Source organism: Dokdonella sp., from assembly GCF_035511235.1.
GTDB lineage: Bacteria > Pseudomonadota > Gammaproteobacteria > Xanthomonadales > Rhodanobacteraceae > Dokdonella.
Genome location: NZ_DATKFQ010000033.1, coordinates 1 through 113,640, shown reverse-complemented (window position 1 = coordinate 113,640; position 113,640 = coordinate 1). Strand labels below are relative to the sequence as shown.

General features: G+C 71.0%; 99 protein-coding genes and 1 tRNA gene (1 of these 100 only partly in view). 49 read left to right on the top strand and 51 right to left on the bottom strand.

Annotation, left to right across the window (positions count from 1 at the left end):
• Positions 1-1,112, top strand: the 3' portion of a protein-coding gene (locus tag VMR06_RS13580; RefSeq protein ID WP_325377153.1) for an ExeM/NucH family extracellular endonuclease. 4,186 nt of this gene lie to the left of the window's left edge; the window shows 1,112 of its 5,298 coding nt (coding positions 4,187-5,298); its start codon lies beyond the left edge, outside the window; the stop codon is at positions 1,110-1,112.
• A 242-nt stretch (positions 1,113-1,354) separates the two neighbouring features.
• On the opposite strand, the gene VMR06_RS13575 is transcribed toward VMR06_RS13580, so the two are convergent.
• The gene (locus VMR06_RS13575) at positions 1,355-1,744 is read right to left on the bottom strand and encodes a hypothetical protein (protein ID WP_325377151.1); all 390 of its coding nucleotides are present in this window, start codon (positions 1,742-1,744) and stop codon (positions 1,355-1,357) included.
• Positions 1,745-1,969: 225 nt separating this feature from the next.
• Between VMR06_RS13575 and VMR06_RS13570 the strand changes: the two genes are divergently transcribed.
• The 5 genes from VMR06_RS13570 (at position 1,970) to VMR06_RS13550 (ending at position 7,163) form a co-directional block, all read left to right on the top strand.
• Positions 1,970-3,604, top strand: a complete 1,635-nt coding sequence (locus VMR06_RS13570) for a serine hydrolase (RefSeq protein ID WP_325377149.1) — start codon at positions 1,970-1,972, stop codon at positions 3,602-3,604.
• Between the two features lie 10 nt (positions 3,605-3,614).
• Positions 3,615-4,826, top strand: a complete 1,212-nt coding sequence (locus tag VMR06_RS13565) for a sensor histidine kinase (protein ID WP_325377147.1) — start codon at positions 3,615-3,617, stop codon at positions 4,824-4,826.
• A complete protein-coding gene (locus VMR06_RS13560) occupies positions 4,823-5,584 on the top strand; it encodes a LytTR family DNA-binding domain-containing protein (protein WP_325377145.1) in 762 nt (253 codons plus the stop codon). The genes VMR06_RS13565 and VMR06_RS13560 overlap by 4 nt, the downstream gene beginning before the upstream one ends.
• Positions 5,585-5,647: 63 nt before the next feature.
• Positions 5,648-6,538, top strand: a complete 891-nt coding sequence (locus VMR06_RS13555) for a CHAD domain-containing protein (RefSeq protein ID WP_325377143.1) — start codon at positions 5,648-5,650, stop codon at positions 6,536-6,538.
• Between the two features lie 244 nt (positions 6,539-6,782).
• Positions 6,783-7,163: an HU family DNA-binding protein gene (locus VMR06_RS13550; RefSeq protein WP_325377226.1), complete on the top strand. Its 381-nt coding sequence runs from the start codon at positions 6,783-6,785 to the stop codon at positions 7,161-7,163.
• Positions 7,164-7,723: 560 nt separating this feature from the next.
• Here the strand turns inward: VMR06_RS13550 and VMR06_RS13545 are convergent.
• The 4 genes from VMR06_RS13545 to purE all read right to left on the bottom strand — a co-directional run bounded on the left by VMR06_RS13545 (position 7,724) and on the right by purE (position 12,293).
• Positions 7,724-8,824 carry a hypothetical protein gene (locus tag VMR06_RS13545; protein ID WP_325377141.1) on the bottom strand — a complete coding sequence of 367 codons (1,101 nt, stop codon included), beginning with the start codon at positions 8,822-8,824 and terminating at the stop codon, positions 7,724-7,726.
• 118 nt (positions 8,825-8,942) lie between these two features.
• The gene (locus VMR06_RS13540; RefSeq protein WP_325377139.1) at positions 8,943-10,535 is read right to left on the bottom strand and encodes an NAD(P)/FAD-dependent oxidoreductase; all 1,593 of its coding nucleotides are present in this window, start codon (positions 10,533-10,535) and stop codon (positions 8,943-8,945) included.
• Positions 10,536-10,641: 106 nt separating this feature from the next.
• The gene (locus VMR06_RS13535) at positions 10,642-11,781 is read right to left on the bottom strand and encodes a 5-(carboxyamino)imidazole ribonucleotide synthase (protein WP_325377137.1); all 1,140 of its coding nucleotides are present in this window, start codon (positions 11,779-11,781) and stop codon (positions 10,642-10,644) included.
• Positions 11,782-11,783: 2 nt separating this feature from the next.
• Complete coding sequence (gene purE, locus VMR06_RS13530; RefSeq protein ID WP_325377135.1) at positions 11,784-12,293, bottom strand: 5-(carboxyamino)imidazole ribonucleotide mutase; 510 nt, start codon at positions 12,291-12,293, stop codon at positions 11,784-11,786.
• A gap of 88 nt (positions 12,294-12,381) precedes the next feature.
• Here purE and VMR06_RS13525 point away from each other — a divergent pair, with 88 nt between their 5' ends.
• Together VMR06_RS13525 and VMR06_RS13520 are read left to right on the top strand one after the other, a co-directional pair.
• On the top strand, positions 12,382-12,651 hold the full coding sequence (locus VMR06_RS13525; protein WP_325377134.1) for a Trm112 family protein: 270 nt from the start codon (positions 12,382-12,384) through the stop codon (positions 12,649-12,651).
• Between the two features lie 175 nt (positions 12,652-12,826).
• Positions 12,827-15,187 carry a DUF1631 domain-containing protein gene (locus VMR06_RS13520; protein WP_325377132.1) on the top strand — a complete coding sequence of 787 codons (2,361 nt, stop codon included), beginning with the start codon at positions 12,827-12,829 and terminating at the stop codon, positions 15,185-15,187.
• A gap of 73 nt (positions 15,188-15,260) precedes the next feature.
• Here VMR06_RS13520 and VMR06_RS13515 read toward each other — a convergent pair whose 3' ends face one another.
• The 5 genes from VMR06_RS13515 to VMR06_RS13495 all read right to left on the bottom strand — a co-directional run bounded on the left by VMR06_RS13515 (position 15,261) and on the right by VMR06_RS13495 (position 22,344).
• Complete coding sequence (locus VMR06_RS13515) at positions 15,261-17,717, bottom strand: S9 family peptidase (RefSeq protein WP_325377130.1); 2,457 nt, start codon at positions 17,715-17,717, stop codon at positions 15,261-15,263.
• Positions 17,718-17,805: 88 nt separating this feature from the next.
• Positions 17,806-18,222 (bottom strand): SRPBCC family protein, encoded by a 417-nt coding sequence (locus VMR06_RS13510; protein ID WP_325377128.1) that lies wholly within the window; start codon positions 18,220-18,222, stop codon positions 17,806-17,808.
• A gap of 199 nt (positions 18,223-18,421) precedes the next feature.
• On the bottom strand, positions 18,422-19,888 hold the full coding sequence (locus VMR06_RS13505) for an OprO/OprP family phosphate-selective porin (RefSeq protein WP_325377126.1): 1,467 nt from the start codon (positions 19,886-19,888) through the stop codon (positions 18,422-18,424).
• Positions 19,889-19,916: 28 nt separating this feature from the next.
• On the bottom strand, positions 19,917-20,951 hold the full coding sequence (locus VMR06_RS13500; RefSeq protein ID WP_325377124.1) for an alpha/beta hydrolase: 1,035 nt from the start codon (positions 20,949-20,951) through the stop codon (positions 19,917-19,919).
• A gap of 67 nt (positions 20,952-21,018) precedes the next feature.
• Entirely contained in the window at positions 21,019-22,344 is a 1,326-nt protein-coding gene (locus VMR06_RS13495) for a dicarboxylate/amino acid:cation symporter (protein ID WP_325377122.1), read from the bottom strand.
• 265 nt (positions 22,345-22,609) lie between these two features.
• Here VMR06_RS13495 and VMR06_RS13490 point away from each other — a divergent pair, with 265 nt between their 5' ends.
• Positions 22,610-25,252, top strand: a complete 2,643-nt coding sequence (locus VMR06_RS13490; protein WP_414648139.1) for a hybrid sensor histidine kinase/response regulator — start codon at positions 22,610-22,612, stop codon at positions 25,250-25,252.
• Positions 25,253-25,267: 15 nt separating this feature from the next.
• Here VMR06_RS13490 and VMR06_RS13485 read toward each other — a convergent pair whose 3' ends face one another.
• The 11 genes from VMR06_RS13485 to VMR06_RS13435 all read right to left on the bottom strand — a co-directional run bounded on the left by VMR06_RS13485 (position 25,268) and on the right by VMR06_RS13435 (position 37,920).
• A complete protein-coding gene (locus tag VMR06_RS13485) occupies positions 25,268-25,906 on the bottom strand; it encodes a response regulator transcription factor (protein ID WP_325377119.1) in 639 nt (212 codons plus the stop codon).
• Positions 25,907-25,967: 61 nt separating this feature from the next.
• The gene (locus VMR06_RS13480) at positions 25,968-26,471 is read right to left on the bottom strand and encodes a GNAT family N-acetyltransferase (RefSeq protein WP_325377117.1); all 504 of its coding nucleotides are present in this window, start codon (positions 26,469-26,471) and stop codon (positions 25,968-25,970) included.
• 167 nt (positions 26,472-26,638) lie between these two features.
• Entirely contained in the window at positions 26,639-26,908 is a 270-nt protein-coding gene (locus tag VMR06_RS13475) for a YbdD/YjiX family protein (RefSeq protein ID WP_414648135.1), read from the bottom strand.
• A complete protein-coding gene (locus tag VMR06_RS13470; RefSeq protein WP_325377115.1) occupies positions 26,905-28,968 on the bottom strand; it encodes a carbon starvation CstA family protein in 2,064 nt (687 codons plus the stop codon). Before VMR06_RS13470 ends, VMR06_RS13475 begins: the two co-directional genes overlap by 4 nt.
• A gap of 231 nt (positions 28,969-29,199) precedes the next feature.
• Positions 29,200-30,219, bottom strand: a complete 1,020-nt coding sequence (locus VMR06_RS13465) for a magnesium and cobalt transport protein CorA (RefSeq protein WP_325377113.1) — start codon at positions 30,217-30,219, stop codon at positions 29,200-29,202.
• A 52-nt stretch (positions 30,220-30,271) separates the two neighbouring features.
• Positions 30,272-31,543 carry a DUF4105 domain-containing protein gene (locus VMR06_RS13460; protein ID WP_325377111.1) on the bottom strand — a complete coding sequence of 424 codons (1,272 nt, stop codon included), beginning with the start codon at positions 31,541-31,543 and terminating at the stop codon, positions 30,272-30,274.
• Complete coding sequence (locus VMR06_RS13455; RefSeq protein ID WP_325377108.1) at positions 31,540-32,385, bottom strand: HlyC/CorC family transporter; 846 nt, start codon at positions 32,383-32,385, stop codon at positions 31,540-31,542. Before VMR06_RS13455 ends, VMR06_RS13460 begins: the two co-directional genes overlap by 4 nt.
• Positions 32,386-32,520: 135 nt before the next feature.
• The gene (locus VMR06_RS13450) at positions 32,521-34,236 is read right to left on the bottom strand and encodes a M28 family metallopeptidase (RefSeq protein WP_325377106.1); all 1,716 of its coding nucleotides are present in this window, start codon (positions 34,234-34,236) and stop codon (positions 32,521-32,523) included.
• Between the two features lie 87 nt (positions 34,237-34,323).
• Positions 34,324-35,619, bottom strand: coding sequence for a TCR/Tet family MFS transporter (locus VMR06_RS13445; RefSeq protein ID WP_325377104.1), 1,296 nt, complete (start codon positions 35,617-35,619; stop codon positions 34,324-34,326).
• Between the two features lie 71 nt (positions 35,620-35,690).
• On the bottom strand, positions 35,691-36,281 hold the full coding sequence (gene folE / locus VMR06_RS13440) for a GTP cyclohydrolase I FolE (RefSeq protein WP_325377102.1): 591 nt from the start codon (positions 36,279-36,281) through the stop codon (positions 35,691-35,693).
• A 10-nt stretch (positions 36,282-36,291) separates the two neighbouring features.
• Complete coding sequence (locus VMR06_RS13435; RefSeq protein WP_325377100.1) at positions 36,292-37,920, bottom strand: tetratricopeptide repeat protein; 1,629 nt, start codon at positions 37,918-37,920, stop codon at positions 36,292-36,294.
• Between the two features lie 173 nt (positions 37,921-38,093).
• Here VMR06_RS13435 and VMR06_RS13430 point away from each other — a divergent pair, with 173 nt between their 5' ends.
• A complete protein-coding gene (locus VMR06_RS13430; protein WP_325377098.1) occupies positions 38,094-39,983 on the top strand; it encodes an MFS transporter in 1,890 nt (629 codons plus the stop codon).
• An 85-nt stretch (positions 39,984-40,068) separates the two neighbouring features.
• Positions 40,069-40,578: a hypothetical protein gene (locus VMR06_RS13425; RefSeq protein WP_325377095.1), complete on the top strand. Its 510-nt coding sequence runs from the start codon at positions 40,069-40,071 to the stop codon at positions 40,576-40,578.
• Positions 40,579-40,596: 18 nt separating this feature from the next.
• Here the strand turns inward: VMR06_RS13425 and VMR06_RS13420 are convergent, their stop codons facing one another.
• A complete protein-coding gene (locus tag VMR06_RS13420; protein ID WP_325377092.1) occupies positions 40,597-41,430 on the bottom strand; it encodes a polysaccharide deacetylase family protein in 834 nt (277 codons plus the stop codon).
• Between the two features lie 120 nt (positions 41,431-41,550).
• Between VMR06_RS13420 and VMR06_RS13415 the strand changes: the two genes are divergently transcribed.
• Genes VMR06_RS13415 through VMR06_RS13400 form a run of 4 tightly spaced genes read left to right on the top strand, consistent with a single transcriptional unit; the run spans position 41,551 to position 44,492 of the window.
• Positions 41,551-42,723, top strand: a complete 1,173-nt coding sequence (locus VMR06_RS13415; RefSeq protein WP_325377088.1) for an acyl-CoA dehydrogenase family protein — start codon at positions 41,551-41,553, stop codon at positions 42,721-42,723.
• Positions 42,724-42,782: 59 nt separating this feature from the next.
• On the top strand, positions 42,783-43,331 hold the full coding sequence (locus VMR06_RS13410; protein WP_325377085.1) for a pilin: 549 nt from the start codon (positions 42,783-42,785) through the stop codon (positions 43,329-43,331).
• A gap of 10 nt (positions 43,332-43,341) precedes the next feature.
• Positions 43,342-43,893: a GNAT family N-acetyltransferase gene (locus VMR06_RS13405; protein WP_325377081.1), complete on the top strand. Its 552-nt coding sequence runs from the start codon at positions 43,342-43,344 to the stop codon at positions 43,891-43,893.
• Positions 43,890-44,492, top strand: coding sequence for a glutathione S-transferase family protein (locus VMR06_RS13400; RefSeq protein ID WP_325377079.1), 603 nt, complete (start codon positions 43,890-43,892; stop codon positions 44,490-44,492). Before VMR06_RS13405 ends, VMR06_RS13400 begins: the two co-directional genes overlap by 4 nt.
• Before the next feature lie 34 nt (positions 44,493-44,526).
• Here the strand turns inward: VMR06_RS13400 and VMR06_RS13395 are convergent, their stop codons facing one another.
• Entirely contained in the window at positions 44,527-46,866 is a 2,340-nt protein-coding gene (locus VMR06_RS13395) for a serine/threonine-protein kinase (protein ID WP_325377076.1), read from the bottom strand.
• A 91-nt stretch (positions 46,867-46,957) separates the two neighbouring features.
• Here VMR06_RS13395 and VMR06_RS13390 point away from each other — a divergent pair, with 91 nt between their 5' ends.
• Both VMR06_RS13390 and VMR06_RS13385 read left to right on the top strand, forming a co-directional pair.
• Positions 46,958-49,237 (top strand): thiamine pyrophosphate-dependent enzyme, encoded by a 2,280-nt coding sequence (locus tag VMR06_RS13390; protein WP_325377072.1) that lies wholly within the window; start codon positions 46,958-46,960, stop codon positions 49,235-49,237.
• A gap of 89 nt (positions 49,238-49,326) precedes the next feature.
• On the top strand, positions 49,327-49,875 hold the full coding sequence (locus VMR06_RS13385) for an NADPH-dependent FMN reductase (protein ID WP_325377070.1): 549 nt from the start codon (positions 49,327-49,329) through the stop codon (positions 49,873-49,875).
• A 65-nt stretch (positions 49,876-49,940) separates the two neighbouring features.
• Here the strand turns inward: VMR06_RS13385 and VMR06_RS13380 are convergent, their stop codons facing one another.
• From VMR06_RS13380 to VMR06_RS13280, 21 genes are all read right to left on the bottom strand, one after another.
• Positions 49,941-50,777 carry a hypothetical protein gene (locus tag VMR06_RS13380; RefSeq protein ID WP_325377067.1) on the bottom strand — a complete coding sequence of 279 codons (837 nt, stop codon included), beginning with the start codon at positions 50,775-50,777 and terminating at the stop codon, positions 49,941-49,943.
• A 380-nt stretch (positions 50,778-51,157) separates the two neighbouring features.
• Positions 51,158-52,321 carry an MraY family glycosyltransferase gene (locus tag VMR06_RS13375; protein ID WP_325377065.1) on the bottom strand — a complete coding sequence of 388 codons (1,164 nt, stop codon included), beginning with the start codon at positions 52,319-52,321 and terminating at the stop codon, positions 51,158-51,160.
• 105 nt (positions 52,322-52,426) lie between these two features.
• Entirely contained in the window at positions 52,427-53,593 is a 1,167-nt protein-coding gene (locus VMR06_RS13370; RefSeq protein ID WP_325377063.1) for a glycosyltransferase family 4 protein, read from the bottom strand.
• Positions 53,590-54,627 (bottom strand): EpsG family protein, encoded by a 1,038-nt coding sequence (locus tag VMR06_RS13365; protein ID WP_325377061.1) that lies wholly within the window; start codon positions 54,625-54,627, stop codon positions 53,590-53,592. The genes VMR06_RS13370 and VMR06_RS13365 overlap by 4 nt, the downstream gene beginning before the upstream one ends.
• Positions 54,627-54,908: a hypothetical protein gene (locus VMR06_RS13360; RefSeq protein ID WP_325377059.1), complete on the bottom strand. Its 282-nt coding sequence runs from the start codon at positions 54,906-54,908 to the stop codon at positions 54,627-54,629. The genes VMR06_RS13365 and VMR06_RS13360 overlap by 1 nt, the downstream gene beginning before the upstream one ends.
• On the bottom strand, positions 54,905-55,984 hold the full coding sequence (locus tag VMR06_RS13355; RefSeq protein ID WP_325377057.1) for a glycosyltransferase family 4 protein: 1,080 nt from the start codon (positions 55,982-55,984) through the stop codon (positions 54,905-54,907). Before VMR06_RS13355 ends, VMR06_RS13360 begins: the two co-directional genes overlap by 4 nt.
• Positions 55,972-57,177: a glycosyltransferase family 4 protein gene (locus VMR06_RS13350; protein WP_325377055.1), complete on the bottom strand. Its 1,206-nt coding sequence runs from the start codon at positions 57,175-57,177 to the stop codon at positions 55,972-55,974. Before VMR06_RS13350 ends, VMR06_RS13355 begins: the two co-directional genes overlap by 13 nt.
• Positions 57,174-58,304 (bottom strand): glycosyltransferase, encoded by a 1,131-nt coding sequence (locus tag VMR06_RS13345; RefSeq protein ID WP_325377053.1) that lies wholly within the window; start codon positions 58,302-58,304, stop codon positions 57,174-57,176. The genes VMR06_RS13350 and VMR06_RS13345 overlap by 4 nt, the downstream gene beginning before the upstream one ends.
• Positions 58,301-59,206 carry an FkbM family methyltransferase gene (locus VMR06_RS13340; protein ID WP_325377051.1) on the bottom strand — a complete coding sequence of 302 codons (906 nt, stop codon included), beginning with the start codon at positions 59,204-59,206 and terminating at the stop codon, positions 58,301-58,303. Before VMR06_RS13340 ends, VMR06_RS13345 begins: the two co-directional genes overlap by 4 nt.
• Positions 59,196-60,548 (bottom strand): oligosaccharide flippase family protein, encoded by a 1,353-nt coding sequence (locus tag VMR06_RS13335; protein ID WP_325377049.1) that lies wholly within the window; start codon positions 60,546-60,548, stop codon positions 59,196-59,198. Before VMR06_RS13335 ends, VMR06_RS13340 begins: the two co-directional genes overlap by 11 nt.
• Positions 60,545-61,909: an O-antigen ligase family protein gene (locus tag VMR06_RS13330; RefSeq protein ID WP_325377047.1), complete on the bottom strand. Its 1,365-nt coding sequence runs from the start codon at positions 61,907-61,909 to the stop codon at positions 60,545-60,547. The genes VMR06_RS13335 and VMR06_RS13330 overlap by 4 nt, the downstream gene beginning before the upstream one ends.
• A gap of 87 nt (positions 61,910-61,996) precedes the next feature.
• On the bottom strand, positions 61,997-62,404 hold the full coding sequence (locus tag VMR06_RS13325; protein WP_325377045.1) for a hypothetical protein: 408 nt from the start codon (positions 62,402-62,404) through the stop codon (positions 61,997-61,999).
• A 158-nt stretch (positions 62,405-62,562) separates the two neighbouring features.
• Positions 62,563-63,771: a hypothetical protein gene (locus VMR06_RS13320; RefSeq protein WP_325377043.1), complete on the bottom strand. Its 1,209-nt coding sequence runs from the start codon at positions 63,769-63,771 to the stop codon at positions 62,563-62,565.
• On the bottom strand, positions 63,768-65,198 hold the full coding sequence (locus VMR06_RS13315) for a J domain-containing protein (RefSeq protein WP_325377041.1): 1,431 nt from the start codon (positions 65,196-65,198) through the stop codon (positions 63,768-63,770). Before VMR06_RS13315 ends, VMR06_RS13320 begins: the two co-directional genes overlap by 4 nt.
• Positions 65,195-67,462, bottom strand: coding sequence for a GumC family protein (locus VMR06_RS13310; protein ID WP_325377039.1), 2,268 nt, complete (start codon positions 67,460-67,462; stop codon positions 65,195-65,197). Before VMR06_RS13310 ends, VMR06_RS13315 begins: the two co-directional genes overlap by 4 nt.
• 164 nt (positions 67,463-67,626) lie before the next feature.
• A complete protein-coding gene (locus VMR06_RS13305; RefSeq protein ID WP_325377037.1) occupies positions 67,627-68,340 on the bottom strand; it encodes a polysaccharide biosynthesis/export family protein in 714 nt (237 codons plus the stop codon).
• Complete coding sequence (locus VMR06_RS13300; protein ID WP_325377035.1) at positions 68,337-69,149, bottom strand: tyrosine-protein phosphatase; 813 nt, start codon at positions 69,147-69,149, stop codon at positions 68,337-68,339. Before VMR06_RS13300 ends, VMR06_RS13305 begins: the two co-directional genes overlap by 4 nt.
• Before the next feature lie 267 nt (positions 69,150-69,416).
• On the bottom strand, positions 69,417-72,257 hold the full coding sequence (locus tag VMR06_RS13295; protein ID WP_325377033.1) for a valine--tRNA ligase: 2,841 nt from the start codon (positions 72,255-72,257) through the stop codon (positions 69,417-69,419).
• A gap of 5 nt (positions 72,258-72,262) precedes the next feature.
• Positions 72,263-72,685, bottom strand: a complete 423-nt coding sequence (locus tag VMR06_RS13290; RefSeq protein WP_325377031.1) for a DNA polymerase III subunit chi — start codon at positions 72,683-72,685, stop codon at positions 72,263-72,265.
• Positions 72,686-72,695: 10 nt separating this feature from the next.
• A complete protein-coding gene (locus VMR06_RS13285; RefSeq protein WP_325377029.1) occupies positions 72,696-73,157 on the bottom strand; it encodes a hypothetical protein in 462 nt (153 codons plus the stop codon).
• Entirely contained in the window at positions 73,154-74,647 is a 1,494-nt protein-coding gene (locus VMR06_RS13280; protein WP_325377027.1) for a leucyl aminopeptidase, read from the bottom strand. Before VMR06_RS13280 ends, VMR06_RS13285 begins: the two co-directional genes overlap by 4 nt.
• Positions 74,648-74,795: 148 nt before the next feature.
• Between VMR06_RS13280 and lptF the strand changes: the two genes are divergently transcribed.
• Both lptF and lptG read left to right on the top strand, forming a co-directional pair.
• Complete coding sequence (gene lptF, locus VMR06_RS13275; protein ID WP_325377025.1) at positions 74,796-75,914, top strand: LPS export ABC transporter permease LptF; 1,119 nt, start codon at positions 74,796-74,798, stop codon at positions 75,912-75,914.
• Positions 75,911-77,014 carry an LPS export ABC transporter permease LptG gene (gene lptG / locus VMR06_RS13270; protein ID WP_325377023.1) on the top strand — a complete coding sequence of 368 codons (1,104 nt, stop codon included), beginning with the start codon at positions 75,911-75,913 and terminating at the stop codon, positions 77,012-77,014. The genes lptF and lptG overlap by 4 nt, the downstream gene beginning before the upstream one ends.
• A 23-nt stretch (positions 77,015-77,037) precedes the next feature.
• Here the strand turns inward: lptG and VMR06_RS13265 are convergent, their stop codons facing one another.
• The 5 genes from VMR06_RS13265 to VMR06_RS13245 all read right to left on the bottom strand — a co-directional run bounded on the left by VMR06_RS13265 (position 77,038) and on the right by VMR06_RS13245 (position 80,190).
• Positions 77,038-77,496, bottom strand: a complete 459-nt coding sequence (locus VMR06_RS13265) for an RDD family protein (protein WP_325377021.1) — start codon at positions 77,494-77,496, stop codon at positions 77,038-77,040.
• 49 nt (positions 77,497-77,545) lie between these two features.
• Positions 77,546-77,797, bottom strand: coding sequence for an RNA-binding protein (locus VMR06_RS13260; protein WP_325377019.1), 252 nt, complete (start codon positions 77,795-77,797; stop codon positions 77,546-77,548).
• Between the two features lie 72 nt (positions 77,798-77,869).
• The gene (locus VMR06_RS13255; protein WP_325377017.1) at positions 77,870-78,079 is read right to left on the bottom strand and encodes a cold-shock protein; all 210 of its coding nucleotides are present in this window, start codon (positions 78,077-78,079) and stop codon (positions 77,870-77,872) included.
• Positions 78,080-78,347: 268 nt separating this feature from the next.
• The gene (locus tag VMR06_RS13250) at positions 78,348-79,163 is read right to left on the bottom strand and encodes a hypothetical protein (RefSeq protein ID WP_325377015.1); all 816 of its coding nucleotides are present in this window, start codon (positions 79,161-79,163) and stop codon (positions 78,348-78,350) included.
• 124 nt (positions 79,164-79,287) lie between these two features.
• On the bottom strand, positions 79,288-80,190 hold the full coding sequence (locus VMR06_RS13245; protein ID WP_325377013.1) for a pseudouridine synthase: 903 nt from the start codon (positions 80,188-80,190) through the stop codon (positions 79,288-79,290).
• Between the two features lie 120 nt (positions 80,191-80,310).
• On the opposite strand from VMR06_RS13245, the gene VMR06_RS13240 reads away from it, so the two are divergent.
• Together VMR06_RS13240 and VMR06_RS13235 are read left to right on the top strand one after the other, a co-directional pair.
• Complete coding sequence (locus VMR06_RS13240) at positions 80,311-80,793, top strand: MgtC/SapB family protein (RefSeq protein ID WP_325377011.1); 483 nt, start codon at positions 80,311-80,313, stop codon at positions 80,791-80,793.
• Positions 80,794-80,795: 2 nt separating this feature from the next.
• Complete coding sequence (locus tag VMR06_RS13235) at positions 80,796-81,161, top strand: DUF6164 family protein (RefSeq protein WP_325377009.1); 366 nt, start codon at positions 80,796-80,798, stop codon at positions 81,159-81,161.
• Between the two features lie 6 nt (positions 81,162-81,167).
• Here VMR06_RS13235 and VMR06_RS13230 read toward each other — a convergent pair whose 3' ends face one another.
• Positions 81,168-81,761: an HNH endonuclease gene (locus VMR06_RS13230; protein ID WP_325377007.1), complete on the bottom strand. Its 594-nt coding sequence runs from the start codon at positions 81,759-81,761 to the stop codon at positions 81,168-81,170.
• A gap of 546 nt (positions 81,762-82,307) precedes the next feature.
• Between VMR06_RS13230 and thrS the strand changes: the two genes are divergently transcribed.
• From thrS to pip, 10 genes are all read left to right on the top strand, one after another.
• Positions 82,308-84,212, top strand: a complete 1,905-nt coding sequence (gene thrS / locus VMR06_RS13225) for a threonine--tRNA ligase (RefSeq protein ID WP_325377005.1) — start codon at positions 82,308-82,310, stop codon at positions 84,210-84,212.
• A 44-nt stretch (positions 84,213-84,256) separates the two neighbouring features.
• A complete protein-coding gene (infC, locus tag VMR06_RS13220; RefSeq protein WP_325377222.1) occupies positions 84,257-84,787 on the top strand; it encodes a translation initiation factor IF-3 in 531 nt (176 codons plus the stop codon).
• 113 nt (positions 84,788-84,900) lie between these two features.
• On the top strand, positions 84,901-85,098 hold the full coding sequence (gene rpmI / locus VMR06_RS13215) for a 50S ribosomal protein L35 (RefSeq protein ID WP_067649716.1): 198 nt from the start codon (positions 84,901-84,903) through the stop codon (positions 85,096-85,098).
• Between the two features lie 13 nt (positions 85,099-85,111).
• Positions 85,112-85,471 carry a 50S ribosomal protein L20 gene (gene rplT / locus VMR06_RS13210; protein WP_325377003.1) on the top strand — a complete coding sequence of 120 codons (360 nt, stop codon included), beginning with the start codon at positions 85,112-85,114 and terminating at the stop codon, positions 85,469-85,471.
• A gap of 273 nt (positions 85,472-85,744) precedes the next feature.
• On the top strand, positions 85,745-86,740 hold the full coding sequence (gene pheS / locus VMR06_RS13205; protein WP_325377001.1) for a phenylalanine--tRNA ligase subunit alpha: 996 nt from the start codon (positions 85,745-85,747) through the stop codon (positions 86,738-86,740).
• A gap of 144 nt (positions 86,741-86,884) precedes the next feature.
• Complete coding sequence (gene pheT, locus VMR06_RS13200) at positions 86,885-89,260, top strand: phenylalanine--tRNA ligase subunit beta (protein WP_325376999.1); 2,376 nt, start codon at positions 86,885-86,887, stop codon at positions 89,258-89,260.
• Between the two features lies 1 nt (position 89,261).
• Positions 89,262-89,564: an integration host factor subunit alpha gene (ihfA, locus tag VMR06_RS13195; protein ID WP_067649703.1), complete on the top strand. Its 303-nt coding sequence runs from the start codon at positions 89,262-89,264 to the stop codon at positions 89,562-89,564.
• Positions 89,542-89,898, top strand: coding sequence for a MerR family transcriptional regulator (locus tag VMR06_RS13190; protein ID WP_325376996.1), 357 nt, complete (start codon positions 89,542-89,544; stop codon positions 89,896-89,898). The genes ihfA and VMR06_RS13190 overlap by 23 nt, the downstream gene beginning before the upstream one ends.
• 36 nt (positions 89,899-89,934) lie before the next feature.
• Positions 89,935-90,011: transfer RNA gene (locus VMR06_RS13185), tRNA-Pro, on the top strand.
• Between the two features lie 61 nt (positions 90,012-90,072).
• Positions 90,073-91,032, top strand: coding sequence for a prolyl aminopeptidase (gene pip / locus VMR06_RS13180; RefSeq protein WP_325376994.1), 960 nt, complete (start codon positions 90,073-90,075; stop codon positions 91,030-91,032).
• Between the two features lie 51 nt (positions 91,033-91,083).
• Here pip and VMR06_RS13175 read toward each other — a convergent pair whose 3' ends face one another.
• Positions 91,084-92,589, bottom strand: coding sequence for an aminotransferase class III-fold pyridoxal phosphate-dependent enzyme (locus tag VMR06_RS13175; protein WP_325376992.1), 1,506 nt, complete (start codon positions 92,587-92,589; stop codon positions 91,084-91,086).
• Between the two features lie 230 nt (positions 92,590-92,819).
• Here VMR06_RS13175 and VMR06_RS13170 point away from each other — a divergent pair, with 230 nt between their 5' ends.
• From VMR06_RS13170 to VMR06_RS13085, 18 genes are all read left to right on the top strand, one after another.
• Positions 92,820-93,716, top strand: coding sequence for an ABC transporter ATP-binding protein (locus VMR06_RS13170; RefSeq protein WP_325376990.1), 897 nt, complete (start codon positions 92,820-92,822; stop codon positions 93,714-93,716).
• Complete coding sequence (locus VMR06_RS13165; protein WP_325376988.1) at positions 93,716-94,477, top strand: ABC transporter permease; 762 nt, start codon at positions 93,716-93,718, stop codon at positions 94,475-94,477. The genes VMR06_RS13170 and VMR06_RS13165 overlap by 1 nt, the downstream gene beginning before the upstream one ends.
• A 22-nt stretch (positions 94,478-94,499) precedes the next feature.
• Complete coding sequence (locus VMR06_RS13160) at positions 94,500-96,359, top strand: CIA30 family protein (RefSeq protein ID WP_325376986.1); 1,860 nt, start codon at positions 94,500-94,502, stop codon at positions 96,357-96,359.
• Between the two features lie 23 nt (positions 96,360-96,382).
• A complete protein-coding gene (locus VMR06_RS13155; RefSeq protein ID WP_325376984.1) occupies positions 96,383-97,576 on the top strand; it encodes a sensor histidine kinase in 1,194 nt (397 codons plus the stop codon).
• Between the two features lie 75 nt (positions 97,577-97,651).
• Positions 97,652-98,254, top strand: coding sequence for a response regulator transcription factor (locus VMR06_RS13150; RefSeq protein WP_325376982.1), 603 nt, complete (start codon positions 97,652-97,654; stop codon positions 98,252-98,254).
• Positions 98,255-98,369: 115 nt separating this feature from the next.
• A complete protein-coding gene (gene queA, locus VMR06_RS13145; RefSeq protein WP_325376980.1) occupies positions 98,370-99,407 on the top strand; it encodes a tRNA preQ1(34) S-adenosylmethionine ribosyltransferase-isomerase QueA in 1,038 nt (345 codons plus the stop codon).
• Positions 99,404-100,537, top strand: coding sequence for a tRNA guanosine(34) transglycosylase Tgt (tgt, locus tag VMR06_RS13140; protein ID WP_325376978.1), 1,134 nt, complete (start codon positions 99,404-99,406; stop codon positions 100,535-100,537). The genes queA and tgt overlap by 4 nt, the downstream gene beginning before the upstream one ends.
• A complete protein-coding gene (gene folC, locus VMR06_RS13135) occupies positions 100,534-101,826 on the top strand; it encodes a bifunctional tetrahydrofolate synthase/dihydrofolate synthase (RefSeq protein WP_325376976.1) in 1,293 nt (430 codons plus the stop codon). Before tgt ends, folC begins: the two co-directional genes overlap by 4 nt.
• A gap of 64 nt (positions 101,827-101,890) precedes the next feature.
• Positions 101,891-102,823: an SPOR domain-containing protein gene (locus VMR06_RS13130; protein WP_325376974.1), complete on the top strand. Its 933-nt coding sequence runs from the start codon at positions 101,891-101,893 to the stop codon at positions 102,821-102,823.
• Positions 102,824-102,920: 97 nt separating this feature from the next.
• The gene (locus VMR06_RS13125; RefSeq protein ID WP_325376972.1) at positions 102,921-103,493 is read left to right on the top strand and encodes a CvpA family protein; all 573 of its coding nucleotides are present in this window, start codon (positions 102,921-102,923) and stop codon (positions 103,491-103,493) included.
• Positions 103,494-103,564: 71 nt separating this feature from the next.
• A complete protein-coding gene (gene purF, locus VMR06_RS13120; protein ID WP_325376970.1) occupies positions 103,565-105,043 on the top strand; it encodes an amidophosphoribosyltransferase in 1,479 nt (492 codons plus the stop codon).
• 202 nt (positions 105,044-105,245) lie between these two features.
• Positions 105,246-106,505: a hypothetical protein gene (locus tag VMR06_RS13115; RefSeq protein WP_325376968.1), complete on the top strand. Its 1,260-nt coding sequence runs from the start codon at positions 105,246-105,248 to the stop codon at positions 106,503-106,505.
• Complete coding sequence (locus VMR06_RS13110) at positions 106,502-107,950, top strand: hypothetical protein (protein WP_325376966.1); 1,449 nt, start codon at positions 106,502-106,504, stop codon at positions 107,948-107,950. Before VMR06_RS13115 ends, VMR06_RS13110 begins: the two co-directional genes overlap by 4 nt.
• A 55-nt stretch (positions 107,951-108,005) precedes the next feature.
• The gene (locus VMR06_RS13105) at positions 108,006-108,806 is read left to right on the top strand and encodes a ferritin-like domain-containing protein (RefSeq protein WP_325376964.1); all 801 of its coding nucleotides are present in this window, start codon (positions 108,006-108,008) and stop codon (positions 108,804-108,806) included.
• Entirely contained in the window at positions 108,803-110,002 is a 1,200-nt protein-coding gene (locus VMR06_RS13100; protein WP_325376962.1) for a hypothetical protein, read from the top strand. Before VMR06_RS13105 ends, VMR06_RS13100 begins: the two co-directional genes overlap by 4 nt.
• Entirely contained in the window at positions 109,999-111,411 is a 1,413-nt protein-coding gene (locus VMR06_RS13095; RefSeq protein ID WP_325376960.1) for a hypothetical protein, read from the top strand. Before VMR06_RS13100 ends, VMR06_RS13095 begins: the two co-directional genes overlap by 4 nt.
• Before the next feature lie 34 nt (positions 111,412-111,445).
• Entirely contained in the window at positions 111,446-112,573 is a 1,128-nt protein-coding gene (locus tag VMR06_RS13090) for a PilT/PilU family type 4a pilus ATPase (RefSeq protein WP_325376958.1), read from the top strand.
• A gap of 5 nt (positions 112,574-112,578) precedes the next feature.
• Positions 112,579-113,358, top strand: a complete 780-nt coding sequence (locus VMR06_RS13085; protein WP_325376956.1) for a class I SAM-dependent methyltransferase — start codon at positions 112,579-112,581, stop codon at positions 113,356-113,358.
• Positions 113,359-113,640 lie beyond the last annotated feature (282 nt).

Below are 113,640 nucleotides of genomic sequence, written 5' to 3'. Positions count from 1 at the left end.
TGGGCGACACGCTGCCGGCCGCGACGCGCTTCGTCTCGCTGAGTGCGCCGAGCGGCTGGGCCTGCACGACGCCGGCAATCGGCCAGGGCGGCAGCGTCGGCTGCCAGGCTGCGACGTTCGCGGTCGGCACGGCGGTCTTCACGCTGGTCGTCGAGGTGGCATCCGATGCCGGCGGCACGACGCTGTCCAATACCGCGACCGTCGCCTCGGCGACCGCCGATCCGGCCGGCGGCAACGACAGCGCGACCACGACCACCGTCGTCAGCGTACCGGCGCAGGCCGATCTGTCGGTGACGATCACCGATGATCGCGACTTCGTGCAGGCCGGCGATACGCTCGACTACCGCATCACGGTCCGCAACGCAGGCCCCGCCGCCGCGACCGCGACGGTGACCGACGTGCTGCCGGCGGTGCTGACCGACGGCGTCTGGATCTGCAGCGCGAGCAACGGCGCGAGCTGCGCCGACGGCAGCGGCGAGGTGCTGAGCGACGTGGTGACGCTGCCGGCCGGCGGCGAGATCCACTACGTCTATTCGGCGACCGTGCAGGCCGGCGGCGACGACGAGCCGATCGTCAACGGCGTCGGCGTGGCCGTCTCCGGCGGCGTGACCGATCCGAACCTGGCCAATGACAGCGCCAGCGACAGCGCGACGCTGATCGTGCTGTTCCGCGACGACTTCGAGCAGACCGAGGTGATCGAGGCCTTCGCTGCGCCGGATGCGTCCGGCTACGTCGGCGCGGCCTGGCGGATCGATGCCGGCGCGCTCGCGCGACTCGGCGCGCAGCCGGTGCGCATCGCGACCGCCGAGACGGCTGCCGGCGACGCGCTGTTCGCGCTCGACCTGCTGCGTCTGGATGCGCGGATGCTGTTGCGCGTCGTCGTCCGCGACGCGCAGGGTCGAACCTCGCGCGGCGCCTGGCAGGTGATCACCGATCCGTCGGCGGCGATCGTGACCGGCTGGCAGGCCGCGACCGGTATCGAGCGCGGCTACGTCGGCGTGGCCCCGCTCGAAGCCGCGGTGGTGCCGGTGTTCCACGGCCGCGACGAAGCGCCGGCCCGGTTGCGCATCGTCGACGGCGGCGCGCCCTGGCTGGCACCGCTGGCGCGCTGATGCGATGGCGTCTGCCGATCGGGCACCGCCTGATCGGCAGGCGAGGAGCGGTTCCCCGTCGAGGCCCGCAGCGGTATGCCGCTGCGGGCCTCGGCTTTTTCGAGGGCGGCCGACCCGCCGGCGCTGCCGATCGCGGATGCGGAACGGCGCGACCGCCGTTCGTGCGGTGCCCGTGAGCGAAAGCCCGGCCGCACGACCGTGTGCGGCGAACGGGCACGCCAGCCGTTGGCTCGGCCGAGCCCTCAGGGCTTCTGCTTGGGACGTCCCGGCTTGAGCGGAATCAGCCGCTCCAGCCTTGCGTTCAGCGCGGCGTCGTCGAGCGCCGCCAGCGCCTGCAGGCCGGCACGCAGCAGCTCGCTCTTCTTGGTCGGTCGCTTGAACCCGAGCGCGCGCTCCTTGAGCGTCTGGATCAGCTCGAAATCCGCGCGCGGCATCGTGAAGCTGTCGCGCACCAGCTTGTGCTTCTTGGCCTCCTTGCCGGCCCTGGTCTCGCCTTCGCTGGCTGCGGACGGCGCGGGCGCGGCCGGCCGTGACGCGCGTGCCGCCGGCGCCGCGCGCGCCGTCCGTTCCGCCGCCGGCTTGCGCGCCGCCGGTTTCCTGCCGCTGCCCGCGGCGGTCTTTCGCTGTGCCATGCCGCTGTCTCCGTTATCGGTATAAATGGTTTATACCGATGCGCAGCCTAGCCGGTTCCGCGCTGCGCCGCCACTGGCTCCGGGCGGGCCGTCCGCGCCCGGTGCGAGGACGTTCGCTCCACATCCGGCGGCGTTCGTCGCCGCATCCGGCCGCTCCGTCGCAACGCGCTGCCGCTTGCCTGCGGCTGCGCGAGCATCCACGCTCCCTCTCCCATGGAGTCGATCATGAACCTGGCAATCCTCGGCATCGCCGCCGCCGTCGCGTTCGGCGCGGGACCGGCGCAGTCCGGCGACGATGCGAAGCTGCGCGCGCTGGTCGACCAGCGCCTGGCCGGCGACCGCACCGGCGCCTGCATGGCGGTGGCGGTGATCGAGCGCGATCGCGTCGCGCGCAGCTTCGCCTGCGCCGATCCCGCGCAGGCCGCGCGCATCGACGCCAGGACCGCGTTCGAGATCGGCTCGGTCAGCAAGACGATGACCGCGGCCCTGCTGGCCGACCTGATCGCGCAGGGCAAGGCCGCGCTCGACGATCCGCTGGCCGACTACCTGCCCGAAGGAACGAAGGTGCCCGCGTTCCAGGGCCAGCCGATCCGGCTGCGCCACGTCGTCACGCATACCTCGGGCCTGCCGGCACTGCCGTCGCGCATGAAGATGGCCGATCCGGCCGATCCCTACGCGAAGCTGAGCGAGCGCGACCTGCTCGACTCGCTCGGCGACGTCACGCTGGGCGTGGCGCCGGGCACGCGCTTCGAGTACTCCAACTTCGCCTCGATGCTGCTGTCGCTGGCGGTCGCGCGGCGCGCCGGCAGCGACTACGAGACACTGCTGACGACGCGTCTGCTGCGGCCGCTCGGCATGGACGGCGCCTATGTCGCACGCGCGCCCGACGGCATCCGTGCGGCCGCCGGCCATACGCCGAACGGCCGCACGACGCCGGCCTGGACGTTTCCGGTCGATCTCGCCGGTGTCGGCGGCGTGCGCGCGACGCTGGAAGACATGGTGCGCTACGTAGAAGCCGGACTCGGCCGTGCCGATGCGCCGATCGTCGCCGCGCTGGCCGCGACCCAGCAGCCGCTGTCGCAGACGCCGCCGATGGGCATGAACTGGATGCTGATGCCGGTCGGCGAGCGCCGCGTGCTGGTCCACGAGGGCGGCACCGGCGGCTTCTCCTCGTTCGTCGCGATCGACCGCAGCCGCGAGCGCGGCGTGGTGATCCTGTCCGATACCGCCTGGCATTCGCTCGGCGGGCTCGGCAGCCTCGGCCTGCATCTGGTCGACGCCAGCCTTCCGCTCGGCAAGCCGCGCAAGGCGGTCGCACCGGATCAGGCGCTGCTCGACGGCCTGGTCGGCCGCTACCGGGTCGGCGAGGCGCTGACGATGCGGCTCAGCCAGCGCGACGGCGCGCTGGTGATCGAGCCGGACGGCCAGGGCGCCCACACGATGGGCCACGACGACGCCGGCGATTTCTATCCGCTGGATTTCGACGCGGTGCTGCGGCCGCAGCGCACGGCGCAGGGCTACGGCTTCACCTGGATGCAGATGGGCGCCGAACGGGCCGCGGTGCGCCTGGACGCGGCGCCGGCGCGGACCGTCGCGCGGCCGAGTGCCGAGGCGCTGCGCGCCTACGCCGGCGAGTATCCGCTGATGCAGGGGTTCTCGCTGACCGTCAGCGAGAAGGCGGGCCGGCTCTACGTGCAGGGCACCGGACAGTCGCCGATCGAGGTCGAGGCGGTCGACCGCGACGTATTCACCGCCGCCGCGGTCGCCGCGGAGATCCGTTTCGAGCGCGACGAGGCCGGCGCGGTCCATGCGCTGACGCTGCTGCAGGGCGGCCAGCAGCTGCGCGGCGAGCGGCGCTGAGCGAGGCCGCGTGAGCGCCGACTATCCGCTCGATCGCCCGCTGCCGCCCGACGTCCTGGTCGGCGGCGGCGCGAGGTGGAGCCGCTACCGCCAGTATCCGGTGTTCAGCCTGCCGTGGCTGCGCGGCCGCAGCGCGCTGTTCGCATCGATCATCGGCACGATCGCGCTGCTGATCGGCGGCGCGATCGGCCTGGCCGCGCGCGACTACGGCCTGGTGCTGCCGATGGCGTTCTACCAGTTCGCCGGCTTCGGCCTGATGGCGACGACCGGCCCGGCGCTGGCGACCTGGGTCCGCCATCGCGGCTGGTCGGCCGTGGCCGAACGGCGCGGCATCGTCGTGGCGATGCTGCTCGGCATGGTCGCCAGTTATGCCGCCGACGCCGTGACCTCGGCGCGCGTCAACGCGATGATCGCCTCGGCCATCGGCCCGGCGGCCCATCCGCCGATCCCGGATCTGGGTGCGGTCGAGCGTGCGGTGTCGATCGCGCTCAACCTGCTGGTGCTGATCATCGTCTACGGCCTGTTCGGCGGCGGTCTCGCGCTGCGCGCGTACTTCGGCGAACGGCAGCGCTGGCACGACCACCGCAACGACCGCGCGCTGGCCGATGCGCGCGTGCAGGCGCAGCGCGCCGATCTGCGTCTGGGCCTGCTGCAGGCGCAGGTGGAGCCGCACTTCCTGTTCAACACGCTGGCCTCGGTGCGCGCGCTGATCCGCCGCGATCCGGCACGCGCCGAGGCGACCCTGGACGCCCTGGTCGATCATCTGCGCGCGACGATTCCGCGTCTGCGCGACGAGGATGCGCTGCTGCATTCGACGCTGGGCCAGCAGCTCGACATCTGCGCCAGCTACCTGGAGCTGATGCGCCTGCGCACCGGCGACCGGCTGAGCTACGCGGTCGAGGCCGACGCGGTGCTGCGCGGCTGTGCCTATCCGCCGCTGCTGCTGCTGACCCTGGTCGAGAATGCGGTCAAGCACGGCGTCGAACCCAGGCCCGGTCCCGGACGGGTGGTGCTGGCGGCGCGGCGCGAAGGTGCGGATCTGGTCGTGACCGTCAGCGACGACGGCGCCGGTCTGCAGCCGGGCTTCGGCGGCGGCATGGGCCTGGCCAACGTGCGCGAGCAGCTGGCGATGCGCTACGGCGAGCGGGCGCGCCTGCAGCTGCACGGCCGCGGCGGCGCCGGCACGCAGGCCGAGATCCGCCTGCCGGCGGGGGCGCCGTGAGCGCGCCGGTCACCGCGCTGATCGCCGAGGACGAGGCGCCGCAGCGTGCGGCGCTGCTCGATCTGCTCGCCGAGGAATGGCCCGAGCTGGAGATCGTCGGTGCCTGCGAGGACGGGCCGTCGGCGCTGCTGATCGCCGCGGAGCGGCGGCCGCAGATCGCGTTCCTCGACATCCGCATGCCCGGCATCGGCGGGCTCGACGTCGCGCGCGCGGTCGTCGCCGGCGGCGGCCTGGTCGTGTTCACGACGGCCTACGACGAGTACGCGGTGCGCGCCTTCGAGGCCGGCGCCGCCGACTATCTGCTCAAGCCGATCCAGCCCTTGCGCCTGCGCCGCACCGTCGAGCGGCTGCGCGCGCGGCTGGCGCGGCCGGATGCGATCGCGGCCGCTCCGCTCGGCGCGCTGGAGGCGCGGCTGCGGCCGCAGGGCGAGCGCCTGATCCGCTGGATCAGCGCCAGCGCCGGCGACAGCGTACGCATGATCGGTATCGACGAAGTGGTCTATTTCCAGGCGCAGGACAAGTACGTGCGCGTCGTCACCGGCAGCGACGAGGCGATCATCCGCACACCGCTCAAGGATCTGCTGGCCGGGCTCGACCCGGACCTGTTCTGGCAGGTGCATCGCGGCGTCGTCGTGCGCGTCGCGGCGATCGAGCGGCTGCGCAAGGACGAGCTCGGCCGCGCCGTGCTGCGGCTCAAGGGACGCGCCGAGAAACTGCCGGTCAGTGCCGCCTTCGTGCACCGTTTTCGCGGCATGTAGGACGTAACGGTTTTCTCACGCTGCTCGGTTAGCCTGTCGGCGATCGAGGCCGCGATACCGCCGATGCCCGCCGTTTCCGTTCCGTCCGTGCCGAGTGCCACGCCGCAGCCGGACGTGGCCGCCGCGAAAGCCGTGCGCGACGAAGCGGCGGCCGGGCTCGGCGTGGGGCTGTATGCGCTCGCCGCAGCTGACCTCGCGGTACTCGCCGAGGCACTGGCCGACGGCACCGCGCCGCATCGCGGCGTCCACGAGGCGCGCAAGGCGATCCGTCGTCTGCGCGCGATCCTGCGGCTCGGGCACCGGCGCCTGGGGCCACGTGCCGCGACCGCCGATGCCGCGCTCGCGCATCTGGCCGATGGTCTTTCCGATCTGCGCGATGCGCAGGTTCTGGTCGATCTGGCCGGACGCCATCTGCGCGAGGCCCGCGACGAGGACGAGCGCCGGTGCCGCGCGGCGCTGCGGCGGCAGCTGCTGGCCGAGCGCCGGGCGGTACTGGCGCGGGTCCGCGCTCGCGATCCGGGTTTCGCCGCGCGCCGCGCCGAAGTCGCGCGGATCGGCCGGATCGTCGAACGCCTGCCGTGGGCGCGGCTCGACGCCGATGACCTCGAACGCGCGCTCGCGCGCAGCCAGCGCCGCGCCGAGCGCGCCGGCGAACGTGCGCGGCGCGCCGGCGCAGACGCCGAGCGGCGCCACCGCTGGCGCCGGCGTCTGCGTCGGCTGCGCATGCAGTGGAGCGCGCTCAAGACGCTGCGCAAGCGCGAACGCGACGACGCCGGCCGACGCGCGCTCGCGGCGCTGCTCGCCGGCCTGCGCCGCCGCAGCGGTGCGTTTCGCGCGCTGGCTGCGACCGTCGACGTGCTCGGCGCCGAGCAGGATCGGCGGCTGCTGGAGGCGGTGCTGGCGCGTCCGCAGCCGGCCGGTGCGGCGGCTGTTCCGGCCGGCGTGGCGCGCTGAGCGCAGGCGCCCGGATCCGCTCGCGCCGGCTTGCATGGCGCGAGCGGCGGCTGCCGCTGCCGGGGCGCGATGGCGCGGCGGCCCGGCGCGGGCGCCGTGCAACGGCGATACGGGCCGCCTTTCACGGGGAATGGCGCATCGCAGCGTGGTGCAATCCGCTTGGCGGCGCCTTTGGCTTGTCCTACAGTGCGCACTCCGAAGCCGTGACCCGCAACCAAACCCCGATACTGGAGCGACATCGATGATCAAGAAGTCCGCGAAGAAGACCGTCCCGCAGAAGTCGGCCGCCGCCAAGGCCCCCGCCGCTGCCAAGCCGATCAAGGAAGCCCTCGGCAAGTCGGGCCTGGTGGCTCACCTGGCCGAGTCGACCGGCGTGGCCCCGAAGGACGTCCGCGCCGTGCTCGCCAGTCTCGAATCGGCGGTCGCCGGTTCGGTCAGCAAGAAGGGCGTCGGTTCGTTCACGCTGCCGGGTCTGCTCAAGATCACGGCCGTGAAGGTGGCGGCCAAGCCCAAGCGCAAGGGCATCAATCCGTTCACCAAGGAAGAGCAGTGGTTCGCGGCCAAGCCGGCCAGCGTCAAGATCAAGGTGCGTCCGCTCAAGAAGCTCAAGGACGCCGCGGCCTGAAGCCGTTTTCCGGGATGCGGCGGCCACGGTCGCCGCATCCGCTTGACGCGATGCCAGTCATCGCGATGCGCCCTTCGAGGCGCGTTTCGTTTCTCTCCTCCGCTCCTGCGCGTTCGCGCCGTCGGCGCATGCAGGACGCCGTCCTCGCCGCTCCTTCCCAAGCCCCTGTCCGACCGCGCTGACCCGGCGGCGTGATCGATCGGACCGCAGGCATCGCGGATGTTTCGAGCGCTTGCATGTGCGTTGCGCAGCGGCTGGTCCAGCCGGTTCCGGTGGCAGGCGTGAACGCGTCCGCGTGCGGTGCGGCTGCTCGCCTATCGCGATGCGCGATCGCTCACATGCCGTCGATGCGATCGCGACATGTCCTGGCTTCGATTCGGCCCAACGCGGCGATGTGCGATTCGCAGCAGGCGCGGGTCCTTCGGCCATGCGCTCCCGGTGTGCGTGGGTCCGTGTCGCACCGGGCAGGGCTCGATCCGCCGGCGCTACGCAGCGTTGCCGAACGGGCGCGCGCGCTCCGATGCGCGACGGTGGTCCCAGGGGATGCAAGTCCGATCGCTTCAGTGCAGCGCGACCGCATCGGCGGCGGCCGCGGCCGCCGCCGTGACGGCACGCGCCGGCGCGCGGCTCGTCACGAGGTGCCGATCGAGCACGTAGCGCTCGAGCAGCGGACGATGCGCCTGCGCCCATTCGTCGAGCGCTTCGTTGCGCCCGCTGCGGATCCGGTCGACGAACGCGGTCGACAGCGTCTGTGTCGCTTCCTTGACTGGATCGGCGATCTGGGCCGTATCGAAGTAGCGCCGATCGGTGAAGACGTTGTGGCTGCCGTGCGCATACACCGCCAGCGCCTTGAACGTGCCGCCGGTCGCGTCGAACACCTTGAGCCGATCGTCCGGACCCGACACGAAGCCTGGAATCCGGATGACGTCCTCGCGCGTCGTGATGTGCAGGGTCGGGATCGAGATGCCGGCGAGGATCGGCGCGAAATCCTTCGCGCCGTAGAACGGCGGTGCCGAGATCAGGATCGCCGCGCCGATACGCCGATCTTTCAGCGATACGGCGCCTTCCACGCCCGGGACGGCTGCGCCGATCGCCAGCAGGGTCGTGTTCGCGCCGTAGGAGTGGCCGGCCGCGACGATCGCGTCGCGCGCGATGCGCGGGCCGTATCGGCTCGCCAGCAGGCGGTCGAGCGCGTAGCGCAGATCGCCGGCGCGTGCGACCGCCTCGTCCGGTCCGGCCGCGGCGCGCAGCCGTGCGAGCAGGCCGAGCGGGTCGCCTTGCCACAGCGAGCGGTCGCTGCCGACGTGCTGCAGGTGCAGACTGGCGATGCCGTGACGCGCCCAGTAGCGGCCCAGATGCGTATAGCCGTCGCGCGAGCTGCCGATGCCGGGCGAGAACACGATCAGCGCGACCGGCACACTCCGATCCGCCGAAGCGGGCCGGAACAGCCGCGCCGGTATCCGCCGGTCGCGCGCCGCGTCGATCCATTCGAGATCGGTCGCGGTGTAGCCGGCGTCGTCGGCCTCGACCGCCGCGCCGGCTGCCGGCGTCAGCATGCGCGCGCCGAGCAGTGCCGGCATCGTCAGCAGCGCGATCGCGACGGCCACGGCGGCGGCGAGGCTCGCACGCAGCGAGGCGTGGCGGCGGCGGGGCAGGTTCATCGGCTCGGACAGATCGGCTGCGCGGTGCGCGGCCGATCAGTATAAATGGTTTATACGATTGTCGAACCGCGTCCCGGTCGATGCCGCGCACCACGTTCAGCGTGCGTGCGGGCGGCGCTCAGCGCAGGTCCGCCGCGATCACGCGCGCCGCGTTGTGGCCGGGCGCGCCGGTGACGCCGCCGCCCGGATGCGTGCCGGCGCCGCACAGGTACAGGCCCAGCAGCGCGCCGCGGTAGCCGGCCTGGCCGAGCATCGGCCGCGCGCTGAACAGCTGATTGAGCGACAGCGCGCCATGGAAGATGTCGCCGCCGATCAGGCCGAAATCGCGTTCGAGGTCGAGCGGACTCTTGATCTGGCGGCCGAGCACGGAGTCGGCGAAGCCCGGCGCATAGCGGTCGACCGTCGCGATCATCCGGTCGGCCACGGCCTCGCGATGATCGTCCCAGGAGCGTCCGTCCGGCAGCACCGGCGCGACGTGCTGGCAGAACAGGCTGGCGACGTGGCGGCCCGGCGGCGCCAGGCTGTCGTCGAGCGTGGACGGAATCAGCATCTCGACGATCGGCTCGCGCGACCAGCCGTAGTCGAGCGCGTCGCGATACGCGCGGTCCATGTAGGCCAGGCTCGGCGCCAGGATGATGCCGGCGGTCAGATGGTCGCCGGGGCCCGGCAGGGCCGTGAAGTCGGGCAGCCGCTCGAGCGCCACGTTGATGCGGAACGTACCCGATCCGCAGCGCCAGTGCGCCATGCGCTCGCGCGTCGGCGCCGGCACCCGGTCCGGCGCGATCAGCCGTTCGTAGAGCAGTTTCGGATTGACGTTGGCGACCACCGCGCGTGCGCGCAGCACGTCGCTGCGCGTCGTGACCACGCCGACCGCGCGGCCGTCCTCGACGATCACCTCGCGCACGCCGCAGCCGGTGCGGATCTCGGCGCCGGCGGCGGTCGCCGCCTTCGCCATCGCCTGGGTGATCGCGCCCATACCGCCGATCGCATGACCCCAGGCGCCCTTGACGCCGTCGGCCTCGCCGAAAACGTGGTGCAGCAGCACGTAGGCGCTGCCGGGCGTGTACGGACTGGCGTAATTGCCGACGACGCCGTCGAAGCCGAACACGGCCTTGATCGGCTCGCTCTCGAACCAGCGGTCCAGATACTCGGCCGCCGAGATCGTGAACAGATCGAGCAGCTCCTGGCGCAGCGTCTCGTCGAGCGTGTGCAGGCGCCGGCCGAGCCGGCCGGCACGCAGCAGCTCCGGCAGGGCCTTCCACCAGCCGCCGTCGGTGACGTTCGGCGGCGGCTCCAGCGCCAGGGCGCGCAGCACGTCGGCCATCGCATCGAGACGGCGCTCGTATTCGGGCAGGCGCTCGGCATCTCGGCGCGAGAACTTCGCCACTTCCTCGCGCGTGACGCCGGCGCCGACCTTCAGATGGCGGCCGTCCGGCAGCGGCAGGAAATTGCCGAGCCGGCGCCGCACGACGCGCAGGCCGTGCGCGGCGAGATCCAGATCGGCGATGACCTTGGGCTGCAGCAGCGAGACCGTGTAGGCAGCGACCGAATTACGGAAGCCCGGATGGAATTCCTCGGTGACCGCCGCGCCGCCGACGACGTCGCGGTTCTCGAGCACCAGCACCTCGAGCCCGGCCTTGGCGAGATACGCCGCGCAGACCAGGCCGTTGTGGCCGGCACCGATCAGGATGACGTCGGGCGCTTCACGCATGGGCAGGTCCGGGCTGGGGCGATCACGGGCCGCCATTCGGCGGCGGCAGCGTCGATGATGAAACGGTTCGCGTCGCGCGGCCAGCGCCGGGAGACGCCGCCCGACGTCAGGCAGGGTACGTCCGCAGCGCCGCGACAGCCGGCGCGACCTGGTCGGCGCGATCGAGCGCCGCGCCGATCCGCTCGAGGCGGTCGGCCAGCTCGTGCGGATCGTCGCCGCCGATCGTCGCGTGGCCGACCTTGCGGCCGGCGCGCGGACTCTTGCCGTAGTCGTGCCAGTGCGCGCGCGGCTCGCGCAGGACCGGATCGGCGTCGGGCAGGGTGCCGATCCAGTTCAGCATCACGCTGTGGCCGAGCGCGCGCGTGTCGCCGAGCGGCAGGCCGAGGATCGCGCGGACGTGATTCTCGAACTGGCTGCAGGCGGTGCCCTCGATCGTCCAGTGACCGGAGTTGTGCACGCGCGGCGCCATCTCGTTGCCGAGCAGACGCTCGCCGTGCACGAACAGCTCCAGCGCGAACACGCCGACGTAGTCGAGGTGCTCGGCCAGTCGGCGCGCATGCGCGACCGCGCGCGCTTCGAGCGCTTCGTCGCCGCACAGCGGCGCGAGGCTGGCCGAGAGGATGCCCGAGGCGTGCCAGTTGCGCGTCAGCGGATAGTGGCGGAACTCGCCGTTGCGCGATCGCACCGCGACCACCGAGACCTCGCGCTCGAACGGCACGAACGCCTCGAGGATCAGCGGTACGCCGCCGAGCGCCCGCCAGGCCGCGTCGAGATCGCCGTGCGCGCGCAGCACGAACTGGCCCTTGCCGTCGTAGCCGAGCCGGCGCGTCTTGAGCACTGCCGGCAGTCCGGTCGCGGCGGCCGCGCGCTCCAGGTCCTCGCGGCTGTCGACCGCGGCGAACGTCGGCGTGTCCAGACCGATGCGGCCGAACAGCGTCTTCTCGGCGAGGCGGTCCTGGGCGGTCGACAGCGCCGCGGGGTTCGGGAAAACGCGCGTGCGCGCGGCCATCCATTCGGCGGTCGCGGCCGGCACGTTCTCGAAATCGAAGGTGACGACGTCGCTCTCGGCGGCGAAGGACTGCAGCGCCGCGAAGTCGTTCCAGTCGGCCTGCAGCAGCGGCGCGATCTGTGCGGCGCAGGCGTCGGCGGCGCTGTCGACGACGCGGAAGCGCGCACCGAGCGGTGAGCCGGCCAGGACGAGCATGCGCGCGAGCTGACCGCCGCCGAGGATGCCGATCGTCGCCATGTTCAGTCTTCGCGCGGGTCCGGCTTGGCGAGCACGGCGTCGGTCTGTTCGCGCCGAAACGCATCGAGGCGTCCGGCCAGTGCGGCGTCGTCGAGCGCCAGGATCGAAGCGGCGAGCAGCGCCGCGTTGACCGCGCCGGCGCGGCCGATCGCCAGCGTGCCGACCGGTACGCCGGCCGGCATCTGCACGATCGACAGCAGCGAATCCATGCCGTTGAGCGCATGCGACTGGACCGGCACGCCGAGCACCGGCAGGCGCGTCTTGGCCGCGAGCATGCCGGGCAGATGGGCGGCGCCGCCGGCGCCGGCGATCACGACCTTGAGGCCGCGGCCGGCCGCCTGTTCGGCGTAGGCGAACAGCAGGTCCGGCGTGCGATGCGCCGAGACGACGCGGACCTCGTGCGCGATCTCGAGCCGCTCGAGCGTTTCGACGGCATGGCGCAGGGTGTCCCAGTCCGAACGGGATCCCATCACGACGCCGATCAGTGCCGGCCCGGCCTTGTTCTTGGTCATTGCGCTGTCCTCGCGCACGATGCGCGCGAAACGGCTATTGTAAGCACAACCGGGCGCCGCAAGCGCCCGTTTTCGGCATCGGGAATCCATGGATCAACGCTTACTGAGCCTGCTGCGCTGCCCGGCCAGCCAGGCCGCGCTGCGAGCGCTGCGGCGCGACGAACTCGACGCGCTCAACCGGGCGATCGCCGCCGGCAGCGCCACGCTCGCCGACGGCCAGCCGTGGCGCACGCCGCTGCAGGCCGCCCTGATCACCGAGGACCGGGCCCGCGTGTACCGGATCGAGGACGGCATCCCGGTGATGCTGGCCGATCAGGCGATTCCCGCGGCCGGCATCGACGGTCTCGGCGTTGCCTGAGCGCCGCCGCCGGTCGGCGGGCCCGGATGGCCGAAGCTGACGCAGAGCGTCGAGTGTCGACACCGGCTGCCGGGCTTGTGCGGTGGTTCACACAACAATAACCGCGCGCGAATAAGCTTGTCGGAACCGCGGAAAGGGGACCGTTCCGACTGGTTCCAACCGGACTGCATAGCCCATGGTCAGCCCTGACGACAGCAAGAAGATCATCGACCTGCAGCAGCGGCAGGCGGTGCAGAGCGCTGCGGGCGATCGCCTGGGCGATCTGCTCAAGCGCGTCCGCGGCATCGCGCTCAAGCGCATCGCCGGGCTGGTCGGGGTGCTGTTCGAGAACATCGACGACGCATTGTTCGACCTGGCCGAGAAGGCCGAGAACAATGCCGCCCAGACGCAGTTCTTCGACGGCATGCGCGAGGTGCGCAAGAAGCGCCACCTGGTCGAGCGCCGCTTCCAGGAGCAGGTCACGCGCACGTTCAACGAATTCGCCGAGGGCCGCGCGCGCGTCGCGCGGCCCGAGGCCGCGCCGCAGGCCGGCGCCAGCCTGTCGCTGGTCGACGATCAGGAGCTCGAGCAGTCGCTCGCGGTGTCGGGCATGGTCGCCAAGGCCAACAGCCGCTGGTCGCGCGCGCTGTTCCAGATCAACCAGCGCCTGTCGGTGCTGACCGGCGGCGGCAACGTCGACGACGCGATCAACCCGATCGGTCCGGCCGCGCTCGGCGATGCGTTCCGCGAGGCCACGCGCGAGTTCGATCTCGGCCTGCACGTCCGCCTGATCGTCTACAAGCTGTTCGACCGCTACGTCATGAGCGGCCTCGACGGGCTCTACGAGGAAGTCAATACCGAGCTGATCCAGGCCGGCGTGCTGCCGCAGATCGCCGCGACGCCGGTGCGCGCGCCGGGCCATGCCGGCGGCTACGCGGCACCGGCCGCGCATGGATCGGACGCGGCGTCGCAGCCGGTCGCCGCCGACTCCGCACCGGCGCACGGCGCCTACGACCCGGCCTCGGCCTGGCAGGCCGAGCTCTACCAGACGCTCAACAAGCTGCTGGCCGGCCGGCGCGGACACTCGCACGACATCGGCCTACCGGCGGCCCTGGAGCCCGAATTGGCAGCGCCGCCGGTGCTGAGCCCGGTCGATCTGCTCAGCGCGTTGACGATCCTGCAGAGCCAGAACCCGCACGGCGCGCAGCGCCAGCACGCCCAGGCCGGTGCGGCGCAGGCGGTCCGGCAGATCAAGCAGGACCTGCTCGAGCAGGTCGAGCGGATCGGCGCGGCCGACGGACACCATCACGTCTCCAGCGCCGACGAGGACACGATCGACCTGGTCGGCATGCTGTTCGAGTACATCCTGCAGGACCGCAACCTGCCGGCCCAGATGCAGGCGGTGCTGAGCCGGCTGCAGATTCCGTATCTGAAGGTTGCGATCCTGGACCGCCACCTGTTCGCGCAGCGCGCCCATCCGGCGCGGCGTCTGCTCGACGCGCTGGCACAGGCCGGCCTCGGCTGGTCCGAGGAGGCCGATCCCGATCACCGGCTGCTCGACCGCGTGCGCCAGTCGGTCGAGAAGATCCTGACCGACTTCGACGACGACCTGTCGATCTTCCAGCGCGAGCTCGAATCGTTCGAGGCCTTCCTCGAGCAGGGCCGCAAGCGTGCCGGCCTGGCCGAGCAGCGCGTCGCCGAGGCGGCGCGCGGTCGCGAGCGCCTGCAGGACGCGCGGCGCACCGCGGCGCGCGAGATCCTGCTGCGTATCGACGAGCGCGTGCTGCCGCCGATCATCCATGCGGTGCTGTCGCGGCCGTGGGCCAACTACCTGGTCGTCGCGCTGCTGCGTCACGGCGAGCAGTCCGACGAGTGGCGCAACGGCCTGCGCTTCGTCGACGAGTTCGTCTGGAGCGCGCTGCCCAAGCAGACCGAGGCGGACCGCCAGCGCCTGCACAAGGTCAAGCCGCAGATCGAGCGCGCCCTGCGTCACGGCCTCGGCACGATCGGCCTGCACGACAACGAGATCAACGAGACGATGCGCTCGCTGGCCGAGTTCTACACCTCGCTGCAGGGCGGCGCGCCGGTCGAGCGCAAGACCGTCCGCGAGGTCGTCGTCGAGCGCGCCGGCCTGAGCGCGGCCGCGGTGCCGGCCGAACAGGCCGAGACGCCGGTCGAGCAGGCCGCCGATCTCGCCGGCAGTCCGGTCGAGGAAATCCTGCTCGGTGCCGGTACGATCGAGGCCGATCGCGTCGAGGACGAGCTGCACGAAGACGAATACCTGCAACGCGCCCGCGCGCTGCGGCCCGGCACCTGGCTCGAACTGGTCGACGAGCACGGCCATCGCGAACGCGCCAAGCTGTCGTGGATCAGCCCGATCAGCTCGAAGTACCTGTTCGTCAACCGGCGCGGCCTCAAGGTCGACGACAAGACCGTCACCGCGCTCGCGGCCGAGCTGCGCGCCGGCACCGCGGTGATCCTCGAGGAGGCGCCGCTGTTCGATCGCGCGCTCGATGCGATCGTCGCGCGCCTGCGCGAGGACCACGAGCCGGCCTGATCGGGCTGCGTGCCGGCCCCGCCGGTTCGCCGATGCGTGCCGGCGCAGCCGAACCGCCAGGGGACTCGTATCGTTACGGTGCCGTCGTCGCCTGGGGCTTCGCCGGCGCCGCCACGCCATCTCCCAGGCAGCGCGCCAGGAACGTGTCCACGCCCGCTTCGAGCCGGACGCGGCTGTCGAGATCGGCGATGCCATGGCCTTCTTTCTCGAACGGCAGCCACTGCGCCGGTTTGCCGGCCTTGGCCAGCAGCAGGCGCAGTCTGAGCGCGTGCTCGATCGTCACGCGGCGGTCGCGCGCACCGTGAGCGAGCAGCAAGGGCCGGTCGATCTGGCGGTAGCGATAGACCGGCGAGATCGCCTCGACCGCGTCGACCTGCGTGCTCGGGTCGCCGACCCGCTTCTTCATCAGATCGCGAGCCACCGGGCTGCCGGACCAGTCGCTCGACGAGAACGGCAGCACCCAGTCGGTCACCGCCGCAGTCGCCACGCCGCAGCGATAGCGATCCGGGAAGCGGATCAGGCCCATCAGCGTCGAATAGCCGCCGTAGCTCGCGCCGCGCAGCGCGACGCGCTTGGGATCGAGCGGGTACTCGGCCAGCGCCTTGTCGACCGCGGCGATCACGTCGTCCTCGATCCGGGTGCCGAACGCCCCGTAACCGGCCTGCTCGAACTGCCGGCCGAAGCCGCCCGAACCGCGGAAGTTGACGCGCAGCACCGCGTAGCCGCGGTTGACCATCAGCTGCACCTCCGGATCGTAGTGCAGGGTGTCGCGTACGCCGATCGGGCCGCCGTGCGGCATCACGATCAGCGGGTGAGGCCCCTGGCCTTCCGGCAGGCCCAGATACGCCTCGATCGGCGTGCCGTCGGAGGCCTTCAGCCGCAGCAGCGAGGAGCGCACCGGGCGGGTATGAGCGAAGGCGGGCAGTCGCGCCAGCAATTCCTCGATGCGGTTGTGCTCGGCGTCGTAGAGGTAGTAGGTGCCCGGATCGGTCTCGTCGTTGGCCAGGACCAGGGAGCGGCTGCCGTCGCGGCTGGTTTCGTAGACGGCGATGCTGCGATCGGGCAGCGCGCGCGCCAGCGCGGCGTGCAGTGTCGTGTTCGCCGAATCGAAGTAGTGGACATGGCGGCGTCCATCCTGCAGATAGGCGGCGCCCACCGGTTCGCCGCCGGGTGTGGTCAGGACTTCGAGAATGTCCACGCCCGGCAGCGCGAGCACGGTCTGGACGATCGCGCCGTCGGCGAGGTTCACGCGCACCAGCTCGTTCTGCGCACGGTCGATGTCGGTCGTCGCGTAGACGCCGCTGCCGTCGGGCGCCAGCTGGAGCAGATGGAAGCGGTCTTCGGTCGAGAATCGGCGTACCACCTGCCAACTGCCGTCGGCACTCGTCCGGGTCTTGAGCACGTACTCGCCGTCGTCGCCGGCGACGACCGCGCGCGGCACGCCGGCACGGTCGGTCACGACGTCGCTCCAGCCCTCCAGACCCTTGTCGAGCCGCCGGCTGCGCTCGAACTGGCTGCGCTCGATGCGCTTGCCGTCGAGCGCCACGCGATACAGGCCGGCGCCGCCGCCGGACTCGGGCCGCGCAAACACGACGTGGCGCCCGTCCTCGCCGATCGTCGAGACGAACCAGCCGTCGTACGGGAACGTCAGCAGGTCGAAGGCCGGCGCGCGGCCGGTCTCGATGCGCAGCCGCACCGCGTAGCTGGTACGGCCGCGGTTGTCGACGCCGATCAGCAGCGTGCGATCGGCGGCCCAGCTCATCTGGTAGATCGGATAGTCGCCGCTGTAGACCAGGCTGGCCTGCAGCGTCGCGACGTCGAGCACGCTGATCGTGTGGCGGCCGTCCTTCTGCTCGGCGATCGCGAGCATGTCGCCGGTCGGGTTCAGCCGGACCATCGAGACCTGCCAGTCCGCGAACAGCTCGCGCACCAGGGCCGGCAGGCGCTCGTCGACCTGCTTTTCCGGTTCGGCCAGGGTGGCCGCATCGGCAGCCTTGACGACCGCCGGCAAGGCCGTGTCGCCGAGTTCGCGGGTCAGGAATTCGCCGAAGCGATCGGGCATCGCGCCCTGCCAGCGCAGCGGCCAGCGCTGGCGCAATCCGGGGTAGCGCTCGTCCAGCTCGATCGCGAGCTGGGCCAGGCGGTCGCGCTGGAACGTGTGGAAGACGCCGTAGCCGGCGACGGTCAGATCCAGGTCGCCGGCGTAGCTGATGACGCCGGGCTCGACCTTGAAGTCCAGCCGTCCGTCCTTGCGCAGGTTGACGTACCAGTACGGCTGGTTGTCGAAGCCGATCTCGATGCGGCTGAAGCGGTATTCGCCGGCCGGCAGCTCGAGCAGCCGCAGACTGCGCCCGTGACCCAGGCGCAGCAGGCGCTGGCCGCCGAAGCCGCCGTCCTTGCGATCGATCTTCAGCGACGAGACCGGCACCGCTGCGTCGAGGGCGATCGCGACCAGGCCACGGCCCTCGCGCAGTTCGACCGTGGCCCCCGGCTCGATCTCCTTCGCGCTCGCTGCCGCGGCCAGCAGCATCAGGATGCCGGCCGACCAGGCACGAGGTCCCCGCAGGGACCGTATCGGATATCCGCTCATGCGCCCCCCAAAGCGCCAGACGTGAGCTTCAGACGTTGAACAGCTTGCGCAGATTGTCCAGCCCGGCCTGGTAGATGCCCTGCATCGTCGCGACCGCGTCGTTCTCGGGCACGCCGGCCGGCACGAAATCGCCGGACCATTCGACTACGCAGCCGTCCTTGCCTTCTTCCTTGCGCACGCGGACCGTGGACTTGTAGTTGGCGACCGGCAGCGCGCCCTTCTCGATCGAGTAGGTGTAGACGTGATCGTTGTCGTCGAAGGACTCCATGCGCTCGACGAGGCTGGCGCCGCCGAGCAGCTGCAGGCGGCGGACGCGGCCGCCGTCGGCCAGTTCGCTCTTCTGCACGGCGGGGTGCCAGTCGGGCAGCGCATTGAATCCGCCGATCAGCTTCCAGACCTGATCGGCCGGTACCGGCAGCGGCGTGGACATCTTGACCTTGGCCATACGGGGTACTCCTGAAGAAGACAGCCGCTCCGGCCAACGGCCGGATCCGGCCTTGCGACGAGGCATCGCGCGAGCAGCCGCGCGAGCGACGATGTTGCCGCCGCAGCGGCGCCGGCAGTATACGCCAGCGCTTTTCGCGGCCTCGCTGCGCCGCAGCGCATCCGGGTGCGCCGCGACGCGCCGCGCCGGGCCGGCACCGTCAGAAGGCGACCTGCATGCGCGCACCGAGCGTATTGCCCGAATCGGGCCCCTGATAGTTGCCGACCCGGTTGTCGGTCTTCCAGTGCACGAGGTTGACCATCAGCCGCGACCAGTTGTTGAGGTACCAGTTGACGCCGAACGTCCAGGCTTCTCCTTCGCCGCCGCGCGCCGCGTCGGTGAAGTCGTACTTGTCGTAGCGGGCCGCCAGCTCGAATGCGCCGATGCCGCCTTCGCTGACCGGACGCAGCACCCGGGTCGTGCCCCAGACGCCCGAGCGGCTGCTGAAGCCGGGCTTCTCGCCGGTCAGCAGCCAGCCGACGTAGGCCGAGGTCGCCTTGTGGTCGATCGATCCGGCCGAGCTCGAATCGATCGTGCGCACCGTGTGCTCGGCGAAGGCCCAGAAGTTGCGATAGACGCCTCCCAGTTCCAGGCCGCCGGCGTGATTGCCGGTGACGTTGGCGATCGAGCTGGCCGAGACGCGGACCTGGCCGTTCCAGCCGAGCGCGATCGGGGAGGTCTTGTTGATGCTGGTGACGTCGTCGCCCAGTTCCTCGTGCCAGTACCAGCCGCCCAGATGCACGAAGCCGTCCTTGCCCTTGACGGGATTCCAATGCGCGCGGGCCAGGTAGGCGATCGTATCGCTGGCGTCGTCGGCGTTGCCGATGTCGTCTCCGGTCACCGACACGGTAGCGTGCCAGCTGTTGCCGAACAGCTTCATCGTCGTGCCGAGGCCGTAGTAGCCGCTCTGCATCGCGCCGACCGACGCGACCGCGTTGCGCTCCATGAACGGCGTGGACATGCTGCTGGTCGCGCCGTCGAGGCTGCGGTCCTTGAGCTTGTTGCCGAAGTAGAACTCGGCCGGCCGCCCGATCACGCGCGTGTCCCAGGACACGTAGGTATCCTTGAGCCGCACCGCATTGCCGGCGAAATCGGCGTCGATCTTGTAGCCGAGCGGACCGATCTGGCCCTCTGCGCCCAGGCGCCCGCTGGCCAGGTCGGTGCCGGTGATGTTGCGCGGTCCGAACGAGGAGCCGTGCGTGCTGGTGAAGTCCACCAGCACCCGTCCGCGCGGATGGAACGTGAAGCGACCGTCCCCACTGCGCAGCTCCGGCCCGCCGCGGCGCCAGCTGATGGTGCCGTCGCCGCCACCGCCCTTGGCTGCCAGCTGGGCGACCTGCGCCTGCAGGATCGCCAGATCGTCCTGGCGCGTATCGGCGATCGCCGCGGCAACCTGCGCCCGGGCCGGATCGGTGGGCGGATCGGCCGCCTCGGCGGCGGCGTTCTCCAGCGCCGCCAGACGCGCGCCGAGCGCCTGGATCTGTGCGGCCTGCTGCTCGATCAGCGCGCTCTGCTGGCGCAGCAGGCTGCGCAGCTCGGCGTCCTGCGTATCGGCGGCTGCGGCGATGCCGCTGCCGAGACCCAGGACGACGGCCGCTGCGAGGGCGGTACGGGACAAGCGGTTCATGCGGATATCTCCGAATCGATGGGCGCGCTCAGTCGCCGGTTTCGTCCAGTGCATCGTCGCTGGCGGCCGGCGGCGCCGGAGCGGGCGTCGCGGCGGTTCCGGGCAGCGGCGTCAGCCGTTGCGGCGGCGCGCCCAGGAAGCCGTGGCTGCGGCTCCAGTTCGCGAACAGGCGCGGCCACTGCCCTACCAGGCTGCCCGGCTCGCCGAGTCCCCAGCTGTGCCCACCTTTTTCGAACAGGTGCATTTCCACCGGTACGCGGGCGGCGCGCGCGGCCTGGTACATCGCCACGCTGTGGCCGACGTCGACGGTGGCGTCGTCGACGGCCTGGGCCAGGAAGACCGGCGGCATGCCGGCATGGACATGCGACTCCACCGAGTAGGCCGTGACCGCATCGGCCTGGCTGTCCAGCTCCCGGCGCGAGCGCGTGGTGTCGAGCGGCGGCTTCATCGAGATCACCGGATAGATCAGGCCCAGATAGTCCGGCCGCGCCGAGGCGGCATCGGCGGCATCGACCGCCGGGTAAAGCGCCTCGTCGTAGCGGGTGCCGAGGATGCCGGCCAGATGGGCGCCGGCCGAGAAGCCGATCACGCCGACCTTGGCCGGGTCCACGCCCCATTCGGCGGCATGCGCGCGCACCAGGCGGACGGCGCGCTGGCCGTCCTGGAACGGCGAGACCGCACTCCAGCCGTCGGCCGGCAGGCGGTAGTAGACGACCGCCGCGGTGACGCCGAGCGATTGCAGCCATTGCGCGGTGGGCCGCGCGGCACCGCCGATCTGGATGCGGAAATAGCCGCCGCCGCCGAAGATCACCACCGCATTGCCGTTGGGACGCTGCGGACGGTAGATCTCCAGGCGCGGTTCGGACACGTTCGACACCGCGCCGCGCGCGCTGCCGTCCCGGCCGATCCGTTCGGGGCCCTGGGTCGCCGCCGGCCAATGCCCCACCGGCCACAGCGGCACGGTCAGCGGCGCTTCGTCCGTCGCCGGGGCGGCACCGGCCGCGCCGGCCAGCGCCAGCAGCCAGCCGAGTCTCAGGCGCGGGCGTAGGTGGGGTTCTCGCATGGTGCCTCCCTGGTCCGCGTGCTCGCGGGTCGTGTGGCGGCCGCCCTGCATCGGGGCGGCCGAAGCTTCATCGGGGTTCGACGGCGGTGGCCAGCGCGGGCTCGCGCGCCGCGCCGTTCAGGGCGGCATCGAGCCTGGTCCGATCGAGTGCGCCTTCCCAGTGCGAGACCACGACGGTGGCGACCGCGTTGCCGACGAAGTTGGTCAGCGACCGGCACTCGCTCATGAAGCGGTCGACGCCGAGGATCAGCGCCATGCCGGCCACCGGCACCTCCGGCACCACCGCCAGCGTCGCCGCCAGCGTGACGAAGCCTGCCCCGGTGACGCCGGCGGCGCCCTTGGAACTGAGCATCGCGACCAGCAGCAGGGCGATCTGGTGGCCCAGGCTCAGCTCGGTATTGGTGGCCTGCGCGATGAACAGGGCGGCCAGGGTCATGTAGATGTTGGTGCCGTCGAGATTGAACGAGTAGCCGGTCGGCACGACCAGGCCGACCACCGGCTTGGCGCAGCCGGCCTTCTCCATCTTGTCCATCAGCGAGGGCAGGGCCGATTCGGACGAGGAGGTGCCGAGCACCAGAAGCAGCTCGGCGCGCAGATAGCGCATCAGTTTGAACACCGAGAAGCCGCAGGCGCGCGCGACCGCGCCGAGGATCACCACGACGAACAGCAGCGCGGTCAGATAGAACGAGCCGACCAGCCAGGCGAGATTGACCAGTACCGCCAGACCGTATTTGCCGATCGTGAAGGCGATTGCGCCGAGCGCACCGATCGGCGCGGCCCGCATCAGGATGTGGACCAGGCGGAACACCGGCGCGGTCAAGGCTTCCAGGAAGACCAGCACCGGCCGGCCGCGTTCGCCGGTCAGCGCCAGCGAGATGCCGAACAGCACCGCGACGAACAGCACCTGCAGGATGTTGTCGCCGACCAGCGGGCTGACCAGGGTCTTGGGAATGACGTCCAGCAGGAAGCCGGTGAGGCTCAGCTCGTGCGAGCGCTGCACGTAGTCCTCGACGGCGCCCGGATCGAGCGCGGCCGGATCGACGTTCATGCCGGCGCCCGGCTGCACCACGTGCGCGACGATCATGCCCACCACCAGGGCCAGGGTCGAGAAGAACAGGAAGTACGCCATCGCCTTGGCGAATACGCGCCCGACCGTGCGCAGATGGGTCATGCCGGCGATGCCGGTGACGATGGTCAGGAAGATCACCGGCGCGATGATCATCTTGACCAGCTTGATGAAGGCGTCGCCGAGCGGCTTGAGCGATTCGGCGAAGGCGGGTGCGAAATGCCCGAGCACGGCGCCGAGTACGATGGCCAGGATCACCTGCGCGTACAGCTGGCGATACCACGGCACGCGCACGGGCGGCGCGGCGGGGGACGGTGTGATCTGCATCGGATGCTCCGAGGGGACGGTGTGTTGTACCGCCGCTGCGCCGTGTTGCCGATAACCTATTGGTACTAGGCCGCGGTCGCGTAGCCGCGGCGAGGCGATGGTGGTGCCGATCGCGCGCCGGGTCGGCGGCCACCATCGCATCGCGGCGTCGATCGCGCGGCGCCGCGGTGCGAACCGGCCGAAGGCGATCGCAGGATCGCGACGATGCGGCACGGCGGCCCCGGGGCGAGGCCGTACGGCGGCCTGCTAGACTCGACCGGCCATGCTGGTGCCGCGCAGCCAACGCTTCACTCTCGTGTTCCTGGTGCTCGCTGCGGTCGGCATGGCGCTGGCGATGTGGGCCGCCTACCGGTTCGCCGAACGTCGCGTGCTGCAGGAGGAGTCCGATCAGATCGAACGCCAGCTCGGGCTCTATGCCGAAGGCCTGCAGCAGCGTATCGACCGCTTCCGCACGCTGCCGCAGGTGCTCGCGCTCGATCCGGAACTGCGCACGGCGCTGGACGGTCCGCTCGGGCCGGCCGAGGTCGAGCGCCTCAATCGGAAGCTCGAGCGCGCCAACAGCGTGACGCGCGCCTCCACGCTGACGCTGATCGACCGGCACGGCACCGCGCTGGCCGCGAGCAACTGGCGCGAGCCGACCAGCAACGTCGGCGAGGACTACAGCTTCCGGCCCTATGTGCAGCAGGCGCTGGCTTCCGGTACCGGTCACTTCTATGGCATCGGCTGGACCACCGGCCAGCCCGGCTATTTCCTGTCGCAGGCGATCCTCGACGAGCAGGCTGCAGCGGTCGGCATCGTCGTCATCAAGATCGAGCTCGACGCGCTCGAGCGCGAATGGCTGCAGACGCCGGACATCGTCCTGGTCAGCGATGCGCAGGGCGTGATCTTTCTCGCCAGTCGCGACGAATGGCGCTATCGCACGCTGGCGCCGCTCGACGAAGCCGACCGGCGAGAGCTGGCCGCGACGCGACAATATGCAGGCCGCGATCTGGCGCCGCTCGCGGTCGAAGCGCCGGTGCGGGCCGACCAACCGCTGCGCCCGATGCGCGTGGTGACGCCGCGGCTGCCGCAGCCGGTGCTGTGGCGCACGACGGTGCTGCCCGAGAGCGGCTGGCGCCTGCACCTGCTGCACGATGCGTCGGCCGGCGCGCGCGCCGGCCGCGGTGCCGCGCTGGCGGCCGGCGCCCTCTGGCTGGCGCTGCTGTTCCTGGCGCTGTTCGTGCAGCAGCGCCGCCGTCTGGCGGCGCTGCGCCGTCGCAGCCGCGAAGAGCTCGAGGCGGTGCTCAGGCAGCACGCCGAGGAACTGCGCACCGCGCAGGACGGCATCCTCGCCGCCGCCCGTCAGGCCGACCGCGGGCTGGCCAGGAGCCTGGAGCACCTGCCGCAGGGCGTGGTGGTGATCGACGCCGAGCTGCGCGTGACGGCCTGGAACTCGCGCTACGTGGAGCTGTTCTCGATGCCGCCGGATCTAGTGCGCGTGGGTCGCCCGATCGAAGACCTGTTCCGCTACAACGCACGCCGCGGCCTGCTCGGTCCGGGGCCGGTGGAAGAAGCGATCGAGCGCCGGCTCCATCATCTGCGCAGTGGCAAGCCACATATGCGCGAGAGCGAGAAGGAGGACGGCACGGTGCTGGAGATCCGCGGCAATCCGCTGCCCGACGGCGGCTTCGTCACCAGCTACACCGACATCACCAGCTACAAGAACGCCGCGCGCGAGCTGCGCTCGCTGGCCGATGCGCTCGAGCACCGCATCGAGGAGCGCACGCGCGATCTGGCCCAGGCCAAGCGCGAGGCCGAGGAGGCCAACCGCTACAAGACGCGCTTCGTCGCGTCCGCGGTGCACGACCTGCTGCAGCCGCTCAATGCCGCGAGGATGTTCCTGTCGGCGCTGAGGGGACGCCTCGAGGATGCGCCTGCGCGGCAGATCGCCGACCACGTCGACCATGCGCTGACCGCGCAGGACGAGATCCTCAACAGCCTGCTCGACATCGCGCGGCTCGAGGCCGGCACCTTGCAGACCCAGGTGCGCGACTTCCGGCTGGCGCCGCTGCTCGAAGCGCTCGGCCGCGAGTTCGGCATCCTCGCCGCCGGGCGCGGACTCGTGCTGCATACGGTCGGCGCCGATCCGGTCGTGCGCAGCGACGAGACGTTGCTGCGCCGGATCGTCCAGAACTTCCTCTCCAACGCGGTCCGCTACACGCCGCGCGGACGCATCGTGCTCGGCTGCCGGCGCGCGGGCGCCGATGTACGCATCGAGGTGCACGATCAGGGGCCGGGCATTCCCGAGAGCCTGCAGGCGCAGATATTCGAAGAGTTCCGCCGGCTCGACGACGGTGGCGCCAACGACCGCGGCGCCGGACTGGGGCTGGCGATCGTCGACCGCATCGGCCGTCTGCTCGGCCATCGCATCGACCTGCGCTCGCGGCTCGGACGCGGCAGCGTGTTCTCGGTCAGCGTCCCGCGCGGCGACGCCCGCGCGGTGCGCGGCGAAGTCGCCGCCGCGGTCGAAGCCGGCGACGACGCCTCGCCGCTGCACGGTGCGCGCGTGTGGTGCATCGACGACGATCCGCGCGTATGCGAGGCGACGCGCATGCTGCTGCAGCGCTGGCGCTGCCGGGTCGAGCTGGCCGGCGGCCCGCACGAGGCGCGGGCGGCGTGTGCGGCCGGGGCCGCGCCGGCGCTCGTGCTGCTCGACGTGCGCATGGGCGAAACCGATGGCCCTACGCTCTACACGCAGCTGTGCGCAGGCTGGGGGCAGTCGCCGCCGCTGGTGCTGATCACCGCCGAGCGCGATCCGGCGCTGCGCGCGCAGGCGCACGAGCGCGGCTGGGGTTTTCTGCACAAGCCGGTCAGGCCGCCGGCGCTGCGCGCGCTGATGACGCAGCTGATCATGCGTCACGCCGGCTGAGGTCGTCCGCGCCGGCTAGGCGGTCGCTTCGGGCTCCAGTGCGCGCACCAGTACCGCCGCCTGGGTGCGGCTGTGGCAGTCGAGCTTCTTGAGGATCGCGGTCACATGCACCTTGACGGTGTTCTCGGCGAGGCCGAGCCGGTAAGCGATCTGCTTGTTGAGCAGGCCGTCGGCCAGGCACAGCAGCACGCGGAACTGCTGCGGCGTGAGCTGGGCCAGACGCTGCGCGAGGGCGCTGTCGGAGGCCGAGCGCTCGGCCGTCAATGCCGGAAACCAGTGGCCGCCATCGAGCACGTCGGCGACTGCGCGGGCGACGATATCGGCCGGTGCGGACTTGGGCACGAAGCCGGCGGCGCCGAACTGCTGCGCACGGCGGATCACGCGCGGATGCTCGTTGGACGAGATCACCAGCACCGGCACCTGCGGGTGCTCGCCGCGCAGGTGCAGCAGCTCCGAGAAGCCGTGCGCGCCAGGCATCGTCAGATCCAGCACCACCAGGTCCGGGTCCGGATGCGCCTGCAGCGCCTGTTCGAGCGCGGCGGCACTGGCCGCCTCGACCATGCGCGCCTGCGGCTGCGCGTCGCGCAGTGCCTGCAGCACGGCGGCGCGGAACAGCGGATGGTCGTCGGCGATCAGGATCGTCGGAGCGCTCATGCGGCACAGTCTGCCACCGGCCAGGGCCGGCTGCCGCGGCGATGCAGCATCGGCAACGCCGTCAGCGCTGCAGCATGCGCTGCCAGAAGCCGACGTCGATCCAGCGCCCGAACTTGCGGCCGACCTCGGCGTGGTGCGCGACCTTGACGAAGCTGCAGCGTTCGTGGAACGCGACGCTTGCCGGATTCGGCAGGGCGATGCAGCCGAGCGCGACGTGGTAGCCGCGGTCGGCCAGTTCGCCGAGCAGGGCCTCGTAGAGCGGCACGCCGATGCCGCCGCGCTGCGCATCGGCGGCGACGTAGATCGTCGTCTCGACGGTCGGATCGTAGGCGGCGCGGCTGCGCCAGCGCGCCGCGTAGGCGTAGCCGGCGATGCGGCCGCCGGCATCGGCCACCCACCACGGATAGCCGGCGCCCTGCACCTGCGCGATGCGCTCGGCCATCTGCGCCGGCGCGACCGGCACGTCCTCGAACGTGACGATCGTGTCGCGCACGTGCGGGTTGTAGATCGCGCAGATCGCGTCTGCGTCGGCGGGCGCGACGTGGCGCAGCGTGACCGCACTCATGCGCGACGCCGGGTGCAGCGGACGGCACGGCCCGCGTCAACGCCGCGGCAGGCGGCGCCGGGGATTCGGGAACGATGCAAAGGAAAGCGGTTCATCGGTGCACGCGATCGGGGTGGCGCGCAGTATCGGCGTCGACGCCTGCGCCGGCAAACCGGCGTGCGGCGTGTTCAGCAGCAGCGGCCGCCGCCGCCCTTGTAGCGCGCCTCGAGGCGCTCGTTGAAGAACTCCGCGTAGGTCGGAATCGGCCGGTCCGGATGGTAGGCGCGCAGATGCGCGACATAGGTGCCGTAGTCCGGGATGCCGATGATCTGGCGCGCGATGCGAACCGCGTGCTGCCACAGCCGGCTCAGCGTGCCGCCGCTGCCGCCGTCGGCGGCCGTGGCGGCTTCGCCGGCCCCTTCCGTTGCGGAAGGGGCCTTGGCCGCGTCGCGGTTCATCGCGCGACCGAAGCCAGCGCGACGTACGGCGTCTCCTGCGCGGTCGGCACCGAGACGCGTCGGGCCTTGAGCGCGGCACGGATGCCGAACACGACGACGACGACGACGATCGTCATGAACGTCGCGGCGAGCCCCGCGTTGACGTAGTCGTTGAAGACGATGCGGTTCATGTCATCGAGCGACTTGGCCGGCGCCAGCACCTGGCCCTGCGCGAGGGCGTCGGCGTACTTGCGCGCATGGGCGAGGAAGCCGATGCGCACGTCGCCGTGGAACACCTTCTGGAAGCCTGCGGTCAGCGTGCAGATCAGCAGCCAGACGGTCGGCACCAGCGGCACCCAGACGTACTGATCGCGCTTCATCTTGATCAGGCACACGCAGCACAGCGTCAGCGCGATCGCCGCGAGCATCTGGTTGGCGATGCCGAACAGCGGCCACAGCGTGTTGATGCCGCCGAGCGGATCGACCACGCCCTGATAGAGGAAGTAGCCCCAGCAGGCCACGCACAGCGCGGTCGCGATCAGATTGCCGGTCCACGACTCGGTGTGCTTGAGCGACGGCACGGCGAGGCCGGCCAGGTCCTGGATCATGAAGCGGCCGGCGCGCGTGCCGGCGTCGACCGTGGTCAGGATGAACAACGCCTCGAACAGGATCGCGTAGTGGTACCAGAACGCCATCATGCCTTCGCCGGAGATCACGCTGTGCAGGATGTGCGCCATGCCGACCGCCAGCGTCGGCGCGCCGCCGGCACGCGACAGGATCGATCCTTCGCCGATGTCCTGCGCGGTCTGCGTGAGGACGTCCGGCGTGATCACGAAGCCGAGGTTGCTGATCGCCTGCGCGGCCGACTCGACCGTGGTGCCGATCAGCGCCGCCGGCGCGTTCATCGCGAAGTAGATGCCCGGATCGAGCACGCAGGCGGCGATCAGCGCCATGATCGCGACGAAGGCCTCCATCAGCATGCCGCCGTAGCCGATCAGGCGCGCTTCCTTCTCGTTGGCGAGCAGCTTGGGCGTGGTGCCCGAGGAGATCAGCGAATGCCAGCCCGACACGGCGCCGCAGGCGATCGTGATGAACAGGAACGGGAACAGGCCGCCGGCGAAGACCGGGCCGGTGCCGTCGACGAACTTGGTCAGCGCCGGCATGCGCAACTCCGGCGCGGCGATCAGGATGCCGATCGCCAGCAGCACGACGGTGCCGATCTTGAGGAAGGTCGACAGATAGTCGCGCGGTGCCAGCAGCAGCCAGACCGGGATCACCGAGGCGAGGAAGCCGTAGCCGATCAGCATCCAGGCCAGCTGGCGGCCGTTGAAGTGGAACGCCTCGGACCAGGCCGGGTTGTGCGAGACGACGCCACCGAGCCAGATCGACAGCAGCAACAGGACCAGGCCGATGATCGACACCTCCATGACGCGGCCCGGACGCAGGTAGCGCAGGTACACGCCCATGAACAGCGCGATCGGGATCGTCATCGCGACCGTGAACGTGCCCCAGGGGCTTTCGGCCAGGGCCTTGACGACGACCAGCGCGAGCACCGCGAGGATGATGAACATGATCATCGTCACGCCGATCATCGCGACCACGCCGGCGCCCGGGCCGAGCTCGGCGCGCGCCATGTCGCCGAGCGACTTGCCGTCGCGGCGCGACGAGAAGAACAGCACCATGAAGTCCTGCACGGCGCCGGCGAAGATCACGCCGACCAGGATCCACAGCGTGCCCGGCAGATAGCCCATCTGCGCGGCCAGCACCGGGCCGACCAGCGGGCCGGCGCCGGCGATCGCGGCGAAGTGGTGACCGAAGACGACGTACTTGTCGGTCGGGACGTAATCCAGTCCGTCGTTGCGCAGCACTGCCGGCGTCGCGCGCGTGGGATCGAGCTGCAGCACCTTGTCGGCGATGAATTTGCTGTAGAAGCGGTACGCGATGAACAGGATCGACACCGCGGCGGTCACCAGCCAGACCGCGTTGATCGTCTCGCCGCGTTGCAGGGCGACGGTGCCCAGGCAGAACGCGCCGAGGACGGCCAAGGCCAGCCATCCCAACTTGCTAAACACCGAAGTCATACCGCCTCCACCCTGCGGGAACGGGAACCGCGAAAGGGTGTTCCCGCAGCGCACCACGGTCAAGCCGCAGTGCATTAGCCTTTGGTCGTATGGACCACTCGAAATTGTGCGACGCAACGACGCTCGGCGAAGGCCGCAGATGTCGACGTGCTCTCGCTGCGTCGCTGCGATGCATATCGCGCCGCGTCGATGCCGCTCTCGCGACGGCCTCCTCCGGCCACCCTCGACACCTCAGAGCCAGCGCGCGCGCCGCAGCAGCACGAACAGGCCGCCGCAGATCGAGGCGGTCAGCACGATCATCGCCGGGTAGCCCCAGGCCTTGTCGAGCTCGGGCATCTGGTGGAAGTTCATGCCGTACCAGCTGGTCATCAGCGTCGGCGCGGCCAGCAGCGCGGCCCAGCCGGCGAGGCGCTTGACGACCTCGTTCTGCGCGGCGCCGACCACGGCGGTGTTGATGCTGATCGCGGCCGAGAGCATCTCGCGCATCGTGTCGATCGACTCGTTGATGCGCGTGGCGTGGTCGGACACGTCGCGGAAGTACGGCCGCACCTCGTCGCGGATCAGCCCCGGGTACAGGCGCACCAGCTGGTTGAGCACGTCCTGCAACGGCGCGACCGCCAGGCGCAGCGAGACCAGCTCCTTCTTGAGCTCGTACAGGCTGCGGATCGTCTGCCGCTTGAACGTGTCCTGGAAGATGTCCTCCTCCAGATCCTGCAGCTGCTCGCGGAAGTTGCGCACGATCGGCAGGATGTTGTCGACGATGAAGTCCAGGACCGAATACAGGCCGTAGCTGGGTCCGAACGCGAGCAGGTCCGGCGTCTGTTCGCAGCCGCGCCGGGCCGGCGCGTACGACAGCGAGGCGCCGTGGCGGATCGTCACGATGTAGTTGCGGCCGAGGAAGACGTGCGTCTCGCCGAACTCGATCCGGCTGGCGACGAACTGCGCGGTCTGCGCGACGATGAACAGCGAGTCGCCGTAGCTCTCGATCTTCGGACGCTGGTGCGCGTTCTTGGCGTCCTCGATCGCCAGGTCGTGCAGGCCGAACTCCTCCTGCAGCTTGTCGAGCAGCGGCGCGTCCGGCTCGTGCAGGCCGACCCAGACGAACTGGTCGGGCCGTGCCAGCACGTCGCTGATCTCGTCGATCGTGATGTCGCCGATGCGGCGTCCCTGGTTGGAGTACGCCACGCAGTTGACGACCATCGGCGTCGGCGCGGAACACGCCGGCGCGGCGGATGCGGGAGCTTCGGCCATGGGCGCGATCATGCCGCGTCCAGGGCGGCGCTCGCAATGCGCGGCGGCGCGTTCAGCGCGCCGGGCGCGGCTGGCGCCAGAGCGTCACTGCGAGCGCCAGGTGGATCGGCACGATCAGCGCGATCCAGTGCACGTTGGCCTGCACGAACCACGGCAGCACCTTCGAGAACACCGCGAAGCCGGCCGCCGCCAGCACCAGGCCGGCCAGCCAGCGTGCCGTGCGCGACGGGCGCCAGTCGGCACGCAGCGCGCGCCACCAGGTCGGCAGCAGCGCCAGGCACAGCGGATCGAGCAGCAGCAGGTTCTCGTTGCGCCAGGCCGCGCGGTGTTCGGTGAACCCCCACAGGAGGACCAGGACCGCACCGGCGAGGCCGGCCGCCAGCGAGAACACGAGCGCGGCCAGCGAGAAGCCGATCCGCGCGGCGCGGCGGTGGCGCGCGCGACCGAGCAGCCACAGCGCTGCGGCGATGCCGAGGCCGGCCATCAGGAAAGGCCAGCGCAGGTCGCGCGGAATATCCGGCGGCGCCTCGATGCGGTTCTCGGCCAGGGTCACCGGCGCGGCGGCCAGCGGCCGGGTACCGCCGTGGCCGTCCGGCACGCGCGCCTCGCCGACCACGCGCTGCAGCGCCATCGGCACGAAGCTCTCCTGCCACAGGTCCAGGCGCTGGTCGGCGAACGGCCCGAGGCCGAGGTCGACCACGTGCATCAGCCACGGATCCGGCGCGAGCAGGCGTACCGCATTCATGCGGTACGTGTACCCGCGCGAGCGGCCGCGCGACTGCTCGCGCAGCGCGCCTCCGAGCACGCGATCGAGCGCGTCGCGCAGGCGCGTGGAGCAGTTGGAGACGAAGTAGTCGTAGCGGTAGGCGGCGTTGGCCGGGCGCACGTTCCATTCGAGGAAGTCGCGCAGCTCGGCACGCTGGCGCGGCGTCAGGTCCAGCGGCTGCTCGACCGCGCTGCGGCCCTCGGCGACGTAGCCGGGCAGGTCCTCGTCGAATGGCCAGGCGCCGACGTGGTAGGTCATGCGGCCGCGCAAGAAATTCCAGAAGAAGTCGTCTTCGGCGAAGTCGAACAGGCCGTAGTTGTAGACGGTGGCCTCGCCGCTCGCCAGATCGCGCACCAGCAGCGTGTTGTGGCCGAAGCGCTCCCAGTACAGCGAACCAGGTCCGTAGGTGACCAGGCTGATCCGCAGCGAGTCGCCGGGCTCGGCGTCCGCCGCCTGCGCGGCGGCGGTGCCGGTCCATAGGCACAGCAGGCAGGCCAGCCAGGCGAGCAGGCCGGTGCCGCGCGTGGCGCGCATGCGCGCCGACGCGGTCCGGCTCACGCCGCGTGCATCCGCACGGCGAACTGCTGCACGCGCCGCGCGTCGCCCTTCATGACCTGGAAGTGGAAGCCGCCGAGGTCGGCCTCGTCGCCCGGCTGCGGCAGGTGGCCGACGGTCGCGGCGATCATGCCGCCGACGGTATCGTATTCCTCGTCGTTGAACTCGCTGCCGAAGCGCTCGTTGAACGCGGCGATCGGGGTCTGCGCGTCGACCAGGAAGGTGCCGTCGGGCGATACGCGGATCAGGGTCTGACGGTCGTCGTCGTCGTCGTGCTCGTCGTCGATGTCGCCGACGATCTGCTCGAGCACGTCCTCGATCGTGACGATGCCGGCCACGCCGCCGTACTCGTCGACGACGATCGCCATGTGATGGCGCGACAGGCGGAATTCCTTGAGCAGGATGTTCAGGCGCTTGGACTCGGGGATCAGGATCACCGAGCGCAGCAGCGGACGGATGTCGCGCGGCGCGTCGCTGGACTGGCTGAAGCAGCGCAGCAGATCCTTGGCGAGCAGGATGCCGAGAATCTCGTCACGGTCGTCGCCGTGCACCGGAAAACGCGAGTGTCCCGATTCGATGACGGTCTGCACGATCTCGGCGAGCGGGTCGTCGACCGCGATCGAGACCATCTGCGCACGCGGCACCATCACGTCGCCCACCTTGATGTCGGTGACCTCGATCGCGCCCTCGATCATCGCCAGCGTGTCGTTGGAGATCAGTCCCGTGGACTGGGCGTGGCGGAGCTCGTCGATCAGCTCTTCGCGGCTGCGCAGCTCGCCGCTGAAAGCCTGAAAGATGCGACCGAACCAGGTTCGGGGCGGTCTACTCGGAGGATCCTCGCTCATTCTCGACGGGTTCGGCGCCTCGGGGGCGGAACGGCGGAGTGTAGCAAACTCATGCGGCCGTCATCCCCGGCCGCCCCGATACCGGGGCGGCGCCGCGACGGGCCCGGCCGGATGCGCCGGCCGGGCCAGGAGGCGTCACTGCGGGCGGCGGAAGTCGGCGCCGGGTTTCCACTGCGGGAACGTCGACTCGCCGGCCAGGCGGCGTCCGACCGCGTAGAGCAGGTCCAGATCCTCGATCGTGCCGCGCAGGTCCCAGTTCGGGTCGAACTCGTCGGCCGGCTTGTGGTAGCGGTGCGTGTTGTAGTCGGCCTCGGCCCTGGCGCCGGCCTCGGTGCCGCCTTCGACCAGATCCTCGCCGCCGGCCGCGTACAGCGCCGGTACGCCGCCGCGCGCGAAGTTGACGTGGTCGGAGCGGAAGAAGAAGCCCTTCTCGGGCGAGGCGTCGGGCGTGATCGTGCGGTTCTGCGCCTCGGCCGCCGCGGTCACGTACGCGTCGAGCTCGGACTGGCCCAGGCCGATCACCGAGACGTCCTTGCTGCGCCCGATCACCGGCAGTGCGTCGATGTTGATGTTGGCGACGGTCTTGGCCAGCGGATAGGCCGGATGGGCGGCGTAGTAGGCCGAGCCGAGCAGGCCCGATTCCTCGAGCGTGACCGCCAGGAACAGGATCGACCGTTCCGGCGCCGGCTGCTGGTGCTTGAAGGCTTCGGCGATCTCGAGCAGGGCGGCCACGCCGGTCGCGTTGTCGACCGCGCCGTTGTAGATCTGATCGCCCTGCAGGTGCTCGTCCTTGCCGAGGTGGTCCCAGTGGGCCGTGTAGACGATGACCTCGTCGGCGCGCGTCGTGCCGGGCAGCAGCGCCAGCACGTTCTCCGAGGTCGAGCGGGTCACGGTATTGGTGAAGCGCGTCGACAGCTTCGCGCCGAGCGCGACCGGCTTGAAACCGCGCACGTCGGCCGACTTCTTGAGCGCGTCGAAGTCCTGCCCGGCCGTCGCGAACAGCCGGCGCGCGGCGTCGCTGGTCAGCCAGCCGGCGGCCTTCAGGCGCGGCGCCGGATCCTCGCTGGCCGGCAGGCTTTGCTGCGGACCGCTCCAGCCGGCCTGCACGACGCCCCACGGATAGCCGGCGCCGGCATCCTCGTGGACGATCAGCGCGGCAGCCGCGCCCTTGCGCGCGGCCTCCTCGAACTTGTAGGTCCAGCGCCCGTAGTAGGTCAGCGCGCGGCCCTTGAACAGCTCCGCATCCTGCGAGCCCCAGCCCGGATCGTTGACGAGCACGATGATCGTCTTGCCCTTGACGTCGATGCCGTCGAAATCGTTCCACTGCTGGTCCGGCGCGTCGACGCCGTAGCCGAGGAACAGCACGTCGCTGTCCTCGAGCTCGACCTCGAGGCTGCCGTCGAGCGTGCCGAGCACCATGTCGGTGCCGAACGCGAAGCGCGCCTCGCCGCCGCTGCCCTTGACGTCGAGCGCGACCTGGTCGGCGTCGACCATCGTGGTTTCGACCATCGGCACGGTCTGGAACCAGCTGCCGGCGTTGCCGGGCTTGAGGCCGATCTGCTCGAACTGGTCCTTGAGATAGGCGGTCGTCAGGCGTTCGCCGACGGTGCCCGGCTTGCGGCCTTCGAACTGGTCCGAGGCCAGCTTCTGCACGCGCGCCGCGAAGTCCTCGGCGGTGATCGCCGGGCTCCAGGCGCCCTCAGCGGTGGGCACCACCGGTGCGGGGGCCGGCGCGGCGGCCGCCGGTGCCGGCGGCGGCGCCTCGGCGGCGGGAGCGGGTTCGCGCTGGCAGGCGGTCAAGCCGAGCGCGACCAGGCCGGCGATGGCGCTGGCGGTGAGCAATGGGCGCATGGGGGGCCTCCGTGGTGAAAGGCCCGATTCTACCGGTCCGGCGCGCCGTGTCCGGTGCAGACCCGTGCCGCCGCGCCGGATCGCGGCTCAGCCCGGCGGACCGGGCTCGGCGGCCGGCAGCGGTGCCGGCGGCGCGGACGCCGGCGAAACGCGCGCGAACCGCGCGGTGACGCGCCAGCCCAGCAGCAGCGCCGCGGCGAGCAGAGCCGCCGACAGCAGGAACGCCGCGCCGGGCAGATGCAGGCCGGCCTGCGGACCGATGAACGCGGCGAACACCTGCGTGAACAGGAACGGCCCGAAGATCGTCGCCAGGCCCGCCATCGCGCTGATCGCGCCCTGCAGCCGGCCCTGTTCGCCGGGATCGACCTGCTGGGTCAGGATCGCCTGCGCCGGCGGTCCGCCGAGACCGGCCAGCGCCAGCAGCGGAATGCCGGCCAGGAACAGCAGCGGCGTCGCGCCGAGACCGAACATGACGAAGCCGGCGATGCCGAACGACAGGCCGGTCAGCATCAGCCGGCGCTCGCCGAAACGGCGCACCAGCCGGCCGACGAGGCCGGCCTGGACGATGCCGCTGCACAGGCCGACCAGGGCCAGCGTGTAGCCGACCTCCTGCGGACCCCACTGGAAGCGGTAGTCGGCGAACAGCACGAAGGTCGAGTTCAGCGAGAACTGCGCGAACTGGGTCAGGAACACGACCACGATCAGACCGAGCGCGTGCGGATAGCGGCGCAGCAGGCGCAGCGCGCCGAGCGGATTGGCGCCCTTGAGGTCGAAGCGCGCGCTGCGCCGCTCCGGCGGCAGCGACTCGGGCAGGATCAGCCAGCCGTACACGAAGTTGGCCAGCGCCAGGCCGCCGGCGACCCAGAACGGCAGCCGCGGCGAGATGCTGCCGAGGAAGCCGCCGAGCGCCGGGCCGATCACGAAGCCGATGCCGAACGCCGCGCCGAGCAGGCCGAACGCGGCGGCGCGCTTCTCCTTCGGCGTCACGTCGGCGATGTAGGCGTTGGCGGTCGTGAAGCTGGCCGCGGTGATGCCCGAGACGATGCGGCCGATGAGCAGCACCGGCAGCGTCTGCGCGAGCGCCATCACGATGAAGTCCAGGCCGAGGCCGAGGTTCGACAGCAAGATCACCGGGCGCCGCCCGAACCGGTCCGACAGCGCGCCCTGCACCGGCGAGAACACGAACTGCATCAGCCCGAACAGCGCGCCGAACAGGCCGCTCCACTGCGTCGCGACCGCGATGTCGCCGCCGACCATCGCCTGCACCAGATGCGGCAGCACCGGGATGATCAGGCCGAACGCGAGCATGTCGAGCACGACCGTGACGAAGATGAAGATCACCGCGGCGCGACGCACGGGGACCACGGTGTCGGGGCTGTTCACGGGGCGGTCCGGTCGGCTCGTCGGGGCGCCGCAGCGGCGGCGCGCGCGGATTGTACGCGAGCGCTACGCGCTCAGCGGCGGCCGTGGCCGTCGATGAAGCGCAGGAACTCGGCGCGCGTGCGCGCGTCCTCGCGGAAGCCGCCGAGCATCTGGCTGGTGATCATCGACACGCCGCGCTTGTGCACGCCGCGCGTGGTCATGCACTGGTGGGTGGCGTCGATGACGACGCCGACGCCGCGCGGACGCAGCACGTCCTCGATGCAGTGGGCGATCTGTGCGGTCAGCTTCTCCTGGACCTGGAAGCGCCGCGCGAAGCCGTCGACGACGCGCGCCAGCTTGCTGATGCCCACGACCTTGTCGGTCGGCAGGTAGCCGATGTGGGCGCGGCCGATGATCGGCGCCATGTGGTGTTCGCAATACGACTCGAACTCGATGTCGCGCAGCACGATCATCTCGTCGTAGCCGGCGACCTCCTCGAAGGTCCGGCGCAGGTAGTCGGCCGGATCGACCGCGTAGCCGGAGAACCAGTCGGCGTAGGCTTCGACGACGCGCTTGGGCGTATCGAGCAGGCCTTCGCGCGCCGGATCCTCGCCGGCCCAGCGCAGCAGGGTGCGCACGGCCTCCTCGGCCTGCTCGCGGGTCACGCCGCGCTCGCCGCTCATCGGCCCGGCCTCACGGCGCCGCGACGGCAGGCGTCGGCCGTTCCGGCTTGAACAGCGGGTGCTGGCTCGGCCATGGCAGCTCGGGCAGCTGCTTGGCCTTGAAGCGGTCGTAGAACTCGCGGTACAGCGCCTGGCGCGTCGTGTCGCGGCTGCTGACCGCGCCGAACAGCGCAGCGGCCTGGGTTTCCTCGGCCTCCTTCCACTTGCCGTTGGCGGCCAGCGCCAGCGCATAGGCCTCGGCGACCTCGCCGGCGCTGCTGATCCGGTACAGCTTCTCGGCATCGGCCAGCGCCTTGCGCCGCTGTTCGGCGGTCGCACCGCGGCAGGTGCTGGCGGCGCGCACCGACAGCTGGATCACGAAACCGTAGTCGGGCCGGCCGGCGAGCACCTGGTTCATGTCGCGCAGCCCGTCGGCGCAGCGGCCGGCGGCGGCCTCGGCGGCGAGCAGCTGCGCCCAGCCTTCGCCGTCGTTGGGATGCAGCTCGGTCAGCGCGCGGAACTGCGCGATCGCATCGCCCGGGCGGCCGGTGCGCATCAGCAGCTGGCCGAGCCGCAGGCGGGCCTCGGACTGCGACGGATCGGCCGCGATCGCCTTCTGGAACGCGGTCTGCGCGCCGACGTCGTCGACCGCCATCTCCTGGATCGCGCCCTGGGTCAGCAGCAGCAGCGGGTCGTCCGGCTGTGCGCTAAGCGCCTGGGCGATGCGCTGGCGCGCCGCGTCGACCCGGCCCTCGGCCGCGTCGATGCGCGCGCGCATCGCGATCGCGCCGGCGTCGCCGGGCTTGCGTCCCAACGCCGCGTCGGCGCTCTCGCGTGCCGCCGCATAGCGGCCGGTCGAGACGAAGAACACCGCCGAGCTCATGTCCAGCGCGAACGGCTCGACCGCTTCCAGGCCCGGTCCGCCGAACAGGCCCTGCGCCAGCGGGTCGTTGAGCCGGACCGGCACGTCGCCGGCCTTGGCGCGCGCCTCGGCGGCCGCGGCGGCGTTGCCGGCGCCCTGGTAGGCCTCGGCCAGCGAGCGGTACAGCCGCGTCGCCGGCGGATCGAGCTTGAGCGCCTGCCGGTACTGCGTCACCGCCTCGGCGTAGCGCTTCTGGCGCAGCGCGATGTCGCCGAGCAGCGCGTACGGCAGCGGCTGATCGGTGTGCTTGGCGACGTGGTCGGCGAGCAGCTTGCGCGCGCCGTCGAGGTCGCCGGCCTGGATCTGCAGGCCGGCCAGCGCGGCGCGCAGCGGCAGATAGTCCGGCGCGATCGCCAGCGCGCGCTGGAACTGCGTCTTGGCGGTCGCGCCGTCGCCGCGCGCGTGCGCGACCAGGCCCTGCGCGTAGATCCAGCGCGGATCATCGGGCACCAGCTGCTCGGCGTTCCACAGCGCGGTCAGCGCCGGATCGTACAGGCCCACGCGCGTATAGGCCGAGGCGAGCACCGCATAGGCCTGCGCCAGCGGCTCTCCGGCCAGCTCGCCGCGCGTGCGGTCGAAGCTGGCGCGCGTCTCGCGCAGCCAGGCCGCCTGCCCGGGCGGCAGTCGCGACAGGTCGGGACTGGCGACCGTGCGCAAGACCGGCTGAGCGGACGAGGGCGGGCTGCCGGCGGCCAGGACCGCGGCGAGAACGAGCAGGGGGGCGAGTCGGAGACGCATGGAATCGGGATGCCGCGAGGCGGCCGCAGCGGCCGCGGGAGTCCGCCAGTCTACCTGCCGGGGCCGCCGGCGGCGACCGCGCGGCGCTCGGCCTTCACCGCGCGCGGCGCGGTCGCTCCCCGTCGGCGCATCCTGCTAGATTGCGCCGCCGACCCCCTGCTCCGGATCCCGCGATGGCGAGCCACAGCCAGTTCAGTCTCCTGCGCGAGCGACGCTTCCTGCCGTTCTTCGTGACCCAGAGCCTGGGCGCGTTCAACGACAACGTCTATCGCAATGCGATGCTGATGCTGATCGTCTACCAGCTGGGCCTGTCGACCGAGCAGGGTGCGTTGTACGCGAACCTGGCGCCGGCGCTGTTCATCCTGCCGTATTTCCTGTTCTCGGCCACCGCCGGCCAGATCGCCGAGAAATACGAGAAGGCCGCGCTGATCCGCGTCACCACGACGATGGAGATCGTCATCATGTCGATCGCGGCGGCCGGCTTCGTCGTCAAGAGCCCGGCGATCCTGCTCGGCGCGCTGTTCCTGACCGGCCTGCAGTCGACGCTGTTCGGGCCGGTCAAGTACTCGATCCTGCCGCAGGCGCTCAAGCCGGAGGAACTGACCGGCGGCAACGGCCTGGTCGAGATGGGCACGTCGATCTCGATCCTGCTCGGCATGATCGTCGGCACCAGCCTGATGCGGATCGGCACGATCGGACCGGTCGTCGCGGCGGTCGCGGTGGTGACGCTGGCGATCAGCGGCTATCTGGTCAGCCGGTCGATTCCGCGCGCGCCGGCGGCCGCGCCGGACCTCCGGATCAGCTGGATTCCGATCGCCGAGTCGCTCGGCGTCATGCGCCTGGTGCGCAAGCAGCGCGCGGTGCGCAATGCGGTACTCGGCATTTCCTGGTTCTGGTTCATGGGCACCGCGCTGACCGCACAGCTGCCGAACTACGCGCAGCTGTATCTGGGCGGTGCCGAGAACCTGTACCTGCTGGCGCTGGCGCTGTTCTCGGTCGGCACGGGCCTCGGCTCGCTGGCCTGCGAGAAGCTGTCGGCGCGCACGGTCGAGATCGGCCTGGTGCCGCTCGGCGCGCTCGGCATGACCGCGTTCTGCATCGACCTGTACTTCGCGCGGCCCGGCGAGGCGGCTGCGGCCGGCCTCAGCGTCGCCCAGTTCGTCGACCAGCCCGGCAGCTGGCGCATCATGCTCGACCTCGCCCTGGTCGGCGTGTTCGCCGGCTTCTACGTCGTGCCGCTGTTCGCGCTGATCCAGAGCCGCACGCCGAAGGACGAGCTGTCGCGTGTGATCGCCGGGCTCAACATCCAGAACGCGGTGTTCATCGTCGCCGCGGCCGTGCTCGGCATCGTCGCCCAGCAGGTGCTCGGCTTCTCGATTCCCGAGGTGTTCCTCGCGGTCGGCGTGCTGACCGCGATCGTCACCGCGATCATCTTCTCGATCGTGCCCGAGTTCTTCATGCGCTTCCTGAGCTGGGCGCTGACGCGCCTGCTCTATCGCGTGGAACTGCACGGCATCGAGGCGAACGTGCCCGACGAGGGGCCGGCGCTGCTGGTCTGCAACCACGTCAGCTACATGGACGCGCTGCTGATCGCCGGCCAGGTGCCGCGGCCGATCCGCTTCGTGATGGACCACCGCATCTTCTCGATCCCGGTGCTGAGCTGGATTTTCCGCACCGCCAAGGCGATTCCGATCGCCGGCGCGCGCGAGGATCCGGTGCTGTTGGAACGCGCGTTCGAGGCGATCGACCAGGCGCTGGCCGACGGCGAGCTCGTCGCGATCTTCCCGGAGGGCGCGCTGACCCGCGACGGCGAGATCGCACCGTTCAGGAGCGGCGTCGAACGGATCCTCGCGCGGCGAGCGGTGCCGGTGGTGCCGATGGCGCTGCGCGGCATGTGGTCGAGCATGTGGAGCCGGCGCGATTCGCGCCTGGGCCGGCTGCGCCTGCCGCGCCGGTTCCGCGCGCGCGTCGAGCTGGCCGCCGCGCCGCCGCTGGCCGCCGCCGAGGCGAGCGCGGCGACGCTGGAGGCGGCGGTGCGCGCATTGCGCGGCCCGCGAGCCTGATCGCCGCGGCGCGTTCGCCGCGCCCTCGCACCGACCCGCCTCCCTCTTTCACCGCTACGCTTCATCCTTCACCCAAGGTCATGCCATGCCTGCACTTCCCGCTCCGCTCGACGCCTTCCTGACGGTCACCGAACTGGACGAAGGCGCGACCAGCTTCGGGCCGATGTTCCAGCACAAGTTTCGCGAGACGATTCCCGACTTTCCGTGTCATCTGGGCGTCTTCCTGCGCCTGGACGGCCCGCGTCTGATCCCGCTGTCGTATCTGCATTTCCGGCCGTTCGGCGACATCATGCTGGTCGGCGGCGGCTGTACCGACGGGCGCGCGTTCGCGCACATGACGCCGGAGCAGTGTGCGCAGGTGAAGGCCGCCGGCGGCATCCTGCTGCATAACCTGCGTTACGGATTCGAGCGTTTCGCCGACCGCTGCGACGCGTTCTTCGGCTACTGCGGCGACCCGCGCGCGTACGAGGTGGACATGCAGGCGGGCTTCGTGCCGACGCCGCACGAGCGCCTGATCGCGCGCTGGCACAAGCCGCTGGACGAGCTGCGCCGGCGCGCCCTGATCGCCAAGGCGCACGCGATCGGGCCGTTCTGAAAGCGCGCGCCGGCGCGCTCAGGCGCGCATCGCGTCCTGCAGGATCGCCTGCAGGGCCTGCGGCGACTTCCAGTGCCAGCCGCAGATGTAGCGCGGCAGATTCCAGCGGTCGGCGTCGAGGGTGACCGGGCAGGCGCCGTCGCTGAATGCCGCCTCGATACCGTGCGCGTCGCCGTGCTGCGGCAGGTACTCGCGGTGCACGTACTCGGGAATGTGGCCGAACGGATAGCAGAACAGGCGGGCGCGGTGCGGCGCGACGCGCGCGTCGATGTAGCGGCCGGCCGCGGCGATCTCGGCATCGGCACGCACGCGGTTGTCGACCGCCAGGAACGAGCCGCGCGGCATGCCGTCGGCGCCGGGGCCGGGCACGTCGGCATGGTTGTGGTCCCAGCTGTGGTTCTCGATCGCGATCCGGCCGGATCGCTGCGCCGGCGGCCACCAGTCCTCGCCCATCCAGTCCAGGCCGAACAGCGCGCCGCGGTCGATGTGCGCGCGCGCCTCCGGCGAGGCGATCACGAACGCGGTCAGGTGCAGCTGCGGCTGCCGCTCCGGTCCGCGCTCGGCGACGAAGTCGGCCATGCAGTTGAACAGGCTGCGCTGCGCGCCGTGCACCGGATGGACGACGTCGTGGAAATCGAGGATCGGGCCGTCGTCGCAGCTCAGCGCGACGCAGCGCGAGAGGTCGCGCCGGGCGCGGCCGAGCCGCTGATCGACGACCCACTGCAGTGGGATCACGCGCAGGCCCAGATCGTCGATCAGCCGCAGGTCCTCGGCGAAGGCGACGTGGTCGTTGCAGGCGTAGTCGTTGCCGGCGATGTTGACGGCGTGATAGGTCAGGACCGGTACGTGCATGATCGGGAGCGGGCGGGCCGGGGCGAACGGTCCGCCATCATACGGGGTCGGCCCGGGCCGGCGCCGGCCCGCGCGGGCTTGGCCTACAATAGCCGGTTCATTCCCACCGGACAGACCCGCATGGCCACGTCGCCGCTGAACCCCGCCGACCTCTACGACGTCCGCTCGCTGCTCAGCGACGAAGAACGCATGGTGCAGGACACGGTGGCGCGCTTCACCGACGAGCGCGTGCTGCCGATCATCGGCGACTGCTTCGACCAGGGACGCTTCCCGGCCGAGCTGATTCCGGAGATGGCCGAGCTCGGCCTGCTCGGCTCGAGCCTGCCGGTCGAATACGGCTGCGCCGGCATGAACGGCGTCAGCTACGGCCTGGTCTGCCAGGAGCTGGAGCGCGGCGATTCGGGCCTGCGCAGCTTCGCCTCGGTGCAGTCCTCGCTGTGCATGTACCCGATCTACGCCTACGGCAGCGAGGAGCAGCGCCGCCGCTGGCTGCCGGACATGGCCGCCGGCCAGGTCATCGGCTGCTTCGGCCTGACCGAGCCGCAGGGCGGCTCGGACCCCGGCAGCATGCGCACGCACGCGAAGAAGGACGGCGCCGACTGGATCCTCAACGGCTCGAAGATGTGGATCACCAACGGCAACCTGGCCCACATCGCGATCGTCTGGGCGCAGACCGACGAGGGCATCCAGGGCTTCGTCGTCGAGAAGGACTTCCCCGGCTACGCCGCGCAGGAAATCCACAAGAAGATGAGCCTGCGCGCGTCGGTGACCTCGGCGCTGTACTTCGACAACGTGCGCGTGCCCGACGCCAACCGCCTGCCGAACGTCAAGGGCCTGAAGGGTCCGCTCGGCTGTCTGACCCAGGCCCGCTACGGCATCACCTGGGGCCCGATCGGCGCGGCGATCGCCTGCTTCACCGAGGTGCTGGAGTATTCCAAGAGCCGCATCCTGTTCAAGCAGCCGATCGCGGCGCGCCAGGCCGTGCAGATCAAGCTGGCCGAGATGGCGCGGCGGATCACGCTGGCGCAGCTGCTCTCGCTGCAGCTCGGCCGGCTCAAGGATGCCGGCACGATGCAGCCGACCCAGGTCTCGCTGGCCAAGTGGAACAACTGCCGCATCGCGATCGACATCGCGCGCGAGGCGCGCGACATCCTCGGCGGCGCCGGCATCACGACCGAGCACTCGCCGATCCGCCACGCGCTGAACCTCGAATCGGTCATCACCTACGAGGGCACCGAGACCGTGCACCAGCTCGTCGTCGGCCGCGAGCTGACCGGTATCAACGCGTTCTGAGCCGAGCCGGTGCCGGCGCCGCGTCGGCACCCTGCGCCCTGATCGACGGCAGTTCCGGCATGCGCCACGCGCTGATCACGTTCGTCTCCAGCCTGCTCGGCGTGCTGGCGGCGCTCCTCGCCTACCGGTATCTGGCGCCGCTGCTGCCGGGCACGGCCGTGACGGCGCTGGCCGCGAGCGCCGATCCGCTACGGCCGCCGGCCTTGCGTCCCGGCCAGGCGCTCGACGAGACGATGATCGGCGAGGAGCGCGCGATCGAGGCGATCCGCGGCGACCTGATCGCGATCGCCGGCGTCAAGACCGCCGTGACCGAGTACCACCACGTGCACGGCCGCATGCCGGCGAGCAATGCCGAGGCCGGCCTGCTCGACGCGCAGGCGTATCGCGGGCGCAGTCTGCGCGCGCTGTCGGTCGGCCCGGGTGGCCGCATCGAGCTGGTCTTCGACGCGCTGTCGGGCCGCGACGGCGGCGTGATCGCCTTCGTGCCCGATCTGGCCGCAGCCGGCGCGGTCGGCGTGATCTGGCGCTGTACGACGGCCGACTATCCGCGCATCGTCCGCACCCTGCCTTCGTGCGAGTATCGCGCTGCGGATTCGACCGCGCCCTGAGCCCTGTGTCGTGAGCCCGAACACCGTCAAACTCGAGACCGAGCGGCTGATCCTCAGGCCGCCGATCGCCGAAGACTTCGAGGATTTCGCGGCCTTCTGCGCCGACGCCGACACGATGCGCCATCTCGGCGGCGTGCAAGTGCGACCGGTCGCCTGGCGCAGCTTCGTCGGCGTCGTCGGCAGCTGGCACGTGCGCGGGTATGCGTTCTTTTCGGTGATCGAGAAGGCCACCGGCCGCTGGGTCGGGCGGCTCGGGCCGTGGCAGCCGGAAGGCTGGCCCGGCACCGAGATCGGCTGGGGCATCGCGCGCCCGTACTGGGGCCGCGGCTACGCGCCGGAAGCGGCCGCGGCCGCGACCGACTGGGCGTTCGGCGCGCTCGGCTGGACCGAGGTCATCCATACGATCGGCGCCGACAACCTCAGGTCCAAGGCGGTCGCGGCCAAGCTCGGCTCGCGCTATCTGCGCCAGGGCCGTCTGCCGGCGCCGCTCGACCTGGACGTGGAGATCTGGGGACAGACCCGCGAGGCATGGCGGGCGCGCCGCACGGGCCTGCCGGCATGATCACGGTCCACGGCCATCGCGCCTCGGGCAACTCGTACAAGGTCCAGCTGCTGCTCGACCATCTGGCGCGTCCGCACCGCTGGCACGAGGTCGACAGCAGCGCCGGACAGACGCGCAGCGCGGCGTTTCTCGCGCTGAACCCGAACGGCAAGGTGCCGGTGCTCGAGCGCGAGGACGGCAGCGTGCTGGCCGAGTCCAACGCGATCCTGTGCTGGCTCGCCGACGGCACCGCCTATCTGCCGGCCGATCCGTGGCGGCGCGCGCAGGCGCTGCAATGGCTGTTCTTCGAGCAGTACAGCCACGAGCCCTACGTGGCCGTGGCGCGCTTCATCCGCCGCTACCTGCCCGAGGATCATCCGCGCCATGCCGGCCTGCCGCAGCTGATCGAGCGCGGCCATCAGGCGCTGGCGGTGATGGAACGGCATCTGGCCGATCGCGATTTCTTCGTCGAGGGCGGCTACGGCGTCGCCGACATCGCCCTGTTCGCCTACACCCACGTCGCTGGCGAAGGCGGCTTCGAGCTCGGCCCTTATCCGGCGATCGGCCGCTGGCTGGCCCGCGTCCGCGCCCAGCCGGGCCACTCGCCGATGCGCGGCTGAGCGGCGGGCCGCGGCGTCCGGCCGGGCACTGCGATCAGGGCGGCGGTTCGGCGTAGCGGGCGGCGTCGCCGGGCCGGTTCCAGGCCGTGTACAGCTCGCGCAGCGCCTCGCGGCTCGCCGGCAGGCGGCTGTTGCCGGGGCCGTGCGTGGCGATCTTGAGCTCGATCGAGCGCAGCAGGTCCTGCTCGGCCTCGGCGTAGCGGCCTAGCCGCGTCCTGGCCTTGCCGATGCCGGTCAGGATCTCGCCCTTGATCGGATGCGGCTCGGGGTACAGACGCTCGGCCGTCGCCAGCACCGCCTGCTGCTCGGCCAGCGACTCGTCGGCGCGGCCAGCATCGAGCAGCCAGTTGGCGTAGTTGTGCGCGGTCGCGACCGAGTTCGGATGGTCCGCGCCGTAGTGGCGCAGATGGCCTTCCTTCGCGCGCAGGTAATACGGTCCGGACTCCTCGATCTTGCCCTGCTGGCGCAAGGCGCCGCCGAGATTGCCGACGATCATCAGCGTATTGCCGTTGTCGGGGCCGTGCTGGCGCTGGTACGGCTCGAGCAGGCTGCGCAGCTCGCGCTCGCCGTCGGCGAAGCGGCGCGCCTGCAGGTAGAACACCGCCAGGCTGTTGCGCATCGACAGCGTGGCCGGGTGATCGGCGCCCAGCGCCGCGCTGCGCCGCGCGATCAGGTCGCGCAGCATCGCGATCGCCTCGTCGAAGCGGTCCAGATCGGCCAGCGTGATCGCCAGCGTGACCTCGGCATCGATCGTGTCGCCGTGATCGGCGCCGAGGCCGCGGCGCAGCCCCTCGCTGGCCTGCGTCAGCTCGGCCCGCGCGTCCTGCGGCCGGCCCAGGCCGCGCAGCGTGATGCCGAGCTGATGGCGCAGCCGCAGCGTCGAGGGCGCGTCGGCGCCGTCGCGGGCCGCGGTCGCGGCGACCGCCGGCCGCAGCAGCGTCTCGGCGGCATCGGCCTTGCCGGACTGCAGCAGCGCCGCCGCGTAGTTCGGCAGCGCCGCCGACGCCTGCGCGCTGTCGCGGCCGTGGTCGGCGACCGCCGCCTCGTAGGCGCTTCCGGCGTGCTCGAGCGCCCGCGCGTAGTCGGCAAGGCGCAGATAGCTGCCGGCGATCACGTCCTGGATCTCGGCCAGCACCTCCGGCTGCGCGGCGAGCTCGCGCGTCGCGCGCGCGGCCGCCTCGTCGAGCACCTGGCGCAGCAGCGTCTTGTCGAGGTCGCGCGCGATGTCCGGATCGACCCCGGACAGCACGCTCGAGAGGAACTGCGCGGTCGCGCGGCTGCGCTCGGCCTCGCGCTCGGCGCGCGCCAGCGACCACAGCGTCGCGGCGAGACCGGCGACCACGGCCAGCGTGATCGCCGCGCCGAACGCGACGCCGGCCCGATGGCGCCGGATGAACTTGCGCAGCCGGTAGCGGTGCGTCCGCGGCACGGCCTTGAGCGGGCGCTGCCACAGGTAGCGCTGCACCTCGTCGGCCAGCGCCGCGGCCGAGTCGTAGCGGCGGTTGCGATCCGGATCGAGCGCGCGCGCCAGCAGATGCCGCAGCTCCAGCGGCACGATCCTGAAGTCCGGGTCGACCGCCTTCTCGATCGAGGCGCGCAGGCGCGCATGCAGCTCGCTCGGGCGCTGCGTCGGCTCGCCGTGCGCCCGGCCGTCGGGCAGCAGCAGGCGCAGCAGGATCATGCCGAGGCTGTAGACGTCGCTGCGCGCATCGATCGCCGCATGTCCCTGCGCGAACTGCTCGGGGCTCATGTAGTCGGCGGTGCCGGCGCGCAGCACCGACCCGGTGCCGCTCTCGTCGACGCCGATCGCGATGCCGAAGTCGATCAGTTTCGGCTGCGGCTGGCCGTCGATCTCGGTCACCAGCACGTTGTCGGGCTTGAGGTCGCGATGCACGATGCCGCGCTCGTGCGCGTGCTGTACGCCGCGCGCTAGCGTCGCGAACACGCGCAGACGGGTCGCCAGATCGGGCCGGCCCTGCCGGTGCCAGACGCTCAGCGAGACGCCGTCGACGTACTCCATCGCGAAGTAGGGATAGCCCTGCGCGGTGCGGCCGGCGTCGTAGACGCGCGCGATCGCCGGATGCTCCATTCGCGCCAGCGCCTGGCGCTCGATCTCGAAATAGGCCAGCGCCAGGGTGTCGGCGATCTGGCGGCGGATCAGCTTGACCGCGACGCGGCGCCGGATCGGCTCGACCTGCTCGGCCAGGAACACCTGGCCCATGCCGCCTTCGCCGATGAAGTCCAGCAGCGTGTACGGGCCGATCCGCGCGCCCGGACCGACCTCGCTCGCGGCCGCGGCCGGTGCCGGGCCGGGGGCCGGATCGAGGAGGTGGGTGCGGTCGTCCGCGCCGGGCGACGTGCCGGATGCTGCCATGTTCTAGCCCCTGTCGTCGTGCGCCGATGCCCAGTCGCGCCGCACCGGCGTCTACAATAACGGGCTGACGCCCCGACTCCAAACCTCGTCCATGGCCGCTCTTCCGACCCCGTCCGTTCCCGCCATCGCGGCCCGCCACCGCGGCCTCAACCGCGCCGAGATCTGCGATCAGAACTTCGTGGAGTTCGTCCGCGACTGGCAGGGCGAGGCCGCAGAGCGGCCGCAGCCGCAGGCGCCGGTCCTGCCGGGCGGCGCCTGCCGCGCGGCCGATTTCGTCGAGCTGTTCGAGTCGCAGCTGATCTCGCGCCATCTGGACCTGATGGCACGCGTGCTGCGCGTGCGCAACAAGGTGTTCTACACGATCGGGTCGAGCGGACACGAGGGCAATGCGCTGGTCGCGCGGCTGACGCGGCACACCGATCCGGCATTCCTGCACTACCGTTCCGGCGCGTTCATGGCCGAGCGCTTCCGCAAGCTGCCGGGCCTGGACCCGATCATGGATTCGGCGCTGAGCTTCGCGGCCAGCCAGGACGATCCGGCCTCGGGCGGGCGGCACAAGGTCTGGGGCAGCAAGCCGCTGTGGGTGCTGCCGCAGACCTCGACGATCGCCTCGCATCTGCCCAAGGCGCTCGGCACCGCGATCGCGATCGAGCAGGCGCGGCGCATCGGCCACACGCTGCCGGTGCCGTCCGATTCGATCGCGATCTGCTCGTTCGGCGATGCCTCGTCGAACCATGCCACCGCGCAGACCGCGTTCAACGCGGCGGCCTGGACCGCCTACCAGAAGCTGCCGGCGCCGGTACTGTTCGTCTGCGAGGACAACGGCATCGGCATCTCGGTCAAGACGCCGGACGGCTGGATCGCGCGCAACTTCGCCGAGCGCCGCGACCTCGACTACTTCTATGCCGACGGCCTCGACCTGGCCGAGGGCTATGCCGGCGTCGAGCGCGCGGTCGAGCACTGCCGACGCACGCGGCGGCCGACGTTCCTGCATCTGCGCACGACGCGCATCATGGGCCACGCCGGCACCGACTTCGAGATCGAGTGGCGCAGCGTCGAGGAGCTGGTCCAGGTCGAAGCCGGCGATCCGCTGCTGCGCTCGGCCGCGATCGCGCTGGCCTCGGGCCTGTACACGCGCGAATCGCTGCTCGCGCTCTACGAGGACATCCGCGCCCGGTGCTTCGCCGCGGCCGAGGAGGCCGACCGCCGTCCGAAGCTGACCGCGCTGGCCGACGTGATCGCGCCGCTGGCGCCGTACTCGCCCGAGGCGGTCGCCGCCGAGGCCGCGCGCAGCGCCGACGAGGCGCGCCGCGCGGCGGTGTTCGGCGGGGCCGACAAGCTGCCCGAGCGGCTGCCGCCGCGGCATCTGGCGATCCAGATCAACCAGGCCCTGCACGACCTGTTCTGCAAGTATCCGGACGCGCTGCTGTTCGGCGAGGACGTCGCGCAGAAAGGCGGCGTCTACACGGTGACCAAGGGCCTGCACAAGGCGTTCAAGGGCGCGCGCGTGTTCAACACGCTGCTCGACGAGACGACGATCCTCGGCTTGGCCCAGGGCTACGCGACGATGGGCATGCTGCCGCTGCCGGAGATCCAGTACCTGGCCTACTTCCACAACGCCTGCGACCAGATCCGCGGCGAGGCCGCCTCGCTGCAGTTCTTCTCGAACGGGCAGTACCGCAACCCGATGGTCGTGCGCATCGCCGGCCTCGGCTATCAGAAGGGCTTCGGCGGCCACTTCCACAACGACAACTCGATCACCGCACTGCGCGACATTCCGGGCCTCGTCGTCGGCTGCCCGAGCCGCGGCGACGACGCCGCGACGATGCTGCGCACGCTGGCCGCGCTGGCGCGCGTCGACGGCCGTGTGAGCGTGTTCCTCGAGCCGATCGCGCTGTACATGACCAAGGATCTGCACGAGGCCGGCGACGGCCAGTGGCTGTTCCCGTACCCGGCGCCGGATCAGGCGATGGCGCTCGGCGAGGGCCGCGTCTACGCGCCGGAGGCCGAGGACCTGGTGATCTTCACCTACGGCAACGGCGTGCCGATGAGCCTGCGTGCCGCGCGCGAGATCCAGGCCCGGCACGGTTGGCAGGTGCGCGTGGTCGACCTGCGCTGGCTGGTGCCGCTCAACGAGGCCTACGTGGCCGAGCAGGCGCGCTCGGCGCGGCGCATCCTGGTCGTCGACGAGGGCCGTCACTCGGCCGGCGTCGGCGAGGGCGTGATCACCGCGATCGTCGAGGCCGGCCTCGGCGCGGTGCCGCTGCGCCGCGTCGTCGGCGTCGACACCTATACGCCGCTGGCCGGTGCGGCACTGCTGGTGCTGCCGGGCGACGCCGACATCGTCGCGGCGGCCGATACGCTGGCCTGAACGCAGTGCCGGGCGCCCGTTCGGGGTGCGCGCGCGAGCCGCGTTGACGCGGTAGGCTGGCCGTTCCCGTCCCGTCAGGAGTGCATGCCATGAGCACGATCAAGATCGCCGTCTTCGTCGGCAGCCTGCGTCCGGAATCGATCAACCGCCGGCTCGCGCTGGCGATCGAGAAGCTCGCCCCGTCCTCGCTCGCGTTCGAACCGATCCAGATCGGCGATCTGCCGCTGTACACGCAGGCCTTCGACGGCGACTATCCGGCGCCGTGCCAGCGTCTCAAGCAGCAGGTCGAGGCCGCCGACGCGCTGCTGTTCGTGACGCCCGAGTACAACCGTTCGATCCCCGGCGTGCTCAAGAACGCGATCGACATCGGTTCGCGGCCCTGGGGCACCAACTCGTTCGCCGGCAAGCGCGCCGCGGTGATCGGCGCATCGCCCGGCGCGATCGGCAGCGCGCTGGCGCAGCAGCACCTGCGCAACGTGCTGTCGTATCTGGACGTGAACACGCTGCCGCAGCCGGAGGTCTATCTGCAGTTCAAGGACGGCACGATCGACGCCGACGGCACGATCGGCAGCGAGGGCACGCGCAAGTTCCTGCAGGACTTCGTCGACCGCTACGCGGACTGGGTCGGGTCAGCCTGACCGGCTCCCGGCCCGAAGACGCATCCAGACATCAGCCGGATCAACGACTCGTTCCAAAGCTGGATTCAACTGGGGACGCATCTGAGCGTGAGGTTGACCAGATCCCATGTGCACGACACGCGATTGCCGTTGCCGCGAGAGACCGGGATGCCCATGCTGATCAGGTGGCGAATGAATTGATCGCGAGCGTAACCGCTTGCGAAGTTGTACTGCCCCTGATACTGCGACTGGTTGGATTGTGGAATTGCGACGCCATTGGAGTCGCGCGCCGAGTCGGGCACGATCTCGAAAGTGCTGTCTTCGGTTTTGAACTTGACCGAAATCTTCGAGCCATCCTGGAAGATGATCTCGACGATGAATGCATTGCTTGGCAGGATTTGCAGTGCTGCCAACAGGCTGTGGGCAATGGCAGCGCTGTACTGCTGGAGGATGTGGTTGTTCGAGTAGCCGGTTCGGAGCCAGTCGTACAGCGCCTGCCGCTCCGGATAGCTGCCCAGGAATTCGTAGACCGTCCCACCACCCGAGGATGGTGACTCGTCCCGCAAATCGACCACCGTGTTTCCCAGCGCGTATCCGTTGGACACGTAGAAGGTGCGGACAGCCTGGAACGCCTGCAGCGTCAAGTTGTCGACGCCGACTTCCTCGATGACCAGCGCGCCATTGCCGGGGCATGCGCCCGGAATATTCTGCGTCTGCGATCCGCCGTTGACGACTTCGTTGGAGCAGGTCACCGAGTAACCCCGGATGACCCCCGCGTTCAAGTCGTACACCCGGTGCTGTCCATATCCGGCCGCCAGCGCTTGGCTCGAGAACTGTGCGGCGGTGCAGCCTGTGCAGCTGACGTCGTTGGCCTGAGCCAAGGAAGCCGCGGCGAGTAGAAAAATACAGAAAAGACGCTTCACGATTGCGTTCACTCCCTGTGATTGGAGACGCGAAATTCGGCCCGTGCCCGCGAGGGCTCCTTCTAGCCGCGCAAGAGTCTAGGAAGGCTCTCGGGAGGGGGCAAGCATTGCGCGCTGCAGCTTTCAGCCCTCGCCGAGCCGCCGTACCTGCTCGCGCAGTGCCCTCCAGCGTCGTCGTGAAGTCGGTCAGGCGCTGGCGTTCCTGTTCGACCACGACCGCCGGCGGGTGCACGGCGCATCGGCCGGACGGCACGCTTCCAGGCCGCCGCGCAGCGATCGCCGCGGTGCGGTCGAGGCAGACTCAGGCGATGCATGCCTTCACGAGCGATCGATCAACGGGCGGTGATCGGGTGTGCCCGCGCAGGGCATGCGGGACCGGGCTATCGTTTCGGCAGGCGCGCGGGCCGCACCGGCGGCGGGGCCTGGAGCCGGACCGGCGGTGTGCCAGCGTGCAGCGGATGGGCGATACCGAGCCGCCGCCGCATTCTTCCGAACAGCGCGACGGCGCGCGGGCGGCGCGCGCTGATCGCGTACCAGGCGACGCAGGCCGCGATGAATGCGATCAAGAGTGCTGATTGCGGAACGCCCAGGTGCAGGGCCTGATCGGCCGCGAGACCGCAGATCAGACTCGCCACGGTCAGGACCAGGGCACACTGGGTCGGTCCGAAGCCGCCGTCCTGCATCAGGTGATGGACATGCTCCCGGCTGGCCGAGAACGGCGAGCGTCCCTGGCTCATGCGCCGCACGGTCAGCACCAGACAATCGATGATCGGCACCGGCAGCAGCCACAGCGCCAATACCGGCGCCACCGGATAACGCGGATTCTGGGTCAGACGGAAGCAGACCCAGGCGATCAGCAGGCCGAGCAACGCACTGCCTGCGTTGCCCATGAACGCCTTGGCGCGGACCTGCCACGGAAAGCGCATGTTGTAGAGCAGGAACGCCGCTACCGCCGACGCTGCCAGCAGCGCGTGCCGCGCCAGCCCCGAATTGCCGATGCGCGCTGCCGCCAGGGCCAGCATCAGCAGGGCGGCGGCGACCAGCAGGCCCGCCAGGCCGTCGGCGCCGTCGATCATGTTGACGGCGTTGATGATGCCGACGGTCGCGAAGACCGTGAACGGGACGGCGAAGACGCCGAGCGACACGCGCTCCTGGCCGAACAGCGTGCCCAGATGCTCCACGCGGATGTCGGCGCCGTAGATCATGATCAGCGCAGCCCCGATCTGCGCGAGGATGCGCCAGTACCAGCGTACGTCGCAGCGGTCGTCCCAGAGGCCGACCGCGCTCAGCACGATCGCGGCCAGCGAGAACGAGACCATGGTGGTCGGAGCGGAGCGGCCCAGATCCCAGATGCTGATCAGCAGCACGCCGGCCAGCATCGCGACGCCGCCGGTGACCGGCGTGGCATAGGCGTGATCCTTGCGGCCGTGCGGCAGGTCGAGCAGTTTCCACTGCAGCGCCAGCGGATGCAGCGCCTTCAACAGCACGCCCGTGACGATGAAGATCGATGTCGCCTCGAGCGTGTATTCCAGCAAAAGACTCATGTCGCCTCCGCAAGTCGACGACGTCGCCCGATGCTATCGAAACCTCATCCGCCGAAACCGGCTGGAGTTCACTGTTTTCCCGTCGATTCGGCGAAATGGACTTTTTTATCTGTATACATTGCGGTGCGTCGAGCCGATCAGCTCGCGATAGACCGCGAGCGTGCGCTCGATCACGATGCGTTCGTCGAACGTGCTCGACGCCTTGATGCGCGCCGCCCGGCCGAGGCGTGTCGCCAAGTCCGGGTCGTCGTGCAGGCGGGCGATCGCGCCGGCGAGTGCGGCGGCGTCTCGGGGCGGCACCCGCAGGCCGTCCACTTCGTGCTCGACCACGTCGCGGCAGCCCGGCACGTCGGTGGTGATCAGCGGCTTGGCGCAGGCGGCGGCCTCGATCAGGCCTTTGGGCAGGCCCTCGCGATAGCTCGGCAGCACCACCAGATCGACCGTGGCCAGCAGTGCCGGCATGTCCTCCACATGGCCGAGCCAGCGCAGCACGCCGCTCGCGTCCCATTCGCGCACGGTCGCCTCGGGCACCGCGGCCGGATTGCCGGGATCGGGCTCTCCGGCCAGCAGACACTCGATCGCACGCCCCTGCGCGTGCAGCAGGCGCGCGGCCGCCGCGTATTCGGCCACGCCCTTGTCCCACAGCAGGCGAGCCGCCAGCAGCACGCGAAACGGCGCGCGCGGCGGGCCTCGCATCGGCTCCGGCACGAATCGCGTGCAGTCCACGCCCGAGCCCGGGATCAGCACGATGCGGCGGGCGTCGGCCAGGCGGGCCTCGCGGAACAGTTTCGCGTCGTCCGGATTCTGAAGAATCACCCGGGCGTTCGCGCCGTCGAATGCCGCGCGCATCAGCCCGCGCAGCGGCGGGCGCAGCAGGCGCGCCTTGAGGTCGGTGCTGGTGAACACGTAGCCCATGCCCGCCACGGCGCTGATCCGCGCCGGGACGCGCGCCATTCGCGCGGCCAGCGCGCCGTAGACGGCGCATTTGATCGTGAAGCCGTGGACGAGGGCGGGACGCTCGCGGCGGAACAGCGCGGCCAGATGCAGCAGCAACCGTGCCTCGCGCAGCGGATTGAGGCTGCGGCGGCTCATCGGCACCGGCTGCCAGCGCAGGCCTTCGGCCTCCAGCCGTGCGCCGTAGGGACCCGCGGGAGACAGCAGCACGACCTCGTACCCGGCCTCGCGCAGCGCCAGCGCCAGCGCCCGGCGGAAGTTGTACAGATACCAGTCGGTATTGGCGAACAGCACGATCTTCACGGCCGCAGCGCTCACGGAGCCATCCACCGGTACGGAAGCCAGTACTGCGCGTGGCTGGCGAAGTGCAGCCAGACGAACAGCACCGCGGCATAGTACGCGGCGATCGCCAGCACCAGCAGCGTCCGCGCCCGCGCGCTGCCGGTCAGGCGCGGCAGCCGCGAGAACACGAACAGTTGCAGCGGAATCAGATACAGGGCGATGCGGTCGACCGCGGTGGACGCCAGGCCGACCAGCGGCACGCACGCCAGCGCGAACGCCGCCATCCACAGCCAGAGCCGCCGCTCCTGCCGCTCCGGTGCCAGCTGGCGCCGGAACGCGATCAGCAGCAGCGCCGGGACGGCGTTCATCGCCACGCGGATCGCACCGCCCTGCGACTGGTACTGCGCTTCGACGTAGTTGACCCAGAGCGCCTCGGCCGTATCGGCCAGCAGCAGGTAGTAGGTCAGTGCGGTCGCAACCGTCACCAGGACCGCCGTCAGGATGCGGTTGCGCGTGGCGGCCAGCGCCGCGATCGGCATCAGCAGCACGGCCGATTTGTGGAACAGCGCCGCTACGGCGATCCAGCCGATGAAGCTGCGCGGCCTTCCCCGGCCCAGCGCGGTCAGCCCCAGCAGTGCGAAGCCGAGCGCGACCGACTGCCGCGTATAGCCCATGCCGACCACGATCAGCATGTACGGAACCGCGGCCAGCAGGGCCAGCCACGGATGCGGCTGGCTGCGGCAGAACACGACGGTGCCCCACATCAGCACCATCGCGCACAGCAGATTGACCAGATAGATGTCGGCGCCGAGCCGGCCGACCCACCAGTTGAGCAGATAGTAGCCGGGGTCCGAACGCGTCAGGACTTCCGCCAGCGTCTGGCGCTGGGTATCGAGGAAGTGCGGCAGATAGTTGAACCAGTCGCCGCCGACCTCGTGGCGCAGCCCCATCATCGCCGCGAACAGCAGGCCGACCGCCACCCAGACCCAATAGGCCTGGCGCGCCGGCAGGCGGCGCGGCTGCAGCACGGCCCAGACCGGCACCAGAAACATCAGCCAGTACGGCCACATCAGCGCGGCCCCGCTGACGGTGCGAGGTCCGCCTCGCGTCCCGGGTCGGTGCGGCGCGCCCGGGCGCTGCGGCAGCGCGCCGCTGTAGTCGAGCGATGCGACGCGGCCGGATCGCCATGGACGATACGGGACGGCGGCCACGCCGCATCGGCGCGCGTCGCCTGGCGCCTTGCGCCGTCCGCCGCATTCGACGGCGGCCGCACCGCCGCCGCGGACCGGCACGGTGAGCGTCGATGCACGCGGCGGCGCGCCGGGACCGGATTCTCGAGCGCCTCGCTCATGCGACCGATTCCGCACGGGCGGTAAGGCGCAGCAGCTCGATCAGCCGGCCGGCCTGTACCTGCAGCGAGTAGTGGCGCTCGACCAGCGCGCGTCCGGCTTCGCCCATCCGCCGACGCAGCGACGGATCGGCGGCCAGCCGGGCGATCGCTTCGCTCCATTGCGTGACGTTGGCGGCCAGCCAGCCGCGTTCGCCGTCGGCGACCAGCTCGACGTTGATGCCGACCGGCGAAGCGACGACCGGCAGCCCGCATGCCATGTACTGGATCAGCTTGTAGCCGCACTTGCCGCGCTCCCAGGGGCCGTCGGGAAGCGGCATGATGCCGATGTCGCACTGCCGCAGCTGCTCCGCCTCGGTCGACTCGTGCCACGGCACGGCTTCGAAAGGCGTCCCCTCCACCTGGTCGGGGCGTGCGCCGATCGCCACGCAGCGGATGCGTCCGGCAGCCTGCAGCGATGCCAGCGGCTTGGCCACCGCCCGAAGATAGCCGGCCGTCGACGGCGAACCGATCCAGCCCACCACGACGGTCCGTCCGTCCGGCGCACGCGGGGACGGCAGCGGATAACGCGTCAGGTCGACGACGGTCGGCAGCCGCGCGACGTGGCGGCAGCCGGCAGCTCGCGCGTGCGCTGCCAGGTAGTCGTTGCCGGCGGTGACCAGATCCGCACGGCGCATCAAGCCGTCGATCTTCGAGCCGAGCACGGTTCTGACCCAGCGCGAGCGATGGGTGTCGTAGCGATGGAACAGCGCATCGTCGTAGTCGAGCACCAGACGCGTGCCGCGGCCCAGCAGTGCGCGTTCCAGCCATCCGGGCAGCCAGGGCCAGGCTTCCTTTTCGATCCAGATCAGATCGTAGCGGTCTGCATGGCGCAGCCGCCGCCAGCGCCGCAGATAGGCGGCGGCGACGCCGGCCGGCGCGATATGGCCGGTGTAGAGGCCCCGGACGTAGCCGTCGTCGAGCAGCGACGAGACCTCCGTCTCGATGCCCGCCGCGCGCAGGGCGGGCAGGTACTGCAGCGAACGCAGCCGGCTGCTCGCGCCGAGCGGACCGTAGCGGGTCAGCATCAGCAATCGCATGGGCGGCTTTCCTGGACGCTGCGATACACCGCCCGATAGCGGGCGACGCCTTCGTCCAGCGAAAAATGGCGATGGGCCGCCTCGACGCAGCGCGCCCGGATCGTCGGGTCGCGCAGCAGCTCGAGCAGGGCGTCGATGCCGTCGCGCAATGCGTCGGGCTCGAGATCTGTCACGGCCACGCCGGCCTTTTCGCCGTGCAGGATGTCGGTCAGGTCACCGACGCCGGCATTGGTCAGGCACGGCACCCCGCAGCCGAGGAACTCGCCGAGCTTGGTCGGCGCGGAGGCCTGCTTGGAGAACACCGGCTTGATGAAGAAGACGCCCGCGTGCATGCGCGCCATCTGCTGCGGCACCTGTGCGGGAGACGCTTCGCGCAGTTCGACGGACGCGTCGGGAATGCCGCCCTCGCTCAGGCAGCGGCGGATGTAATCGTGCTCGTTGCGATTCAGGATCAGCAGCCGGGCCCGCGGCAGGTGCGATCGGAGCGCCGCGAAGCTCGCGACCACCGCGTCGAACCGGTACCAGGTGCCGGCCGAGCCGACGTAGCCGAGCACGAAGTCCGCCTCGGGCGGCGAGGACGGACGGAACCGGTTCAGGTCGGCACAGGTGGGAATGACCGTGACCGGCGGCATGCGGCCGCGCAGGTAATCGAAGCGCTCCATCTGCCGCACCGCAGCCTGCGTCAGCGATACGACGTGATCGGCGGCGAGCAGGAGGCGGCGTTCGAAGCGCTTGCCGATCCGATAGAGCAGGCCGTCGCGCGGCCACAGGCCGCCGTCGACGCGCTCGTCGACCCAGAATCCGCGCATGTCGAAGACGAAGCGCGCGCCGGTCAGCCGCTTGAGTGCCAGCGCCATCACCGCCGGCACGTAGCTGCGTGCATGGACGATGCCGATGCGCGCGCGCGGGATCAGCCACAGGCCGAACGCGATGCCGCGAACGGCGTCCCAGGCAGTGGCCAGCACCGAGAGGCGCTTGTGGTATCGCAGCGGACGCCAGCGGATGCCGGCGGCGCGCACGCGCGCGGCGAGCGCTTCGCGGGCGGCACGGTCGCGCCAGTCGGCCGGCTTCTCGAAGCTCAGCAGGTGCACCTCGCGGTCGGCCGCCAGCCGTTCCAGATAGGCGAGCACTTGTGACTGTCCGAGCGGTTCGAGCAGCCCGTCATAGGTGATGTAGAGCACCGGTGCGTTCATGCCGGTGCCTCGCAGGCCTGCGGCAGCAGCAGCCGCAGATAGGCCGCGCCGATCCGCTCCGGCAGAAAATCGCGCGCCCGCGCGATCAGCGCCGCGCGATCGTGCGTGGCCTGCAGGGTGTCGAGGATCGCGGCGGCGAGCGCGTCGGGGTCGCCCATGCGCACGAGGCGTCCATGGCGTCCGCCGGCGAGGATTTCGCGCGGTCCGGACGGGCAGTCGGTGCTGACGACCGGCACCCCGTGAGCAAGCGCTTCGACGATCACGTTGCCGAAACCCTCGTGCCGCGAGGACAGCACGAAGACGTCGGCCTGCCGGTACCAGCCGGTGGGATCGGCGCTGAAGCCCGCCAGCGACACGCGGCCGCTCAGTCCGCTGTCGCGGATGTGGCGTTCGAGCTGGCTGCGCAGCGGACCGTCGCCGACGATGCACAGCGTAGCGTTCAGTCGTTCCGGCAGACGCGCGAAGGCGTCGATCAGCAGGACATGGTCCTTGACCGCCTTCAGGGTGCCCACGTTGAGGATCAGCGGGCCGGCGCGGCGGCGGGCCGGTACCGGTGCCGTATCGCCGGGCGTCGCGTCGTCGATGCGTCCTGCCGATGGATTGTGGACGATCTCGAAGCGGCGCACGGGCAGGCCGGACAGCCTCGACAGGTCGGCCGCGACGCCCGCGGAGACGGCGATCCGCGCAGCCGCCAGCCGATAGCTCAGTGCCATGCTCGCGCGCAGCGCGAGCCGGTGCAGCCGGCCGCGATCCTGGTAAGCGTCCGACAGCATCGCGTGATCGCTGACCACGACGCGCACGGCCGGCAGCAGCGAACGCGCCGCGATCACGGCCGCCACGGTCAGCGGCCACATCGCGGCCAGCAGCGCGTCCGGCCGCGTCCGGCGCAGGTAGCGACGGAGCGGCACGAGCACGCCGCGGATCCGCGGCGCGCCGAGCACCACCAGGCGTGCGCGCTCGGGAAGCGCGTCGCGCAGCGCGCCTTCGTCGCGCATCACCACGAAATCGACGTCGCAGCCGCGCGCCAGCCACACCTGCGCCAGCACAATGCGCATCCGCTCGACACCGCCCGGACGCAGATCGGGCAGCAACACGGCGATGCGGGGCCGCGCCGCGGATTCGCTCATGCGCGCGGCCTGCTGGCCAGGCGGTTGTTGCCGTCGATCGCGCGGATCGAAAAGCCGAGTCCGGCCAGCAGCGCGTCGACCGGCTCGAGCGCCGGCGTGGCATTGCCCCAGGCTTCGTAGATCAGATGATCGAGCCGGCCCAGCAACGCGGACGCGCCTTGCAGGGCGCCCAGTTCGGCACCCTCCAGGTCCATCTTCATCAAGCGCACCGGTCCGCTGCGCGGCACGATCTCGTCGAGCGTGACGGTCGACACCGTCACGCGTGCGGCCTGCCCGTCCGCTGCGGCGGTGTCGACGAGCCGCGCCTTGCCGTACTTGCCCGCTTCCACCTGTGCCGTGACGGCGAGTCCTCCGGTGCGGTCGAGTGCTTTGCGGACCAGCGTGACGTTGTCGAGCCGGTTGAGACGGATGTGGCGTTCGAGCCGGTCGGCGGTATCGGGCATCATCTCCACGGCGATCACGCGTCCGCCGGCGCCGACGCGCTGCGATGCCAGGATCGTGTAGACGCCGATGTTCGCGCCGGCGTCGACGAAAGTGTCGCCGGCGTGCAGCAGGGCGGCGATGGCACGGAACACGCCCTGCTCGCGCCATGGCAGCACGTGCCACAGATCGTCCGAGTGCGCGCGCAGCATGAAACGGCCCACGCCCGGCACATGCACCTGGGCATCTGCGAGCAGGACCGGATCCTGCCATTGCAGCGGCGTGCGCAGCGACAGGACGATCGACGCGAACGCCGACCGGACCAGGATCCAGCGGTCGCTCCAGCCGACGCCGCGCACCTGCCACAGGATGACCGGCCAGCGGCCCACCCGTTGCAGGTAGTGCAGGCACGCGCGCAGGCCGCGCCGCACCGTGCGCGGCAGCAGGGCTTTCAGGCGTGGCCGCAGACGCTCACGCCACATCGTGGTGCCTGCTGCGAAGCAGCGCGACGACGCGCGTGTCCTGGCCGAGCTGCGTACGCGCGGCGTGCCAGAGCAGGGCGTTCCAAGCGGTCGATGCCAGCACGCTGGCGACCGCCGCTCCGGTGGCGCCGCCCGCCCAGATCAGCGGCGGCAGGAGCACGGCGAGCAGCACCAGCGCGATCGAGGATGCCCGCGTCACCTGCTGCTGATGTCCGGTCATGTTGAGCAGCGTGGCGTTGGCGCCGAAGAACGCGCTGGCTGCGACGCCGGCGCCGAGGATCGCCAGCGGCGCGGCGCTGGCGGCATAGGCCGGACCGAACAGCAGGCCGATCAGCGACTCGCCGGCTGCCAGGAACGGCAACCAGAGCAGGACGACGCCGATCAACATGCCGCCGGCGATGCCGCCGAGCAGGCGCTGCAGCCGGTGCGCGTCGCCGAGCGCATGCAGACGCGACAGCGTCGGCGCCGCCGCGATGTTGAACAGCGTGACCGGCACGGCCAGCAGCAGAGCGGTCGAACTGGCGACCCGGTAGAGGCCGACCGTCGCCGCCGGCGCCATCAGGCCGAGCACGAGGATCACCAGATGCGCCTGCAGCACGCGCATGCCCTCGGTCAGCGCCATCGGCACCGCACTCGTCCACCAGACGCGCGCGTCGGCGCGGCCGCGTACCTGGGAGACCTCGGCCGGCAGCCGGCGCAGCGCCATCAGCAGTCCGGCGCCCAGCGCGATGCCGGCCGCGGCCGAGCCCAGCGCCATCGCGACCGGCGCCGTCAGCGGGCCGTAGAGCGCCGAGGCGACGAACAGCAGCGCGCAGAACGCGGCCGGTCTCAGCACGACTTCCGATATCTGGCCGCTGACGACGTGGTGCAGGCCGCGCAGCGTCGCGCCGGCGACGTTGCCGAGTGCGGTCAGCGGAACCAGTGCCAGTCCGGCCAGCAGCGCCGCGTTCGTGCCCGGCATCAGATCGCGGCCGTAGCCCCACGTCCAGGCGACGATCGCCGTCGCGATCAGCAGCGACGTCCAGAGCACGGTACGGACCGACCAGCCGATGACGCCGCGCAGACGGGCCCAGTCCGCTTTCGCCTGCGCCGAGGCGACCTCGCGCGTCAGCAGTTGCGGCAGGCCCAGTTCGGTCGGCACGGTCAGCAGCGCGATGATCGACATCGCCATGCCGTAGATGCCGTAGCCGGCGGTGCCCAGGCCGCGAGCCAGCTGCACGCCGACCAGAAACCCCAATGCCATGCCGCCGAGGCGCAGGCCGGCGCTGCCGGCCACCGCACGCGCGAGCGCCAGCCCGCTGCCCGGACCGGCATCGCCGCTCAGCAGCGCCCGGATCGTCATGCCGAAATGGCGCGGCGCTGCGATCGGACGGACCCGCCCGCCGCCTCGGCGGCGGCCATGCCGGCCAGGGCGGCCGCGACCGCCAGCAGCGCGGGCGTGCGCAGCGGATAGTCGACCGTGGAGTGCGCCAGGATCGCCAGCAGCGCGATCAGCGCGGCGACGCCGTCGGCGCGCTCCGCGGCGCGGCGCAGTGCCAGGCCGCGTGCGGTGAGCGCGAGCGCGACGGCCGCGAGCGCCATCGCCACGAGCGCCGGTACGCCGGCTTCCAGCCACCACTGCAGATACTCGTTGTGGGCATGGTTGACGTAGTCGCGCATCAGCAGTTCCCGCGGCGCTTCCTGCTCGAATACTCGCACGAAGCTGCCGATGCCGCTGCCGGTCGGCGCGAAGCGCGCGGCCACCTCGAGCGTCGTCGCGCGCAGCGGGCCGCGCAGGTCGCCGATCGCATCCAGGCCCATCCAGCGCAACGCGACCAGGCCGCCGATCAGAACGATGGCGCCGATGCCGGCGGCGGTCGCGCTCGCGCGCCGGCCGCGCCCGGACGGCCACAGACATACCGCCGTTGCGCCCAGGGACAGCATCAGCAGGATCACCCCGGCGCGGGAGCCGGTCAGCGGCACGGCACACGCCGTCAGCAGCAAGGCCAGCGCCGGAACATAGGCGCGCGCGTAGCGTCGGTGGCCGCTCGCGGCCTGCGGATCGAGCGCCGCCGCGAGACGGCCGGCAGCGAGCGTGGCGCCGATCACCAGCAACGTGGCCTGATGGTTGGGATTGGCGAAGAAGCCGCCGAGCGCCGGCCGCCACTGCGGAAACGGATTGAGCGCGTGGTCGGCCGGCAACCCGAGCTGGACGATGCCGAGCAGCAGGCTGAGCAATGCGAGCGCGATCAACAGCCACGGCAGGCGGCGGTGCAGGCCCTGCGGCGCCGCGAGACAGAGCAGGAAGATCGCCAGGGCCGGCAGCAGCGCGCAGGCCGCTGCCAGCGTGTTCCACGGCGACAGCGAGATGCGCCGGATCGACGCCGCCACGCCCATTCGCTCCAGGTCCGCCTCCAGCGCGGCCCGTCCCGCGACTGCAGCGGCCGGATGGCCCGGCAGCGGCAGCCATTGCAGCAGCGGCAGCGCGATCAGCAGCAGGGCCAGAGCGATCCAGACCCGTGTCGACACGGCCAGCTGCGGTTGGCCGAGCAGGCGATGGACGGCCCAGCCGATCAGCGGCAATGCGAGCAAAGGTGCCAGCGGCGGGCCGGCGTCGGCGGGATGCGAGCTACCGCCGGTTGCCACCGCTATCGTCAGCAGTGCACCGAGCGCCCATAGCGTCAGCGCCGTCTCCCGGCGCCCGGCGAGCAGCGAGCCGGTCATGGGCGACGCGATGCCCAACACCGGGACGCGCCGCCGGGGATGGCGTTCGTTCCGGTGTCGGCGTGTCGAGGCGTCGGAATCGGTCGCTCAGCGGCTGATCGGCTGCGCGTCGTCGTCATGCGCATCGGCGACGACCGCGATCACGCCCGCCACCGCAACGCCGGTGATCAGCGCGCCGGTCCGCAAGCCGACGCTGCCACCCGATGCGGCCACGGTGCCGGCCGCGCAGGTCGGCGCTACCGCGTAGACGCCGGGCGCGGTCAGCTCCCGGCTGCAGCCGTCGCCGTAGATCAGACGGACCGATCCTTGATCGGACAGCATCACGCGGTCGCCGGCATTCAGCCGCGCACCACTGGCGGCCGGAGCGAACGGTCCGCCCCGACTGGTCATGACGGTGCCCGATTCGACCTGCAGCGTCACCTGGGTTTCCTGGCCGGTGGCGATGGTCGCCGAGAACATCGTGGCAACCGCCAGCAATATGCGCTTGGAATCCATGGGCCGACCTCGCTGTGCAGCAGTACCTGGGAGCGTGCCATCGGTTCGACGCTGAACGCCGGCGGATGGTCGCTGGTCGAGGCTAGTCCAGCCCCCGGGCGATGGCAAGCGACGCGGTCCCGGATTGTGAAGCGGTCATCAGTACGGTCCGGCACCGTTCAGAACTCGACTCGATCGATGCGCAGGTCGCGCAGCTCCAGCTCGCCGCGTATCCGCTGCGCGACGCCGGGTGCGGCCGGATTGACCAATCGCAGCCACTGTCCATCGCAGCCGTCGGGCGGTATGTCGAAAGCTGCCGCGACCGTCTCCCAGCGCGGACCCGCCGGGACGCGCACGCTCGCCACGCGCCGTCCGTTGCCGGCACAGCTGATCGACCATTCCAGTCCCGGTTCGGCACGCAGGTCCGCTGCGCGCGCGGCCAGGCCGAGCCGGTAGCGGCCCGGCGCCAGCAGCAGCGGTTGTTCGAGCCCGGCACGTCCCACCGGCGACCCCAGGAATCGCAGCCGCGCGAAGCTGCCGTCGCCGTCGGCCACGCGCTCGAATACCACGCCGTCGACGCGGCGCACGCGCCAGTCGAACCCGGCATTCGACGGCGGCGATGCGAAAGCGCCGTTGTAGAGCAGCGGCAGTGCCTGCTGCGGGCCCGGCAGCGAGCCGGCCCACCGGGCGAACGCCTCGCCCCAGCGTCCCTGCCGGAGCAGCGCGTCCAGCCACGGTCTGCGTTCGGATGCATGGAGATCGGCATTGCGCTCCAGCGCGACGAACAGCGGGTCGGCGGCGCCGGCGTCCATCGCCGAGGCCACGCGCAGCAGGTCCGCGCGCCAGCGCGGCCGCTGGCCCAGGCGAACGGCGAGCGCGTCGGCGAAGGCCGGATCGGCCGCCAGGTTCGCGATCGCTTCCAGCAGGCGCGCGCGGTCGCGCGAAGGCAGCGTCAGCAAGGCGTCGATGTGCTCGAGCGCGGCCGGGAAGTCGCCCGCCTGGAGCTCGTGCGCGACCAGCCAGCCGCGGATCGACAGATCGCGCGGCGCCCGTCGCGCGGCGATCCGGTAGCGTTCGAGCTGCCGCGCGCTGCCGCCTTCGTCACCGAGCGCCCGGGCCAGCACCGCAAAGCCGGCGCCGTTGGCCGGGTCGCGGGCCAGCAGCTGCTGCGCCGTTCGTGCGGCCGCCCCGGCATCGCCGCGCTGCAGTTCGGCGTGTGCCAGTGCGAGCAGCGCATCGGGATGATCGCTGCGCACGCGCGCCGCGCCGGCCGGGTCGGTCGCCAGCAGCGCGTCGGCCCGCCACGCCGTCACAATGTGGACCGCCGCTGCCGCGAGCAAAGCCATCGTCAGCGTCATCGTGGCTGCGCGTGCGAGGGCTCTGGTCACGGTTCCATCTGCAACGCCGAGATCAGCCACTGGTGTTCTCGCCAGACCAGCTCGATGCGGATGCGGCCCGTCTCGAGCGTGCCGGTGTCGGCGGCAATGCGATACCCGCCATGCAGGACGGCCTGGTCCGGGACCACGGTCCAGTGCGGCGCTTCCAGTTCGAAGCGCGCCGCCGAGCCGCTGAGGCGGCCTTGCAGCGCCGAGCGGATGCGGACCGCCTCGTCGACCACGTCGGGCGCGTTCCATATCGGTGGTGGCGGCGCGTCGGATTCGAGCAGATAGCGCATCGCGCGTTGCACACGACGACTCGCCTGGGCGGCGTCCGGCGTCTCGGCACGCGCGGGCGCAGCCGTTCGCTCGGCAGCGACGATCGCCGCCGGCGGGGCCGATGGAGGCGTTGCCGCTGTCGCGATCGAGCGCGCGGGTCCGGGCTCGGACAAGGACGTGGCCGGCCGCGATGTCGGCGCGCGAGACGGTGGCGGCCCGGCGCCGATCGGCGGCGCTGCGGAAGCCGCCCCGCCGGGCGCACCGGCCAAGGCGGCCGGTTCAGGCGCTGCCATTGCAGGTGCTTCGACCGCGGCGGCGGCCGGCACCGGTGCATCCGCGCTCGGCGCCGGCGCGGTCGTGCCGGACGGCACCGCGAACGCGACGTCGGTCAGCTGGCGGTGCGCGGGCGGCGCCGATCCGGGGTCGGCGTCGATCGGCACCGTGCGAAGGGTGTCGATCCAGATCAGTGCCGCGCACAGCATGACCGCGCCTGCCGCCAGCGTCCGCAGGCCGGTGCCGCCGAGCGGCCGGGTGCGCCACAGCTGCGCGGACTCCTCCGGTGGCGCGCTGTGCTGCCGGAGAAGCGCCGGCGAGGGCGATCCGGCAGCGCTTCGTTCGCGTATCGCCCGGCGCCGCGGCAAGGCGGAGCCGCCGGGACCGCTCCGCCTCGGCCACACGGCCGGGTGCGCAGGATCGGCGTGGGGCGGCAGCGCGCCGCCGGCAAGAACCGGCAAGGACGACCTGCGGCGCTCGAGCTGGGCATCGTACGCGGCCCGGGCCTGATCGGTGCGCAGCCGCGCGAACGCGACGTTGAGCGTGCTCGAGAATACCGCGGCGCCGGCCGCGGCCCGGTCGGGATGCAGCCAGCTCGCCAGCAGCCGGTAGTGGCGCCGTATCAGCGCCGGTTCGGCGTCGCGCGGCACGCCGAGGATGCGGTAGGCGTCCGTGTCGTCGGCGAACAGGATCTGCTCGACGAAGAAGCGCGCCGCCGCACGCAGCTCGCGGGCTTCCGCGCTGTGTGTGGCGCCGTCCGCGCTTGCGGCCACTGCGAGCAGATCGCCCAGGCCGTCCGGCAGCGGCCGCGCCTGCAGGGTCGCACGCAGGCCGGGGGCGCGCAGCAGCGCGAGCGCCAGGTCCAGCGCGTCGCCCGCCGGCCTCATTCCCGGCTCAGGCGCGGCGCGGCGCCGTAGCTGTAGGCGTATTCGTATTCGTAGCCGGCGACGTGGGCGTCGTAGTAGGTCAGCAGGCTGCCGATGACGTGCGTGCGCGCCGCGAGCAGCCGCTTGAGCGCGGTGCGCGCCGCCTTGACGCGCGTCTGTCCGGAGCGGGTCACCAGCAGCGTGCCGTCGACGAGGTGCGAGAGGATCGGAGCGTCGGCGATGCCGAGCACCGGCGGTCCGTCGATGATCACCTGATCGAAGGTCTTGGCGGCGATCGTCAGCATCGATACCAGCCGGTTGCTCGACAGCAGCTCGGCCGGGTTCGGCGGCAGCGGCCCCGACAGGATCACCTTGAGCCGTTCGTCGTCGGTGCGCAGGACCGACTGGCTCAACGTGGCGGTACCCGCCAGCAGGCTGCTGAGGCCGGCCTCGCACCGGGTGCCGAGCAGATGATGCAGCGACGGATTGCGCATGTCCGCCTCGATCAGCAGGACGCGTTTGCCGAGCTGCGCGAAGTTGCGCGCCAGGACCAGCGCGGACGTCGACTTGCCCTCGGCGACGCTGGCGCTGGTCACCAGCAGCACCTTCGGCGCTCCGTTCTCGGTCGAGAACTGCAGGGCGGTGCGCGCCGAGCGATAGCTTTCCGAGAACGCCGAGCGCGGGTCGGCCAGTGCGCTCTTGACCGACTCGCGGCGCAGCCGCGGGATGATGCCCAGTACCGCCAGGTGCAGGTGCTGTTCCAGGTCTTCGGGCGTCTTGATCGTATCGTCGAGGAATTCGGCCACGGTCGCCGCCGCGACGCCGCACAGCAGACCCAGCAGCAGGCCCACGCCGAGATTGAAGACGAGGTTGGGGCGATAGCGGACGGTCGGTACGTGTGCGCGGTCGACGATCGAGATGTTGTTGCTGCCGATGCCGCCGGCGACGCCGATTTCCTTGTAGCGCTGCAGGAGGCCGTCGTAGAGCTGGCGGTTGGTGTCGACCTCGCGCCGCAGGATGTTGTAGTCGATCGAGCGATTGTCGACGTCCAGCGCCCGGGTCCGCAGCGCGTCGAGCTGCGCGATCATCATGTTCTCGCGCGCCTGGGCGGCATCGTACTCGGCCTTGAGCGAGGCTCGGATGCCGGCCCGTTCGGCATCGATCTGGCGGTCGAGCTCGCTCATCTGGCTCTTCAGTTGCAGCATCGACGGATAGTCCGGCTTGAACACCTGCAATTGCTGCTGGTATTGCGCCTGCAGCTGCGCGCGCTGCTGCTGCAGCGTGTTGAGGATCGAGTTGGCGATCGCTCCGGCCGGCAGGGCGCCTCCGCCTTGAACCTGGTTCCAGGCGGACTGCGCAAGGATGCGCTGATCCTGGGCCGCCGCCAGGGCCGCATTGAGCGCGCCGAGATTCTGGCCTTCGAGCGATTGTCCGGACTCGCCGGTCACGACGATGTTTTCCTTGAGCGCGAACGCGACCAGCGCGCGTTCCGATTCCTCCAGCCGTGCCTTGGACAGCTTGAGCTGTTCCTCGAGATAGCGCGTGGCGTAGGAAGACGCGTCGAACCGGCGTTCGATCGCCGAGGCGATGAAGCCTTCGGCGATCGCATTGGCCGCCCGTGCCGAAAACGCCGGCGAGATGCTGTCGAAGTGCACGCGGACCAGACGCGAGTTGCGGATCGGCTCGACCGTCAGACCGTGGCGTATCAGGTCGACCGCGCCGGCCAGCGTGGCGGCAGGGTCGGCCGGCTCCGGGGCATCGGGCGGATCGGGAGCGTCGGTTTCGGTGCGCGGCTGCAGAACGGCCGTCAAACGGCGCCACCAGCCGGTCGCCCGCAGGCGTTCGACCTGCGCGCCGTCCAGGTGCAGCTGGTCGGCCACGCGCTCGGCCAGTGCGCGGCTCTTGAGCAGCTCGTACTGGGTCTGCAGGAAGTCCGGAGTCGAGGCGCCTTCGAGGTTGTTGATGCCCTCCACCTTCATCGCCTGGACCGAATCGCGGTCGATCTGGAGGCTCGCCGTGGCCCGATATCGGGGCGAGGTCAACAGCGTGATCAGCAGGGCCAGCGCGACGACGCCCGCGAGCACGCTGAGCACCAGCCAGCGCCGCTTGACCAGCAGCGCCCAGTAGGCGCGCAGGTCGATCGTCGACTCGTCGCCGCCGTCCCTATCCGATGCGGACGGCGCCAGCGCAGCGGGGCCGCGCGCCGCGATCGGTCCGGACGCGCGTACCGGGGGCCGGCCGTCGCCTGCATCGTGGGATTGGGTCGGGAGCTTGTCGTCGGACATCGATCATCCTGAAGTTGCGCGACCGGCAGATTGCCGAGAACCGTCCGTGCCGTCCATCGTCGCGCCGCACGATCGCGCGCGGCCGCTTGCCATAGTCGCCGACCGCGTCATCGGTCCGGTTGCGATTGCGCCGCACTCACCCGCCGGCGTCTGCGGATCCCCCCTCAAATGGCGAGGAAGAGCGCGAACGCGGGCACGCTCCTCAGGAATTCGCGCAGGGCCGACCGGCTGCCGGACCGTTCCACCACGATGATGTCGTCTCCATAAATCGACGGATCGGGAGCGGCGCCGCGGCGCACCGCGGCGATATCGAAGGCGGCGGCCTTGCGTTGGCCGTCGATCTGCCGGAAGACGACGATGCCCTGTGGATCGGCCAGATCGTGCAGGCCCTGCGCCATCGCGATCGCCTGCAGCAGGGTCGTCCTGCCGGTCAGCGGATAGATGCCCGGCTTGTTGACCGCGCCTTCCAGCGTGACGCGCTGACTGGTGAATTCCTTGACGAAGATGCTCACTTGTGGATTCTGCAGATAGCCGGCCGCGTAACGCTTCGCCAGCTCCCTCTCGAGCTCGGGAATGGTCTTGCCGCCGGCGGCGACGCTGCCGAGCAGCGGCAGCGATATCTGTCCATTGGAATTGACGCGCACGGTCCGATCGAGGTCGCTGACGCCGAATACGCTGATCTCGAGCAAATCCTGCGCGCCGATGCGGTAATCGGTCTCGCCTTCGTAGGCGCCCGAGGACGTCGTCGAATCCGGCGGCGGCAGCACCGCCTGAGCGGGGCGGCTCGGGCTGGGCGATGCGCATCCGGCCAGCACGAGCACGAGCGATGTCGCGACTGTCGGCAGCCAGCTGCGCCAGCGGGTCCGGCCGGCGCTCATGACCACGTTTCCGCGCCCGGCGCACCGATGCGCTGCCGCCGCCGGAAGCGTCCGGGCGCGCGCGAGCCGGTCGCGGCTGACGGCGGCAGCGCATCGGGCGGGATGTCGTCGACGATACCCTGGGGCCGCGTCCGCACCAGATGCCCGGCCTCCTCCGCGCCGACCAGGGCCGCCGCCGCATCGCGCGCCTCGGCGAGCAGCGGCGGGCGGTGCTTGGCGTCGTGCGCGTCGGTCGCCAGCAGGTGGACGTGGCCCTCGCCGACGAAGCGCTCGGCCCAGTAGCGCGCACGTTGCCCGAACCGGCCCGTCAACGCGCCGGCCGTGACCTGCAGCCAGACACCGCGGCCGGCGGCGTTCACGAAGGTCGCATAGTGGTACTCGACCCAGCTCAGCCGCTCCGGATGGGTGATGACCGGCACGATGCCGGCCGCCAGCAGCGCGGCCAGGGTGTCCTCGAAGCGGGGCGGGGCGACGTGATGCGGCGGTTCGAGCAGCAGGTAGCGCGAACCGGCCAGCGTCGCCACGCTTCCATCCCGAACCAGGCCGGTCAGTCCGGGCCGCAGGTGCACATCGGCTCCGGCGAGCAGGGTGAGCGGGATGCCCTCGTCGGACAGCGCCGACTGCAGCCTCGCGACCGCCGCCCGGATCTGCGCCGCACCGTTGTCGTACAGGCCCGGATAGTCGTGGGGCGTGCACGCCGCCACCCGGATGCCGTCGGCACTGGCGATCCTCGCCATCGCGATCGACGCGTCCAGATCGGTCGCGCCGTCGTCGATGCCGGGCAGGAGGTGGCAGTGCAGATCGATCATTCGAGAGAGCCTGATGGGAGGGTGCGGATGCCCGCCGGTGCGCGCGACCGCGTCCGTTCGTGTGCCCGTCGGTATTGTCGCGCCGGGCCCATGAGACATGGCAAACGCCGCCGCGGACTGCGAACCCGATCACGATCCGGCCAGGGCGGCGCAGCGGCCACGCGGACCGGACCGGAATCGGCCGGAACGCGGCGCGAGCCGTACAGCTGGTTCAGGTACGCGCCGCGCCGCTCGCGATCAGCGGCGCGGCGCAGATGAGAGGACGCCTCAGATGCCGTCCAGTCGGCTGGCCTGTTCGCGCAGGCCATCCAGCATCGTCGTGAAGTCGGCCAGGCGCTGGCGTTCCTGTTCGACCACGGCCGCCGGCGCGTTGGCGACGAAGGTATCGTTGCCGAGCTTGCCGGTGCACTTGGCGATCTCGCCCTCGACGCGCTTGATCTCGCGCGCCAGGCGCGCGCGCTCGGCGCTCAGGTCGATCAGGCCGGCCAGCGGGATCAGCACGCGCAGCTCGCCGACGATCGCGGCCGCGGCCGCCGGCTCGTCCTCGCCGGCATCGAGCCAGCGCTGCGATTCGGTCCGCGCCAGGAACGCGATCTGCGCGGCGAAACGCCCGGTGCGCGCGCGATCGGCCGCGCAGCCGCCGGCGAACAGCAGCGGGATCTGCCTGCCGGGCGCGATGTTCATCTCGCTGCGGATGCGGCGCAGGCCGCCGAGCACGGCGCGCAGCCATTCGGTGTCGGCGATCGCCGCCGCGTCGAGGCCGGCCTCGAACTCCGCGGCGGTCGGATACGGCCGGTCGCAGACGCTGGCCGCCTCGACGCCGATCAGCGGCGCGACCGAATGCCAGATCTCCTCGGTGATGAACGGCGTGATCGGATGCAGTGCGCGCAGGATCGCCTCGAGCACGCGCAGCAACGTGGTGCGCGTCGACGCGGCCGCGGCCTCGTCGCCGCCGCCGAGCGCCGGCTTGGTCAGTTCGAGGAACCAGTCGCAGTAGTCGTTCCAGACGAACTCGTAGAGCGCCTGGGCAACCAGGTCGAAGCGGTACACCGCGAACTGCCGCTGCACCTCCTCCAGCGTCGCGGACAGGCGCGACAGGATCCAGTGCTCGGCCGGCGTCGCCGGCGATGCCGATGCGGCCGCGCGCGGACCCTCGACGTTCATCAGCACGAAACGCGCCGCGTTCCAGAGCTTGTTGCAGAAGTTCTTGTAGCCCTCGGCGCGCTTGAGATCGAAGTTGATCGTGCGGCCGTAGGTGGCCAGCGCCGCGAACGTGAAGCGCACCGCGTCGGCGCCGACCGCGGTGATGCCGTCCGGGTAGTCCTTGCGGATCCGCTTGGCGACCTTCTCGCGCACCTGCGGGATCAGCAGCGAGGCGGTCGACTTGGCGACCAGCGACTCGAGGTCGATGCCGTCGATCAGGTCCAGCGGGTCGATCGTATTGCCCTTGGACTTGGACATCTTCTGGCCTTCGGCGTCGCGCACGATGGCATTGATGTAGACCTCGCGGAACGGCACCTTGCCGGTGAAGTACTGGGTCGCCATGACCATGCGCGCGACCCAGAAGAAGATGATGTCGAAGCCGGTGACCAGCACTGCGCTCGGCAGGAACGCCTGGTCGCGCGACCAGTCGGCGACGATACGGCCGTTCTCCTCGATCGGCGCCGCCGACGGCCAGCCCATCGTCGAGAACGGCCACAGCGCCGAGGAGAACCAGGTGTCGAGCACGTCCTGGTCCTGCTGCAGCCTGCCGACCGGCGCGACCGCGCCGTGCCTGATCGCGTCGGCCTCGTCCTCGCCGACGAAGACGTTGCCGGCCTCGTCGTACCAGGCCGGGATCTGATGGCCCCACCACAGCTGGCGGCTGACGCACCAGTCCTGGATGTTCTCGAGCCACTGGTTGTAGGTGCTCGACCAGTTGTCCGGCACGAAGCGGATCGCGCCGCTGCGCACGGCCTCCAGCGCCGGCTCGGTGATCGCGATGCGGCCGCCCGGGCCGGGCTGGCCGTCGACGCGGGTCTCGCTGGTCAGATCGAGGAACCACTGGTCGGTCAGCATCGGCTCGATGACCGCGTCGGTGCGCTGGCTGATCGGCACCTGCAGCTTGTGCTTCTTGGTCTCGACCAGCAGGCCCTGCGCGTCGAGGTCGGCGAGGATCCGCTTGCGCGCGTCGAAGCGGTCGAGGCCGCGATAGGCCTCGGGCGCGTCGTCGACGATCTTCGCATCGAGCGTCAGGATCACGATCGGTGCGAGCTTGTGGCGGGCGCCGAGCTGCCAGTCGTTGAAATCATGCGCCGGCGTGATCTTGACCGCGCCGGTGCCGAACTCGCGCTCGACGTAGTCGTCGGCGATCACCGGGATCTCGCGGCCGGTCAGCGGCAGGCGCAGTCTCTTGCCGATCAGATGCGCATAGCGCTCGTCGTCCGGATGCACCGCGACGGCGACGTCGCCGAGCATCGTCTCCGGCCGCGTCGTCGCCACGACGATGCCCTCGCCGCCGTCGGCGGCCGGGTAGCGGATCGACCACAGCGCGCCTTCGCGCTCCTCGCTGTTGACCTCCAGGTCCGACACCGCGGTCTGCAGCACCGGATCCCAGTTGACGAGGCGGCGGCCGCGATAGAGCAGGCCGTCGCGGTACCACTGCACGAACACGCGGCGCACCGCGGCCGACAGGCCCTCGTCCATCGTGAAGCGCTCGCGCGACCAGTCCACCGAGGCGCCGAGCCGGCGCATCTGGTGCGTGATCGTCGAGCCGGACTGTTCCTTCCACTGCCAGACGCGCTCGATGAAGGCGGCGCGGCCAAGGTCGTGCCGTGACTGCCCGTCTGCAGCGAGCTGGTTCTCGACGATCTTCTGCGTCGCGATGCCGGCGTGGTCGGTGCCGCCCTGCCACAGCGTGCGATAGCCGCGCATGCGGTGGTAGCGGATCAGCGCGTCCATGATCGTCTGCTGGAACGCATGGCCCATGTGCAGCGTGCCGGTGACGTTCGGCGGCGGCAGCAGGATGCAGTACGGATCGCCGTCGCCGCTCGGCGCGAAACGGCCCTGGGCTTCCCACTGCGCATACCACTTCGGCTCGATCTGGCCGGGTTCGAAACTTTTTTCCATGGCGGTCACATGTCGTTCTTTTTGAGGTCCAGCCCGCGCTGCTTGTATTCGCTCCAGCGCCGTCGCGAGCCGTCGCGCTCGGCCGGGTCGGCCGCGACGACCTCGAGCACGCGCTCGAAGCGTCCGGTCGCGCAGGCATCGCGCAGGTTGATCAGCAGCGGCCGCTCGGCCGCGTCGACGCCGGGCGGCACGATCAGCACCGGCGTCACCGCATCGTCGTCGTCGCCGGCGATCTGGTGCGGGATGAAGGCCGCTTCGTCGAACTCCCAGAGCTTGGCGTCCAGCTCCTCGGCCTGGTCGAGCGAGCGCACCAGGATCGCGGTCGGCTGGCCGCTCGCGAACGCACGTCGCGCCAGCTCGCAGACCAGCAGCAGCGGGTCCTCGCGAAAGCGCGGCTTGTCGATCAGATAGAAGTCGGCGCGGGCCATGAGGCAGCGCTCAGATCGCCGGCGCGGACGCGGTGCCGGCCCCGACCCCGAACATCAGTGCCAGCGTCATGCCGACCCCCGCCGAGAACAGCGTGCCGGCGATCACGCCGAGGAAGGCCAGCAATGCGCCGGCGCGCCGGCCCGGTTGCCGCGTCATGTAGAGGTAATAGGCGACGAACACCGTCGTCAGCAGCACCACGCCGAGGTTGAGCCACCACGGGCGGCGGATCTCGAGCTGGCGCGAGTCGAGATTGAGCCACCAGAAGCACAGCACGATGGTCGCGATCTGGTAGGCGAAGTTCAGGGGATTCACGCGCAGGTCGGCGGCGATCGCCTGCGTGGCCGACGGATCGGCCAGCTGCGGATAGTTGACGACGATCAGTGCGCCGAACACCAGGCTGATCCCGAACACCGTCGAGATCACGCGCGCCTTGCGCTTCTGCAGCGGATCGATGGGGGCAGGGACGTTCACGCGCAGCGGTCGAGCAGGTACTGCACCAGCAGCGGCACCGGACGGCCGGTCGCCAGGCCCTTGCGGCCCTCGTCCCAGGCGGTGCCGGCGACGTCCAGATGCGCCCAGCGCAAGCCGTTCGTGAAGCGCGCGAGGAAGCAGCCGGCGGTGATCGCGCCGGCGTACTTGCCGCCGATGTTGGCGACGTCGGCGAAGCCCGAGTCGAGCTGGCCCTGGTAGTCGTCCCACAGCGGCAGGCGCCAGGCGCGGTCGTGCGTGGCCTGGCCGGCCGCGAGCAGCTGCTCGGCGAGCTCGTCGTCGCGGGTCATCAGGCCCGAGGCGTGCTTGCCGAGCGCGACCACGCAGGCGCCGGTCAGCGTCGCCGCGTCGATCGTGACCTGCGGATCGAAGCGCTGCGCATAGGTCAGCGCGTCGCAGAGGATCAGGCGGCCTTCGGCGTCGGTGTTGAGCACCTCGATCGTCAGGCCGGACATGCTGGTCAGGATGTCGCCGGGACGGTAGGCGGCGCCGTCGGGCATGTTCTCGACCGCGGGCACGATGCAGACCAGATTCAGCGGCAGCTTCAGCTCGACCGCCGCGACGAACGCGCCAAGCACGCCGGCCGCGCCGCCCATGTCGAACTTCATCTCCTCCATGCCGGCGCCGGGCTTGATCGAGATGCCGCCGCTGTCGAACGTGATGCCCTTGCCGACGAACGCGTAGGGCTTGTCGCCGGCACCGCCGCCGCGCCACTGCAGCACGATCAGTTTGGGCGGATTGGCCGAACCCTGGGCGACGCCGAGCAGCGAGCCCATGCCGAGCTGGCGCATGTCCTCGCGCTCGAGCACCTCGAGGCTGACGCCGGCGCGGTTGTCGGCGATCGACTTGGCCTGATCGGCCAGGTAGGCCGGGTTGCAGATGTTCGGCGGCAGGTTGCCGAGCTCGCGCGCGAACTGCACGCCCTTGGCGATCGCGACCGCCTCGGCCAGCGCCTTGCCACAGGCCTCGGTCTCGGCTGCCACGGCCACCGCGAACGACTCGAACTGCGGCGTCTTCGGCTTGTCCTTGGGCTTGAACGTCGCCGTGTAGCGGTACGCCTGATGATCGGCGGCCAGCGCCAGCGTGCGCAGCTTCCAGGGGAGGTCGCGGCCCGGCACGTCGACCTCGGCCAGTGTCGAGACCGCGCCGGCGATCGGCAGGCCCTTCAAGGCGCGTGCCGACTCGTGAGCGGCGCGATGGAACACGGCCGCATCGAGCTTCTTCTGCTCGCCGAGGCCGACCAGCAGGACGCGCGGCGCGGCGACGCCGTCCAGCCCGAACAGCAGCGTCGTGCTGCCGGGTCGCCCGGTCACGTCGCCGCTCTCGATCAGCCGCTTGATCGCGCCGCCCGAGCGCTCGTCGAGCCGCGCCGCGGCGCTGGTCAGCACGCGGTCTTCGTAGAGGCCGGCGACCACGCAGGGCGTCTCGGCGGTTTCGGGGGATTGGCGGGTCAGACTGAACTGCAGGGTCATCACGGGCACCAGGGCAACAGGATTTGAATCGCTCGCGCGGGCCGGGCAGGTACACTGCGCGACCGGATGCGGCACAGCCCGGCAGTTTAACAGGCTGCCGGCCGCACCCCCTATCCTCGCCACCGCCGGCCGCCACCCGCTCTACCGCATGCTGCGAATCATCGACCGCTACCTGCTGCGCGAGCTGGCCCAGAGCTTCGCCGCCGTGACGGTCATCCTGCTGCTGATCACGGTCGGCAGCACGGTGGCCGACCTGCTGAACCGGATCGCGCGCGGTCGCGCGCCGGCCGACCTGCTGTTCGCGCTGATCGGCCTGCGCACGGTCGACGGCCTGACCGTGCTGCTGCCGCTGGCGATCTTCCTCGGCGTGCTGATGGCCTACGGGCGGCTCTGGCGCGACAGCGAAATGGCCGTGCTGGCCGCCTCGGGCCTTGACGTGCGCGGCCTGATCCGGCCGCTGCTGTGGCTGGCCGGGCCGGCGATGCTCGCGCTCGGCCTGGTCTCGTTCTGGCTGGCGCCGGCCTCGGTGCGGCTGGCCGACCGCCTGCTCGACGACGCCAACCGCTCGATGATCGTGGCCGGCCTGGAGCCCGGCAAGTTCGTCTCGCTGCCGGGCAGCGACGGCGTGATCTACGTCGGCGCGATGTCCGACGACGGCCAGCACTTCGAGCGGTTGTTCGTGACGACCGAGCGCGGCGACGAAGAAGACGGCTCGCGCCGCATCGACGTCATCACCGCGCCGAGCGGCCACATGTACCGCGACGCCGACGGCGAAGGGCGCTACCTCGCGCTGATGGACGGGTTCCGTGTCGAGGGACGGATCGGTGTCGACGATTTCCGCCTGATGCGCTTCCAGCGCAACGACGTCAAGCTGCCGAGCGGTGACGCCTCCGAAGGCGGCGGCGAGCGCGCCAAGCGTTCGGCGCCGACCGCCGAGCTCTGGCGCAGCGACGATCTGGTCCAGCGCGCCGAGCTGCACTGGCGGCTGGCCTCGCCGATGTCGGCCCTGGTGCTGACCCTGCTCGCGCTGCCGCTGGCGCGCTCCAACCCGCGCGAACCGCGCTATGCGCGGCTGCTGATCGCGGTGCTGTGCTACTTCATCTACGCCAACGCGATCGTGCTCGGCCGGGCCTGGATGACGTCCGGCAAGCTGGCGCCGGCGGTGGGCTTCTGGTGGATCTACCTGGCCGTCGTCGCGATCGCGGCGCTGCTGCTGTGGCGCGGCCAGCAGCTGCGCCGGCCGCGCGGCGCGCGGAGCGCGGCATGAGTGCGCGCGTCTGGGCACGCCAGACCGACCGTCTGGTCGCGCAGGCCGTGCTCGGCTCGGTCGCGCTGACCTGGCTGGTCCTGGTCGGCATCGATGCGTTCATGTCGCTGATCGGCGAACTCGGCGACGTCGGCAAGAACGACTACGGGCTCGGCAAGGCGGTGACCTACATCCTGCTGACGGTGCCGCGCCGGCTCTACGAGATGTTCGGCTACGCCGCGCTGATCGGCGGTCTGATGGGACTCGGCGCGCTGGCCGGCAGCGGCGAGCTGACCGCGCTGCGGGCGGCCGGTCTGTCCAAGCTGCGCATCTGCGCGTCGGTGGCGCTGGCGCTGCTGGTGCTGACGGTCGCCGTCACCGCGGTCGGCGAGACGCTGGCGCCGTGGGGCGACCAGCGCGCGCAGGCGCTGCAGCTGGCCGCCAAATCCAACGACGTCACGCTCGCCAAGGGCGGCAGCCTGTGGGCGCGCGACGGCGACAAGGTGGTCAGCGCGCGCCGCGCACGCACGCTCGACACGCCGGCCGGCACCACGCTGGAGCTGTTCGGCGTGCGTGTGTTCGAGTTCGACGCGGAGGGCCGCCTCGCCACGCTGATGCTCGCCGCGCGCGCGACGCACGCCGGCGGTCGCTGGCAGCTGCACGAGGCGCGCCGCACCGCGTTCTCGGCCGATCGCGCCGACACCACCGTGTCGCCGCTGATGGACTGGGATTCGCGCCTGGACGCGCGGCTGCTGTCGCTCAGCATCGTGCGCACCGACTACATGTCCACACGCGATCTCGGCCGCACGGTGCGCACGCTCGAGCGCAACGGACAGCTGGCCTCGCGCTACCGCGAGGCGTACTGGAAGCGCATCTTCTACCCGTTCAGCGTGCTGGTGCTGGCGTTCTGCGCGATGCCGTTCGCGTTCGGCGCGCTGCGCAGCGGCGGCCTGGCCAAGCGGCTGTTCATCGGCATGGTGCTGGCGATCGGCTTCTACTTCCTGCAGAGCGCGATCGTCAGCATGGGCACCGTCTACGGCTTCCATCCGGTGCTCGCGAACCTGCTGCCGCCGTTGCTGCTGATCGCGGCGGCGACCGCGTACTTCCGACGCTTCGGCTGACCAGGCGCGACCCCGTGCCGTGCTCAGGCCGCCGGCACGCGCACCAGCCGCGTGCCGGCGGCCAGGTCGTGCCAGGCGCGGGCATCGCGGTCGATCAGACACCAGATGAAGCCGGCGCCGGCGATCGCGAGCGCCGGCAGCGCGACCGCGAAGCGCAGCAGCGCGCGGCGCAGGTCGGGCGAGCGGCCGTCCGCGTCGATGAGGCGGATGCGCCAGGCGCGCATGCCGATGGTCTGGCCGCCGCGCGTCCACGACAGCACGAAGTAGCCCGCGGTGACCGCCAGCAGCGCGGCCTGCAGGCTGAAGTGGTAGAGCGGCGGCTGATGCGCCACGTCGACCTCGCCGTGGAACGCCAGCAGCACCAGGCCGGCGGTCAGCATCCACAGCGCGAGCAGCGGCATCAGGTCATAGCCCAGCGCGGCGAGGCGCCGCCACAGCGGCGCTGCGATCGCGGACGGGGGTGGGACGGGCGAAGCGGTCATCGTGCAGAGGGTGCGGAAGTCGAAGCCGGACCGTGGCGATGGGCGACGGTCAGCGGCGGCGCTTCTCGGATTTCAGCTCCACGCGCAGCGCACCGCCGGGCGTGAACGCGCCGTTGAGCGCCGAGATCGCGTTGCGGGCCTCGTGGCCCTCCATCTCGATCTCCGCATAGCCTTTGCATTCGCCGCTGAAGACGTCGCGCGCGAGACGCAGGCCGCGGACCTTGCCATGGACGGAGAATAGATCGGTGACCTCCTTCTCGGTGGACGAGCGCGAGAGTCCGCGGACGGTGAGTGTCAGCATCGATGGTTCCTCCAAAAATAAAAACGCCGGGAGTGCGAGCCTCCCGGCGCAGATGACGCTCGATTGTGTCGCTTAGAGCGGCTGGACCTGGTCGGCCTGCATGCCCTTCTGACCCTGCACGGCGATGAAGCTGACGCGCTGGCCTTCCTGCAACGACTTGAAGCCGGTCCCCAGGATGGCGCGGAAGTGCACGAACAGGTCAGGACCACTCTCGGGCGTGATGAAGCCGAAGCCCTTGGCGTCGTTGAACCACTTGACGGTACCGGTCTGACGTTCAGACATCTTTATAACTCCTGCAACGGCGGTGGTGGTAACCCTGAAAACGGAACATCCGAATCAGGACTGAGTTGCAGGGAGTAGCGAAACGAAGGATGGCGGTTGAAATGAATCGACCGCATCAGGCCACGATTCACCGTGACCCAAGCAAACACAGTACGAACCACTCTACCGTGTTTCTTAACGAAAAGCGAATAGCACTTGAAAAATTTTTTCGAGTGGCTGTTGCCCTGCAGCACGGCCGAGCCGGCCGGCTTTCGGCCGCGGATCCGCGCTACGACCAGGGCACCTGCGCGGCCGTGTAATCGAGGTGAAACCACCAGCCGCGCTCGCCGTTCAGGAAGTCGCGGTCGTCGTGGCCGGCACAGTTGCCGGTGCCGCCCGGCAGCAGCGACGACAACGGCCGGCCGCCGATCAGCGGCAGGTCCGGCGGCAGCAAGACCGCGTCGGCGTCGGCCTCGCGGACGAAGGCTGACAGTAGGCCGTCGGCCGGCACCGCCGGCGTGCCGCCGAAGCGACCGGCGAACGTCGAGGCGTGGGCCGGGATCGCGATGCCGCCCAGGTCCAGCATCATCTCCTGCGTGCTGCTGCGCAGGCACGGCGCGTCGACCGCCGCGACCGGCGGCGTATACGGATGCACCGAACCGGGCTCCGGCGCCAGGCAGGTGCCGGACGCCGCGGTCGTGTACTGCCGCGGCTGCGGCGCCAGGGCCGGATCGCGCAGGCAGGTGGTCGTCGCCATTGGCGCGATGCAGGCGCCGCCGGTGACGTCGACCGGTCCGCTGCCGCCGACCGTCAGCGGCCGGTACAGCTGCAGAAGGTTCGCATCGAGCCAGCCGTCGCCGTCCTCGTCGCCCTGGATCCGCGCGCGGATCGCGCCGTTCAACGAGAAACCGAGCAGCGGTGTATCGGTGACGTCGATGCAGCTGAAGACCGCGTCCACGTAGACGTGCGGGTCGCGCAGTGCCAGATCGGTCATGCGCATCGCGGTGATCGGCTCGAAGCCATCGGCCAGGACCAGATCCTGCGCGTGCGCCGCGGTGGCGGCGAGGCCGAGTCCGAGGGACAGCAGCGTTCTCTTCAGCGACATGGTCTTCCCTCGGCCCGATCGCGGCGCAGTCTAGGGCGTCCGGGTGCGCACCGGTAGCGGGCAGTCGCGGCGGGCCGGCATCGGGCCGCGCGACCGCCGGCCGTGGAGAGGCCGCCAGCGGAGCTCAGTCGTCCAGGCGCAGCGTGCTGACGAAGCGCCGCGGCCGGCCGTCGAGCGGATCGTCGAACGCCAGCGCGCAGGCGAGCAGGCGCAGGCGCGCCGGTTCGCCTGCGGTGCCCTCGCCATACAGATCGTCACCCGCGATCGGCGCGCCGAGCGCCGCCATCTGCACGCGCAGCTGGTGCTTGCGGCCGGTGAGCGGCTCGAGCGCATAGCGCCAGTGCGAGGCGCCGCGCGCGGCCACGTCGATCCGCGTCTGGGCATTGGCCTCGCCCGGCGCCTCGCGCATGCGCGGGAACGGCGTGCCGGCGACGATGCGCGAGCGCCGGAGCAGCGGGAACGCCAGGTCCGGCAATGCCGGCGCCAGCGCCTGGTAGTGCTTGCGGACCGCCCGCGCCGGGAACAAGGCCTGATAGCGTGCGCGGCTGGCCGGGTCGGCCGAGAACAGCACCAGGCCGGAGGTCGCGCGGTCGATCCGGTGCAGCGGCACCAGGTCCGGGTTGCCGAACCGCCGGATCAGGCGCGCCAGCAAGGTCTCGCGGACGTGGCCGCCGGCCGGCACGACCGGCAGGCCCGGCGGCTTGTCGACGACGACGAGATCGGCGTCGGCGTGGACGATCGTCTCGGCGGCCGCGACGACAGGTTCGGCCTCGACTTCGCGGAAGTAGTGCACGCGCAGCCCGGGCCGGTACGCCTGCGCGGCGTCGATCGGCTCGCCGGCCGCGTCGAGAACCAGACCACGCCGCATGCGGGCCTGCCAGCGCTCGCGGCCGATGGCCGGGAAATGCGCGCAGAGGCCGTCCAGCACGCTCGGCCAGTCCCCCGGCGGCAGATGCAGCGTGCTCGCGACGACGCCGTCGCGGATCGGGCGGGCGCGGCGCGGATCGGGACGGGGCGGGTCGGTCATCGATGCCCAGGGTATCCTGCGCGCCGGTCCGTGTCGCTTCAGCGGCACTCGCGGAGGATGCCGGCGGTTCGGCGCGCGGCTTCCGGCCGCCGGCCACAACCCATCGGCGTGGAGGCGGCAATGAGTGCATGGCAACAGATCGGCGGCACGATCGCGTCGGAGTTTTCGGACCTGCCTGACCTGGCCGAGCTCACGCGCGTCTGCGTGCGCCTGACGATCGCGGCGTTGCTGGGCGGCCTGCTCGGCTTCGAGCGCGAGCAGAAGGGCAAGGCCGCCGGCGTCAAGACGCATATGCTGGTGTCGCTCGGCTCGGCGATCTTCGTGCTGATTCCGCTGCAGGCCGGCGTGCAGCCGGCCGAACTGACGCGCGTGATCCAGGGCATCGTCTCGGGCATCGGCTTCCTCGGCGCCGGCACGATTCTCAAGGCCGACACCGAGGATCGCGTCAAGGGCCTGACCACGGCGGCCGGCATCTGGATGACCTCGGCGATCGGCATGACGGCGGGGCTCGGCCACGAGGCCTCGGCGATCCTCTGCACGCTGCTGGCGCTGGCGATCTTCGCCGTGATGCCGCGCGTGATGCGGCTGTGGGACAAGGACTGACCGTGTCGACCCAGCTGCTGAACCTGCGTCACGTCACCGACGAGGAGGCCGACGAGGTCAGGGCGCTGCTCGAGCGCCATGCCATCGCCTACTACGAGACGCGTCCGAGCCGGTGGGGCATCTCGGCCGGCGCGATCTGGATCGCCGACCGCGAGGCCGTGCCGGAGGCGCAGCTGCTGATGGCGGCCTATCAGGCCGAGCGCACCGCCCGGGTGCGGGCCGAGCATGCGGCCGCGCGCGCTGCCGGCGAGGCCGATACGCTGTGGCGGGTGCTGCGCGCGGCGCCGCTGCGGGTGCTCGGCCTGGCCGCCGGGGCCGCGGCGATCCTCGCGCTCAGCCTGCTCTGGCCGCTGCTGCTGCGCGGCTGACCGCGCTCATGCGGGCCGGCGATCGCGCGGCAGATGGTTGACCAGAAATTCCATCTGGTCGGCCAGGATGTTGCGATTGGACAGGATCAGGTGCTCGACCCAGCTCGGCCGGTACGGCACCGCGAGCAGCGGCATGTCGGCCTGCTGCGGCGTGCGGCTGCCCTTGCGGACGTTGCAGTGCAGGCACGCGGTGACCACGTTCTCCCAGGTGTCGCGGCCGCCCTTGGACAGTGGCAGCACGTGATCGCGCGTCAGGTCGCCGCGGTGGAAATGCCTGCCGCAGTACAGGCACAGCATGCGGTCGCGCGCGAACAGCGCGGTATTGGTCAGCGCCGGCGCGGGATCCAGGGCATTGCCGCGCGCATGTCCGGTGCTGGCGACGATCGGGTGCAGGACGATGCGGCTCTGTTCGCCGTCGCGCCGGTTGATGCCGCCGCGAATCGTCAGGCAGGGCTCGCCGAGCGTCCAGGCGACCGCCTCGCGCACGTAGAGGCAGACGGCGTCCTGCCAGGAGATCCAGTCCATGATGCGACCGGATGCATCCAGCGAGAGCACGCGTGTGCCGTGGATGTCGCCGATCGTTCGAACCGCTTCCAGCATGCACGCCTCCGTCTCGGGAAAAACCGGGAGTGAGATTGCTGGGTCGGCAGCATAGAACAAAAATATGACGGCGGGGAAACGTCGCCGGAGCGGTCGAGATCCGTCGCGACCGGCACGGCCGAACGCGTACGTGCGGTGCCGACCGTCGCCGGATCCGGGACAGCGTTCGGCGCGAAGCCGGACTGGCATATGCGGCGTTGCAGGCCGCTGCACGGCCCTTCGGACACGCCGGGTCGATAGATCGCCGCTGCCGGCCGGGTCTGCCGCGCCGATTGAGCACCCGTTCGCCCTGGGGTATCCTGCCCGCCCGTTTTTTCATCCGGCCAAAGGTGGCCCGCGAGCGATCGCCGGCCGAGTGTGCGACATGTCCACGCGAACCGTCCTCCGCTGATCCGTCGCCGCGCCTGAGCGCAGCCGTCGCCGACGGCCGCGCCGCCGAACCTCCGGCGCCTCCTTTTTATAACGCGAATCCCCGTCGCCTCGGCGCCGCGGGGTCCGTCGAGCGATCGGCTGCCGCCGCCCGCTCCTCCTTCCGGAACCACGATCATGATCTCCATCACGCTTCCCGACGGCAGCCGTCGCGAGTACGCGCATCCCGTCAGCGTGGCCGACGTCGCCGCCTCGATCGGTGCGGGCCTGGCCAAGGCCACGGTCGCCGGCGCCGTCGACGGCCGCCTCGTCGACGCCTCGGACCGCATCGACCACGACGCCTCGCTGCGCATCATCACGCCGAAGGACCCGGAAGGCGTAGAGATCATCCGCCACTCCTGCGCGCACCTGGTCGGCCATGCCGTCAAGCAGCTCTATCCGGGCGCGAAGATGGTGATCGGTCCGGTCATCGAGGACGGCTTCTACTACGACATCTGGTTCGAGCGGCCGTTCACGCCGGAGGATCTGGCCGCGATCGAGCAGCGCATGCGCGAGCTGATCGACAAGGACTACGACGTCGTCAAGAAGATGACGCCGCGGGCCGAGGTCATCGACGTGTTCAAGGCGCGCGGCGAGGACTACAAGCTGCGCCTGATCGAGGACATGCCCGACGAGAAGGCGATGGGGCTGTACTACCACGAGGAATACGTGGACATGTGCCGCGGTCCGCACGTGCCCAATACGCGTTTCCTGAAGGCGTTCAAGCTCACGCGCATCTCCGGCGCCTACTGGCGCGGCGATGCCAAGAACGAACAGCTGCAGCGCATCTACGGCACGGCCTGGGCCGACAAGAAGCAGCTCGACGCCTACATCCAGCGCATCGAGGAGGCCGAGAAGCGCGACCACCGCCGCCTCGGCAAGCAGCTGGACCTGTTCCACATGCAGGACGAGGCGCCGGGGCTGGTGTTCTGGCACGCCAAGGGCTGGTCGATCTGGCAAGTCGTCGAGCAGTACATGCGCAAGGTCTATCGCGAGTCGGGCTATCAGGAGATCCGCTGCCCGCAGATCCTCGACAAGTCACTGTGGGAGAAGACCGGGCACTGGGACAACTACCGCGACAACATGTTCGTCACCTCGTCGGAGAACCGCGACTACGCGCTCAAGCCGATGAACTGCCCCGGCCACGTGCAGGTGTACAACCACGGCCTGCACAGCTACCGCGACCTGCCGATCCGTTACGGCGAGTTCGGCTCGTGCACGCGCAACGAGCCGTCCGGCGCGCTGCACGGGTTGATGCGCGTGCGCGGCTTCGTGCAGGACGACGGCCACATCTTCTGCACCGACGAGCAGGTCGAGGGCGAGGTCGTCGCGTTCCACCGCCAGGCGATGGCGGTCTATGCGCATTTCGGCTTCGAGGAGATCGCGCTGAAGATCGCGCTCAGGCCCGAATCGCGGATCGGCTCGGACGCGGTCTGGGACCGTGCCGAGGACACGCTGCGCGCCGCGCTGCGCGCCTGCGGCGTTCAGTGGCAGGAGCTGCCGGGCGAGGGCGCCTTCTACGGACCGAAGATCGAGTACCACATGAAGGACTCGATCGGCCGCGCCTGGCAGGTCGGCACGATGCAGGTCGATTTCTCGATGCCGGGCCGGCTCGGCGCCGAATACGTCGGCGAGGACTCGGCCCGCCATACGCCGGTGATGCTGCATCGCGCGATCGTCGGCTCGATGGAACGCTTCATCGGCATCCTGATCGAGCACCATGCCGGCGCCTTCCCGGCGTGGCTGGCGCCCGTTCAGGCGGTGGTCATGAACATCACCGACGCCCAGGCCGACTACGTGGGCGAGGTCGCCAAGACGCTGGCGGCCCAGGGATTCCGCGTCCAGGCCGATTTGCGCAACGAGAAGATCGGCTATAAAATCCGCGAACACACGCTTAACAAAGTGCCCTACCTGCTCGTCGCGGGAGACCGCGAGAGGGAGGCTGGCGCGCTTTCCGTGCGTGCTCGCTCCGGCGAAGACCTCGGCTCGCTGTCGATCCAGGCCTTCGCCGAGCGGCTGAAGTCCGAGAGCGGCGGGCTGTGATCCGCCGCGCCCGGGTTGTGTTTTCTCCTTCGGAGGATTGACGTATCGCCACGGAAAACAAGTCGAACCGCAAGAATCTCGAAATCCGGGTTCCGCGGGTTCGTGTCATCGGCGCCGAGGGTGAGCAGGTCGGCATCCTGTCGCGCGACGAAGCGTTGAGCATGGCGCAGGAAGCCGGACTGGATCTGGTCGAGATTCAGCCCAACGGCGATCCGCCCGTGTGCCGCATCATGGACTTCGGCAAGTTCAAGTTCGAGATGCAGAAGAAGGCCCATGCGGCCAAGAAGAAGCAGAAGCAGGTCGAAATCAAGGAGTTGAAGTTCCGGCCCACGACCGATGTCGGCGACTACGCGATCAAGCTGCGCAATCTGCGCCGCTTCCTCGAGGAAGGCGACAAGGTCAAGATCACGATCCGCTTCCGCGGCCGTGAGATGGCTCACCAGGAGCTGGGCCGGGCGATGGTCGACAAGATTACAGCGGACATTGCCGAGGAGGCCGTGATCGAGCAGTTTCCGCGCATGGAAGGACGTCTGATGGTCATGATGATCGCGCCGAAGAAGAAGCAACCGCAGTAAGCCTCACAGGAACCGGCCCGACAGGGCCCACAAGCCGGATTCGAGCAGGACGGAAAGTGCGGCAGACGCCGCCGCTCGGGCCAGTCAAAGAACACAACCTAAGGAGTTGGGCCATGCCCAAGATCAAGACCAACCGGGCCGCTGCCAAGCGGTTCCGCAAGACCGCGTCCGGCAAGTTCAAGTGCGGACACGCGTTCAAGAGCCACATCCTCACCAAGAAGTCGACCAAGCGTAAGCGCAACCTGCGCGGCCCGAACCATGTTCGCGCCGAGGATGCCGGCCGCGTCGCTCGCATGCTGCCGTACGCATAAGGAGGACTGACCCATGGCACGAGTCAAGCGTGGCGTCACCGCCCACCGTCGGCACAAGAAGCTGCTGTCCAAGGCGAAGGGCTACTACAACGCCCGTCGCAAGGTCTACCGCGTCGCCAAGCAGGCGGTAACCAAGGCCCACCAGTACGCCTACATCGGCCGCAAGCAGCGCAAGCGTCAGTTCCGCGCGCTGTGGATCGTCCGCATCAATGCCGGTGCGCGCCAGTTCGGCCTGTCCTACAGCCGGCTGATGAACGGCCTCAAGAAGGCCGAGATCACGGTCGACCGCAAGGTGCTTGCCGACATCGCGGTGCACGACATCCAGGCGTTCGGCGCCCTGGCGGAAAAGGCCAAGGCTGCGCTGTCCGCGTAAATCCGGCGTCGATGCGGAGTTCGCTCCGCGTCGTGACGTGCGGCGATGATGGGGAGCAGGCGCCAGCCTCGCTCCCCATTTCGTTTCCGGGCCGTCGGATCGTCGGTGCGGCGGCCCGGTGACGCGATCCGCGGCATGGATCGCGAGCGGTCGGCGGCAGCGGCTGCCGATGCGCGGTACGGAGGGCGCGAGGTAGCCGCGCCCGGAGGTGCCGGGGCGGGCGGAGTGCCGTCCGACGGCCTGCAATTGCGATAACCGATTCGAGGTCACCGAATGGATGAACTGAGCAGCCGCGTCGAGCAGGCGCTCGCGGCCATCAAGCGCGCAGCCACGCTGGAGGCGCTCGATTCCGAGCGTGTCGCCGTGCTGGGCAAGTCCGGCTTCGTCACCGAGCAGCTCAAGGCGCTCGGCAAGCTGCAGGCCGAGGTGCGCAAGGCCGCCGGCGAGCGCATCAACCAGGCCAAGGAATCGCTGCTCGCGGCGATCGCCGCGCGCCGTGCCGTGCTCGACCAGGCCGCGCTGGAGCTGCGCCTCGAGTCCGAGAGCGTCGACGTGACGCTGCCGGGCCGGCGTGCCGAGCGCGGCAGCGTGCATCCGCTGACGCGTGCGCTCGACCGCATCGTCGAGATCTTCGCGCGGCTCGGCTACGACGTCGCCGATGGTCCCGAGATCGAGGATGACTGGTACAACTTCGGCGCGCTGAACTTCCCGCCGGACCATCCGGCGCGCACGATGCACGATACGTTCTGGTTTCCGGACGGTCGCCTGCTGCGCACGCACACCTCGCCGGTGCAGATCCGCGCCGCGCACGGACGCACGCCGCCGGTCCGCATCATCGCGCCGGGCAAGGTCTATCGCAGCGACTCGGATCAGACCCATTCGCCGATGTTCCATCAGGTCGAGGGCCTGCTGATCGACGAGACCTCGACGATGGCCGACCTCAAGGGCACGCTGCGCGAGTTCCTGCGCGCATTCTTCGGCCGCGACTTCCGCATGATGTTCAAGCCGACGTTCTTCCCGTTCGTCGAGCCGGGTGCGGACGTGGTGATCCGCTGGGAGCTGCCGGACGGCAGCTCGCGCTGGCTCGAGGTGCTCGGCTGCGGCATGGTGCATCCGCAGGTGCTGCGCAACTGCGGCATCGACCCGGAGCGCTATACCGGATTCGCGTTCGGCATGGGCGTGGAGCGCCTGGCGATGCTGCGCTACGGCGTCACCGATCTGCGCGCGTTCTTCGAGAACGACGTACGTTTTCTGCGTCAGTTCGCCTGACCGGCCGTCGCAAGACGGCCGGCGGGTGCGATTCCACGGACGGGTCGCACGGACCGGCGGCTGCGGCCGCCGGTCCGCTCAACAGGTATCGGTCGGGATGGAGCCGGAGTGCGCCGTTCCGACGACTGCGAGTGTCAGGGCACCATGAAGATCTCCGAGAACTGGCTGCGCGAGCGCGTGGCACCGAGCGTCGGCCGTGAGCAACTGATCGAGCGCTTCGACATGATCGGCCACGAGGTCGAGAGCGCCGAGACGATCGGCGCCGGCCTCGACGGCATCGTCGTCGCGCAGATCGTGGCCTGCGCCAAGCATCCGGAGGCCGACCGGCTGCAGGTCTGCGAGGTCGACGCCGGCGGCGAGCGCCTGCAGATCGTCTGCGGCGCGCCGAATGCGCGGCCGGGCCTGAAGGCGCCGCTGGCGACGGTCGGCGCACGCATCGGCGAGCTGACGATCAAGCCGGCCAAGCTGCGCGGCGTCGAGTCGTTCGGCATGCTGTGCTCGGCGAAGGAGCTGGGTCTCGACGCCGATGCCTCGGGCCTGCTCGAGCTGCCGGCCGACGCACCGGTCGGGCGCGCGCTGGCTGAGTATCTGGGCCTGCCCGATACGGTGTTCGATCTCGGCCTGACGCCGAACCGCGCCGACTGTCTCTCGGTCGAGGGCGTCGCGCGCGATGTCGCCGCCGCATTCGCGCTGCCGCTGGCGCCGCTGGACGTCGCGCCGGTCGCGGCGCAGTCGCCGCGGCGGATCGAGCTCCGGCTCGGCGCGCCGGCCGACTGTCCGCGCTACTGCGGGCGCTACATCGAGGGCATCGATCCGGGCGCGCCGTCGCCGCTGTGGCTGCGCGAGCGTCTGCGCCGCTGCGGCCTGCGTCCGATCAGTCTGCTGGTCGACGTGACCAACTACGTCATGCTCGAGCTCGGCCAACCGCTGCACGCATTCGACGCCGATACGCTCACCGGCCCGGTCGGCGTCCGCCGCGCGCGTGGCGGCGAGACACTGCGCCTGCTCGACGGGCGCGAGGTCGCGCTCGACGAGACCTTCCTGCTGATCACCGACGCCGATCGTCCGGCCGCCCTGGCCGGTCTGATGGGCGGCTGGGACACGCGCGTCCACGACGCGACGCGCAGCGTGTTCCTCGAGGCCGCGCATTTCGCGCCGGCCGCGCTGGCCGGCCGTGCGCGCCGTCTGGGCCTGCACACCGACGCGGCGCACCGCTTCGAGCGTGGCGTCGATCCGGAACTGCCGCGGCGCGCGCTGGAACGCGCGACGCGGCTGATCGTCGAGGCCGCCGGCGGCACGCCGGGCGAGATCCTCGAGACCACGTCCACGGCCGACCTGCCGGTCCGCCATCCGGTGCGGCTGCGCCGCGCACGCATCGCGCGCGTGCTTGGCATCGAGGTGCCGGACGCGGAGGTGACGCGCATCCTCTCGGCGCTCGGCCTGCAGGTCCGGGCCGACGATGAGGGCTGGATCGCGACGCCGCCGAGCCACCGCTTCGACATCGCGATCGAGGAAGACCTGATCGAGGAGGTCGCGCGCATCCATGGCTACGAGCACATTCCCGACCGCGCGCCGGGTGGCCAGCTGGCCGGCCCGACGCTGCGCGAGGACAGGCTCGCACTGCGCCCGCTGCGCGAGCAGATGGCCGCGCGCGGCTATCTGGAAGCGATCACCTACGCCTTCGTCGGCCGCGAACAGCTGGCCGACTGGGGGCTGGACGAAGGCGCGATCGCGCTGGCCAATCCGCTGTCGGCGGATCTGGCGGTCATGCGCACCAGCCTGCTGCCCGGTCTGGTGTCGGCGCTGGCCGGCAACCGCAGCCGTCAGCAGGCGCGCGTGCGCCTGTTCGAGATCGGCCGCGCGTACCACGCCGGCGCCGAGCGGCCGCGCGAGACCGCGCGCATCGCCGCCGTCGCCGACGGCACGGCATTCGCCGAGCAGTGGGGCGAGGCGGCGCGCCCGCTCGACTACTTCGACCTCAAGGGCGACGTCGAATCGCTGTTCGCGCTGGCCGGCGCCGACGCGGCCGCGTTCACGTTCCGCGCCGGCGGTCCGGCCTGGCTGCATCCGGGCCGTTCGGCGACCGTTGAGCGTGCCGGCGCGGTGGTCGGCCATCTGGGGGCCCTGCATCCGCAGCTGCAGAAGCGGCTCGATCTGGACGCCGACGTCTACGTGTTCGAGCTCGATCTCGACGGCGTGGCGCCGCGCGCGGTGCCGAAAGCCGCCGAGGTGTCGCGCTATCCGTCGTTGCGTCGCGACATCGCGGTCGTGGTGCCCGAATCGGTGACCTGGGCGCAGATCCACGCGACCGTGCGCGACGCGGTCGGCGCCGAGCTGAACGAGCTCGTCCTGTTCGACCGTTACGTCGGTCACAATCTCGGAACCGGGATGAAAAGCCTGGCTATGGGCTTGATTTTGCAGGACCGTTACCGCACTCTGACGGACCAGGACGCCGATCTTTGTGTCACCCGTGCAGTCGCCGCCCTGGAACGCGGTTGCAATGCTACGTTGCGAGGGTAGGATGGCCTTGACTAAGGCGGAAATGGCCGAGCGTCTGTTCACCGACGTCGGTCTCAACAAGCGTGAAGCGAAAGAGTTCGTCGACGCGTTCTTCGAGGTCGTCCGCGATGCGCTTGAGCAGGGGGAGCAGGTCAAACTGTCGAGCTTCGGCAATTTCGATCTGCGTCTGAAGAACCAGCGGCCCGGGCGAAACCCGAAGACCGGCGAGGAGATTCCGATTTCCGCCCGCCGTGTCGTCACCTTCCGTCCGGGGCAGAAGCTGAAGGTCCGAGTGGAAGCGTATGCTCGACCAGAGCGGCAATAGCGAACAGCCGGTCATCCCGGCCAAACGCTATTTCACGATCGGCGAAGTCAGCGAGCTGTGCGGCGTGAAGCCGCACGTGCTGCGCTATTGGGAACAGGAGTTCTCGAGCCTCAAGCCGGTCAAGCGGCGAGGCAACCGCCGCTACTACCAGCGCCACGACGTGCTGATGATCCGGCAGATCCGCTCGCTGCTCTACGATCAGGGCTTCACGATCACCGGCGCGCGTCAGCGCCTGGAAGGCCAGCAGGCGCGCACCGAAGCGAACATGTCCAACCAGATCGTCCGCCAGGTGCGGATGGAACTGGAAGAAGTCCTGCAGATACTTCGGCGCTGAAGCCCTGCTACAATCGCGTCTTCATGCCGCAGCAGTCGGGGCGTAGCGCAGCCTGGTAGCGCATCTGCCTGGGGGGCAGGGGGTCGTGGGTTCGAATCCCGCCGCCCCGACCATCGCGGCCGCATCTGTCGACACCGGCGCCCTTGTGGCGCCGGTGTCGTTTTCGGAGTCGCCATGACCGAACGCCATCGCACGCTGTATCCGGAGATCGAGCCCTACGACAGCGGCTTCCTGCAGGTCTCGCCGCTGCATCGGATCTACTACGAGCAGTGCGGCAACCCGCACGGCAGGCCGGTGGTCTTCCTGCACGGCGGTCCCGGTGCCGGCTGCAGTCCGAAGGCGCGGCGGTTCTTCGATCCGGCGCATTACCGCATCGTGCTGTTCGATCAGCGCGGCTGCGGGCGCTCGACGCCGCATGCGGAGCTGACCGACAACACGACCTGGCACCTGGTCGCCGATATCGAGCGTCTGCGCGAGCACCTCGGCGTGACGCGCTGGCAGGTATTCGGCGGATCCTGGGGCTCCACGCTCGCGCTCGCCTATGCGCAGACCCATCCCGAGCACGTCAGCGCGCTAGTCCTGCGCGGCATCTTCATGCTGCGCCGCTGGGAGCTGGAATGGTTCTACCAGAGCGGCTGCGACGCGCTGTATCCGGACGCCTGGGAGACCTATCTCGCGGCGATTCCGGAAGTCGAGCGCGGCGACCTGATGAGCGCCTACTACCGGCGGCTGACCGGCGCCGATCCCGAGGCGCGGCTGGCGGCCGCCAAGGCCTGGTCGGTCTGGGAGGGCTCGACGAGCTTCCTGCTGCCCGATCCGCAGCACGTCGCCGGCACCGCGGTCGATGCGTTCGCGCTCGCGTTCGCGCGGATCGAGTGCCACTACTTCGTGCACGGCGGCTTCTTCGAGCACGAGGACCAGCTGCTGCGCAACGCCGGCCGCCTGCGCGGCATTCCGGCGGTCATCGTGCAGGGCCGCTACGACGTGGTCTGCCCGATGCGCAGCGCCTGGGACCTGCACCGCGCCTGGCCGGAAGCCGATTTCAGGATCGTGCCGGATGCCGGGCACTCGGCGTTCGAGCCCGGCATCGCCCACGAACTGCTCGAGGCGACCGACCGCTTCCGCTCGATCTGACGCGGCTGCGGCATTGCCGATCGCGTGCGATCGGCAATGCGTGCGGGACGATCAGGCCGCGGCCTTGGCGTCGGCGCGCTGGCGCGGACCTTCGACGAGCGAGCGGCGCAGGCCGTCGATCAGCAGATCGACCTCGGCGCTGGTGACCGTGAACGGCGGCGTGAAGCGCAGCGAGTTGGCGCCGCCGTGGATGACGCCGAAGCCGTGCTCGCGCAGCCATTCCTCGGTGCTGCCGGTGCCGTAGCACTTGAACGACGGCGCCAGCTCGCACGAGAACAGCAGGCCGGTGCCCTGCACCTTGGTGATGCAGTCGGGCAGCTCGGCGCGCAGGCGCTCGAGCTTGGCGAGGAACTCCTCGCCGCGCGCGCGGATGTTCTCGCGCACGGCGGGCGTGAGCTGGTCGAGCACCGCGCAGGCGACGTCGAGCGCGCGCGGATTGGTCGTCATCGTGTTGCCGTAGACGCCCTTGCGGTAGAGCTCCGCGGCGGCCGGCGCGGCCGCGAGCACCGACAGCGGATACTGGCCGGCGTTGAGCGCCTTGGAATAGGTCTCCAGGTCCGGCGCTTCGACGTCCTCGAAGCCGGGGTAGTCGACGAACGACAGCACGCCGTGCGCGCGCAGGCCGGCCTGGATCGAGTCGACCAGCAGCAGCGCGCCGTGCGCGCGCGTCAGCTCGCGTGCGGCCAGGTAGAACTCGCGCGTCACCGCACGGCCCGGGTCGCCCTCGCCCATGACCGGCTCGAGGAACATCGCCTGGATGAACCAGCCGTTGCGATCGGCATCGGCGAACACCTGGCGCAGCTGCGCCACGTCGTAGGGCTCGACCGTGATCAGGCTGTCCTCGTGCCGGTAGCTGGCCAGGTGCTCGACATAGGCCTTGCGGCTGGAATCGGAGAACGCGGCCGGCCCCTCGGTGCGGCCGTGGAACGAGCCCTTGACCGCGAGGCGCTTGATCGCGCGGCCGGCGTGGCGCGCGCCCGGGTCGGTCATGCGCTTGGCGTTGATGTCGGCGATGCGGCTCGCCAGCGTCATCGCCTCGGAACCGGAATTTAGGCAGAAGAAGCGCGCATACGGCGAGCCGCCGCGGCGATGGCCGATCTCGCGATGCAGCGCCTCGACGAAGCGCAGCTGGCTCAGGCTCGGCGTCATCACGTTGGCCATGACCTGCCGGCCGGCCAGGGCCGCGAGCACAGGCGCCGGTGCGTGGCCGAAGCCGAGCATGCCGTAGCCGCCGGAGTCGTGCACGACGGCGCCCTTCAGCGTGATCAGCCACGGGCCGCGTGCGGCCAATGCCACGTACGGATTGATCGCGTCGTCCGGATAGAAATTGACGAAGCCGGCCTGGACCCGGCGGATCTGCTCGTTCTCGTCGAGCGCGAGGAAGTCGGCCATCGAGGCGCCGAGCTCGCGATAGGCCGCATGGGCCGCCTCGATCGCCTCGGCCAGTTCCGGATGGCTCGCGGCGAAGGTCTCGACGACGTCGTCGGCGAGGCCGGTGGTCCGCGGCGTGCCGCCCGCCTGGCGCATCTCGCGCAGTTTGCTGATCAACCCGTTCATAGCGTGACTCCGAGAACGAACCGGCGCCGCGCTGACCCCATCGTCGCTGCGCTTGCGCTTAGTTGTTGACTGAAAAGGAAAAAATGAATCCGGCAAGGGTATCACAGGGGCGTCGGGGGCGGTACCCCCGGACATGACAGGCGTCATCCGCGGCGGTTGACCGGCGCGACTGATGCGGTCCGCGCGCGATGCCTAGGCTGTGCTCACTCCCTCGGACCCGGGCACAGGCCATGATCGACATCTCGCATTCCCACGCGCGTCTTCGCGGCGTCAGCAAGCGCTACGGCGATACGCTGGCGCTCGACAGCGTCGATCTGGTCCTGCGGCCCGGACAGGTGCTGGCCCTGCTCGGACCGAACGGTGCCGGCAAGAGCACCGCGATCGGTCTGCTGCTCGGCCTGCTGCGTCCGGACACCGGCAGCGTCGACCTGATGGGCGGCGATCCGCGACAGCTCGCGTCGCGGCGCCGGGTCGGCCTGATGCTGCAGAGCGCGGCGCTTCCGGACACGCTCCGTGCCGGCGAACTGCTCGAACTGACCCGCAGCTACTACCCGGAGCCGCGCAGCGTCGCCGACTGCGTGGCGCTGGCCGGGCTCGACGGCCTGCTTCGCCGGCGCTACGGCGCCTTGTCGGGCGGGCAGCAGCGCCGCGTGCAGTTCGCGCTGGCGCTGTGCGGCCGGCCCGACCTGCTGGTGCTCGACGAGCCGACGACCGGCCTGGACATCGAGGCGCGCATGGCGTTGTGGAAGGCGATCCGCGAACAGGTCGCCGCGGGCTGCGCGGTGCTGCTGACGACGCACTATCTGGAGGAGGCCGAAGCGCTGGCCGATCGCGTCGCGGTGCTGCGCGCCGGCCGGATCGTCGCCAACGGCAGCGTCGAGGAGATTCGCGCGCACGTCGCGCGCCGCCGCGTGCGCTGCCTGTCACGCCTGGCGCCGGCTGTGGTCGCGACCTGGCCGGGCGTGGTCAGCGCGGTCGAGGCCGGCGGCCGGCTCGAGATCGTCGCGCCGACCGCCGAGACGCTGGTGCGCCAGCTGTTGGACGAGGATCCGACGCTGAGCGAGCTCGAGATCGAGCGTGCCGGGCTCGCCGAAGCCTTCGTCGAGCTGACCCGGGAGGCCGCGTGATGGACGCCATCGTCGCCGCGCCGCGCATCATGCTGCGGCCGTACCTGCTCGAGGCCAAGTACGAGTTCCTGCGCCTGCTGCGCACGCCGTCCTACGTGCTGCCGACGCTGCTGTTCCCGCCGCTGTTCTACGTGCTGTTCGGCGTGCTGCTCGGCGGCGGCCGCGGCGGTGCCGAGGCGGCACGCTATCTGCTGGCGACCTACGGCGTGTTCGGCATCGTCGGCTCGGCCCTGTTCGGCTTCGGCGTCAACATCGCGATCGAGCGCGAGCAGGGGCTGCTGACCTACAAGCGGGCGCTGCCGGTGCCGCCGGGTGCGCTGCTGGTCGCCAAGATGGTCATGGCGATGGCGTTCGCATCGATCATCTCGCTGCTGCTGGCCGTGCTCGCATTCACGCTGGCCGGCGTGCGGCTGGCGCCGTCGCAATGGGCGCTGCTGTGGCTGGTCAACGTGCTCGGCACGCTGCCGTTCTGCGCGATGGGCCTGCTGATCGGCACCGTGGTCAGCGGCCAGGCATCGCCCGCGGTCGTCAACATCGTCTATCTGCCGATGTCGTTCCTGTCCGGCCTGTGGATTCCGCTGACCCTGTTGCCGGGCATGTTTGCGCAGCTCGCGCCGATCTGGCCGGCCTACCACCTCGGACAGATCGCCTTGAAGGTGGTCGGCCGCGATGCCGGCGGCAGCCTGGCCGTGCACCTGCTGATCCTCGCGGTGCTGACGGCCGCGTTCTTCGCGCTGGCGCGCCGCCGCCTGTCCGCTTGAGCGCAGCGCACGGAGGGCTTCGATGAGACGTCTGCCGGATCTGCTCTGGATCGCGACGATCGCGATCGTGCTCGCCGCCGCGCTGGCACTCGACCGGCGCACGCGGCCGGATCAGGCGTCGTCCCCGCCCGCGCGGCCGGCCGACGCGACGCCCGCCGCGTTCGCGATTCGCGACGTGCGGGTCTTCGACGGCGAGCGCGTGATCGAGCGCGCCAGCGTGATCGTCCGCGCCGGACGCATCGAGGCGGTCGGCGCCGATCTGCCGATGCCCGAGGGCCTGACGGTCCTCGACGGCAGCGGCCGCACGCTGCTGCCGGGCCTGATCGACGCGCATGCGCACAGCTTCGGCTCGGCGCGGCGGCAGGCACTGGCGTTCGGCGTCACTGTCGAGACCGACCTGCACGGCGACGCCGCGCGACTGCCGCAGCTCGCGCGCGAGCGCGCCGCGCTGGCGCCGACCGACCAGGCCGACCTCTGGGCCGCCGGCTTCGCGGTGACCGTGCCGGGCGGGCACGGCACGCAGTACGGCATGGCGGTGCCGACGGTCGGGCCGGACACCGACGTCGCCGCGTTCGTCGGCGCGCGCATCGACGAGGGCGCCGACTTCGTCAAGCTGATCGTCGAGGATCTGTCGGTCTACAGCGAGACCACGCGCTGGCCGACGCTGACGCCGCAGCAGATCGCCACGGCGATCGGCGCGGCGCATGCGCGCGACCGGCAGGTGTTCGCGCACGTGTCGCGGCGCGCCGATGCGCTGCATGCCGTGCGCTCCGGCGTCGACGGTCTGGCCCATGTCTTCGTCGACGAGCCGGTCGACGAGGCGCTTCTCGCGGCGGCCGCGGCGGCCAAGCCATTCGTCGTGCCGACGCTGTCGGTGACCGCCGCCGGAGCGGGGGCCGGCGACGGCGCGTCGCTGCTGACCGATGCGCGCGTGCGCGACCGGCTCGACGCCGAGCAGGTCGCGAGCCTCGGCGCGCGGTTCCCTGCGACCGCACGCTCGGCCGTCCATCGGCGTCTGGCGCTCGACAACGTGCGGCGGCTGCATGCGGCCGGCGTGACGATCCTGGCCGGCACCGATGCCGGCAATCCGGGCACCGCGCACGGTGCCAGCCTGCACGGCGAGCTCGAGCTGCTGACGCATGCGGGCTTGAGCCCGCGCGAGGCGCTCGCGGCCGCGACCGCATGGCCGGCCGGGCGGCTGGGTCTGGCCGACCGCGGCCGGATCGCGCCGGGCCTGCGTGCGGACCTGGTCCTGGTCGACGGCGATCCGACGCGCGAGATCACCGCGACGCGCGCGATCGTCGCGATCTGGAAGAACGGCCATGCGGTCGAGCGAACCGTGCCGGCCGGCGACGCCGCGTCGACACGCGGCGCCGACGGTTCCGGTCTGGACCGGATCGGCGCGTTCGACGAGACGGTCGACTCGCAACCGGGTTCGGGCTGGCACGGCACCACCGACCAGATGATCGGCGGTCGCTCGACCGCTGCGCACCGCCGGATCGAGCCGGGTGTTGCCGGCAGCGCCGGCGCGCTGGCGATCGAAGGCGAGATCGTCGCGGGCGCCGCGTTTCCGTGGGCCGGCGTGGTCTTCCTTCCGGGCGCCGAGCCGATGGCACCGGTCGACCTGTCGACGCGCCGCGAACTGGTGTTCCAGACGCGCGGCGACGGGCGCGAGTACCAGGTCATGCTGCTGTCGGGGCCGTCCGTGCAGGGCATGCCGGCGATGCGCGCGTTCGTCGCCGGACCGCAATGGTCGACCGTGCGCCTGCCGCTGGCGGAATTCGCCGGTGCAGACCTAGCCCGCGTGCGCGGCATCGGCTTTGCGGCCGGCGCGCCGCTCGGTCCGTATGCGCTGATGATCGATGAGGTAGAGTTGAAATGAACGCACTTGCGGCCTCACCGACGATGCGAACGCTGTACGCCCGCCTGCTGCAGATCCGCCGGCGGCTCGTGCCCGACGAGCTCGGCCTCGGCTGGGCGCCGGTCTACATGCTCGGCTATCTGGTGTTCCTGTTCGTGCCGGCGCTGTTCGACTACGACGGCGGCAGCGCGAAGGTCTGGACCGGCATGCCGGCGCCGCAGCTCGGCGCGACGCTGCTCAGCATCGCGGTGTTCCTGCCGCTGTACTTCGGCTGCTATCGCATGCGCCGCCTGTCCGGCGAGATCGCCTGCATGCTCGGCATCGCCGGCCTCGGCTACGGGCTGCTGCCGTTCAATCCGTTCGCCAACACCTATCTGATCTACGCGGTCGCGATCGTCGCGACGTTCAACCTGCGGCTGGCGTTCAAGCTGGCCTGGACGGTGGTCCTGCTCGCGGCATTCCTGCTGCAGGTGCTGTCGCTGCGCTATCCGGTCTTCGTGTTCGCGATCACGCTGGTGATCAGCATTGCGGCGTTCTTCAGCAATCACTTCCTGCTCGAGAGCACGCGCAAGCGCGCCGAGCTCAAGCTCTCGCACGACGAGGTGCGCCGGCTGGCCGCGCTGGCCGAGCGCGAGCGGATCGGACGCGACCTGCACGACCTGCTCGGCCATACGCTGTCGCTGGTCGCGCTGAAATCCGAGCTCGCCGGCAAGCTGATCGACCGCGACGTGGCGGCCGCGCGCCGCGAGATCGACGAGGTCATGCGCGTCGCACGCGATGCGCTCTCGCAGGTGCGGCGCGCGGTGACCGGCATCCGTGCCGCCGGCCTCGCCGCCGAGCTGGCCTCGGCCAAGCTGCTGCTCGAGTCCGGCGGCGTCGCGTTCCGCTACGCACTCGGCGAGCTGGAGATTCCGGCCGAGGTCGAGACCGCGCTCGCGCTCGGTGTGCGCGAGGCGGTCACCAACATCCAGCGCCATGCGCGCGCGAGCGCGGCCGCGGTCACGCTCGACGCGCGCGCCGGCGCGGCGCTGCTGCGCATCGTCGACGATGGGCGCGGCGGCGCCGTGGTGCCCGGCAACGGCCTGCACGGCATGCGCGAGCGCATCGAGGCCCTCGGCGGACGCCTGCGCATCGATTCGAAGCCCGGCAGGGGCACCGTGGTGGAGATCGAACTGCCGCTGCCCGATCGCGCCGAGGCGGCCGGTACACGCGGCGGCATGACGGTCGCGCCGCGCTGAGGTGCCGGTCGCGACGGACGGTCGCGCGGCGATTTGCTACTGTCGTCTCATGCCTTGCCGCGTCCCCGCATCGCGATGATCCGCGTCCTGCTGGCCGAAGACCAGTCGATGGTGCTCGGCGCACTGTCGGCCCTGCTCAAGCTCGAGCCGGACATCGAGGTGCTCGGTGGCGTCGTCGACGGTGAGAGCGCCTGGCGCGAACTGCAGCGGCTGCGTCCGGACGTGCTGGTGACCGATATCGAAATGCCGGGCCTGACCGGTCTGGAGCTCGCGCAGCGCATCCAGCGCCACGAGCTGCCGATCAAGGTGGTCATCGTCACGACGTTCGCGCGGCCGGGCTTCCTGCGCCGCGCGCTCGACGCCGGCGTCTGCGGCTACCTGCTCAAGGACGCGCCGGCCGAGCATCTGGCCGAAGCGCTGCGCAAGGTCCATCGCGGCAGCCGCGCGATCGATCCGCAACTGGCCGTGGAGGCCTGGTCGGTCGCCGATCCGCTGAACGATCGCGAGCGCCAGGTGCTGCGCCTGGCCGGCGAGGGCGCCTCGGCCGGCGACATCGCCCGCCAGCTCAACCTGTCGCAGGGCACGGTCCGCAACTACCTGTCCGAGGCGATCGGCAAGCTCGGCGTGACCAATCGCATCGAGGCCTACCGGCTGGCGCGGCAGAAGGGCTGGCTGTAGCCGCCGCGGCGAGGCGGCGCAGGCGTCCTTTGACGTGCTCCGGTGCCCCCGCGCCGATTTGGGCGCCGCGCCGCCGCCCGCCTACAATGCGCGCCCCGCCGCCGTCGCCGCCGTCTTGAAGAAGTCCGATTTCCATTTCGAGCTGCCGCCCGAGCTGATCGCCCAGCAGCCGCTGGCCGAGCGTTCGGCCAGCCGGCTGCTGCTCGTCGACGCGGCCGATGCCGGCTTCGGCGACCGCGCGCTGCGCGACCTGCCCGACCTGCTCGCACCGGGCGATCTTCTGGTCTTCAACGACACCCGCGTGCTGCCGGCGCGGCTCCATGGCCGCAAGCCGACCGGCGGCGCGGTGGAGATCCTGATCGAGCGCGTGACCGGCGCGCACGAGGCGATCGCGCAGCTCGGCGTCAGCAAGAAGCCGCGCGAAGGCGGCACGATCGAACTGGCCGACGGCGTGACCGCGCGCGTGCTCGGTCGCGAGGGCGAGTTCTTCCGGCTGCGCTTCGAGAGCGCCGAGCCGCTCGAGAAGCTGCTGGTGCGCCTGGGCCGCATGCCGCTGCCGCCGTACATCGAACGCAGCCCCGACGCCGCCGACGCCGAGCGCTACCAGACCGTGTTCGCGCGCGAGCCCGGTGCGGTCGCGGCGCCGACCGCGGGTCTGCATTTCGACGCGCCGCTGCTGACCGCGCTGAAGGCGCGCGGCGTCGAGTTCGGCCAGGTGACGCTGCATGTCGGTGCCGGCACGTTCCAGCCGATGCGCGCCGAGCGCGTCGAGGACCACGTGATGCACCGCGAGTGGCTCAACGTCGGCGCCGCGCTGGTCGAGCAGATCCGCCGCACGCGCGAGCGCGGCGGCCGCGTCGTCGCGGTCGGCACCACGGTGGTGCGCGCACTGGAGACCGCCACGCGCGGCGGCGTGCTCGAGCCGTTCGCCGGCGACACGCAGATCTTCATCTTCCCGGGCTACCGCATCACCAGCGTCGATGCGCTGCTGACCAATTTCCATCTGCCCGAGTCGACGCTGCTGATGCTGGTGTCGGCGCTGGCCGGCCGCGAGCGCATCCTGGCCGCGTATCGTCACGCGGTCGAGCGGCGCTACCGGTTCTTCTCGTACGGAGACGCGATGCTGATCCTGCCCGAAGGCGCGCGGCGATGAGTGCGCTGCGCTTCGACCTGCACGCGCGCGACGGCGCGGCGCGTCTGGGCACCGTGCAGCTGGCGCGCGGCGCGATCCGCACGCCGGCGTTCATGCCGGTCGGCACCTACGGCTCGGTCAAGGCGATGACGCCGCGCGATCTGGCCGAGATCGGCGCCGAGGTGATCCTCGGCAATACGTTCCATCTGTACCTGCGGCCGGGGCTCGACGTCGTCTCCGCGTTCGGCGGCCTGCATCGCTTCATCGGCTGGGAGCGGCCGATCCTGACCGACTCGGGCGGCTTCCAGGTGTTCTCGCTCGCGCACAAGCGCAGGATCACCGAGGAGGGCGTGACGTTCGCCTCGCCGGTCGACGGCTCGAAGGTGTTTCTGAGTCCGGAAGAGTCGATGCGTATCCAGCGCGCGCTCGACTCGGACATCGTGATGATCTTCGACGAATGCACGCCATACCCGGCCGAGGAGAAGGTCGCGCGCGAGTCGATGGAGCTCAGCCTGCGCTGGGCGCTGCGTTCGCGGCAGGCGTTCGACGCGCAGGAGAACCCGCACGCGCTGTTCGGCATCGTGCAGGGCTCGGTCTATCCGGAGCTGCGCAAGCGCTCGGCCGATGCGCTGATCGGGATCGGCTTCGACGGCTACGCGATCGGCGGCCTGGCGGTCGGCGAGCCCGAGCGCGAGCGCAACGCGATGCTCGATACCGTCTGTCCGTTCCTGCCCGAGGACCGGCCGCGCTATCTGATGGGCGTGGGCCGGCCCGAAGACATCGTCGAGGCGGTGCGGCGCGGCGTGGACATGTTCGACTGCGTGATGCCCACGCGCAATGCACGCAACGGCTTCCTGTTCACGCGCCAGGGCACGCTGCGGATCCGCAATGCGCGCTACGCGCGCGACAGCGAGGTGATCGAGCCCGGCTGCGCCTGCTACACCTGCCGCTCCGGCTTCAGCCGCGCCTATCTGCGCCATCTGGACCGCTGCGGCGAGATCCTGGCCTGCCAGCTCGCGACGATCCACAACCTGCACCATTACCAGCAGTTGATGGCCGATCTGCGCGCGGCGATCGGCGAATCGCGCCTGGAGCGCTTCGTCGCCGATTTCTACGCGCAGCGCCGCGGCAGCGACGGCGCTGCGTCATGAAGCCGGCCGGCGGCCGCCTCCAGGACTGGCTCGACTACCAGCAGCGCACGCATCCCAGTGCGATCGCGCTCGGGCTCGAGCGCGTCCGCGAGGTCTGGCAGCGGCTCGGCGCACCGCGGCCGGCGCCGCTCGTGATCACGGTCGGTGGCACCAACGGCAAGGGCTCGACCGTCGCATTCCTGGAGGCGATGCTGCGCGCCGCCGGCCGTCGCGTCGGCAGCTACACCTCGCCGCATCTGCTGCACTACACCGAGCGCGTCCGCATCGACGGCGTGCCGGTCGACGAGGCGCGCCTGGTCGACGCGTTCGAGCGCATCGAGGCAGCGCGCGGCAGCGGCGACGCGACGGTCGGCCTGACCTATTTCGAGTTCGGGACGCTGGCTGCGCTGGTCGTGTTCGCCGAAGCCGGACTCGACGTCGCGGTGCTCGAGGTCGGCCTCGGCGGCCGCCTCGACGCGGTCAATCTGATCGACGCCGATGCAGCGATCGTGACCACCGTGGACCTCGACCATCAGGACTGGCTCGGCGACGATCGCGACAGCATCGGCCGCGAGAAGGCCGGCATCTTCCGTGCCGGCCGGCCGGCGATCGTCGGCGAGGCCGATCCGCCACGGGGCCTGCTCGAGGCCGCCGCCGCGACCGGCGCCGATCTGCGGCGGGCCGGCCGCGATTTCTCGATGCGGCCGGCCGGCGACGGCTGGCGCTGGTCGTCCGGCGACACGGTCCTCGACCTGCCGCCGCTGCGGTTGGCGGCGCCGTGCCAGCCGGCCAATGCCGGCGCCGCGCTCGCCGCGCTGCACGCGCTGCGCGATCGACTCGGCTGGCAGGCCGCGGCCTGGGCCGAGGGCGCCGTGCACGCCCAGGCGGCGGCGAGGCTGCAACGGTTCGGCGGCGAGGTCGAGCTGGTCGTCGACGTCGCCCACAACCCGCAGGCGGCGGCGATGCTCGGCGAGTGGCTGCGCGGCACACCGGGTCAAGGCCGCACCGTTGCGGTCTACGGCGCGCTGGCCGACAAGGACGTCGCGGGCGTGCTGGCCCCGCTGCGCGGCCTGATCGGCCACTGGCATCTGGCCGGTCTGGACCGGCACAGCCCGCGCGGCCTGAACGGACCGGCGCTGGCCGCGATCGTCGGCGCGGTCGAGGCGCAGGTTCATGCGGATCCGGCCGACGCGCTGGCGGCGGCGTTCGGTGCGGCGCGCCCCGGCGACCGGATCCTCGCGTTCGGCTCGTTCTTCGTCGCCGCGGCCGCGCTCGAGTACGCGCAGTCGGCCGGTCTGACGGCGCGTTGAGGCGGCGCGGCGTCGGCCGCGCGTATAATCGCCGCGTCAGGTCGCGACCGGTCACTGAGAGTCGATGGACATTTCGCTGAAACAGCGCCTGCTCGGCGCCGCGGTGCTGATCGCACTGGCGATCATTTTCGTGCCGATGTTCCTGTCGGGGTCCGGTCCCAAGCAGGAATCGGAAACCGTCAGCCTGCAGATCCCGCCGGCGCCGGACCGCGAGTTCCAGACCCGCGTGCTCCCGGTGGAGCCGGCCTCTCCGTCGCCTTCGCCGTCCGCGGCTGCGCCGGCCGGTCCGGCACCCGCGCCACCGTCCGACGCGCTGGCGACGGTCGACATTCCGCCGCGCGCGGAGCCCCCGCCGACCGCCTCGACCGCGCCGGCGCCTGAGCCGGTGCCGGTGCCGGGTCCGGCCGCCACCGCACCGGCGGCGCCCGACCGGACCGCCCCGGCCTCGCCTGCGGCTGCCGCCGGCATCGCCGCGAACGGCCGCTACTTCGTGCATCTGGGCGACTACGGCAACACCAAGAATGCCGACGATCTGGTCGCCGGGCTCAAGCGCGGCGGCTTCGCCGCGTTCGCCGAGCCGAGCGCGTTCCAGGGCAAGCAGACCACGCGCGTGCGTGTCGGGCCGTATGCCGACCGCGCGGCCGCCGAGGCGGCGCGGCTGCGGATCGCCGGTACCGGTGTCAAGGCGCCGAGCAAGGTCGTCGAGTCGAGCACCGATGCCGTCGCCGATGCACCGGCACCGGCGGCCGCGCCGGCCCGAGCCGGCGGCTGGGCCGTTCAGCTCGGCGCGTTCAAGACGCGCGAGGAGGCCGACAAGCTGCGCGAGCGCCTGCGTGCGGCGCAGTTCGCCGCGTTCGTCGATCAGACCTCGAGCAACGGACAGATCCTGTGGCGCGTCCGCGCCGGCCCCGAGGCCGGCCGCGAAGGCGCGACGCGCCTGCGCGATCGCATCAAGGAGAAGCTCAAGCTCGACGGGCTGGTCGTCACCCAGCCGTGAGCGGCGTGGCGGGCCGGCTCCGGGGCCAGTGCTCGCGGCCGGCGTCTCGCGCGGAACTGAACCAGTACCGGAATGGTGCGCGGCGGCGGACGACGGCATGAACTGGGCCGACTACACGATCCTGGCGGTGCTGGCCTTGTCGGTGCTGATCGGCTTCTGGCGCGGCTTCGTCGCCGAGGTGTTCGCGCTGGCGTGCTGGGCACTCGCGTTCTGGTTGGCCTGGCTGTTCGGGCCGGTGCTTGCGGAGCGGTTTTTCGACAGCATATCGGTGCCCTCGGCGCGCGTGCTGCTGGCCTACGCGCTGTGTTTCGTCGCCGTGCTGATCGGCGGTGCGCTGGTGGGTTTCGTACTGCGCAAGCTGGTCAGCGGCAGCGGGCTGTCCGGTACCGACCGGCTGCTCGGCATGGTGTTCGGGCTGGCGCGCGGCGTCGCGCTGGTGGTGCTGGTGGTGCTGCTGCTCGGTTTCACGCCGTTCACGCGCGATCCGTGGTGGAGCAGCTCGCAGCTGCTGCCCTCGTTCCGGCAGGCGGCGGGCTGGGTGACGGACCGGCTGCCGGCCCAGGTGGCCGGGTATCTGGCGCCGGCGGCGGCGCTGGCCGCGCCGATCGCGGACCTGCCGGTGCCGCCACGCACGGACGCGGCGCCGCAAACGCCCGAGCCGGCGCGGTAAGGCCGGCGCCGGGCCGGTCACCGCGCCGCGGGACTTCGGCGAATCCAATTATTCTTCAATGAGATAGACCCATGTGCGGAATCATCGGCATCGTCGGCAAGTCGGAAGTGGCGGCCTCGCTCTATGACGGCCTGACCGTCCTCCAGCATCGGGGGCAGGATGCCGCCGGCATCGCCACGCTGGATGGCTCGCGGCTGCGGCTGCACAAGGGGCCGGGCCTGGTCCGCGACGTGTTCGACCGCGAGCACATGCTCGGCCTGCGCGGTCACGTCGGCATCGGCCACTGCCGCTACCCGACCGCCGGCGCCGAGGGCTCCACCGAGGCGCAGCCGCTGTACGTCAATTCGCCGTACGGCATCGCGCTCGCGCACAACGGCAACCTGATCAATACCGACACGCTGCGCCGCGAGGTCTACGAGGACGATCGGCGCCACATCAACACCGATTCGGACTCGGAGATCCTGCTCAACGTGTTCGCGCACGAGCTGCAGATCCAGGACCGCCTGACGCTTTCTCCGGACAACATCTTCAAAGCGGTCGCCGGCGTGCACCGCCGCTGCGTCGGCGGCTATGCGGTGGCGACGCTGCTGCTCGGCTGCGGCATCGTCGCGTTCCGCGACCGCCACGGCATCCGCCCGCTGGTACTCGGCGAGCGCGACACGCCGGACGGCAAGGAATACGCGGTCGCGTCCGAGTCGGTCGCCTTCGACATCCTCGGCTTCCGCCTGCTGCGCGACGTGGAGCCCGGCGAGGCCGTGCTGATCACGCTGGACGGCCAGCTGCACGCGCGCCAGTGCGCCGAGACCGCGGTGCACGCGCCGTGCATCTTCGAGTACGTCTACATGGCGCGGCCCGACTCGATGATGGAGGACGTGTCGGTCTACAAGGCGCGCCTGCGCATGGGCGAACGGCTGGCCGCGAAGATCCGCCGGCTGCGCCCCGACCACGACATCGAGGCGGTGATCCCGATTCCCGACACCTCGCGCACCGCGGCCTCGTCGCTGGCGCAGGCGCTCGGCGTGCCGATGCGCGAGGGCTTCGTCAAGAACCGCTACATCGGCCGCACGTTCATCATGCCGGGGCAGGGCGAGCGCGTGAAATCGGTGCGCCGCAAGCTCAATCCGATCCCGCTGGAGTTCCGCAAGAAGGCCGTGCTGCTGGTCGACGACTCGATCGTGCGCGGCACCACCTCCAAGCAGATCATCCAGATGGCGCGCGAGGCCGGTGCCCGCAAGGTGTACTTCGCGTCGGCGGCGCCGCCGGTGCGCTACCCGAACATCTACGGCATCGACATGCCGGCCGCAGCGGAACTGGTCGCGCACGGACGCAGCGAGGCCGAGATCCAGGAGATCCTCGGCACCGACTGGCTGATCTACCAGGACCTGGACGATCTGATCGCGGCTGTGATGGACGGCAACGAGGAACTCGCGCAGTTCGACGCCTCGTGCTTCACCGGCCAGTACATCACCGGCGTCGAACCGACCTATCTGCGCGAGCTCGAGCTGGGCCGGTCCGACGAGGCCAAGGCGCAGCGTCGCCAGGTCGGCTGACGAACGCCGGATCGGCGCCGGCGCCTGCGGCCGCCGGCCGCGCGCGCCCATGCCCTGGGCCGCGCGCGATGAGCGCGATGCGGGGCTGCGTCCGTCGCCGGCGCCGCGGGGTGGTCATCGGACGGCGCGCGCGGCACACTGAAAGGCAGCAGTTTTCGCAGGGGCGCGCCTTGACCGATCTCGTTTGCCTTACGCGCGTGCGATGAAGCCGCGGTTGCGTATCGGCCTGAGCGTGGCATTCGCCGCGGCCGGCGCTGCGATCGTGATCGCGTTCGCCGCCGGCCTCGCCTGGAACAGCCCCTGGCAGCCCGCACAGCGGCTGGACTGGGACGGCGCGGCCTTTCTGAGCGTATCGGGCGCGGCGCTGGAGGACGCAGGCCGGCTGCGCGTGGAGGGACCCGGGGCGGACGCGACCGCCGTGCAGTCGCTCGCGACGGCGCCGTTCGAGGCCCGAGCCCATCCGCTGCTGCGCTACCGCTTCGACGGGCTGCCGCCGGCGCTGGCCGTGTCGTTCGCGTTCCGCCGCGCCGATGCGCCCGACCGGCTGCACGTGGTCGAGCTGCCGTGGCCGGGTGGCGGCAGCGGCAGCTTCGATCTCGGCGCGATACCGGACTGGCGCGGCACGATCGAGGAGATCGGGTTCGCCGAGTTTCCGACGCCGCAGGTGATGCCGCCCGATGCCGGCTTCGCGCCGTTCGCGCTGGTCGACGTGCAGCTGTGGTCGCCGTCGTGGCGCGGCAGCCTGGCCGCGCTCGGCAGCGCCTGGCTCGATCCGTGGCCTTGGACGACGCGCTCGGTCCACGCGCTCGGCCGCGACGGCGCGCATTTCCGGCAATGGCCGCCGACGCTGACGTTCGCGCTGCTGGCGGCCCTGGCCGCCGCGGGGTGGGTGGTCGCATTGCGCCGGCCGCCGCGCCGCCTGCTGCCGGCACTGGCGGCGGCGCTCGCGATCGGATGGGGGCTGCTCGATCTGGTCTGGGCCGGCGGTCTGCGCTGGCGCGCGACCGCGGCACGGGCCGTCTACGGCGAGCTCGACCTCGCGCAGCGCACCGCGGCGGTGCCCGATCGCGATCTGGTCGAGGTCGCCCAGCAGGTCGCTTGGCTGCTGCGCAACGAGCCGGACGTACCGATCCTGATCCACGCGCGCAGCGGCTATCCGCTGTATCGGCTGATCTGGCATCTGCTGCCGCGCAATGCGTTCGCGCTGTCGCAGGCGATGGAAGCGGCGCCCGCGATCCAGGCCGGCCTGCCGCTGTTCGCCGACGGGCTCGATCCGGAGCGCCCGCCGATGCTGCAGGGCGAGGTGCTCAAGCCCGGCAGCGTGCTGGTGTTCTTCAACATGCCGCAGTGGCAGTTCGACGCGGCGCGCGGCGTCGTCGCGGCCGGTGACGTCGCCCTGCCCGGCGAGCAGCTGCTCGCGCGCGACCGGCTGCTGGTCGTGCGCTATCGGGGGCTGCGATGAGCCTGGCCTATCTGGGCGCCTGGCTGCTGCCGGTCTGGGCCGGCGCGGCGCTGGTCGCCGCGTGGCTGCGTCCGCCGCGGACCGCTGCGGCGCTCGCCGTGCTGCTCGGCTACGGGCATCTGCTCGGTCTGGTGCTGGTCGCGGCGCTCGCGCCCTTCGTGGTCGGCGATGCGGTCGGCCGCACGTTCGATCGGGTCGCGCCGTGGCTCGCCGGCATCGCGATCGTCGCGAGCGCGCTGGCGCTGGTGCTGCGCCGGCGCTGGCCGGGCGAACGCGGCATCGGCCCGGTCGCCGAGGCGGCGATGCCGCGCTGGCTGTGGGTGCTGGTCGCGCTGGTGGTGTTCGCGATGGTCTGGCGCGTCTGGGTGCTGGCCGGCGAGGCGCTGCTGCGGCCGACCTTTCCGTGGGATGCCTGGGCCGCCTGGCAGGTCAAGCCGAAGGCCTGGATCCTGGCCGATCGCGCGCTGCCGTTCGTCGCGCCGGCAGACTGGCTGCCGGCGACCGATCCGCAGGTCCGCACGCTGCCGTCGTGGCGGTATCCGGATTTCCTGACCTGGCTGCAGCTGTGGTACGCCAGCGCGGCCGGCGGCTGGATCGAGCCGGCCGTCAACCTCGCCTGGTCCGGTGCGCTGGCGGCGCTGGCGCTGGCCGCCTACGGCCAGTGGCGCTGGTTCGGCGTGCCGATCTGGCTGGCCGTTGCGCTGGACTGGGGGCTGATCTCGCTGCCGCTGGTCGAAGCCCACGTCGCGCTCGCCGGCTATGCCGATCTGTGGCTGATGGCGATCTTCGGTCTGGCCGTGTTCGCCGGCGGGTGCTGGGCGCGTACGCGCCGTCATGCGCACGGTCTGCTGGCGCTGGCGGCGGCGCTGTGCCTGCCGCTGGTCAAGCTGGAGGGCGCGGTCTGGGCCGGCGTGCTGATCGCGGTATCGGCCTGGTGCTGCGTCCCGGCGCGGACGCGTTGGGGGCTGGCGGCACTGGCCGCTGCCCTGGTCGTGCTGCTGGCCGTCAGCGGCTGGACCGTGCCGGTACCGGGCCTCGGCGAGCTGCGGCTCGGCTGGGGCCGCATCGAGCTGGGCGCGGTCGGCACGCTCGATCTGTACTGGCGGCCGGTCGGCGAGGCGGTGGTCGCCGCGCTGTTCCATCTGCCGAACTGGCATCTGCTCTGGTACCTGCTGCCGGTGCTGATCGCGTGGCGCTGGCGCCGGATCGGCCTCGATCCGGCCGCGGCCTGGGCGGCGCGCGTGCTCGGCGTCTGCCTGTCGCTGCTGTTCGTGCTGTTCTTCTTCACCGACGCCTCGTCCTGGGCGGTCGACTACACCAGCGCGAACCGGCTGTTCATGCAGATCGTGCCGGCGGCGTTCGCGCTGGCCGCGGCGCTGGGGTCCGGCAGCGCCGCGGCGCTGCGGCCGGAGCCGGCGGCGGCCAGGGTTTTCCAGCCGCGCTGAAACCGGCAGAATCGGGCGTTCCCGTATTCGCGGCGGTTTGCCTCCGATTCTCTCGATGTCCGATCTGCACGCCGCCGCGTTCGAATGCCTGATGCTGAGCGACCCCGACGACAAGCGGGCGGCGACGCTGCGCGTCGCGGCTCTGCATCGCGAGGGCCTGCTCGGTCCCGGTCCTGCGGCCGGGCCGGTGCCGGTTCCGGCGCCGGGGCGCCCCGAGCGGCCGCGGCTGGTGCCGCCGCGCCGGCTCGCGCAGCGCGGACTCGGCACGCCGGCCGGCCGTGCCGCGCTGGTGCACGCAGTCGCCCACATCGAATTCAATGCGATCAACCTGGCCTGGGACGCGGTGTACCGCTACCGCGACATGCCGGCGGGTTTCTATGCCGACTGGATCGGCGTGGCGGTCGACGAGGCGCGCCATTTCGGGCTGCTGGCGGTCCGGCTCGCCGAGCTCGGCCATGTCTACGGCGACTTCGACGCCCACGACGGCCTGTGGGAGATGGCCCGGCTCACCGCCGCTTCGTGTCTGGAGCGCATGGCGCTGGTGCCGCGCGTGCTCGAGGCGCGCGGGCTCGACGTGACGCCGGGCATGATCGAGCGGCTGCGCGCGGCCGGCGACCCGGGAACGGTCGCGATCCTCGAGACGATCCTGCGCGAGGAAGTCGCGCACGTGGCGGCCGGATCGCGCTGGTTCGCCTGGTGCTGCGCCCGCGCCGGCTGCGAGCCCGGCGGCACGTTTCGCGCGCTGGTCGAGCGCCATCTGCCCGGCGGATTGCGCGGGCCTTTCAATACCGATGCCCGCCTGCAGGCCGGCTTCTCGGCGCAGGAACTGGCCGAGCTCGGAGCACGTGCCGCATGATCGTGCGGCGCGTGCTGTACGCGGTGTGCGTGCTGGCGAGCGCGCTGGTGCTGATCGCGCTCGCCGCCGGCGTGCGCGTCGGCATGCCGATCGCGCCGGAGGATCGTCTCGAGCTGCCGGGATCGGGATTCCGCGTCGTCCGCGGCGCCGGCGCGCCTGACGAGGACGCGCTGCAGATCAGCGGCGTCGGCCACGACCGCTCCGCGGTGCAGGCGATGAGCCTGCTGCCGGTCGAGGCGGCCGACTATCCGATCCTGCGCTACCGCTTCGAGCGCTTCCCGGACGTGCTCGAGCTCTCGCTGCTGTTCCGGCGCGCCGACGAGCCCGACGAGGTGCACGTGATCACGCTGCCGCGCCCGACCGGCGGCGAGGGCAGCTTCACGTTGAGCGATCTGGCCGACTGGCACGGCTCGATCGTCGAGATCGGCTTCGCGCAGTTCCCGACGCCGCAGTTGGTGCCGGCCAGCCAGCGCTTCGAGCCGTTCCGGCTGCGCGGGGCGCAGCTGTGGTCGCCGTCGGTGGAGGGCGCGCTGTCGGCGCTGCGCTCCGACTGGTTCGCGCAGCGTCCGTGGGGACTGTTCGCGGTCAGCTCGGTCGATCGCGAGGCCGGCCCGAACGCGCCGCGACGTCCGTCGCTGCTGCTGGTCGTCAGCGCCACGATCGTCCTGTCCGGCCTGTGGGGCCTGATCTGGTTCGGCCGCCGCTGGCGCCGCATCGGCACGCTGCTCGCGGGCGCGACCGTCGTCGGCTGGCTCGTGCTCGATGCGAACTGGCTGTGGCAGCTGAGCGGGCGCCTCGCCACGACCGAGGCCGTCTACGGCGGCAAAGGCTGGCCGGTACGGTCGCGTCTGGTCGTCGACGGCAATCTGCTCGAGGCGTCGGACCGCGTCAAACGCGCGCTGCTGCCGCAGGACGCGGCGACGCGCGTTCTCGTCGACGCGCCGTCGGTCTACGAGGCGTTGCGCCTGACCTATTACCTGCAGCCGATGAACACCGCGCTGTACGGGCCGATCCGCGCCGCCGGCGATCGCGATTTCGCGGCCGGCGCGATCCTCGTGCTGTACGGGCGCGACGACGTGAACTTCCACGCGCCGACGCGCGAGCTGTTCATCGGCCGCCTGCGCTTCGAGGCGCGCTCGCTGCTCGATGCCGGCGCGCTGCAGGTCTTCCGCGTCGACGGCAAGGGCGGACGATGAGCTATGCGCTGATCGCCGCCGTGATCGTGCTGCTCGGCACCGGACTGGTCGCCGCCGCGATCGGCTGGCCGCGCGATCGCACCGCCTGGGGTCTCGTCGCCGGCCTGGGTCTGTTCGCCGGCATGATCGCCTGTGCCCTGCTGGCCGGCCTGCTGATGCCCGAGCGCAGCGACCGGCTGCCGCTGCGCGTGCCGGTCGCGGCGGCGCTGCTCGCGGTGGCCGCATGGGGACTGGCCTGGCGGCGGCGTGCCATGGCGCAGCCGAAGCCCGCTCCGGCGCGCCCGCGCGCTGCGCGTCTGGTCTGGTGGGCGGCATGGGCGGCGGCCGCGCTGCATCTGTGGCCGCTCGCGCGCGAGATCTGGCTGCGGCCGGCCTTTCCATGGGACGCCTGGGCGACCTGGCTGATCAAGCCCAAGGCCTGGTTCCTGTCGGGCCGGTTCGAGCCCTACGTCGCGCCGGCCGACTGGCTGACCGGCGAGGGCACGCGCACGATGGTCGGCTGGAACTATCCGGAGCTGTCGGCCTGGCTGCAGCTGCTGCTCGCGCAGGCGCGCGGCGGATGGGAAGAACCGCTGCTGCTGCTGCCGTGGTTCGCGCTGCTGGTCGCCTTGCTGGTCGGCGTCTATGCGCTCGCGCGCCGGCTGGAGATCGCGCCGGCCGTCGCCGCCGTGGCCGCCTATGCGCTGGCGTCGATGCCGCTGCTCGATTCGCACGTCGCGCTGGCCGGCTATCTCGATCTGTGGGTCGCGACCGCGGTCGTGTTCGCGCTCGGCGCCTGGCTGTGCTGGCTGCGCGAGCCGCGCTCGCGCGGCTATCTCGTGCTCGCGATCGGCCTGGCCGCCTGCCTGCCGCTGCTCAAGCGCGAAGGTCTGGTCTGGCTGGTGCTGCTGGCCGGCCTGATGGTCTATGCGCGCTGCGGCCCGCGCCTGCGCCGCGGCATGCTGCTGGCCGGCGGCGTGCTGGCAGTCGTGCTGGTGCTGGCGGTGCTGCTCGCCGGCGATGCGGTCAACGGCTGGCTCGCCGGCACCGCGCTGATCCCGAATCCGGGCCAGACCGAAGGCCCGATCCTGGCCTGGCGGCCGGAGGGTCTGGCGATCGTCGTCGCCTCGTTCGGCGCCGACAACTGGCATCTGCTGATGCTCGCGCTGGTGCTGATCGTGCCGTACCGCGCGTGGCGGCTGCGCGAGGATCCGTGCGCGCGTCTGGTCGGCCTGTTCCTGCTGACCGGCTGGGTGTTCCTGCTGTTCCTGTTCTGCCTGACGCCGGCTTCGAGCTGGGCGCAGAGCGAGACCGCCGCGCATCGTCTGGTGATGCACCTAGTGCCGGCGACCGTGCTCTGGCTGGTCCTGCTGTTCGGCGATTCGACGAATCCGTCGCGGACGGCCGGTGAAAGCGACGGTGTAAGATGAGCGCGTGCCGGCCCGGCCGAGCGGGGAGCGTGTCATGAGCAGCGTCGATTTCACCTCGTTTCTGAAGCTGATGGCGCACAAGAAGGCGTCGGACCTGTTCATCACGGCCGGCATCGCGCCGTCGATGAAGGTGCAGGGCCGTATCGCGCCGATCACGCAGAATGTGCTGACGCCGCAGCAGTCGCGCGACATGGTGCTCAACGTGATGACGCCCTCGCAGCGCGAGGAGTTCGAGAAGACGCACGAGTGCCAGTTCGCGATCGCGGTGACCGGCGTGGGCCGCTTCCGCGTCTCGTGCTTCTACCAGCGCAATTGCGTCGGCATGGTGCTGCGCCGGATCGAGACGCGCATCCCGACGGTCGAGGAGCTCGGCCTGCCGCCGATCATCAAGACGCTGGCGATGACCAAGCGCGGCATCGTGATCTTCGTCGGCGCGACCGGCACCGGCAAGTCGACCTCGCTGGCCGCGATGATCGGCTACCGCAACCAGAATTCGACCGGCCACATCATCACGATCGAGGATCCGATCGAATACGTGCACAAGCACGAGGGCTGCATCATCACGCAGCGCGAGCTCGGCATCGACACCGATTCCTGGGAGAACGCGCTCAAGAACACGCTGCGCCAGGCGCCCGACGTCATCATGATCGGCGAGGTGCGCACGCGCGAGACGATGGAGCACGCGATCAACTTCGCCGAGACCGGCCATCTGTGCCTGTGCACGCTGCATGCGAACAACGCCAACCAGGCGATGGACCGCATCATCCACTTCTTCTCCGAGGACCGGCGCCAGCAGCTGTTCATGGACCTGTCGCTGAACCTCAAGGGCGTCGTCGCCCAGCAGCTGATTCCGACGCCCGACGGCAAGTCGCGGCGCGCGGCGATCGAAGTGCTGATCGGCACGCCGCTGGTGCAGGACTACATCCGCCAGGGCGAGATCCACAAGCTCAAGGACGTGATGAAGGAGTCGACCAACCTCGGCATGCGCACGTTCGACCAGGCGCTGTTCGAGCTCTATCAGGCCGGCGAGATCAGCTACGAAGACGCGCTGCGCCACGCCGATTCGGCCAACGAGGTCCGTCTGCGCATCAAGCTGGCGCAGGGCGGCGACGCGCACACGCTGAGCCAGGGCCTGGACGGCGTCGAGCTGGTCGAGAGCTGACGGTCTTGTCCACGCACGATGATCTCGCCCGCTTGCAGCGGGTCTGGAGTTCGCTCGGCCGCGACGACCCGCTCTGGGCGGTGCTGTCGCAGCCCGGCAAGCGCGGCCGGCGCTGGGACGAGGCCGAGTTCCTCGCGACCGGCCGCACCGACATCGAGACCCAGCTGCACGGACTGGCGGTCTACGGCTTGCCGCTGCGGCATGCCTCCGCGCTCGATTTCGGCTGCGGCGCGGGCCGGCTGTGCCGCGCGCTCGCGGCGCACTTCGAGCGCGTCGTCGGCGTCGACGTCTCGCCGACGATGATCGAGGCCGCCCGCCGCATCAATGCCGACCTGCCGCAGGTGCAGTTCCGCGAGAATCCGTCGACCCGGCTCGAGGGCATCGCCGACCGCAGCGTCGATCTGGTCTATTCGACGATGACGCTGCAGCACATCCCGACCGCGCTCGCGGCCGGCTACGTCGCCGAGTTCATGCGCGTGCTCGCGCCCGGCGGCGTCGCGGCGTTCCAGTTCGTCGCCGGCCCCGATCTCGGCTCGCGCCGCGGCCGCCTCTACGCGCGGCTGCCCAATCGCTGGCTCAATCCGCTGCGGCGCCTGCTGTGGCGGCGCTGGTCGGTGTTCGAGATGCACGTGCTGCCCGAGGCGCTGCTGCACGAGCGTCTCGCCGCCGAACCCGGCGTGCGCCTGCTCGCCGCGCTCGACGACGGCGCCGCCGGCCCGGGCTGGCAGGGCCGGCGCTGGTATCTGACGCGCGATGCTGTGGACGATCCCGGCCAAGACTCGTGACAATCCGTCGCACCGCCGAGCTTTCCAATTCCGCCGGATCAGGCTAAGGTCACCCTGCGTCGCAGGGAAGCCCGCAGGGGGTGGCCCCGACGCTCAAGTCAGGGTATCGGATCGGATCCGCAAGACGTCTGGAGCGGACGTGCAAGGCGTTCGTTTCTCTCGCTGAGAAGGTGTTCGGCCGGGGCCTGCAAAGGAGTCATGCATGTCCGTGTCGGATCGTGCGCAGCGGCGCGCGTCGTAAGTCGTTGTGATCGGCGGTCGGATCGGAAGCAGCCGTTGCGC

What these genes read in the sequence shown, in the direction of transcription:
- VMR06_RS13575 (WP_325377151.1), bottom strand. Translation starts at nt 1,744, where the DNA reads ATGGCACAGCGAAAGACCGCCGCGGGCAGCGGCAGGAAACCGGCGGCG.
- VMR06_RS13570 (WP_325377149.1), top strand. Translation starts at nt 1,970, where the DNA reads ATGAACCTGGCAATCCTCGGCATCGCCGCCGCCGTCGCGTTCGGCGCG.
- VMR06_RS13555 (WP_325377143.1), top strand. Translation starts at nt 5,648, where the DNA reads ATGCCCGCCGTTTCCGTTCCGTCCGTGCCGAGTGCCACGCCGCAGCCG.
- VMR06_RS13545 (WP_325377141.1), bottom strand. Translation starts at nt 8,824, where the DNA reads ATGAACCTGCCCCGCCGCCGCCACGCCTCGCTGCGTGCGAGCCTCGCC.
- VMR06_RS13540 (WP_325377139.1), bottom strand. Translation starts at nt 10,535, where the DNA reads ATGCGTGAAGCGCCCGACGTCATCCTGATCGGTGCCGGCCACAACGGC.
- VMR06_RS13535 (WP_325377137.1), bottom strand. Translation starts at nt 11,781, where the DNA reads ATGGCGACGATCGGCATCCTCGGCGGCGGTCAGCTCGCGCGCATGCTC.
- purE (WP_325377135.1), bottom strand. Translation starts at nt 12,293, where the DNA reads ATGACCAAGAACAAGGCCGGGCCGGCACTGATCGGCGTCGTGATGGGA.
- VMR06_RS13525 (WP_325377134.1), top strand. Translation starts at nt 12,382, where the DNA reads ATGGATCAACGCTTACTGAGCCTGCTGCGCTGCCCGGCCAGCCAGGCC.
- VMR06_RS13520 (WP_325377132.1), top strand. Translation starts at nt 12,827, where the DNA reads ATGGTCAGCCCTGACGACAGCAAGAAGATCATCGACCTGCAGCAGCGG.
- VMR06_RS13515 (WP_325377130.1), bottom strand. Translation starts at nt 17,717, where the DNA reads ATGCTGCTGGCCGCGGCAGCGAGCGCGAAGGAGATCGAGCCGGGGGCC.
- VMR06_RS13510 (WP_325377128.1), bottom strand. Translation starts at nt 18,222, where the DNA reads ATGGCCAAGGTCAAGATGTCCACGCCGCTGCCGGTACCGGCCGATCAG.
- VMR06_RS13505 (WP_325377126.1), bottom strand. Translation starts at nt 19,888, where the DNA reads ATGAACCGCTTGTCCCGTACCGCCCTCGCAGCGGCCGTCGTCCTGGGT.
- VMR06_RS13500 (WP_325377124.1), bottom strand. Translation starts at nt 20,951, where the DNA reads ATGCGAGAACCCCACCTACGCCCGCGCCTGAGACTCGGCTGGCTGCTG.
- VMR06_RS13495 (WP_325377122.1), bottom strand. Translation starts at nt 22,344, where the DNA reads ATGCAGATCACACCGTCCCCCGCCGCGCCGCCCGTGCGCGTGCCGTGG.
- VMR06_RS13485 (WP_325377119.1), bottom strand. Translation starts at nt 25,906, where the DNA reads ATGAGCGCTCCGACGATCCTGATCGCCGACGACCATCCGCTGTTCCGC.
- VMR06_RS13480 (WP_325377117.1), bottom strand. Translation starts at nt 26,471, where the DNA reads ATGAGTGCGGTCACGCTGCGCCACGTCGCGCCCGCCGACGCAGACGCG.
- VMR06_RS13475 (WP_414648135.1), bottom strand. Translation starts at nt 26,908, where the DNA reads ATGAACCGCGACGCGGCCAAGGCCCCTTCCGCAACGGAAGGGGCCGGC.
- VMR06_RS13470 (WP_325377115.1), bottom strand. Translation starts at nt 28,968, where the DNA reads ATGACTTCGGTGTTTAGCAAGTTGGGATGGCTGGCCTTGGCCGTCCTC.
- VMR06_RS13465 (WP_325377113.1), bottom strand. Translation starts at nt 30,219, where the DNA reads ATGGCCGAAGCTCCCGCATCCGCCGCGCCGGCGTGTTCCGCGCCGACG.
- VMR06_RS13455 (WP_325377108.1), bottom strand. Translation starts at nt 32,385, where the DNA reads ATGAGCGAGGATCCTCCGAGTAGACCGCCCCGAACCTGGTTCGGTCGC.
- VMR06_RS13450 (WP_325377106.1), bottom strand. Translation starts at nt 34,236, where the DNA reads ATGCGCCCATTGCTCACCGCCAGCGCCATCGCCGGCCTGGTCGCGCTC.
- folE (WP_325377102.1), bottom strand. Translation starts at nt 36,281, where the DNA reads ATGAGCGGCGAGCGCGGCGTGACCCGCGAGCAGGCCGAGGAGGCCGTG.
- VMR06_RS13435 (WP_325377100.1), bottom strand. Translation starts at nt 37,920, where the DNA reads ATGCGTCTCCGACTCGCCCCCCTGCTCGTTCTCGCCGCGGTCCTGGCC.
- VMR06_RS13430 (WP_325377098.1), top strand. Translation starts at nt 38,094, where the DNA reads ATGGCGAGCCACAGCCAGTTCAGTCTCCTGCGCGAGCGACGCTTCCTG.
- VMR06_RS13425 (WP_325377095.1), top strand. Translation starts at nt 40,069, where the DNA reads ATGCCTGCACTTCCCGCTCCGCTCGACGCCTTCCTGACGGTCACCGAA.
- VMR06_RS13420 (WP_325377092.1), bottom strand. Translation starts at nt 41,430, where the DNA reads ATGCACGTACCGGTCCTGACCTATCACGCCGTCAACATCGCCGGCAAC.
- VMR06_RS13415 (WP_325377088.1), top strand. Translation starts at nt 41,551, where the DNA reads ATGGCCACGTCGCCGCTGAACCCCGCCGACCTCTACGACGTCCGCTCG.
- VMR06_RS13410 (WP_325377085.1), top strand. Translation starts at nt 42,783, where the DNA reads ATGCGCCACGCGCTGATCACGTTCGTCTCCAGCCTGCTCGGCGTGCTG.
- VMR06_RS13400 (WP_325377079.1), top strand. Translation starts at nt 43,890, where the DNA reads ATGATCACGGTCCACGGCCATCGCGCCTCGGGCAACTCGTACAAGGTC.
- VMR06_RS13395 (WP_325377076.1), bottom strand. Translation starts at nt 46,866, where the DNA reads ATGGCAGCATCCGGCACGTCGCCCGGCGCGGACGACCGCACCCACCTC.
- VMR06_RS13390 (WP_325377072.1), top strand. Translation starts at nt 46,958, where the DNA reads ATGGCCGCTCTTCCGACCCCGTCCGTTCCCGCCATCGCGGCCCGCCAC.
- VMR06_RS13385 (WP_325377070.1), top strand. Translation starts at nt 49,327, where the DNA reads ATGAGCACGATCAAGATCGCCGTCTTCGTCGGCAGCCTGCGTCCGGAA.
- VMR06_RS13375 (WP_325377065.1), bottom strand. Translation starts at nt 52,321, where the DNA reads ATGAGTCTTTTGCTGGAATACACGCTCGAGGCGACATCGATCTTCATC.
- VMR06_RS13365 (WP_325377061.1), bottom strand. Translation starts at nt 54,627, where the DNA reads ATGTGGCCGTACTGGCTGATGTTTCTGGTGCCGGTCTGGGCCGTGCTG.
- VMR06_RS13360 (WP_325377059.1), bottom strand. Translation starts at nt 54,908, where the DNA reads ATGAGCGAGGCGCTCGAGAATCCGGTCCCGGCGCGCCGCCGCGTGCAT.
- VMR06_RS13355 (WP_325377057.1), bottom strand. Translation starts at nt 55,984, where the DNA reads ATGCGATTGCTGATGCTGACCCGCTACGGTCCGCTCGGCGCGAGCAGC.
- VMR06_RS13350 (WP_325377055.1), bottom strand. Translation starts at nt 57,177, where the DNA reads ATGAACGCACCGGTGCTCTACATCACCTATGACGGGCTGCTCGAACCG.
- VMR06_RS13345 (WP_325377053.1), bottom strand. Translation starts at nt 58,304, where the DNA reads ATGAGCGAATCCGCGGCGCGGCCCCGCATCGCCGTGTTGCTGCCCGAT.
- VMR06_RS13340 (WP_325377051.1), bottom strand. Translation starts at nt 59,206, where the DNA reads ATGTGGCGTGAGCGTCTGCGGCCACGCCTGAAAGCCCTGCTGCCGCGC.
- VMR06_RS13335 (WP_325377049.1), bottom strand. Translation starts at nt 60,548, where the DNA reads ATGACGATCCGGGCGCTGCTGAGCGGCGATGCCGGTCCGGGCAGCGGG.
- VMR06_RS13330 (WP_325377047.1), bottom strand. Translation starts at nt 61,909, where the DNA reads ATGACCGGCTCGCTGCTCGCCGGGCGCCGGGAGACGGCGCTGACGCTA.
- VMR06_RS13325 (WP_325377045.1), bottom strand. Translation starts at nt 62,404, where the DNA reads ATGGATTCCAAGCGCATATTGCTGGCGGTTGCCACGATGTTCTCGGCG.
- VMR06_RS13315 (WP_325377041.1), bottom strand. Translation starts at nt 65,198, where the DNA reads ATGAGGCCGGCGGGCGACGCGCTGGACCTGGCGCTCGCGCTGCTGCGC.
- VMR06_RS13310 (WP_325377039.1), bottom strand. Translation starts at nt 67,462, where the DNA reads ATGTCCGACGACAAGCTCCCGACCCAATCCCACGATGCAGGCGACGGC.
- VMR06_RS13305 (WP_325377037.1), bottom strand. Translation starts at nt 68,340, where the DNA reads ATGAGCGCCGGCCGGACCCGCTGGCGCAGCTGGCTGCCGACAGTCGCG.
- VMR06_RS13300 (WP_325377035.1), bottom strand. Translation starts at nt 69,149, where the DNA reads ATGATCGATCTGCACTGCCACCTCCTGCCCGGCATCGACGACGGCGCG.
- VMR06_RS13295 (WP_325377033.1), bottom strand. Translation starts at nt 72,257, where the DNA reads ATGGAAAAAAGTTTCGAACCCGGCCAGATCGAGCCGAAGTGGTATGCG.
- VMR06_RS13290 (WP_325377031.1), bottom strand. Translation starts at nt 72,685, where the DNA reads ATGGCCCGCGCCGACTTCTATCTGATCGACAAGCCGCGCTTTCGCGAG.
- VMR06_RS13280 (WP_325377027.1), bottom strand. Translation starts at nt 74,647, where the DNA reads ATGACCCTGCAGTTCAGTCTGACCCGCCAATCCCCCGAAACCGCCGAG.
- lptF (WP_325377025.1), top strand. Translation starts at nt 74,796, where the DNA reads ATGCTGCGAATCATCGACCGCTACCTGCTGCGCGAGCTGGCCCAGAGC.
- lptG (WP_325377023.1), top strand. Translation starts at nt 75,911, where the DNA reads ATGAGTGCGCGCGTCTGGGCACGCCAGACCGACCGTCTGGTCGCGCAG.
- VMR06_RS13265 (WP_325377021.1), bottom strand. Translation starts at nt 77,496, where the DNA reads ATGACCGCTTCGCCCGTCCCACCCCCGTCCGCGATCGCAGCGCCGCTG.
- VMR06_RS13260 (WP_325377019.1), bottom strand. Translation starts at nt 77,797, where the DNA reads ATGCTGACACTCACCGTCCGCGGACTCTCGCGCTCGTCCACCGAGAAG.
- VMR06_RS13255 (WP_325377017.1), bottom strand. Translation starts at nt 78,079, where the DNA reads ATGTCTGAACGTCAGACCGGTACCGTCAAGTGGTTCAACGACGCCAAG.
- VMR06_RS13250 (WP_325377015.1), bottom strand. Translation starts at nt 79,163, where the DNA reads ATGTCGCTGAAGAGAACGCTGCTGTCCCTCGGACTCGGCCTCGCCGCC.
- VMR06_RS13245 (WP_325377013.1), bottom strand. Translation starts at nt 80,190, where the DNA reads ATGACCGACCCGCCCCGTCCCGATCCGCGCCGCGCCCGCCCGATCCGC.
- VMR06_RS13240 (WP_325377011.1), top strand. Translation starts at nt 80,311, where the DNA reads ATGAGTGCATGGCAACAGATCGGCGGCACGATCGCGTCGGAGTTTTCG.
- VMR06_RS13230 (WP_325377007.1), bottom strand. Translation starts at nt 81,761, where the DNA reads ATGCTGGAAGCGGTTCGAACGATCGGCGACATCCACGGCACACGCGTG.
- thrS (WP_325377005.1), top strand. Translation starts at nt 82,308, where the DNA reads ATGATCTCCATCACGCTTCCCGACGGCAGCCGTCGCGAGTACGCGCAT.
- rpmI (WP_067649716.1), top strand. Translation starts at nt 84,901, where the DNA reads ATGCCCAAGATCAAGACCAACCGGGCCGCTGCCAAGCGGTTCCGCAAG.
- rplT (WP_325377003.1), top strand. Translation starts at nt 85,112, where the DNA reads ATGGCACGAGTCAAGCGTGGCGTCACCGCCCACCGTCGGCACAAGAAG.
- pheS (WP_325377001.1), top strand. Translation starts at nt 85,745, where the DNA reads ATGGATGAACTGAGCAGCCGCGTCGAGCAGGCGCTCGCGGCCATCAAG.
- pheT (WP_325376999.1), top strand. Translation starts at nt 86,885, where the DNA reads ATGAAGATCTCCGAGAACTGGCTGCGCGAGCGCGTGGCACCGAGCGTC.
- ihfA (WP_067649703.1), top strand. Translation starts at nt 89,262, where the DNA reads ATGGCCTTGACTAAGGCGGAAATGGCCGAGCGTCTGTTCACCGACGTC.
- VMR06_RS13190 (WP_325376996.1), top strand. Translation starts at nt 89,542, where the DNA reads ATGCTCGACCAGAGCGGCAATAGCGAACAGCCGGTCATCCCGGCCAAA.
- pip (WP_325376994.1), top strand. Translation starts at nt 90,073, where the DNA reads ATGACCGAACGCCATCGCACGCTGTATCCGGAGATCGAGCCCTACGAC.
- VMR06_RS13175 (WP_325376992.1), bottom strand. Translation starts at nt 92,589, where the DNA reads ATGAACGGGTTGATCAGCAAACTGCGCGAGATGCGCCAGGCGGGCGGC.
- VMR06_RS13170 (WP_325376990.1), top strand. Translation starts at nt 92,820, where the DNA reads ATGATCGACATCTCGCATTCCCACGCGCGTCTTCGCGGCGTCAGCAAG.
- VMR06_RS13165 (WP_325376988.1), top strand. Translation starts at nt 93,716, where the DNA reads ATGGACGCCATCGTCGCCGCGCCGCGCATCATGCTGCGGCCGTACCTG.
- VMR06_RS13160 (WP_325376986.1), top strand. Translation starts at nt 94,500, where the DNA reads ATGAGACGTCTGCCGGATCTGCTCTGGATCGCGACGATCGCGATCGTG.
- VMR06_RS13155 (WP_325376984.1), top strand. Translation starts at nt 96,383, where the DNA reads ATGCGAACGCTGTACGCCCGCCTGCTGCAGATCCGCCGGCGGCTCGTG.
- VMR06_RS13150 (WP_325376982.1), top strand. Translation starts at nt 97,652, where the DNA reads ATGATCCGCGTCCTGCTGGCCGAAGACCAGTCGATGGTGCTCGGCGCA.
- tgt (WP_325376978.1), top strand. Translation starts at nt 99,404, where the DNA reads ATGAGTGCGCTGCGCTTCGACCTGCACGCGCGCGACGGCGCGGCGCGT.
- folC (WP_325376976.1), top strand. Translation starts at nt 100,534, where the DNA reads ATGAAGCCGGCCGGCGGCCGCCTCCAGGACTGGCTCGACTACCAGCAG.
- VMR06_RS13130 (WP_325376974.1), top strand. Translation starts at nt 101,891, where the DNA reads ATGGACATTTCGCTGAAACAGCGCCTGCTCGGCGCCGCGGTGCTGATC.
- VMR06_RS13125 (WP_325376972.1), top strand. Translation starts at nt 102,921, where the DNA reads ATGAACTGGGCCGACTACACGATCCTGGCGGTGCTGGCCTTGTCGGTG.
- purF (WP_325376970.1), top strand. Translation starts at nt 103,565, where the DNA reads ATGTGCGGAATCATCGGCATCGTCGGCAAGTCGGAAGTGGCGGCCTCG.
- VMR06_RS13115 (WP_325376968.1), top strand. Translation starts at nt 105,246, where the DNA reads ATGAAGCCGCGGTTGCGTATCGGCCTGAGCGTGGCATTCGCCGCGGCC.
- VMR06_RS13110 (WP_325376966.1), top strand. Translation starts at nt 106,502, where the DNA reads ATGAGCCTGGCCTATCTGGGCGCCTGGCTGCTGCCGGTCTGGGCCGGC.
- VMR06_RS13105 (WP_325376964.1), top strand. Translation starts at nt 108,006, where the DNA reads ATGTCCGATCTGCACGCCGCCGCGTTCGAATGCCTGATGCTGAGCGAC.
- VMR06_RS13100 (WP_325376962.1), top strand. Translation starts at nt 108,803, where the DNA reads ATGATCGTGCGGCGCGTGCTGTACGCGGTGTGCGTGCTGGCGAGCGCG.
- VMR06_RS13095 (WP_325376960.1), top strand. Translation starts at nt 109,999, where the DNA reads ATGAGCTATGCGCTGATCGCCGCCGTGATCGTGCTGCTCGGCACCGGA.
- VMR06_RS13090 (WP_325376958.1), top strand. Translation starts at nt 111,446, where the DNA reads ATGAGCAGCGTCGATTTCACCTCGTTTCTGAAGCTGATGGCGCACAAG.